This is a genomic window from Streptosporangium sp. DT93 (assembly GCF_049844535.1).
GTDB lineage: Bacteria > Actinomycetota > Actinomycetes > Streptosporangiales > Streptosporangiaceae > Streptosporangium.
Genome location: NZ_JBNCLF010000007.1, coordinates 276674 through 377939 on the forward strand (window position 1 = coordinate 276674; position 101266 = coordinate 377939).

Sequence of the window (101266 nt, forward strand, 5' to 3'; positions counted from 1 at the left end):
ACCCCCCCGGTGCTTTTTTCCCCCCCCCCCCCCCCCCCCGCCCCCCGGGGGCGCGGGGGGGGCCCGCCGCGAGGGCCGCCGGATCGTACGGAACAAGGCCCCGGGATCACGCGGGACGAGTCCCCCGGACGACTGCCCGATCATGTGGGACGGACCGCCGGAGACCCGCTCAGGGGCCGTCGCGAGGCTCCCCCGGCCCGGGGGCCGCTAGTTCATCGACGGGTCGTCCGGGCAGGTGGCCACGTAGGCGAGTTCGCCCCGCTGGCGGCGGAGCACCGCCCGCCACAGCGACTCCGGATCATGGTGGAAGGTGTCGCCGGGCTCGGAGTCCACGACGTACCAGGCGCCCTCGCCGATCTCGCTCTCCAGCTGTCCCGCCGACCAGCCGGCGTAGCCCGCGAAGATGCGCATCTGGGCGATCTCCCCGGCGAGGATCTCCGGGGGTGCGTCGAGGTCGACGGTGCCCAGCCGGGACACCGCCGCGATGCCCGCGTGCAGGCGCCGCCAGCCGAGCGGCTCCTGACCGCTGGGCACCGCCGCCAGCGCCAGGGCGCTGTCGGTCTGGACGGGCCCTCCCTGGAACAGCACCGACGGTCCGGTGACCATCGTGTCCCACGTGGGGAGCACCTGCGTCACCGAGATGTCACTGGGTCTGTTGAGCACCACGCCCAGGGTGCCGCCGTCGAGGTCGTGCTCCAGTACCAGGACCACGCTGCGCCGGAAGTTGGGATCCTCCAGCTGCGGGGTAGCCACCAGGAGCCCACCGACGTAGATCGCCTCCGCCATACCTCCATCATGGGGGGTGAACCCCCCCGCGCGCTGCTCCCCCCTGCCTTTCCGGTGCGGGAGCCCCGCATGCGTCACCGGCCGCGCACACCGCGCCACGGCGCGGGGTGCGGGGACCGCGACGACGGTCACGAAGACCCGGGACCCGCCCCGGAACGCGAGGCCCCGACGCCCGGCCCTCGTGCCGGGCGTCGGCCCCAGGGGCCTCAGGCCTCGGTCATGCCGGTACGCGCCCGGCCGCCGGCCGACTCACGCACCGCCGCGGCGACGGCGGCCGACACGTCCGGGTGGAACACGCTGGGGACGATGTAGTTGGGGCCGAGTTCCTCGGCGGTCACCACGGCGGCCAGCGCCCTGGCCGCGGCCAGCAGCATCTCCTGGCTGACGACGGTGGCCTGCGCGTCGAGCAGGCCGCGGAACACACCGGGGAAGGCCAGCACGTTGTTGATCTGGTTCGGGTAGTCCGAGCGGCCGGTGGCGACCACGGCGGCGTGCTCGCGGGCCGCGTCCGGGGAGACCTCCGGGTCGGGGTTGGCGAGCGCGAAGACCACCGCGTCCTTGGCCATCGTGGCGATGTCGTCGCCGTTGAGGATGCCCGGCGCGGACACGCCGACGAACACGTCGGCGCCCTTGACCGCGCCGCGCAGGTCGCCGGAGTAGCCCTCGGCGTTGGTGTGGTCGGCGATCCACCGCAGCGACTCGTCCAGGTCGTCGCGTCCGCGGTGGACCGCGCCCAGGTAGTCGCAGACGATCACGTTGCGCGCGCCCGCGGCGAGCAGCAGGCGCAGCACCGCCGTACCGGCCGCGCCCGCGCCGGCCAGGGCGATGCGGACCTCGGCGAGGTCCTTGCCCACCACCCGCAGCGCGTTGGTGAGCGCGGCCAGCACGCAGATCGCGGTGCCGTGCTGGTCGTCGTGGAAGACCGGGATGTCCAGCAGCTCGCGCAGCCGCCGCTCCACCTCGAAGCAGCGCGGCGCCGAGATGTCCTCCAGGTTGATGCCGCCGAACCCGGGGGCGACGATCTGCACGGTCCGCACGATCTCGTCGACGTCCTGGGTGTCCAGGCAGATCGGCCAGGCGTCGATGTCGGCGAAGCGCTTGAACAGCGCGGCCTTGCCCTCCATGACCGGGAGCGCGGCGGCCGGGCCGATGTTGCCCAGGCCGAGCACGGCCGAGCCGTCGGTGACGACCGCGACGGTGTTGCGCTTGATCGTGAGGCGGCGGGCGTCCTCGGGGTTGCGGGCGATGGCCATGGAGACCCGCGCCACACCGGGGGTGTACGCCATGGAGAGCTCGTCACGGTTGCGCAGCGGCACCTTCGACTTCATCTCGATCTTGCCGCCGAGATGCATCAGGAAGGTGCGGTCGGAGACCTTGTGGATGACGACGCCCTCGACGCCCTCCAGCTTGTCGACGATCGCCTGCGCGTGATCGGTGTCACGCGCGGCGCAGGTGACGTCGATGCGCAGCTTCTCGTGCCCGGCCGTGGTCACGTCGAGCGCGGTGACCACACCCCCGGCGGACTCTACGGCGTGGGTGAGCTGGCTGACGGCCTTGCCGCCGGCCGGCACCTCCAGGCGTACGGTGATGGAGTACGACACACTCGGCACGGTGGCCACAGCCAATACGCTCCTTTGCGACTGACTTTGGTTGGGATGCCTCCCATCGTGCCACCACCTGCCGGGTCCGCGCGCCTCGCCTGACGTCGCGAACCCGGCGAGAGGGTCAGAACAGCGCGCTGGCCAGGTTCCTGCGGGCCCTGCCGATGGACGGGTCGTCGCCGGGGAGGGTGTCGAACAGGCCGAGCAGGTGCACCCTGGCCCTGTCGCGCTCGGCGCCGGAGGTGCGGCGCACCACGTCCACGAGGCGGTCGAAGGCCCGGTCCACCTCCCCGGCGAGCATGTCGAAGTCGGAGGCCAGGAGCTGTGCCTCGACGTCGGCCGGGTCGCCCAGGCGGCTCTGCAGGTCGGCGGGGTCGACGTCCTGCGTCCGGCGGATCAGGCCGAGCCCGGCCAGGCCGAGCTTGGCGTCCTGGTCGTTGGGCGAACGGGCCAGCAGCCGCTCGTACGCGGCCACGGCGCCGTCGAGGTCACCGGCGTCGACGGCCCGCTCGGCGGCGAGCACGTCCGGGTCGACGGGGGGCTCCTGCGGCTGCTCGGGCTCCTCCCCCTGCTCGGGCTCCTCGCCGGGGGGCGGGAGGTACTGGGCGAGGGCCTCCATGAGCTGCGAGAGCCAGTCGCGCAGCTGCGGCTCGGTGGCGATGCCGGGCACGACCGCCACCGGCTGCCCCTGGAAGATCGCGTACAGGGCGGGCACGTTCTGCACCCGCAGGGCCTGGGCGATCTGCGGGCTGATCTCGACGTCGACCCTGGCGAGGGTCCACCGGCCGGTGTTCTCCGCGCTCAGCTTCTCCAGCAGCAGGCTGTACTGCTTGGCCTGCTCGGCGCGGGTGACGGTGAGCTCCAGCAGCACGAGGCCGTTCATGGAGCGTTCGACGACCTCGGCCGCGAAGTTGGCGTCGTCGACGTCGAGGACCGGCGCCGGAGCACCGCCGGTTTCCTGCGTGGCGGTCTCCCGCCGCGCCTGTGCCTCCAGTGCCTGCTTTCGTGCGCCGAGATCCACGGCGCCGTAGAGCGATCCGGGTCGAGTGAAGTCCGCTGGGCTCATGCTCCAATCCTGCCGCATCCCGGCCGATGCCCCGGTCCGTCGTCACCAGAAGGTGTCCCTCGCCACCGGAAGGGCCGTCGTTATGGAAGGCCCCTCACCACCGGAAGGCCCATTGCACTCGCAGGGGCCGTCGCCACCGGAAGGCCCCTCGCCACCGGAGGGGCCGTCGCGGCTAGAAGCGGGCCGGCTCGGTGTAGACACCCCACTCGGCGCGCAGCACGTCGCAGATCTCGCCCAGCGTGGCCTCGGCCCTGGCGGCGTCGAGCATGGCGGGGATCATGTTGCCGTCGCCCCGCGAGACGCGCACCATCTCCGACAGGGCGGCGTCCACCGCTCCCTGGTCGCGCCCGGCGCGGCGCTCGGCCAGGACGCGGTTCTGCTCGCGCTCGACCTCGTGGCTGACGCGGAGGATCTCCAGCGGCTCGTCGATGGAGGCCGTGTGGCAGTTGACCCCGACGATCCGCTTCTCGCCCTTCTCCAGCTTGCGCTGGTAGTCGAAGGCGGCCTCGGCGATCTCGGACATGAACCAGCCGTCCTCGATGCCGCGCAGGATGCCGGAGGTCATCGTGCCGTCCGAGCCCATGTCCCGGATCCTGGTGAAGATCGCCTCGGCCTCGGCCTCCAGGCGGTCGGTCAGCGCCTCCACGTACCAGGAACCGCCGAGCGGGTCGGCGACGTTGACCACCTCGGTCTCCTCCATGAGGACCTGCTGGGTGCGCAGCGCGATCTCCGCGGCCTTCTCGGACGGCAGCGCCAGCACCTCGTCCAGCGCGTTGGTGTGCAGCGAGTTGGTGCCGCCCAGCACGGCCGCGAGCGCCTCGACCGCGGTGCGCACCACGTTGTTGTACGGCTGCTGCGCGGTGAGCGAGACGCCCGCCGTCTGGGTGTGGAAGCGCAGCCACTGGGCCTTGTCGGTCTTGGCCCCGTACACGTCGCGCAGCCACCGGGCCCAGATCCGCCGGGCGGCCCGGAACTTGGCGATCTCCTCGAAGAAGTCGATGTGCGCGTCGAAGAAGAACGACAGACCCGGGGCGAAGACGTCCACGTCCAGCCCGCGCGACAGGCCCAGCTCGACGTAGCCGAACCCGTCGGCCAGGGTGAACGCCAGCTCCTGCGCGGCCGTGGAGCCGGCCTCGCGGATGTGGTAGCCGGAGACGCTGAGCGGCTTGTACGCCGGGACGTCGGAGGCGCAGAACTCCATCAGGTCGCCGATCAGCCGCAGGTGCGGCTCGGGGGCGAACAGCCACTCCTTCTGCGCGATGTACTCCTTGAAGATGTCGGTCTGCAGGGTCCCGTTGAGCTTCCCGACCGGCACCCCCTGCCGCTCGGCGGCCACGACGTACATGCAGAAGATCGGGACGGCCGGGCCGCTGATCGTCATCGAGGTGGTGATGTCGCCGAGCGGGATGCCGTCGAAGAGCAGGTCCATGTCCAGCGCGGAGTCGATCGCCACGCCGCAGTGACCCACCTCGCCGAGCGAGCGCGGGTCGTCGGAGTCGCGTCCCATCAGCGTCGGCATGTCGAAGGCGACGCTCAGCCCGCCGCCGCCCGCGCCGAGGATCATCTTGTAGCGCTCGTTGGTCTGCCTGGCGTTGCCGAACCCGGCGAACTGCCGGATGGTCCACGCCTTGCCCCGGTAGCCGGTGGGGTGCAGTCCCCGGGTGAAGGGGAACTCCCCGGGCCAGCCGACGCGCTCCATCCGGGGGTCGGCGCCGCCGGGGCCGTAGACCGGTTCGACGTCGAGCCCCGACAGCGTGCGGAACTCGGCATCGCGCTTGCGCGCCCCGTCGAACCGCGCCTGCCAGCGCGCGCGCCCCGCCTCGACCTGCTCGGCGTCCATGGCCAACCCCCTTGTACGGCATGTGGCTTCTATCCGGCTTGTGGCCTCCCCCAGATACTAGGACGTCCTACTAATTCTTGGCCAGCATTCCAGCCCCCCACTCCGCCCCCAAAGGGAAACGCCCCCTCCCCCCATCCCAGGGACTCCCCGTGAGTCCGCGCCGGCGACTGGACTGAGGAGCGAAGGAGCGAAGCGGATGAGCGACGAGGGAAGGAGCCGGATCAGAGCGGACTCACCGCGACGCGTCAGCGTCGCCATGACCAGAGTCGCCATGACCAGAATCAACACCAAAATCCCCCGCTGCCACGCGCAGGGTCCTGAACAGGTCGAACATCTCCCCCAGTTCCCTCTCCCCGTACGCCGACATGGCGAAGTCGGCGTCCATCAGGTCGGCGGTCGCCAGCCGGACGACCTCGCGGCCCCTGTCGGTGATCTCGGCCAGCACGCCCCGACCGTCGCGCGGGTTGGGCAGGCGCCGTACCAGACCGGCGCGCTCCAGGCGGCTCACGGTGTTCGTCACGCTCGTGGGGTGCACCATCAGGCGCTCGCCGATGCGCGACAGCGGCAGCGCCCCCGTCCTGCTGAAGGTCAGCAGGACCAGGGCCTCGTACCGGGCGAAGGTCAAGTCGTGGGGCTTGAGCAGCGTGTCCAGTTGCGACAGCAGGATCTGGTGCGCTCTCATGATCGATGTGACGGCGGCCATGGCCGAGGAGGGCCCGAAGTGAACGCGCCACGTCTGGGCGGCGCGTTCGATGGGGTCAAACGGGAGATTCAGCCGACCTGTGCCCACAGGGCTACGGTAGCGCGGCTCCGCCCCGGTCCGTCCGTACGCGCAGCGTCACCGCACTGACGGCTTCACCGAGAACCCGGGCGCCAAACATCACGCTCCGTTATGGTTCCCACATCGAATGGTGAGGCCGTGGCCAAGTGGCCGCGATGATCTCTCCGTCCGGCCTGCGGGGGACGCGAGCCGGACCGATGCCGAGGGGACCGGCATCCACACATTCACGGCACGGGGGGTGTCTTGATGAACGACAACTTGACGGCGTTCGCACGCCGGACCGATACCGGTCGCATCGACGCGGCGTGGGTTCCCACCACGCCCGCCGGTGCGTGAGCGCAGGGGCGTTTCGCGCGAGGAACTCCGGCAGAGCGGGTTGATGGCGGTCGCCATCCTGCTCGTGCTCGGGGTGGCCGCCGCGTGGAGCGTCCTTGTTCCCGGTGTCAGCGCGTGGGAGAACGTCATCGTCGCGGTGATCGGCTCGCTCCGGCTGACCGGCCCGGTGGCGGCGGCCTTCGCCGCCTGGGTGGCGGTGCGCAGGCGGCGCGGCGCGGGCGGGCGCGCGCTCACCCCGTGGCAGGCGGTACGGGCGCCGCTGGCGATCCTGGTGGTCGCCGGGGGCGCGTTCACCGCCACCGTGATGATCCTGGCGGTCAGGACCATGATGACCGAGCAGGCCGGGCGGTTGCTGCCCAGCGGCCTGGTGATGGGCGCGGCCGGGCTGGCGCTGTACGTCGTGATCGGCTGGGTGACCGGCTGGCTGCTGCCCTGGACGATCACGCCGGTGCTGTCCGGGCTGGGCTGCTACAGCCTGTTCACCTGGCTGTCGCAGGGACCGGCCTGGGGCGACCGGCTCGCCCCGGCCACCCGGGAGCCGTACGACCCCTTCCGGGGACTGAACGCGGCGGCGTTCACCGACCAGACGCTGTGGCTGGTGGGGATCAGCGCGGCGCTGCTGCTCGGCTGGGCGGCGGTCGTGACCCGTCAGGCGCTGGTGCTGGCCGCCGCGCTGATCGCGGTGCTGGCGGCCGGGACGGGGATGGCCAGGCTCTTCACCGAGCAGCAGCCGGTCTCGGCGCAACGCGTCGTCTACAGCTGCCAGGAGTGGCCGATCATGGTCTGCGTCCACCCCGGGATGCGCGCGGGCCTGCCGGAGCTGAGCGCGGAGTTCGTCAAGATCGCGGCTCGGCTGGCGGGGACCCCGGGGGAGTTCTCCCGGGTCGAGCAGCATTCCCGCGACGACGACGCCCCCCTGTCGGCGGGTGTGATCGCGATCCACGTGGACGACCTGGCCACCGGGTTCGCCGAGAAGGCGGCCGACGAGTTCGTCGACGGCCTGGCCTCGCGGTGCGACGCGACCCCGGCCGCGGGCTACCGCGACATCGTGGCCGCCTGGCTGAGGGGGGAGCCGCTTCCCGGCGGTCCGCTCGCGGAGCACCGCTACGCCGCGGCGTGGTTCTCCGGCCTCACCGACGTCCAGCGGCGCGACTGGCTCCGGCTGTACTACACCGACTTCACCGGGTGCAGGCTACAGAGCACTCACTTCGGGGGGCAGGCGGATCATGCCTCCAGGACAGGGCAGAGCGGAGGGTACGGCCAGGCCGGGCAGGGCGCGGGGGGCGCCTCGATCGGGCCCGACCCGAGGCCCGGACCCGCCCACCAGGCACCCGGCACGCCGCCGTGGCCCGGGACCGGCACGCCGTCCGGCCCGCGCAGCCTTCCCCACGCGGAGGGTGGCGCGGTACCGTCGCCGCGAGGCTGACAAGATCGGCATAGGCTGCGGGTGAGAAGACCTCCGTGCGGGGAAGGAGAGCGCCGTGAAAGCCTCCCAAGAAGCTCCGCCAGGGCCGCCGGGACCGCCGCCGGCGCCGCCGCGCAGGCGCCGCTGGCGTCTCCTCGCCGGGTTGCTCGTCGTCGCGGTCCTCCTCGCGGTGGGGGCCCGCCTGACCTGGTCGTGGCTGAACCCGTTCGGCGAGACCACGGTCGACCGCAGCCAGCCCGTGCTGCTGGAGTCCATTCACAACCTCAGCCGCTTCGAGGCCGCCACCGGCAACTTCCAGGTGGTGGTCGACCTGGAGAAGGACGCGGCCTTCCTGCCCGACGCCGTCAAGGGCAGCCGCACGCTCTTCGTCGGCGCGGGCAGCGTCGACGCCTACGTCGACTTCGGCGGCATCGCCGGGGGCGCGCTGGCGGTCTCCCCCGACCGTACCGAGGTCACGGTGAGGCTGCCCCGCGCCCAGCTGGAGAAGGCGAACCTGGACAACAAGCGTTCCTACGTCTACGCCCAGCAGCGCGGCCTGTTCGACCGCGTCGAGGACCTGCTGTCCTCCTCCCCCGGCGACCAGCGGGAGCTGTACATGCTGGCCGAGAAGAAGATCACCGAGGCGGCCGTCGCCAGCGACCTGCGCAACCGCGCCGACCAGAACACCAAGATCATGCTTGAGGGCATGATGAAGGGTCTCGGCTTCAAGAAGGTCGTCGTCAAGTTCTCCGACGAGACCTGAGCCTGGAGCCCGTCACCCTCGCCGGCGGGGCCCGGACCACGCCGGCCCGGGCCCCGGCACCCGGATCGGCACTCGGATCGGCACTCGGATCGGCACTCGGATCGGCACTCGGATCGGCACTCGGATCGGCACTCGGATCGGCACGGCCCGGGGCCACGCGGCCCGGGCCGTGCCGCGTGGGGGCGGTGAGGCCGGCGGGTCAGCCGACCGCCTCCATCAGCTCGTCCGCCGCGGTGTAGGGGTCGAGCCCCGCGTCCAGGACGCGGGTGGCCAGGGTGTCGAGGCGGCTGTCCCCGTGCAGGTGCGCGAAGCGCGAGCGCAGCGCGGCCAGGGCGATCGCCTCGATCTCGTCGCGGGCCCTGGCGTGACGCCGCCGGACGAGCTCGCCCGAGGACTCCAGGTGGGCCAGGTGGGCGTCGAGGGCGTCGACCACGTCCTCGGCCCCCTCCCCCCGGAAGGCCACGGTCGGCACGATCGGCGGCCTCCACGGCCGCTCGACCAGGGCGATCATGTTGCGCAGCTCGCGGACGGTGGCCTGGGTGCCGTCGCGGTCGGCCTTGTTCACCACGAACACGTCGGCGATCTCCAGGATGCCCGCCTTGGCCGCCTGGACGCCGTCGCCCATCCCGGGCGCGAGCAGCACGACGGTGGTGTCGGCCAGCGAGGCGATGTCGACCTCGGCCTGGCCGACCCCGACGGTCTCCACCAGGATGACCTCGCAGCCGGCCGCCTCCAGCACGCGCAGGGCCTGCGGCGCCGCCCAGGACAGCCCGCCCAGGTGTCCCCGGCTGGCCATCGACCTGATGAACACGTCCGGGTCGGTGGCGTGGTCCTGCATCCGGACCCGGTCGCCCAGCAGCGCCCCGCCGGTGAACGGGGAGGACGGGTCGACGGCGAGCACGCCGACCCGCAGGTCCCGCTTGCGGAACGCCTGGACGAGCATCCCCGTCGAGGTCGACTTGCCGACGCCGGGCGAGCCGGTCAGGCCGATGATCCTGGCCCGGCGCGGCCGGTCCGCGCAGAGCAGCGCGGTGATCTCCCGCAGTCGCGGCGAGCCGTTCTCGACCATGGAGATCAGCCGGGCCACCGCCCGGGGCCGGCCGGCCCTGGCCATCTCGACCAGGTCGGGGACCTCCACGGTCAGGCCGAGGGGACGCGGAGGATCAGGGCGTCGCCCTGGCCGCCGCCGCCGCAGAGCCCGGCCGCGCCGAGGCCGCCGCCCCGGCGCCTGAGCTCGTGGGCGAGGGCGAGGACGATGCGCGCTCCCGAGGCACCGATCGGGTGACCGACGGCGATGCCGCCGCCGTTGACGTTGACCTTGTCGAGCCCGACGCCGAGTTCCTTGACCGACTGCAGGACGACCTGCGCGAACGCCTCGTTGATCTCCAGCAGGTCCAGCTCGCCGGCCGAGAGTCCCTGCTTGGCGAGGGCGTGCTTGATCGCGTTGGCGGGCTGGGACTGCAGTGAGTTGTCCGGGCCCGCGACGTTGCCGTGCGCGCCGATCTCGGCCAGCCAGGCGAGCCCGAGCTCCTCGGCCTTGGTCCTGGACATCACGACCACCGCGCAGGCCCCGTCGGAGATCTGCGAGGCGGAACCGGCCGTGATCGTGCCGTCCTTGGTGAACGCCGGCCGCAGCCGCGCCAAGACCTCGACGGTGGTGTCGCCGCGGACGCCCTCGTCGGCGGAGACGATCACCGGGTCGCCCTTGCGCTGCGGGATCGACACCGGGACGACCTCGTCGTCGAACGTGCCGTTCTTGATCGCGGCGGCGGCGAGGGCGTGCGAGCGCGCCGAGAACTCGTCCTGCTCCTCGCGGGTCAGGCCGAGGCGGGCGTTGTGCCGCTCGGTGGACTCGCCCATCGCCACCTGGTCGTAGGCGTCGGTGAGGCCGTCGAGGGCCATCGAGTCGACGATCCCGGCGGCCCCGTACTTCACGCCCCTGCGCAGGCCGGGCAGCAGGTGCGGGGCGTTCGACATGGACTCCATGCCGCCCGCGACCACGATGTCGAACTCGCCGGCGCGGATGAGCTGGTCGGCCAGGGCGATGGCGTCCAGGCCGGACAGGCAGACCTTGTTGATCGTCAGCGAGGGGACGGTCATGGGGATGCCGGCGTTCACGGCGGCCTGGCGCGAGGGGATCTGACCGGCGCCGGCCTGGAGCACCTGCCCCATGATCACATATTGGACGGCGTCGGGGGCCACGCCGGAGCGCTCCAGCGCGGCCTTGATGGCGATGCCGCCGAGCTCGGCGGCGGTCAGACCGGACAGCGAGCCGAGCAGGCGTCCGATGGGGGTACGAGCTCCGGCGACGATGACGGAACCAGACATAACAGGGGCCTCCCTGGCGGGATGTGGGGCGACTTTGCCACCATACCCATGAGTGTCCCAGCGACCGCCATGGAGGAACGCCCCATGTTCATGCGCATCGACCATGTGGGAATCGCCTGTCACGACCTTGAGGAGAGGATTGCGTCCTTCGAACGCATTTTCGAACTCAAGGTGGTGTCCCGAGAGGTCAACGAGCAGCAGGGGGTCAAGGAGGCCATGCTGCACATCGCCGACGGACAGGGGGGCGGATCGTACATCCAGCTTCTCGAACCGCTCGGTCCCGACACCCCCGTCGGTAAATTCCTGGCGAAGCGGGGGGAGGGAGTGCACCATGTCGCCTTCGGCGTCCCGGACGTCGTGCAGGCGATGGAGAAGATCGGTGACAGGGGGGTGCGACTGCTCGACGCGACACCCCGTCACGGCTCGCTGAACTCCTCGATCGCCTTTCTCCACCCCAAGGACGTAGGAGGAATGCTCACGGAACTCGTCCAGGCCGCGGAAAGGCACCCGGAGAGCACGTCGAATACAACAAACGCCGATACGTAACAAGTCACTCATAAAGCCGGACGAGACCGCCAACTCGGCACCGGCGGAGTACGCTGGCGTACCACCGGACGTGGATCCCGCCCCGGCTCCCGCTTCGGATGCCTGAAACCCCCGTCCGGCCCGTGTAGCCGTCTCGACAACCCAGGATCGAGCCTCCATGCAGTCCGACATCGACGCCCAGCTCAACAACTTCTTCGAGGACGCTCCCGCTCGGGAATTCGACGTGGTGCTCCGCGGCTTTGACCGGCACCAGGTCCACGACCATCTGAAGCAGGTCGACGGCGAGCTGCGACAGGCCCGGGAGCAGGTTCAGGCCCTGCAGCGGGACCTGTCCGACTCGCAGAGGCAGCTCCAGGAGCAGGAGCGCCCGACCTACTCCGGCCTCGGCGCCCGGATCGAGCAGTTGCTCCGCCTGGCGGAGGAGCAGGCGACCGAGCTCGTGCAGGCCGCCAGGTCCGAGGCGAACGAGATCAAGGCGGCGTCCAAGGTGGAGGCGGCGGACCTGCGGGCCGCCGCCGAGAACGAGGCGGCCGAGAAGCGGGCCCTCGCCACCCGCGAGGTCGACGAGATGCGCACCAGCGCCGAGCGCGACGCCGAGGAGATCCGCTCGACCGCCCGCCGCGAGTCCGACGAGCTGACCTCCACCACCGAGCGCGAGGTCTCCAAGCTGCGGGCCACCGCCGACCACGAGGTGGCCGAGAAGCGCGCCGACGCCGAGCGCGAGATCGCCAAGCTGCGCACCACCACCGAGCGCGAGGTCGCGCAGCTTCGCGCCTCGACCAAGCGCGAGCGCGACGAGGTCCTCACCACCGCCAAGCGCCAGGCCGACGAGATGCGCGCCCAGGCCCAGCGGGTGCTGGAGGAGTCCGAGGCCAAGCGGGCCCAGGACGAGGCGGAGTTCGAGATCCAGCTCGCCGCCCGGCGCGAGGACGCCGAGCGCCAGGAGGCCGAGCGGCACGCCACCGCGCAGGCCGCCACCCAGAAGCTGGTCGCCGAGGCCGAGCAGCGGGCGGCCACCGCCGAGCAGCGGGCCACCCAGGCCACGCAGCAGGCCGAGCAGACCCGCCGCGAGGCCGACACGCACGCCAAGCAGTTGCTGGCCAACGCGCGCAAGAACGCCGACCAGGTCGTCTCGGAGGCCAAGGCGAGCGCGGAGTCCATCGTCTCCGAGGCCAAGGCCGAGTCCGAGCGGAGCCGCTCGGTCGCCCAGCGCCAGGTCGACGAGCTGACCCGCCAGCGCGACAGCATCACCAGCCACCTCGCCCAGCTGCGGCAGCTCCTGGGAGGCGCGCCGCTGCCGCCCGCCGAGCCGGAGCCCGCGATCGCCGCGGCCCCGCCGAAGCCGGCCATCCCGGCCGCGAGCGCCAACGGTGTCGAGAAGCCGGTCCCGGCCCCCGCCAGGGCCGAGACGAAGGACGACGACGCGGAGTGGTGGCAGGAGTAGGGGCCGGCGACTCGGGGCGTTGACGACGGCTGCGAATGTCGATGGAGAGCCTGGTGACCTTCACGGTCGCCGGGCTCTCTTTCTGTGCTCCCCCGTTCGCGCCGAGCCGGGACCGCGACGGTCGTCACGCTCACCGGCGAGGTGCGGGCCCCCCGCCGAACCCGGCCACGAAACCGCGCACCGCCCGGTTGAACGCCTCGGGCTGCTCGACCGCGCTGAGGTGGCCGGCCTTCTCGATCACTTCCAGCCGCCCGTCGGGCGCCGCCTCGGCCATGGCGCCGGCGGCCGAGGGCGGAGCGATCTCGTCCTCCTCCCCCACGATCACCAGGACGGGCACCCGCAACGCCCGTAGCGTGTCGAAGGAGTCCGGGCGGGCCGCCATGGCCCGCTGCGCCCAGGCGACGGCCTGCGGCGGGGCGGCCTGGACCAGCCCCCGCACCCGGCCGGAGACCATCGCCCTCCGCTGGAGGGTGGTCCGCCCGAGCAGTCCGGGAAGCACCCTCTCCACCAGGACGGACGTGCCCTCCCGCAGCACGTCGGAGGCGATCGACTCGCGGCCGGACCTGGCCTCCTCGGGATCGGCGCTCGCCTTGGTGTCGGCGAGGACGACCCCCAGCAGGCGGTGCGGGTGGCGGCGGCACAGGGCCATCGTCACGTAGCCGCCCATGGACAGGCCACCGACGACGGCCCGGTCGATGCCCTCGTCGTCCAGCAGCCGGGCGACGTCGTCGGCCATCACGTCCAGGGAGGGCTCGTCCTCGCCCAGCGCCGAGCCGCCGAAGCCGCGCAGGTCGGGTGTGATGACCTTGCAGGTCTCGGCCAGGCCCTCCCGCTGGGCCAGCCACATGGCCGAGGACAGGGGGAAGGCATGGAGGAGGACGACCGGGAGTCCCTCGCCCGCCGAACGCGTGTGGAGTCTCACGCCCTCCACCGTATTCTCGCGGCCCGCCCGGGGCACCCCCCGTTCCACCACCGTTACCGGTGCCGGGCGAACATCCCGGCTCCCGGACGGGACACACCGGCCGGCACGGTCACGAGAATCCCCGCATCGACCTGAACCGGACGGGGCTCACGGTCCGGGCCGGACCGGGCCGGGCGGGATCACGGACCGGGCCGGACCGGGCCGGACGGGATCACGGACCGGCGACCTCCGTGGGCAGGCCGGCGGTCCCGGCGGTCCCGGCGTGCGAACCGGCGGGCGCGTCGGCCACCTCGGTGGGCAGGGGGTACGCGGCCGGGTTCACCCGGCGGACGATCTCGTCGAGCACGATCCGCACGTACGGCTCGCCCACCCACAGGTGCTTGGCGTCGTCCACCCCGACGACCTCGGCCTGCGGCACCCGGGCGAAGCGCTCGCGGGCCTCCTGCGGGCGGAGGTAGTCGTCGAACTCCGGCACCAGCGCGACCAGCGGCCGGCCGAACCGCGCCCACGCGTCGAGGTCGGCGTCGCCCGCCCTGCGCAGCGGCGGGGAGAGCAGGATCGCGCCCCGCACCAGCGGATCGTGCCCCCACCGGAGCGCCAGCTCGGTACCGAAGGACCAGCCCACCAGCCAGACCTGGGGCAGGTCGTGGAAGTCGGCGTACTCCAGGGCTGCGGCGACGTCCAGCCGCTCGTCCTCGCCCTCGGCGAAGGCGCCCTGGGAGGTGCCCCGCTCGGAGGTGGTGCCACGGGTGTTGAACCGCAGCACGGCCAGGCCGGCGAGGGCCGGCAGCCGGTTGGCCGCCTTCTTGTACACGTGGCTGTCCATCATGCCGCCGTGGGTGGGCAGCGGGTGCAGGCAGACCAGCGTGGCGACCGGTGGCCGGTCGGCCGGGAGGGCCAGCTCCCCGACGAGGGTCAGCCCGTCGCCGGTGTGCAGCTCGATCGGTTCCCTGCGCGCGGGCAGCACCGTGGAGGCCCTGATCTCCATCTCTCTCCTCAGATCCGCGTGGTCGGCGTGGTCGGCGTGGTGGGTCGTTCAGTACCTGCTGCGGCCGGGGCCGTGCCTGAGCCGGTTGCGCCAGCACGCGGTGTGCCAGTGCCTGCGCTCGTCCTCGCCGCCGGGCCAGGCCGGCCAGCTCACCACGTGCGGCAGGCGCGCGCCGATCTCCTGGTCGCAGCCGGGGCAGCGGTAGACCTTCTCCGCCGCCCCGCCGGTGAGCCGGCGCACCCGCCACTCGCCGTCGGGCCAGTCCTCGGTACGGTCCAGGCCGGGCACGAAGGCCCCCACGGGACGGGCCGCCCCCTTGTCGCCACGGTCGAAGGGGCCGGCGCGGCGGGCCCTGCGCGGGCTCACGGCAGGTCTCGGAAGCTCCGTGCCCCGGCCGCGACGAGCTGCTCCAGCAGCGGCGCGGGCGCGAGGAACGGTTCGCGGTACTCGGCGTAGAGGGCGCGCAGCCCGTCGCGGACGGTCTCCAGGCCGAGCGCGTCGATGGTCTCGAACGGGCCCTGGCGGTAGCCGCAGCCGAGCCGCATCGCGACGTCGATGTCCTCGCGGGTGGCGTAGCCGGAGTCGTACATCCGGACGGCGTCGTTGAGGTACGGGTACAGCAGCGCGTCGACCACGAACTCGGCCCGGTCCCGGCACGGCACCGGCACGCGCCCGACGGCCCGGACCAGCCCGTGCACCGCACGCGCGACCTCGGGGTCGGTCAGGACCGTGGAGGCGACCTCGGCGACCTCCTCGCCCACCAGGTGCAGGCCGACCAGGCGCTCGGGGTACGGCAGCCGCGGGGCGAGCTCGACCACCGGGACGCTGGACAGCGCGACGACCGCCTCGGCCTCCTCCACGGGCGCGATCGTGAGGCCCTCGGCGGCCAGCCGGGCGGCGAAGGCGTCGCCGCCCTCCCCCAGCACCGCGACCCGCTTCACCGAGGGCTCGTCCACGGACGGCGCGGCGTCCCGAACGGCCCCGGAGGCTCCCGCGGACCCCGCGGACCCCGCGGACCCCGGGACCCCGGCCGGTCCGTGGAAGCCTTCGCCGGCCTTGCGGCCGAGCAGGCCCGCCGTGATGAGCTCGCGCAGGATCGGCGCGGGCGCGTGGCGGCGGTCGCGGCTCTCCTGGAACAGCACTCCCAGCACCTCGTAGGAGGTGTCCAGGCCGATCAGGTCGAGCAGGGCGAAGGGACCCATCGGCAGCCCGGCGCCGAGCCGCATCGCGGTGTCGATGTCGTCGCGGGCGGCCACGCCGTTCTCCAGCAGGACGGCGGCGTGGTTGAGGTACGGCAGCAGGAGCCGGTTGACCACGAACCCGGCCCGGTCGCCGACGGTGACCGGGGTCTTGCCGAGCCGCCGCGCGAGGTCGGCCACCTCCTCGGCCAGCCCCTGGTCGGTGACCATCGTGCGGATCACCTCGACGAGCCTCATGACCGGCGCGGGGTTGAAGAAGTGCATGCCGATCACCCGGCCCGGCCGGGTGGTGGTGGCCGCGATCGCGGTGACCGAGAGCGAGGAGGTGTTGGTGGCGAGCACCGCGGAGGGCTTGCAGATCCGGTCCAGGTCGGTGAAGATCGCCCGCTTGAAGTCCATGACCTCGGGGACGGCCTCGATCACCAGGTCGGCGTCGGCCAGGTCCTCCAGCGAGGTGGTGAGGGTCACCCTGCCGAGGATCTCCTCGCGGACGGCCTCGGTCAGCCTGCCCTTGGCGAGCGCGCGGCCGGTGGAGTCCTCAAGGTGGCCCCGGCCCCGGGCCAGCGCCTCCGGGCCGGCCTCCACGCCGATCACGGAGATCCCGGCGCGGGCGAAACACTCGGCGATCCCGGCGCCCATCGTGCCGAGGCCGACCACACCCACCGTTGCGAAAGTGCTCGTCATCGCTCTCCCCACCCTGCCCGCGGAACCCGCTCCGCGTGGCGGACAACCCGTTCCGGCATCGCCACAGTCTCCCAGACGGGGACCGGCTATCCCAAAACCCGGTTCCGGGCTCGGAAGAGGAGACGAGTACTTGAACGAAAGTTGAGTATCAATTATCGTTCGAGATATGAGCGGAGGAGGAGTCGTGAAGGATGAACTGACACCCCGGGAGGCCCTGCGCCGCATCGGCGAGATCGACCGGCGCGCCCGCCGCCCGGCGCGCGTCGCGGGGCTGATCTACCTGGTCGTCGGCCTTGCCACGATCGTGTACTGGCCCGTCATGAACTTCGGCCCCGCCTGGTCCCGGCCGGCGGCCGGCCTGATGTGGCTCGTCCTGACCGTCGCCTCCACCTGGTATCTCGGCACCATGGGCGTCGAGGACCGCGAGGTCACCTGGGCCGGCAGGGGGACCGGGCCGATCACGCTCACCTACGTCGGCGCCGTCGCGGTCGTCTTCCTGGTCGGCCTGTTCCTCGTCCCCGACGACCCGGGGAACGGCTGGAAGGCGGCGCTGGTCGTGCTGGCGGTCTGCGCGAGCCTGCCGCCCTTCTACGCCGCCTGGCGGGTGCTGCGGGCGGCACGGTGAGCCACGCGGGCGACCCGGGCGGCACGACGGGCGACCCGGGCGGCACGAACGGCACGGGCGGCACGGGCGGCACGGGCGGCGCAGCCGGGACGGGCCACACCAACGGGACGGGCAGCGCGGGCGGGGCGGGGTCGCATCCTCGCCACGAGCTCGACGACGTCATCCACGCTCCCGTCCGTCTCTCGGTCATGGCCGCGCTCGCGGTCACCGACAGGGCCGAGTTCCGTTTCCTGCGCGACACGATCGAGGTGAGCGACTCCCTGCTCTCCAAGCATGTGATCACCCTGGAAGAGGCCGGCTACGTACGCGTGGAGAAGGCCTTCGTGGGTAAGCGCCCACGCACCTGGCTGGCCCTCACCGACGAGGGCCGCCGGGCGTTCCATGACTACGTCTCCGTACTGAGACGTCTCACCGATGGGTCCCCCTGATGATCGAGATTGACGACCTGAACAAACGGTACGGCGACAAGACCGCCCTGGCCGGAGTGACGTTCTCCGTGAAGCCGGGCGAGATGTTCGGTTTCGTCGGCGCGAACGGCGCGGGCAAGACCACCACGATGCGCATCCTGATGGGCCTGCTGGCCGCCGACTCGGGCACCGTACGCCGCGACGGCCGCGAGCTGACCTTCGAGGACCGCCGCCGGTTCGGCTACATGCCCGAGGAGCGCGGCCTCTACCAGAAGATGAAGGTGGCCGAGCAGGTCGAGTACTTCGGACGGCTCAGCGGCCTGGGCGCGGGCGAGGCGAAGAAGGCCACCGGCGAGCTGCTGGAGCGGCTCTCGCTCACCGAGCGCGCGAACGACGCGGTCGACACGCTCTCGCTGGGCAACCAGCAGCGCGCGCAGCTCGCGGTGGCGCTGGTGCACCGGCCCGAGGCGCTCATCCTGGACGAGCCGTTCTCCGGGCTGGACCCGCTGGCCGTCGACGCGCTGGCCGATGTGCTCGCCGAGCGCTGCCGCCAGGGCGTGCCGGTGCTCTTCTCCAGCCACCAGCTCGACCTCGTCGAGCGGTTGTGCGACTCGGTCGGCATCATCGCCGCCGGGCGCATGGTGGCCAGCGGCACGGTCGAGAGCCTGCACGAGCGCGGCGGGCGCGGCCTGCTCAGGGTGGTCGTCAGGGACGCCGTCCCCGGCTGGACCGCGACCCTGCCGGGAGAGGTCACCGAGAAGGGGGACGAGGTCCTCGTCGCGGGCGTGGAGGGCGACGGCCAGGAGATCCTGCACCTCGCGGTCAAGGCCGGGAAGGTCGAGCACTTCGGCTGGCAGCGGCCCACGCTCACCGAGATCTTCCGTGAGGCCGTGGCATGACCCGCCGGACCAAGGCCACGGCAACGGCCGCGCAGACCGCGAGGACCATGACAGCCGCCGGAGCCGCGAGCGTGACGATCACGGGCTCCGCGACGAGGACCGCGGGCATGGCCCGCGGGACGAGCACCCGCGAAGACACACGCGGGAACACGACCGCAGGCGCGACGCCCGCGGATGAGGGGACGGTGCGGCGATGAACGGACTCTGGCTGGTCGCGCGACGTGAGATCGTCACGCGCGGCCGTACGAAGGCGTTCGTCATCAGCCTGGTGGTGAGCGCCGTGCTGGTGGCGGCGGTCGCGTTCCTGCCCACACTCTTCTCCGGGCCCGACTCCTACACCGTCGGGCTCGTGGGAGCGCAGTCGCAGCCGCTGCGGCCGGCCCTGACCGCCGCCGCCGAGGACGCGAAGGTCACCCTCAGGGACCTCGCGGACGAGACCGCGGCGCGCGGCGCGATCACCGCGGGCGACGTGGACGCCGCCGTGGTGGACGGGCGCAGGGTCCTGGCCGACGGCGAGGTCGGCCGCGAGCTCGGCCTGCTCCTGGAGAACGCCAACCAGACCGTCCAGGCCCAGAAGCAGCTGACCGACGCCGGCCTCGACCCGGCCAAGGTCACCCAGGCGATGACGGTCGCCCCGCTGGAGCAGGTCTCGGTCGGTGCCGACGCCCGCTACGACGACATCCGGACGGGCATCGCGTCGCTGCTGGTCATGGTGCTGTTCTTCCTGCTCATCTACTCCTCCATGTACGTCGCGATGGGGGTGGTCGAGGAGAAGGGCAGCCGGATCGTGGAGATCCTGCTCAGCTCGGTCCGCCCCTGGCAGCTTCTCGGCGGCAAGATCGTGGGGCTGGGCGCGCTCGCGCTGGTCAACCTCCTCGTGGTCATCGTGGCCGGCCTCGGCGCGGCCTCGGCCACCGGACTCACGGCCGACCTGCCCCCGGGCATGGCGGGCATCGTGCTCAGCGCGCTGCTGTGGTTCGTCCTCGGCTACGCGTTCTTCGCGGCGATGGCCGCCGCGCTCGGATCGCTGGTCTCCCGGCAGGAGGACGCGAACAGCGTCCTGACGCCGATGACGATGCTCATGATGATCACCTACCTGGTGGCCTACTACGCGGCGGTCCAGCCGAACGGCTCGGTCGCCCGGATCCTGTCGCTGGTGCCGCCGTTCTCCTCGATGGTCATGCCCGTACGGATGGCCGGGGGCGGGGTGGCGGCCTGGGAGATCGCCGTCGCGGCGGTCCTGATGCTCCTGGCGACGGCGGGCATGCTCATGCTCGGCGCGCGCATCTACCGCCGCGCGGTCCTGCGCACCGGCGGGCGCGTCAAGCTCTCCGAGGCCATGCGCTGAGGCAGGCGCCGACGACGCGCCCGGGAACGCCTCGGACGAGACACCGGACGAGGCGCCGGGCGACGCGCCGGGGTCGCGTACCGGGGAACCGGTGCGCGGCCCTGCCTGCCGGACGGATCACGGGGATCCCGGGGCCGTCCGGCCGGTAGGGTTCGCTCATGCGTCTGGTCATCGCGCGCTGCAGCGTGGATTACGTCGGAAAGCTCACCGCCCATCTTCCGATGGCACCCCGGCTCATTCTCATCAAGGCCGACAGCAGCGTCTCCATCCACGCGGACGACCGCGCCTTCAAGCCGCTGAACTGGATGAACCCGCCGTGCAGGCTCCGCGAGGAGGAGGGCACCTGGACGGTGACCCACGGCAAGACCGGCGAGCAGCTCGTCCTGACCATGGAGGAGATCATCCACGACACCAGCCACGAGCTGGGCGTGGACCCGGGCCTGATCAAGGACGGGGTCGAGGCCCACCTGCAGGAGCTGCTGGCCCAGCACATCACCACCCTGGGGACGGGCTGGACGCTGGTCCGCCGCGAGTACATGACGGCCATCGGACCGGTCGACATCCTCTGCCGCGACCACACGGGCGCGTCCGTCGCCGTGGAGCTCAAGCGCCGCGCGGGCATCGACGCCGTGGAGCAGCTCACCCGCTACCTGGAGCTGATGAACCGCGACCCCCTGCTCGCCCCGGTCAGCGGCATCCTGGCCGCGCAGAGCATCGCCCCGCAGGCCAAGACGCTGGCCACCGACCGCGGTATCCGCTGCGTGACCCTCGACTACGACGAGCTGCGCGGCATCGAGCGCAACGACACCCTGTTCTGAGCCGTACGCCGCGTTCCCACGCCGCACCCTCCCCTGGCGTCCCCTGGCGTCCCCTGGCGTCCCCTGGCGTCCCCTGGCGTCCCCTCGTGTCCCCTCGCGTTCACCGCCGGTGTCCTCCGTTCGGTGGACACCCGGTTCCGTCGAACGTCGGTCCCGCCGGAGCCCCGTTCGCGCGAGGCTTGAGGCATGGACACAGCGGTGAGAGTGAGAGGCCTGACCAAGCGCTACGGCGACGTCCGGGCCGTCGCGGGTATCGACCTCGACATCCACGCGGGCGAGGTCTTCGCGATCCTCGGCCCGAACGGGGCCGGCAAGTCGACCACGGTCGAGATCCTGGAGGGACACCGCACCAGGGACGCCGGGGAGGTCAGCGTCCTGGGCATCGACCCCGGCAGGCCGACCCGCGCGTGGCGGTCGCGGATCGGCATCGTGCCGCAGACGGCCGAGGACGTCGCCGAGACGACCGTACGGGAGATCGTCCGGCACTTCGCGGCCTACTACCCGCGGGCCAAGGACCCTGACGAGGTGATCGAGCTGGTCGGGCTGACCGAGAAGGCCGGGAGCCGCATCCGGCAGCTCTCCGGTGGCCAGCGGCGCCGCGTGGACGTCGCGCTCGGCGTGATCGGCGCCCCCGAGCTGCTCTTCCTGGACGAGCCGACCACCGGCTTCGACCCCGAGGCCCGCAGGCGGTTCTGGGAGCTGATCCAGGGCCTGGCCCACGGCGGCACCACGATCGTGCTGACGACCCACTACCTGGACGAGGCCGAGGCGCTGGCCGACCGGGTGGCGGTGGTCGCCGGGGGGCGCATCGTGGCCGAGGGCGAACCCTCGTCCCTGGGCGGCCGGGCCACCGCCAAGGCCGTGGTCGGCTGGTCCGAGGAAGGTGAGCGCCGCTCCCTGGAGACGGACACGCCGACCACGACCGTCCTGGAGCTGACCCGTCGCTTCGACGGCGAGATCCCCGGGCTGACCGTGACCCGGCCGTCCCTGGAGGACGTCTACCTCGGGCTCATCGGCTCCCCGGCCTGACCCCGGCACACCCGCCGGACCCGCACGTCAGACACGCACGTCACCGACCCCCAGAGGTGCTCCCGGACATGAACCAGACCATCGCCCACACCGCCGCCCCGCCCGTCGAGACGCACCAGCCCTCCGCCACCCGCCTGGGACTGGCCCGGGCGGGCCTGGAGACCAGGATGTTCTTCCGCGAGCGGGACGCGGTCATCTTCACCTTCGCCTTCCCGATCATCATGCTGGTGCTCTTCGGTTCGATCTTCTCCAGCCAGGTCGAGGGAACCGGCCTGACCGTCTCCCAGCTCTACGTGGCCGGGCTGATCGGCACCGCCGCGATGACGGGGTTCCAGAACCTCGGGATCACCATCGCGATGGACCGCGACAACGGCACGCTCAAGCGGCTGGCGGGAACGCCGCTGCCCCGCGTCTCCTACTTCATGGGCAAGGCCCTCACCACCCTGTTCGTCTCCTTCCTCCAGGTCGTCATCCTCCTGATCATCGGGGTCACGCTGTTCGACCTGCAGCTTCCTTCGGAGGCGTCCAGGTGGCTCACCTTCGCCTGGGTGTTCGTGCTCGGCGTGCTCGGATCGTCGCTGCTCGGTGTCGCGATCAGCGGCCTGCCCCGCTCGGCCAAGAGCGCCGGCGCGGTGATCACGCTGCCGTTCACGGTGCTGCAGTTCATCTCCGGGGTGTTCATCCCGGTCTTCACGCTCCCCTCCTGGCTGGTGAACATCGCCTCGCTCTTCCCACTCAAGTGGATGTGCCAGGGCTTCCGTTCGGTCTTCCTGGGTGACGCCGGTGCCACGCTGGAGATCGCGCACTCCTACGAACTGGACCGGGTCGCCCTGGTTCTGGGAGCCTGGACCGTTGGAGGCCTGCTGCTGTGCCTGATGACGTTCCGCTGGAAGAGCCGTCGCGACGGATGAGAGACGACGACCGTCCCGAGCCCCTTCCCCGGGGTGCGGGAGTGCACGCGTGGCGCTCGCTCCGCGCCTGGGAGGCGCTCCTGGCCATCGGCACGCTGGTGCCCAGCGGGTTCGCCGTGGTCTCCGACGCCCCGTCGTACGAGAAGCTGGTCGTGGCGGGCTGCCTGCTGGCGGTCCTCCCGCTCTACCTGCTGCTCGGCCGCCCGGCGATCGTCTCCCGGGACCGCCCGCGCGAGATCGCCTACATCGTCGTCATGATCGCGCTGTTCACTCCGGCCGGGCTGCTGAGCCCGTACGCGACGTTCGCCCTGTTCGGGCTCTGCCCGCAGTGCTTCATCGTCTTCCGCGCCAGACCGGCGATCGTCGCCCTGGTCGCGCTGAACTTCTCCCCGGCGTTCCGCTACGTCATGGTGACGCCTGAGCCGTCCGGCTTCCTGATGGTGATGACCATCGTCATCTTCTTCTCCAGCATCTTCGGCATCTGGATCGAGAAGATCACCACGCAGAGCGAGGAGCGTGCCACGTTGATCGAACAGCTGGAGAGCAGCCGGGCCCAGGTGGCCGTCCTCTCGGCGGAGCGCGGGGCCCAGACCGAGCGCGAGCGGCTGGCCGGGGAGATCCACGACACCCTGGCACAGGGCTTCACCAGCATCATCATGCTGATCCAGGCGGCCGAGGCGCAGGCGGACCCGTCGCGGCACCTGGCGCTGGCCATCCAGACCGCGCGGGAGAACCTCGCCGAGGCCCGCCTGCTGGTCACCACGCTGAGCCCGGCCCCGCTGGACGGCTCCACCCTGGACGAGGCGCTGGAGCGGCTGACGGGCCGGCTCGGCGAGGAGACGGGGCTGTCCGCCCGTTTCGCGGTGTCGGGGAGGTCCCGGCCGCTGAGCGCACCGGTCGAGGTGGTGCTCGTCCGCGCCGTCCAGGAAGGACTCGCCAACGTGCGCAGGCACGCGGCGGCGGAGTCGGTCACCGTCTCGATCTCCTACGGCGAGGAGGCGGTCCGTCTGGAGGTGCGCGACGACGGCCGCGGTCTCGACCCGAACGGCTCCCAGGGGTACGGGCTGCGCGGCATGCGCGCCCGTGTCGAGCAGGTCGGCGGGACGTTCGCGATGACGGGCCCCGAGGGCGGGGGGACGTCGCTGGAGGTGGTCGTCCCCACCGGCGACACCGGCGACACCGCCGACACCGGTGAGCGGACCGGAGCGACCGGCGCGACCGGCGCGACCGGCGCGACCGGCGCGACCGGCCGTGACGGCACCACCACGCACACCCGTACCGCCGGACAGACCGGCGCCACCGCGCAGACCCGCACGATCGAACAGGCCGGTCCCACCGGTCCCGCAGGAGAGGCCGGCCGATGCTCCACGTGATGATCGTCGACGATCACCCGGTGGTCCGCGAGGGGCTCCGGGGAATGCTGGAGGCCGATCCCGGGATCACCGTGGTGGGTGAGGCCTCGTCCGGGGACGAGGCGGTCGTGCGGGCCGGGACGATCCGCCCCGACGTGATCCTGATGGATCTGCGGATGCCCGACGGGGACGGGGTGAGCGCCACCTCCCGCATCCTCGCCGACCGGCCGGAGAGCCGGGTGATCGTGCTGACCACCTACGAGACGGACACCGACATCGTCCGGGCGGTCGAGGCGGGCGCCGCGGGCTACCTGCTCAAGGACACCTCCCGGGCGGACCTGCTGGCCGCGATCCGTTCCGCGTCGCGCGGGGAGACCGTGCTGTCGCCGTCGGTGGCGACCAAACTGGTCACCCGGATGCGGGCGCCGGTGACCGAGTCGCTCTCGCCGCGCGAGACCGAGGTGCTCTCCCTGGTGGCCAGGGGAATGACCAACGCCGAGATCGGCAGGGCCCTGTTCATCAGCGAGACCACCGTCAAGACCCACCTGTTGCGCGCGTTCGGCAAGCTCGGCGTCTCCGACCGCACCGCCGCCGTCACCACGGCCCTCGACCGGGGCCTGCTCGTGCGCTGACCCCCGCCCCCCGGTGAGCCGAACGGGCTGAACGGACTGGACGAGCCGGACGGGCCGGACAAGCCGAACGGGCCGGACGGGCCGGACGGGCCGGACGGGCCGGACGGGCCGGACGGGCCGGTGCCGGTGTACCGCACGGCGACATCGGGTCTATCGTGAGCGCACCGTACCCGTACGGCCCGGCGCGTCCCGTGGACGGCGCGGACGTCCCTCTCTGGGCGGCGCGTCCCCCTCCCCGGAGGCGCCGCCCGCGCGGACATCCGCCACGGCGCAGAGGAGACGACCTTGACCACGGCGACCGGACAGCGCACCTTCGACTCCCTCGACCCCGCCACCGGCGCCGTCGTCGGCACCCACCCGATCCACGACGCCGCCCAGGTACGCGCCGCCGTGGCCGAGGCCGGGGTCGCCGCGGCCTGGTGGGCGGGGCTGGACCCGGCCGAGCGCAGGCGGCGGCTGCTCGACTACAAGGCGATCATCACGCGGGACCTGTCCAGGATCGTCGACGTCGTTCACGCCGAGACCGGCAAGCCGAAGGCGGACGCCGTCCTGGAGGTCGTCCTGACCATCACGCACCTGGACTGGGCCGCCAGGAACGCGCACCGGGTGCTCGGGCGGCGGCGGATCTCCCCCGGCCTGGTCGGGGCGAACATCGCGGCCACCCTGGAGTACCTGCCGCTCGGGGTGGTCGGGGTGATCGGGCCGTGGAACTACCCGGTCTTCACCCCGATGGGGTCGATCGCCTACGCCCTGGCGGCCGGGAACGCGGTGGTGTTCAAGCCGAGCGAGCTGACCCCGGGCGCGGGGGAGCTGCTGGCTGCGCTGTGCGCCGAGGCCGTACCGGAGCACCGGATCCTGCGGACCGTCACCGGGCTGGGTGAGACCGGTGCGGCGCTGGCCGGCGACCCCGGGGTGAACAAGATCGCCTTCACCGGCTCGACGGCCACCGCCAAGCGGGTCATGGCCGCCTGCGCGGCGAACCTGACGCCGATGGTCGCCGAGTGCGGAGGCAAGGACGCGCTGATCGTGGACGCCGACGCCGACCTGCCCGCCGCGGCGGACGCGGCGCTGTGGGGCGCGCTCTCCAACGCAGGGCAGACCTGCGTCGGGGTGGAACGGATCTACGTGGTGGACGCGGTCTACGACGCCTTCATGCAGGAGCTCACCGACCGGGCCGGGCGGGTGCGGGCCGGGCGCGACTACGGGCCGATCACCATGCCCGCCCAGCTCGACATCATCCGGCGGCACATCGACGACGCGGTCGCCGGCGGCCGGGCCGTGATGGGCGGGACCGGCTCGGTCCGGGCGCCCTTCGTCGACCCGGTGATCGTGGAGGACGTGCCGGAGGACTCCGCCGCGGTCCGCGAGGAGACGTTCGGCCCCACCGTGACGGTCAAGCGGGTCGCCGACGTGGAGGAGGCGCTGGAGAGGACCAACGCCACCGCGTACGGGCTGGCCGGTACCGTCTTCTCGGGGAACGCCCGGCGGGCCGTGGACCTCGCCCGCCGGATGCGCGGCGGAATGACCGCGATCAACTCGATCATCTCCTTCGCGTCGATCCCGGCACTGCCGTTCGGCGGGGTCGGCGACTCGGGATTCGGCCGGATCCACGGCGCGGACGGGTTGCGGGAATTCGCCCGGCCCAAGGCCGTCTCCCGGCAGCGATTCGCCATGCCCGGAATGAACCTCACCTCGTTCACCCGCGGCGAGAAAGAACTTGAGCGGTTGGTCAGGCTCATCACCTTCTTGCACGGACGACGCAGGCGATAGAAAACAACCCTTCCACTAAAAGGATCTTGCACCCATACTAGTAAATTCTGGGGGCCAGGATCATGAGGTGGAAGTGATAAAACACGTGAACGTCAGTCTCGCATCGACCTGTGGGAGCCTGACATGAATGGACGATCATACCGAGGAATGTCTCCGGAGGAGCGCCTGGCGGAACGCCGGGAACGCCTGATCTGCGCCGCGTACGCCCTCTATTCCGATCACGGATTCCCCGAGACCACGATCGAGAGATTATGCTCACGGGCGCGTATCTCCAATCGCGCCTTCTATGAGTGCTTCTCGGGGCGCGAGGAACTGATGCAGGCCCTGCACGCCAGATGCATTCAGGAGACCCTGGAGTCGATGCACAAGGTGATCGACCAGGTTCCCGACACACTGGCAGACCGGGTCGAGGCAGGGGTGAGCGAGTACATCCGTTTCGTCACGGAGGACAGGCGCCGGGCGCGGATCCTGCACCTGGAGGTGCGCCGGGCGGGCGACTGCCTGATCACCTCCCGGCAGATGGGCGTGGCCGCCTTCGTCGACGCGATCAAGACGAACCTCGGCGACCTGCCGGAGACCACCAGGACCAACCGGCATCTCCTCGCGCTGGGCATGATCGGAGCGGTCCAGGAACTGCTGATCGAGTGGGTGCTGGCCGACGACCCACCGCCGGTCGACAGCCTGATCGACGCCGCCACGCACATCTACCGGCGGTCCTTCGTGACCTGAGCGGGACACGCCGCCCGGCCCCGGGAACACGGGGCCGGGGACCCCCGGCCCCTCCCCTCGCCCGCTGCCGGACCGTGAAAGGCCGGACCACGAAAGCCGGACCACGAGGGGCGGTGGGCCGGTCAGGCCACCGCCGCCGCCGAGAGCTCGACGGTGAGGACCCGGTTGAGCCGGGTCACCGCCAGCACCCGCATGATCCTCGGAGGCACCCCTCTCAGGATGAGGCGGCGTTCCGCGCCCACGGCGCGGCGGTGCGTGCCCACCAGCACTCCCAGCCCGGTGGCGTCGATCATCTCCAGCTCGGAGAGGTCCACGATCAGGTCGCCGTTCCCGGAGTCGACGGCCTCGTGCAACCGTGGCCGGACTCCGGCGACGGTCCCGGCGTCGAGACGGTTCCCGACGCCGACCACCTGGGCCCGGGGATTACCAGGGACGCGCATGCCTCCTCCTCCCGCCGGGCCGCGCTGCGACGCGGCCGGGCACAGCGGCGGTGCGCCACCTCCGTCAGCCCTCACGCACCGCGTTCACGTAGTGTCACCGCGTACGGAAAAGGGGGAATTTTCCCTGTTCACGAACGCGTCCTTCCGGCGAACATGACAGTCCCTTGCCCGGATCAACAGAGAACACGCGGTTCACAGCCAACCTTTTTGCTGGGCGGCCCGGATCGCGGTGATCCGGTTGGTCGCGCCCAGTTTGGTGATGGCGCTGGACAGGTAGTTGCGGACGGTGCCCTGGGTGAGCCCGAGCGCGGCGGCGATCTCGGCGACCGAGGCGCCCCGCGCGGCCAGTTCCAAGGAGCCCCGCTCGCGCTCGGTGAGCGGGCTCTCCCCCGCCATCATCGCCGAGGCGGCCATCTCCGGGTCGAGGTAGCGCCCGCCCGCGTGGACCTTGCGGATCGCCGCCGACAGCTCGTCGGCGGAGGCGTCCTTGGGGACGAAGCCCCGCACCCCGGCCGCGAGCGCCCGCCGCAGGTATCCGGGCCGCCCGAAACTGGTCAGCATCAGCACCGCGTGACCCGGCAGGGTCTCGGCGACGCTCAGCCCGTCCATCCCCGGCATCTCGATGTCCAGCACGATCACGTCGGGCCGGTGCTCCCGTACGGCCGCCGCCACCAGGTCCCCCCTGCCCACCTCGGCCACCACCTCGATGTCGGGCTCCAGGCCGAGCAGGGTGGCGATCGCCCTCCTGACCAGGTGCTCGTCGTCGGCCAGCAGCACCCGGATCACCGTGCCGCCCCGGCCGGGCGGCCCGGCGCGGCGCCCATCGCCTCGATCATGGCTCTCCCTCCAGCGGGACCGTCGCCCGCAATCTGAACTCCCCGGGGCCGCCGGGACCCGCCGTGACGGTCCCGCCGACGGCGGCGACCCGCTCCGACAGGCCGACGAGGCCGGTGCCGCCCCGGCCGTCCACCCCGCCCACCCCGTCGTTGGTCATCTCCAGCACGACGCTCCCCTCGCGGACGCCGATCGTGATCCGGCACCGGGTGGCGGAGCTGTGCCGCAGCACGTTGGTGGTGCCCTCCCTGACCACCCAGGCCAGCAGGGTGGCCGTCCCCTCGGGGACCGCCCCGGGCGGCGTCTGCAGCGTGCAGCGGACGCCGCCCGCCTCCAGGACCGTGGTCATCGCGCGCAGCTCGGCGGCCAGGTCGACCGTCCGGTAGCCGCGTACCGCCGCGCGGATCTCCCTGAGCGCCTGCCGCGCCAGCGTCCGTACCTCGTCCATCTCCGCCGCCGCCCGCGCGGCGTCCACCGCCGACAGCCTGGCGGCCACCTCGCTCTTGACGGCGATCGCGGAGAGGCTGTGCCCGACCAGGTCGTGCAGGTCGCGGGAGAAGCGGAGCCGCTCCTCGGTGACGGCCAGCCTGGCCCGCGCCTCCTTGCCCTCCTCCGCCGCCCTGACCACCCGCCAGAACCAGAGCTGGAACCGGTTGGCCCACGGCGCCGCCGCGGCCACCCCGAGGTAGGCGCCGAGGGCGGGGAAGACGTCATCGGGGTTCGGCACCAGGAACACGTCCACGAGCCCGGGACCGGGATCGACGCGCGGAGGCGCGAGAAGCAGGCTGAGGGCGGTCGCCGCGACGGTGACGGCGACCGTGGCGGATCTGTTCAGCAGCAGCGCGACAGCCGACGCCCAGACCGGGCCGAGCAGCCCCCACGACCAGGGGTGGCCGTCCTGGGTCAGCAGCAGGACCGTCGCGACCACGGCCGAGGCGGCGACCTCGCCTCTCGCGAAGGTGCCGTCCACGGCCGCCCGGACGATCCTCAGATAGAGGACGGTGAAGACCGCCAGGCCCAGCACCCCGGCGACCAGCGCCAGGGACGGCCGGGGCCGCCCGGCCGGGTCACCCAGCGTGCCGAGGGGGCCGACCCAGGCCAGGACGAGGCCCATGCTCAGGGAGAGCACGGTCATCCGGCGGAGCCGCTGGAGCGGCGGCCGCCTCTTCGGGGTGAACACGGAGGGGATGAGGCGCGCGAGGCGCCTCATCCCCTTCTCGTCGACATCGGACGGCATCTCGTGACGAACGTTAGCCGTGCCGGGGTTCCCAGCGGAACAGCCACCGGGCCAGCAGCCCGGCCACCGCGATCCACAGGAGCAGGATCGCGAAGGAGGGCAGCGCGGCCGCCCACTGCCCGCCCGTGCTCAACGCCTCCCCGCCGCCGGAGACGTGGTCCCCGCCCAGCAGGGCGGTGCGCGCGATCTCCACGACCGGGGTCGCGGGAAGCACGGCCGAGACGGTGCCCAGCGCGCCGGGCAGCGCGTCGGAGGGGAACGCGATCGGCGCGCCGACCATGACGAGCAGGATCACCGGCAGCACCGTGACCTGGGCGAGCTCGGCGTTGGGCGTCAGGCCCGAGAAGGCCGCGGCGAACAGGCAGAACAGCGCGACCCCCAGGATCGCGACGACCACGAGCATCGGCACGTTGGCCACCGTGACCCCCTCCGACCGCCACATCCAGACGGCCAGGAGCGCCACCTGGGCGAGATAGAGCACGAGCGCCCCGAGGGCACCGCCGCCGAGGATCGCCGGGCCCGACGGCTGGCCCGCGCGCAGCCGCTTGAGCACCAGCTCCTCGCGCCGGGCGGTGAAGGAGTTCACCAGGTTGACGAAGACCGCGAACACCAGCAGCAGCCCCGGCACCCCGGCCAGGACGAAGAGCCTCCCGGCCACGCCGTCGATCCTCTCGGTGCCGACGGCCTGGGTGTACAGCCAGGCCATCAGGATCGGCAGCAGGATCACGTTGAACAGGACCATGGTGTTCCTGCCCACCAGGGCCAGGTCCAGCCTCGCGAGCCTGATCGCGTGCAGCACGTCGGTTCTCATGTCATTCGCCCCTTCTCGCCGGTCCCGCCGCCACCGGCCCGGCCGCTCCGTCCGAGCCGGTCGCTCCGGCCCCTCCGGTCGCTCCCGCCGTTCCGGTCCCCTCACCGCCCGGCGGCGCCTCCCCGGCCACGCGCATGAAGGCGTCCTCCAGGGTCCCCCGGCGTACGGTCAGCCACCGCAGGGTCTCGTCCCGCGTGTCGGCCCAGGCCAGGAGCCGCCGCACCACCGCGTGCACGCGGGCCTCGGCCCGCTCACCGGTCAGGGTGTAGGTGACCTCCGTGTCGCCGCCGTAGGTCAGCACCGGGGACACGCCGTCCGGCGAGGGAAGGTCACCGAAGGTCCAGGAGATGCCGGGCAGGCGGAAGGAGACGCGGTCGCCCGACCCGGCCACCACCTCCTCGACGGTGCCCTGGAGGTGGATCCGGCCCTCGTGCATGATCGCCAGCCGGTCGGCGAGGCGCTCGGCCTCCTCCAGGTAGTGGGTGGTGAGCAGCACCGTGGTGCCGCCCGCCCGCAGGTCCTCGATCACCTTCCAGGTGGCGCGGCGCGCCTCGGGGTCCATGCCGGTGGTCGGCTCGTCCAGGAAGAGCACCTCCGGCCGGGAGATCACCGCCAGTGCGAGGTCGAGCCTGCGCCGCTGGCCGCCGGAGAGCTGCCGCACCCTGGTCCTGGCCTTCCTGGCCAGCCCCGCCGTCTCCAGGGCGTCGATCGCCCGCGGATCCGTGCCCCCGCGGCGGCCGGAGGGGGACACGGATCCGCGGCCCGCGTCCCGGCTCAGCCCCTCCCACAGCCGGACGGTCTCGGCGACCGTGAGGTCACCGAGGAAGCCCCCCTCCTGCAGCATGATCCCCACGCGGGGCCGCAGTGCCCGGCGCTGCCCGACCGGGTCGAGCCCGAGCACGCGGACGCTTCCGGCGGTGGGGGTCCTGAAACCCTCCAGGACCTCCACCGTGGTGGTCTTGCCGGCGCCGTTCGTGCCGAGCAGGGCGAACAGCTCGCCCCTCGGGACGCCGAAGGAGACACCGCGCACCGCCTCGAAGCCGCCGTACGCCTGCCGGAGGCCGCCGACCTCGATCACGTCGCCGAGGCCGGCGACCGGTTCCCTCACCCCTGGTGTCGTCATGGGACGATCGTCGCCGTCCCGCGTCCCAGCAGGTAGTCGCCGATATCACCGGAAGGCGATGAGCTTCACCGCGTTCCGGATGACACATGTCACCTACGGCCGGGGCGGCAGCGCGGGACGCCTGCGGGAGGGCCGGGCGGAGGCGTCGGGCGGGGTCGCGGCCGGGCGCTCGTCCAGCGCGGCCAGCGCCAGCCGTACCGCCTCCTCGATCTGCGGGTCCCGGCCGGCCGCCCAGTCGTCCGGGGCGATGTCGACCTCGACGTCGGGGTCGACGCCGTGGTTCTCCACCCCCCAGCCGAGCCCCTCGAACCAGAAGGAGTAGCGGGGGACGGTGATGTGCGTGCCGTCGGCCAGGCGGTGGTAGTCGTCGATGCCGATGACGCCGCCCCAGGTCCTGGTGCCCACCACGGGACCCAGCTTGTGGATCTTGAAGGCGGCGGTGACGATGTCGCCGTCGGACCCGGCGTTCTGGTCGGCGATCGCGACCAGCGGGCCGCGCGGCGCGTCCTCCGGATAGGTGATCGGCGCCATGCCCCGGGGCAGGTCCCAGGCGATGACCCGGCGCAGCAGCTTCTCGACGACCAGCTCGGAGGTGTGGCCGCCCCGGTTGGCCCGCACGTCCACCACCAGGCCCTCGAAGCTCATCTCCCGGCGCAGGTCGCGGTGGAACTGCGCCCAGCCCTCGGCGACCATGTCCGGGATGTGCAGGTAGCCCAGACGGCCCCCGCCCAGTTCCCTGACCCGCGCCCGGCATCCGGCCACCCAGTGCTGGTAGCGCAGCCGCCGGTCGTCGCGCAGCGGCGTGACCACCACCCGCCGCCCGCCGCCCAGGGTCAGCTCGACGGGCTTGTCCGCCGCGCCCACCAGCAGGCGCGCCGGCCCCTGCGGCGGCACCGGGCGGCCGTCGACCGCGAGCAGCGCCTCCCCGGGGCGTACGCCCGCGCCGGGCACGGCCAGCGGCGAGCGGGCGTGCACGTCGGAGGACTCGGGCGGCAGCACCCGGTCCACCTGCCAGCGGCCGTCCTCGCCCCTGGACAGGTCGGCGCCGAGCAGGCCGACCGGCTCGGACGCCGCGTGCCCCCAGGGGGCGGCGTCGACGTAGGCGTGCGAGCTGCCCAGCTCCCCCAGGACCTCCCAGAGCAGGTCGGCGAAGTCGTCGGCGGTGGCGACGCGGTCCACCAGCGGCCGGTACTCCTCCAGCACGGCCTCCCAGTCCACGCCGGCCATGTCCTCGACCCAGAAGTCGGCCCGCGTCCGGCGGCCCGCCTGGGCGTAGGCGTGGCGCCGCAGCGCCCGGGGGTCGGCGGTGATCCGGATCCTGGTCAGGTCGACGGTCGTGTCGTCGCCGTTCTTGGCGCCCGGCTTGCCGTCGGCGGGACGGACCGTGAGCGTGCCCTTGTCGCTGACGACGAGCTGCGTGCCGTCACCGCTCACCCGGTACCAGTCGAGCTTGTCGACGACCTCCTCCCACGTGCGCCTGGCCAGGTCGTAGCGGTCGAGCGCGGGGCGGGGCGCCTCGCCGCCCACCTCGTCGCGGTCCTCGCCGAGCTCCCCGGCCAGCGGCTCGCGCAGCCAGGCGAACCCGCCCTTGACCGCCCGCAGGTCCGAGTAGCGGCCCTCGGGCACCGGCACCTGGACGACCCTGCCCGCGATGCCCTCCAGGTCCACCACGGTCGCGCTCTCCTGCCGCTCCTCGTCGTCCTGGCCGGCGGTGGCGGCGGCGGTGGCACGGCCGTCGGGTCCTGGCGCGAACGGGGAGGGCGTGGAGGCCGACAGCGGCACCAGGTAGGGCCGGTAGCCGAAGGGGAAGGACATGTCGAAGGAGTGCGCGTCGTAGACCGGGTCGAACCCGCGACGGGACAGGAACGCCAGGTGCTCCCCCGCGAACGCGGGCGAGACGTCCGTGAAGCGCCCGTCGGTGACGTCGGCCACCGTCCGGTCGGCGACCCTGGCCAGCCTGATCCGGCGCAGCTGGGGGCCGTCCGGGTGCGACCAGGCCAGCCAGGCGGAGTCGGCCGACCAGGCGAGGTCGCGGATCTCACCGTCGGCCCGCGCCAGCTCCACGACCTCCCCGGAGGCCACGTCGACCAGGAACAGCCGCCCGTCCCTGGCGGTCGCCGCGATCGCGTTCCCGTCGGGCGCGACGGCCAGGTCCCCGACCTCCCCCAGCCTGCCCGCGGCGATCCTGCGGCCCTCGCCGCCGCCCACCGGGACGATCTCCAGCCCCTGCTCCCGGCCGTCGTCGGCGACCCAGACCACCCGGTCGTCGCCCACCAGGCGCGGCAGCGCGGCCGACAGGCCCTCGCTGAGCTGCCGGGCCGGCCCGTCGCGGTGGGTGAGCCAGTGCACGGTCCCCTGCACCTCGACCGCGCTGGCCCGCCCGGTCTTGTCCACGGCCAGGTCGTGCAGCCGCCGGGAGACGTTCACCCGGTAGGGACGCGGCCCCGACAGCGGGGAGCCCGGCGTGACGTCGAGCCTGCGGGCCTCGGCGTCCAGGTCGTCCAGCAGGTAGAGGTCGCCGGCGCTCTGGTAGACGATCCTGGTCCCGTCGGTGGTCGCGTGCCGGGCGTAGAAGGTCGCGTGGTCGGTGTGGCGGCGCAGGCCGGTGCCGTCCGGCTCGCAGGAGTACAGGTTGCCGACGCCCTCGTGGTCGGAGAGGAACGCGAGCCGCCCGCCGACGAGCATCGGGGAGGCGAGGTGGCCGTTCAGCCCGGCCAGGATCCGGGTGAAGCCGCCGTCCCCGCGCCGCACCCACATCCGGCCCGCCGTGCCGCCCCGGTAGCGCTTCCAGACCGCCGGGTCGCGGGACAGCCCCCCGGTGAGCAGCACCACGGTCTCCCCTGCGGCGTCCCCGCCGTCCCCGGCGATCGCCAGGTCGTTGACCGGGCCGTACGGCAGCCGCTCGGGGGGAACACCGGGAGAGCCTTCGGCGCCGAGGTCCCCGTCGAGGCGGTAGGCCCAGGTCTGCGACGCGAAGGGGCGGCCGGTCGCGCTGATCGCGAGGACCCCGCCGTCCGCGCTCCAGCCCCGGGTCCGCGTGCGGGCGTCCCCCCAGTAGGTCAGGCGTTCCGACGCCCCCGACCCCAGGTCGGCCAGATAGATCTCGGGGGCCCCGTCCCGGACGCCGGTCCAGGCGATCCGGTCGCCGCCGGGCGAGAGGCGGGGGTGGCTCACCGGGGCCCGGTCCGAGGACAGGCGCCAGGCCCGGCCCCCCTCCGCGGGGGCCGTCCAGACGTCGTCGTCGGCGACGAACGTCAGCGTCTCGTGGGAGATGTGGGGGAATCGCAGGTAAAAACCAGAAACCATCGGCAAATCATATTGTCCGCGTCCGGATCGATCAGGAGCAATTCAGGTCGATACATTGAGGGAATGACGCGAGCTGACAGAGACAACCCGGTGGTGCTCTCCAAGATTTACACCCGTACCGGGGACGACGGCACGACCGCGCTCGGCGACATGAGCCGCACCCGCAAGACCGACCCCCGCCTGGCCGCGTACGCGGACGTGGAGGAGGCCAACGCCGCGATCGGCGTGGCCCTGGCCGCGGGCACCCTGGCGGAGGACGTCACCGCCGTGCTGTCGCGCATCCAGAACGAGCTGTTCGACGTCGGGGCCGACCTGTGCGCCCCGGTCGCCGAGAACCCCGAGTTCCCTCCGCTGCGGGTCGAGCCCTCCTACGTCGAGTGGCTGGAGGCGCGCTGCGACGAGTTCAACGAGCGCCTCACGCCGCTGCGCAGCTTCATCCTGCCCGGCGGCACCCCGGCCGTGGCCGCGCTGCACGTGGCCAGGACCGTGGTCCGGCGGGCCGAGCGGACCACCTGGTCGGCGCTGGAGACCCACGACGACGTCAACCCGCTGACCGCCACGTACCTCAACCGGCTGAGCGACCTGATGTTCATCCTCTGCCGGGTCGCCGCCGGCGGCGACGAGATCCTGTGGAAGCCCGGCGGGACCCGCTGAGAGCGCCCCTGTGTCCCGGCCGGCCTCGGTGACGGCCCGAAGGTCCCGCGTGGACGGCCGGGACACAGGGGGCACGTGAGGCCCGGAGAGCGACCGGTCAGGCCACGTCGAGGTAGGCGCTCGGCGGGGCGGACTCCAGCCAGGCCACGAACCCCGTCAGGGCCCGGTACCCCATGGCGAGCTCGTAGGCGCTGTCCCCGCTGCGGCACTCGATCGCCGTCACGCCCTCGATGAACCCGTAGAACTCCCCGGGCCCGACCTTGCGACGCCCGGAAACGACAAGGCCGCGCCTCACGATGACGTGGCGCGGCCTTGGCAGCAGACCTATGAGCGGGATCCAGTTGAGATGCCCGTCGGCGTAGCGGGCCACACCGACCCGCCAACCTCGCTCCCTGGACAGGGAGCGGAGACAACACAGCACCGATCCTCGCGCGCGGGTCAGGACGAGCACCCGGAGCGCCAGGAGGGCGACAAGGGCGGCGAGCGACCCCACCACGATGAGTACGTCCGGTATCACCATGTCTGCTCGCCCCCAAGAAGCCGTACCGCTAAGAAGCCGAATTTATCCGACTTCTTCCCCGGCCGCGCGCAACCTGGCCCTGGCGCGCTTGGCACCGGCGGTCGCGTCCTCGGCGTTCTCGCCGTCCTGGCCGCCCTCGACCGAGGCCTGAGCCCGCTCCAGCGCGCTCTTGGCCCGGGAGACGTCGACCTCGGAACCGAGCTCGGCCAGCTCCGCCAGGATCGACACCTCGTCGTCGGCCACCGAGAGGAATCCTCCGTGGACGGCGGCGACGAGATCCGACTCGCCGTCACTCCGCTTGATCCTCAGCAGGCCACCCTCGACGAGAACGCCGATCACGGGGGCGTGCTTGGGCATGATACCGATCTCGCCGTCGACGGTCTTGGCGATGACCATGTCGGCCTCGCCGGACCAGATCTCCCGTTCCGGCGAGACGACGCCTACTCGCAGCTTCGCCACGTTCTCTCCAGTTCCTTATCGAACCAGGCGCCGGTGCGGCCGCGAGGGCCGCACCGGCGCCGAAGGCGACTAGCGGGCGAGTTCCTTGGCCTTGGCCACGGCCTGGTCGATGCCACCGACCATGAAGAACGCCTGCTCGGGCAGGTGGTCGTACTCGCCGGCGCACAGGCCCTTGAACGAGGCGATGGTCTCGTCCAGCGGCACGTTCTCTCCCGGCTGACCGGTGAACGCCTCGGCGGCGTACATCGGGTGGGAGAGGAAACGCTCGATGCGGCGGGCACGGTTGACCGTGACCTTGTCCTCCTCGGAGAGCTCGTCGATACCGAGGATCGCGATGATGTCCTGCAGTTCCTTGTACTTCTGCAGGATCCGCTTGGTCTCCTGCGCCACGCGGTAGTGCTCCTCGCCGACGATCAGCGGGTCGAGGATCCGCGAGGTGGAGTCGAGCGGGTCCACCGCGGGGTAGATGCCCTTCTCCGAGATCGGCCGCGAGAGCACGGTCTGCGCGTCGAGGTGCGCGAACGCGTTGTGCGGGGCCGGGTCGGTGATGTCGTCCGCGGGGACGTAGATCGCCTGCATGGAGGTGATCGAGTGACCGCGGGTGGAGGTGATGCGCTCCTGCAGGACGCCCATCTCGTCGGCCAGGGTCGGCTGGTAGCCCACTGCGGACGGCATGCGGCCGAGCAGCGTGGAGACCTCGGAACCGGCCTGGGTGAAGCGGAAGATGTTGTCGATGAACAGAAGCACGTCCTGCTTCTGCACGTCGCGGAAGTACTCCGCCATCGTCAGCGCGGAGAGCGCGACCCGCAGGCGGGTGCCCGGGGGCTCGTCCATCTGGCCGAAGACGAGGGCGGTGTCCTTGAGGACGTCCGCCTCCTCCATCTCCAGCCACAGGTCGTTGCCCTCACGGGTGCGCTCGCCGACGCCGGCGAACACCGAGGTGCCGCCGAAGTTACGGGCGACCCGGCGGATCATCTCCTGGATGAGGACGGTCTTGCCCACGCCCGCGCCGCCGAACAGGCCGATCTTGCCGCCCTGCACGTACGGGGTGAGCAGGTCGATCACCTTGATGCCGGTGGTCAGCATCTCGGTGCGCGACTCGAGGGTGTCGAAGGCGGGCGAGGGGCGGTGGATGCCCCAGCGCTCGGTGATCTGGAGCGAGGAGGTCTCCACGTCCAGGGACTCGCCCAGGGTGCTCCACACGTGGCCCTTGACGACGTCGCCGACGGGGACCGAGATGGCCGCGCCGCTGTCGGTCACCGGGGCGCCACGGGTGAGGCCGTCGGTGGGCTGCATGGAGATGGCCCGGACGAGGTTGTCGCCCAGGTGCTGGGCGACCTCCAGCGTCAGGACCCTGTTCTGTCCCTGGAGGGTGACGTCCACGGTGAGGGCGTTGTAGATCTCGGGCATCGCCTCGACGGGGAACTCCACGTCGACGACGGGACCGGTGACCCGCGCGACGCGTCCCACGCCGGTCTCAACAGTCTGTGCGGTCATTTCACTCTTTCCCCGCTGCGGCGTCAGCCAGCGCGTTCGCGCCACCGACGATCTCGCTGATTTCCTGGGTGATCTCGGCCTGGCGGGCCTGGTTCATCTGCTGGGTGAACACGCGGATGAGCTCGTTGGCGTTGTCCGTCGCCGACTTCATGGCCCGGCGGCGGGCGGCGTGCTCGGAGGCCGCCGACTGGAGCAGCGCGCTGAAGATGCGCGACTCCACGTACCTCGGCAGCAGCGAGTCCAGTACCTCTCCGGCGGTGGGCTCGAACTCGAAGTACGGCAGCGGCGTGTCGGGCTTCTCCGGGGTCTCCTCGACCGCCAGGGGAAGGATCCGCTTGACCACGACCTCCTGCGTCAGCATCGAGACGAACTCGGTGGAGACGATGTGGATCTCGTCCACGCCGTCCTCCGCCGAGAACGCCTGGATCAGCGTCTCGGCGATCCTTTTCGCGTCGGTGTAGGAGGGGTTGTCGGAGAACCCGTCCCAGTGCCCGCCCATCTCGCGGCCGCGGAAGGTGTGCCACGTGATGCCCTTGCGGCCCACCACGAACGGCACGGCCGTGACGCCCCTGCCCTTGAGCAGGTTGCCCAGAGCCTCGGCCTCACGCAGGATGTTGGCGTTGAAACCGCCGGCGAACCCGCGGTCACTGGTCACGATGAGCACCGCGGCCCTGGTGGACTGCTCTTTCACCAGGGTCAGCGGGTGGTCGACGCTGGAGGTGTTGCTGACGACGCCCGTGACGGCGCGGGTGATCTCCCGCTCGTACGGCACGGCCGCCTGCATCCGCTGCTGCGCCTTGATGATGCGCGACGAGGCGATGAGCTCCTGGGCACGCGTGATCTTCGCCGTGGACCTGACCGACTTGATCCGCCTGCGGAGCAGCCTTAGCTGGGCACCCATCGGCTACTTCGTCTCGCCCGTGCGGACCTGCTTGGTGATCTTCTCCTGGCCGACCTCGCCCTCGCCGAGCGCGGCGACCGGCTCGTCGTTGACCAGGTGCTCGCCCGAGGAGGTCTCGAAGCCCTTCTTGAACTCGGTGATGGCGTCCTTGAGGGCGGTCACCGTGTCGTCGGCCAGCTCCCGGGTCTCCCGGATGCTGTCGAAGATGCCCTTGTTCTCGCGGCCGAGGTGGTCCAGGAACTCCGCCTCGAAGCGGCGGATGTCCTCGACCGGGACGTCGTCGAGCTCACCGGTGGTGCCGGCCCAGACCGAGACGACCTGCTTCTCCACCGGGAACGGGCTGTACTGCGCCTGCTTGAGCAGCTCGACCAGGCGCTGGCCGCGCTCCAGCTGGGCGCGGGAGGCCGCGTCCAGGTCGGAGGCGAAGGAGGCGAAGGCCTCCAGGTCGCGGAACTGCGACAGCGACAGGCGGAGCGTACCGGCGACCTTGCGCATCGCCTTGACCTGCGCCGATCCGCCGACCCGGGAGACGGAGACACCGACGTTGATGGCCGGGCGCACACCCGCGTTGAACAGGTCGGTCTCCAGGAAGCACTGACCGTCGGTGATGGAGATGACGTTGGTCGGGATGAACGCCGAGACGTCGTTGCCCTTGGTCTCGATGATCGGCAGACCGGTCATCGAGCCGGAGCCCATGTCCTTCGACAGCTTCGCGCAGCGCTCCAGCAGGCGGGAGTGCAAGTAGAAGACGTCGCCGGGGAAGGCCTCACGGCCCGGCGGGCGGCGCAGCAGCAGCGAGACGGCGCGGTAGGCGTCGGCCTGCTTGGTCAGGTCGTCGAAGACGATGAGGACGTGCTTGCCCTGGTACATCCAGTGCTGGCCGATGGCCGAGCCGGTGTAGGGCGCCAGGTACTTGTAGCCGGCCGGGTCGGAGGCCGGGGCCGCGATGATGGTGGTGTACTCCATCGCGCCCGCCGCCTCCAGGCGGCCCTTGACCTGGGCGATCGTGGAGCCCTTCTGGCCGACGGCGACGTAGACGCACAGGACCTGCTTGTCCGGGTCGCCGGAGAGCCAGTTCTCCCGCTGGTTGAGGATGGTGTCCACGGCCACGGCGGTCTTGCCCGTGCCACGGTCACCGATGATGAGCTGGCGCTGGCCGCGGCCGATCGGCGTCATGGCGTCGATCGCCTTGAGGCCGGTCTGCAGCGGCTCCTTCACCGGCTGGCGCTGGACCACCGAGGGGGCCTGGAGTTCGAGGGCTCGCATGCCCTCGGACTCGATCGGGCCCTTGCCGTCCATGGGCACGCCCAGCGGGTCGACGACGCGGCCGAGGAAGCCGTCGCCGACCGGCACGGACAGGACCTCGCCGGTCCGGCGGACCGACTGGCCTTCCTCGATCTTGCTGAAGTCGCCCAGGACGACGACGCCGATCTCCCGGACGTCCAGGTTCAGCGCCAGGCCACGCGTGCCGTCCTCGAACTCGAGCAGCTCGTTCGCCATCGCCGAGGGAAGGCCGGAGACATGGGCGATGCCGTCGCCGCAGTCGACGACGGTCCCGATCTCCTCGCGCGCGGCACCTTCCGGCTCGTACGCCTGGACGAAGCGCTCAAGTGCGTCCCGGATCTCATCCGGTCGGATCGTAAGCTCCGCCATCTCTCTTCAGTCTCCCTATTCGCCTAGCCGGCCAACCGGCGGCGGACTTCTTCGATTCGTCCCGCGATGGTGGTGTCGATGAGGTCGTCCCCGATGTGCACCGAGAACCCTCCGAGCACTCGCGGATCCACCTCGACGTTCAGATGAACGTCGCGGCCGTACGAGGCGCGCAGCCACGTGGCAAGACGCCTCTTCTGCTCCTCGGAGAGCGCGACGGCGCTGCGCACCACCGCGACGAGGCGCTGCCGCTGGGCGGCGACCAGCCTGCCGAACTCCTCCAGCCCGTTGTCCAGGCTACGTCCTCGCGGATGCAGCACGATCTGGTTCACCAGGCGGAGGGTGGTGGGGGCCACCTTGCCGGCCAGCAGGGAGCCGATCAGCTCCCGCTTGGCCCCCTCGGGCGCGGCCGGCGCGGTCAGGGAGCGGTGCAGCTCCAGGTCCGAGGCGGCGATGCGCCCGAACCGGAACAGCTCGTCCTCGACCTCGTCGAGCCTGCCCTGCGCCTCGGCCTCGGCCGAGGCCGCCACGACCCCGAGACGCTCCAGGGAGTCGGCCAGGTCGGCCGAGCGGGCCCACCGCGCGGACACGGCCGCGACGACCGTCTCCAGCGCGGCTTCGCTGATCTTGCCTTCCAGCAGCACCCGCACGATCTGCGTCTTCTGCGCCGCGGGGCGCGCCGGGTCGGACATGCTCCGGCGGAGTCCGTGCTCACGGTCGAACAGGTCGGCGACCGAGAACAGCTCCTCGGCCAGCGTGCCGAGGTCGGCGCTTCCCGCGACGGCGTTGAAGCGCTCCTCGACCTCGGCCAGCGAGGCCCTGCTCAGACCCCTCATCAGCGAACCGCCGCGCTGCTGCTGCTCGCCTCGAGCTCCTCGAGGAAGCGGTCGACGGTACGGCGCTGGCGCGCCTCGTCCTCCAGCGACTCCCCGACGATGCGGCCGGCCAGGTCGATCGAGAGACGGCCGAGCTCGGCGCGGAGCTGGGCGAACGCCTGCTGACGGTCGGCCTCGATCTGCAGGTGCGCGGCCTCGACCAGGCGGCGGGCCTCGGCCTGGGCCTCCTCGCGGAGCTCGGCCTTGATCTGCGCACCCTGCTCGCGGGCCTCCTCACGAAGCCGCGAGGCCTCGTGACGGGCTTCGGCGAGCTGGTCCTTGTACTGCTTGAGCAGCGCCTGGGCCTCGGCCTGAGCGTCCTCGGCTCGCTTGATGCCGCCCTCGATGGCGTCGGTCCGCTCGGCCAGGGTCTTCTGGATGCGCGGGGTGAGGATCCGACCGACGACGAAGAGGACGACGAAGAAGGCGAAGCCGCCGACGACCAGCTCGTAGGTGTGCGGGAAAAGGGGGTTGTGCCCCTCCTCCGCCGCCAGGAGCGAAGCTGCCTGAATCATTTGTGCAGCCTTCCGTCAGAGGTTTTCCTGCGTCTTACTGACCGAACATGAACGGCGCGACGAGGCCGATGAGGGCCAGCGCCTCGGTGAGGACGAAGCCGAGCAGCATGTTCTGGCGGATCAGGCCGTAGGCCTCGGGCTGGCGGGCGATGGCCTGCACACCCTGACCGAAGATGATGCCGACGCCGATGCCGGGGCCGATCGCGGCGAGGCCGTAACCGATGGAACCGAGGGAGCCGGTGACCTCAGCGAGGATTCCCATGAGTGTGTTTCCTTTACAGGTCGGCCGGTGAAGGGTCACCGGTCTGGATTTTCGAGGGAGGTCTTAGTGGTCGGGGTGGAGCGAGTTGCCGATGTACATCGCGGCGAGCATCGCGAAGAGGAACGCCTGCAGGAACTGGATGAACATCTCGAAGCCCGTCATCGCGATCGTCATGATCACGCCGACCACGCCGAGCGGGGCGCCCAGCGGGGTGAGCTTCTCGAAGAGGAACCAGAAGCCGACGAGGCTGAAGAAGGCCAGGATGATGTGACCGGCGAACATGTTGGCGAACAGTCGCACCGCGTGCGTGAAGGGCGCGATGATCATGTTGGAGAGCAGCTCGATCGGGGCCAGCAGCACGTAGATCGGCTTGGGCAGCCCCGGCGGGAACATCATGTTCTTGAAGTAGCCGATCGCGCCCTGGTGCTTGATGCCCAGGTAGATCTTGAGGAAGTAGACGCTCAGGGCCAGCACGACCGGGAAGGCGATGTGCGAGGCGACCGGGAACTGCAGGCCCGGGATGACGCCCATCAGGTTCCACACCCAGACCAGGAAGAACATGCTGAGCAGCAGGCCCATCCACCGGTCGGCGTCCTTGCCGAGGAACGGCCGGGCGACCTGGTCGCGGACGAACATGTAGCCCATCTCGCCGACGTTCTGCACGCCCCGCGGCACCAGCTTCGGGTTGCCGAAGGCCGACCAGCAGAAGCCGATGACGAGGATCGTGCTCAGCAGGGCCAGCAGCACCGGCTTCGTGAACCAGGCGACGCCCGCGATGAGCGGTGTGGCGTCGAAGAGTTCGAGTCCCGGAGGCGTGAACTCGTCCCCGGGAGCGAGGAGCGTCAGCGTGCGCACGCGGCGTTCCCTTCAGCGTGGTAGTTGATCGGAATGGCTTCGTCAGCGAAGCGACCGCCGCCGAAGGCTAGCGACCGTACTTCCGGTAGACCAGGTAGACGGCTAGAGCGACCCCGAGGATCAGACCGATCGGGGTGAAGGCGACCACGCCTGTCCACTTGGACAGCAACCAGCCGGCACCGCCGTAGAGGATCATCCCGGAGAGGAGATAACTGGGGATCGACCAAGCGGCGCTGGCGAAGTCGCGGCCGTCGTCTTCGGGCCGGATTTTCTTTTCGCTCATCGCGGGCATGACGATAGCAGCCGTGGTGAGGACTAGTCATATCGGGTTGGGCACGATGCGCCAGCGAGATCATACGCCTCATCGCGGCCCGCCCTGCCCCGGAACCGGGGCATCGGGGTCGACGTAGAGCATCTTGAGTTTCATGAAGCCGCGCATCTCGCCGACCGTCCAGGCGATCGTGCACACGATGACGGCCCAGCCGAACGCCTTGGGCTCGAACGCGGTGGCGTCCTCGAACGCCTTGAGCAGGGCCATCACGATGATGATCTTCACCGCGTAGGTCAGCACCGCGGCGGTCATCATCATCATCGGCGAGACGCGTCCCGCGACGGAGACCGCGACGACGCCGAGGGCGAAGAAGACGCAGACGACCAGGGTGCCGATCGCGGCGCCCAGCGCCCCCTTGCCTCCGGCCAGCAGGGCCGCGACGCCGATCACGACCAGGCCCACGAGGAGCGTGGGCACCGCGGCTCCCTTGAGGAGACGCACGTCGTTGGCCTGCATCGACACTCCCGGTGACTGTTATCAAGCGAGCGATTGCTACCCTGCGGGGCCGGGGCTGCCCGGCGCCTGCTAGTGAAAGCTATCACAAGCTCCGGGAAGACCGCCTTTACCTGCCGTTTCAAGTAAACGATCAAGCACCGCGCGCGGCGGTCTCACAGGGGCGTCTCAGGATTCGAGAAGGCCTGGCGGGGAGCGGTGAGTGACAGGTCCGGCAGCACCGCCAGCGGCGTGGTGTCGTCACCCGCCACCGCGCGGGGACCGGGCGTCTGCGACGGGTACGGGTGGGGACGCCCCTGAACCTGGGGACGCTCCTGGACCGGGGGCGGCACAGGGGGCGGCATCGGCGACGGGGACGTCGCGGGAGCGGTCCGGGTCGCCGGACCTCCCGGGGCCGTCGGACTCCCCGGGAGCATCGGGCCTCCCGGGGCCATCGGATCCCTCGGGGTCATCGGATCCGCCGGGGCCGAAGGGGTCGCGGGGCGGGCGTGCCGTCCGGGGCCGTCGGCGGGCATGACCGGACCCGCGGGCCCGGCCGGCCGGAGCGGCCCCTGGCCGCCGGTCCCCCCGGCCCCGCCGGTGTCGCGGCGGGCGCGCAGGCGGGGCAGGGCCATCAGCACCAGGACGCCCACCGCGAGCAGCACGATCAGCGGGAACACGATCAGCGGAACACCCTCGATGGACAGGCCCACGACCGAGAAGGCGAACAGGAGCGTCCACGCGTACATGATCAGGACGCTGCGGCGGTGCGAGTGGCCGAAGTCCAGCAGGCGGTGGTGCAGGTGACCCCGGTCGGGCGAGAACGGCGACAGGCCGTTGGACGTGCGCCTGACCACCGCCATGATCAGGTCCATCAGCGGGAGCACCAGGATCGCGACCGGCACCAGCAGCGGCAGGATCACCGGGAAGTTGTTGATGTCGGTGGAGTCGAGCTGGGTGACGGTGATCATGGTGGAGGCCAGGACCAGGCCGATCAGCATCGCCCCGGTGTCCCCCATGAAGATCTTCGCCGGGTGGAAGTTGTGCGGCAGGAAGCCCAGGCAGACGCCGATGAGCACCGAGGCGATCAGCGCCGTGACGTTGATGCTGGTGGCGCCGAACTCCTTCGACAGCTGCACCGAGTAGGTCCAGGTGGCCATGGCGGCGATCCCGATGATCCCCGCGGCCAGCCCGTCCAGCCCGTCGACGAAGTTCACCGCGTTGATGATGACGACCACGATCAGGATCGTGATGATCGGGCTCAGCGTGGAGTCCAGGACGATGATCCCGCCCATCGACGAGGGGAACGGCAGCCACGGCAGGGTGACCCCGAAGGCGACCAGCACCCCGGCCGCGCCGATCTGCCCGGCGAGCTTGACCAGGGCGTCCATGCCCAGCCAGTCGTCCAGGAAGCCGGTCAGCGTGATCAGGCCGCCCGCGGCGATCAGCGCGATCGCCGTGTTGCCCTGGCCCACGGCGCCCAGGTTGCCCCCGGAGTAGGGCAGCTCGGTGGCGATCAGCAGGCCCGCGACGAGGCCGCCGTACATCGCCAGGCCGCCGAGCCGGGGCGTCGGCGTGGTGTGCACGTCACGATCGCGGACCTCGGGCATCGCGCCGATGCGGATGGCGAGGACGCGGACCAGCGGGACCAGCAGGTACGTCACCGCCGCGGCGACCAATGCCATGAGTAGGTATTCGCGCACGGAACCAGTTTCGCGGATAGTCCGGCCGCCTGTGACCGGAAAACGACACAGAACAGCTCATAGTTCGCTGGGATATATCCGATGGGCCCGTGTCAGCGCGGCGACGCGCTCCCGCGTCTCACCCACCGCGTCGGGGCTGCGGACGACCTGCGCCACCATCGAGGCCACCTCCTTCATCTCCTCGGCACCCATCCCCTGGGTGGTCACGCAGGGGGTGCCGACCCGGATGCCGGAGGTCACGGTGGGCGGTTCCGGATCGTAGGGGATCGCGTTGCGGTTAAGGGTGATCCCGGCCTCCTGGCAGCGCCGCTCGGCGACCGCGCCCGAGATCCCGGTGTCGCGCAGGTCGATCAGCGCCAGGTGGCTGTCGGTGCCCCCCGACACCGGCCGCATGCCCTCGGCGGCCAGCGCGTCGGCCAGCACCCGGGCGTTGGCCACCACCTGCCGCGCGTACCGGCCGAACTCCGGGCGCAATGCCTCGCCGAACGCCACCGCCTTGGCCGCCACCGCGTTCATCAGCGGGCCGCCCTGCACGAACGGGAAGACCGCGCGGTCGATCCTGGGACCCAGCTCCCCGGTGCACATGATCCCGCCGCCCCTGGGCCCGCGCAGCGCCTTGTGGGTGGTGAAGGTCACCACGTCCGCGTACGGCACCGCCGAGGGCAGGACGCCACCGGCCATCAGGCCCACGGTGTGCGCGACGTCGGCCAGCAACCAGGCGCCCACCTCGTCGGCGATCCCCCGGAACGCGGCGAAGTCGATCTCCCGGGGGTAGGCCGTGGCGCCGCATATGATCATCTTGGGCCGGTGGCGCAGTGCCAGCTCCCTGACCTCGTCGTAGTCGATCAGCTCGGTGTCGCGGCGCACGCCGTAGGCCACCACGTCGAACCACCGCCCGGAGAAGTTGACCTTGGAACCGTGCGTGAGGTGGCCCCCGTGGGAGAGCTCCATCGCCAGCGCGGTGTCGCCAGGACGCAGCAGCGCGGCGTAGGCGGCCAGGTTCGCCGAGGCGCCGGAGTGGGGCTGGACGTTGACGTGCTCGGCGCCGAACAGCCGCATGGCCCGGTCGATCGCGAGCCGCTCGGCCCGGTCGACGACCTCGCACCCGGCGTAGTAGCGCCTGCCGGGGTATCCCTCGGCGTACTTGTTGGTGAGCGTCGAGCCGAGCGCCGCGAGCACGGCGGGCGAGGTGAAGTTCTCGCTGGCGATGAGCTGGACGCCCTCGCGGAGCCGGTCGAGCTCGTCGAGGAGCACGCACGCGATCTCCGGGTCCTCCCGTTGCAGGAGACCGAAATCCGGCCCGTAGTACGGCTCTGCGCCCATGGCTCACATCCCGCGTCCCGGAGACGACGACTCCCCCACTGTAAGCCCGGCATGCCCGGATATCCCAGGTCAGGGGCGCTTTCCCGGGGGGAGGCGTGTCGCCGCCCGACCGGGCCCCGCGACACGGCGGACCCGACGCCACCTGACCGGGTCCCTCACGGCACGGCACCACGCGGCCGGATCTCCTGCGGCGCGGCGGACCCGGCACCTCATGGCCGGGTCCCCTACGGCGTGGCGACTAGGAGAAGGCGTGCGGGGCTTTGGAGCCGGAGGGGATCCACCTCGGCGTGTCGGCCGCCTGGTCGCTGATCGAGGTCAGGATCGCCTGCCGGTAGAGGCCCAGGCGCTTACGCCACTCCGTGATGTCCTCGATGTAGCGGTCGGAGACCTGGGCGTCCCAGACCTCCTTGCTGCGGGCACGCCGGTGGGCGTCGTCCAGGCTGGTGGTCAGCTTCTCCAGCTCGGGCAGCACCTGCCTCCACATCATCACCAGGCGCTGGTAGTCGGGGTTGAACTGCCAGGACGTGGCGTCCGAGGACGACACCCCGCCGCTGGAGGTGAGCGGCGGGGTCTCCCCCGGCTGCATCGGCTGCGGTGCGGGTGGATCCACGAACATCACAGGCTCCTCACCCTCTCCGGCACGCTCCCTGCGCCCCGCTCACCGCACGCGCCGCTCATCGTCCGCCCCCGGGCGGCGGCACGGGCCGCACCGGATCCGCGGGGTCCACGTCGCCCGCGGGGCCGTCGGGCCCCACGTCCATGGGGACCCAGGCGCCCTCGCCCCACGTCTCCCCGTCCGGCACCCGGACGCCGGGCATCTCCAGCGGCTCGACCTCCCGGGCGTTCTCGGTGAGCGTCCTGAGCGCGTCCGGGTCCAGCAGGCCCGCCCGCGCCGTGACCACCTCGTCGCCGTCGTCGGCCCAAGCGGCCGAGACACCGGCCGGACTCTCGGCCGGCCGCGCGTCCCCGCTCCCGCCGGGTGCGCCCGCGCCGTCCGCGGTCCGTCCCTGTCCGTCGGAGGCGCCGTCCGCCGGACGCGTCTCGGCGGCCTCGGCGGAGAGCGCGTCACCGAGAGAGGGCGCCTGGCCCGCCGCCTGGGGCGCCGGCGCGGGCTGTGGGGGGCCTTCCCCGGTCTTCTGGACGGCGGGTTCGGCGGAGGCCGAGTCCGCCGGACGGGGCGCCTCACCGGAGGTGGTACCGGTGGAGCCGGAGGCGGAGTCGCCGCCCGTGCCCGGAGGCTGGACGGTCTGGTCGGTGGTCGGGCCCGCCGTGTCGAGGAGGGGGTAGTCGGGTCTGGCGGATTCGAGCGGGCCGTGCGGCTCGACCCATCCGGGCTGCGCCGCCGTGGCGGAGACGCTCTCGGCGGAGGGCATCTGCAGCGGCGGTATGTCCTCGATGTTCTTGAGCAGCTCGTCGACCTCGGCCGCCGTGGGCGAGTCCAGCGGGATCTGGAGCACCTTCACCCCGTCGACCTCCACGACCTTGGCCCGGGAGTCGCGCTGGTCGATGTCGTCGGGGTGGTCCTTGGCGGGGCCGTCGAGGATCGGGCCTCCGGAGGTGCCGCCCTCCTGCCGGGGAGAACGCTCGTCGCCCTTGGTCCCCGGGTCTCCCTTGGCGTCGGGGTCGTTCCCGGGCGCGGTCCCGGTGGAATCCCCGGCCCCCGGCCCCCGGTCGTTCACGTCGACGATCTCCGGCCGTGCGGCGTCGGCCCCCGGAGCCTCCGGAACGGGCGCCTGCGGGGCGGGAGCCGAGTCCTGCCGGGGCGGCTCGGGCATGGAGTCCTGCCGGGGCGCTTCGGGCGCCTGGGGGGCGGTGTCGGTGCGGGGAGCCTCACGAGGTGCCGTGTCGACGGGATGCCCCCCGTTCTGCCCACCCTCGCCCGGCCCCGGAACGGCGGGCTTCAGGTCCTCGACCCTGGGCACCTGGGGCCGCGCGTCGTCGGCCCGGGGCGTCTCGGGAGCGGGGGCCGAGTCCTGCCGGGGCGCCTCGGATGCGGAATCCTGCCTGGGTGGCTCGGGCATGGAGTCCTGCCGGGGCACCTCGGGTGCGGAGTCGCGCTCGGGCACCTGGGGTGCGGGCGTCGCGTCACGCTCGGGAGCCCTGGGCTCGGGCGTCGCGTCACGCTCGGGAGCCCTGGGCTCGGGCGTCGCGTCGCGCTCGGGGGCCTGCTGCCGGGGCTCCTCACCTCGCGGAGCCTCGGGTCCGGGATCGGTCCGGATGACCTCCCTGGACGAGGTGTCCTTGTCGCGCGGGGAGGTCTCGTCGCCCTTCGACCCGGTCTCCGGCTTACGGTCGTCCGCCCCCTGGGAATCCGGCTTCCGATCACCCGTTCCCTGCGGGTCCTGCCTGCGCTCGTCCGCTCCCTGAGAGTCGGGCTTGCGGTCTTCCGCCCCTTGGGAATCCGGCCTGCGCTCATCCGTTCCCGGGGAGTCGGGCTTGCGGTCGTCCGTCCCCTGTTCCGGTGTCCTCGGGGAGCCGTCGCGCGGGGAGGTCTCGTCGCCCTTCGACCCGGTCTGAGGCTTGGCCTCCTCGGCCCCTCCGCCGGACCCGGAGTCGCCCTTGTGGTCGCGCGGGGAGTCGGAGCCGGCACCGGTCTCGGGCCGGCCCTTCGGATCGTCGCGCTGAGCGCTCTCGGCCGACTGGTCACCGACGCGCGGCCTGTCGGCCGGCTCCTTGACCGCCGCGTCAGGCCCCCCGCCCGTGGGCTTCTCGGCCCTGGAGGCCTCCTCCCCGGGCTTCTTCGCCTCCCCCTGGGAGCCCGCCTCGGGCTTCGTGCCGTCGCCCTGGGCACCGGTGTCGGGCTTGGCGTCCCCGGCCGTCGGGCCGGCGGGCGGTGCCGTCGCGTTCTGGCTGATCCTCTTCTCCAGAAGCGCCACGCGGGCGGTGACGTCCCGGACCATTCCGTCGCATGCGTCGGCGATCTGCACGGGCCTGTGGGCCGTCTGCGAGGACAGGCCCGCCCCGCTCATCAGGCGGGTCACCCTGCCCTCGGCGTCACGCATCCGGTCGGCCGCCTGCTTCACCTCGGACAGCAGATCGCGGACCAGCTTGGGGTCCATTCCTTCGAACTTGCCCATGCACGTCTCCCGGAGTGTCGGCCCATTTCAAGGTACCGGGGAGATCGCCTCGCGTCACGATGATAATCAGACGGCATGGATCACGGCATATGCCCGTGCGCGCCTGCCGGCAGGTCAGCCGGTGGCCCCCGGGCCCGTGTCCGTCGCCACGTAGCCGATCACGCCACGCAGCCGCTCCACCGGGATCGCCCCGCGGCGCAGCAGCCGGGGCACCGCCGTGGTCAGATCGAGGATCGTCGAGGGGACGTCGCTCTCGCACGGCCCGGCGTCGAGGTACACCGAGACCGACTCACCGAGCTGCTTCTCGGCGTCGGCGGCGTCGACGGCGGGAGGCGCGCCGGAGCGGTTGGCGCTGGAGACGGCCAGCGGCCCCGTCTCCTTGAGCAGGTCGAGGGCGACCGGGTGCTGCGGCATCCGGACCGCGACGGTGCCCTTGGCGTCGCCGAGGTCCCACGACAGGGACCGGTTCACGCGGCAGATCAACGTGAGCGGGCCCGGCCAGAAGGAGTCGACGAGATCCTGGCCGTACGGGCCGAGGTTCTCCACCAGGGCGTTGGCGGCGCGGACCGTGCCGACCAGCACGGGCACCGGCATGTCCCGGCCGCGGCCCTTGGCCTCCAGCAGCGCGGAGACCGCGGCGGGCGTGAAGGCGTCGGCGCCGATGCCGTAGACGGTGTCGGTGGGGAGCACCACGAGCTCGCCTCGGCGCAGCGCGGCCGCGGCCTCGGCCAGGCCCTCGGCGCGTTGCGCGGTATCGGTGCAGTCATAACGTCGGCTCACGGCGTGCATCCTATTCCTGGCCGAATCGCGCGGTGACGAAGCGGTCCCTGCGGGTCAGGTCCTGGCGGCTGCGGACGTCGCGCCAGCCGTTCTCCTCTGAGAAGATCAGGTAGACCGGGGTGCCCTGCTGGTCGGCGTGTTCCACGGCGACGAAGCCTCCGGGGCGCAGCAGCCTCCTCGCGGTCCTCTCGACCGCCCTGACCTCGTCGAGACCGTCGCTGCCCGACCCGTACAGGGCGCGGCGCGGGTCGTAGTCGCGGACCTCGGGGTCGCGGGGAACCGCGCCCGGGGGGATGTAGGGCGGGTTGGAGACCACCAGGTCGACCTGGCCGTCCAGCTCGGCCAGGGCGTCGGCGAGGTCCTCGGGGTGCAGGTGGACGCGGCCCTGACCGTGCTCGATGATGTTGCGCTTGGCCCAGCTGTAGGCGTCCGGGTCGACCTCGACCGCGTGCACGGTGGCCAGCGCCACCTCCTGGGCGATGGACAGCGCGATGGCGCCCGATCCGGTGCCGAGGTCCACGACCACGGGCGAGGCGACGTCCATCTCGCGCAGCCGGTCGATGGCCCAGCCCGCCACGACCTCGGTCTCCGGGCGCGGCACGAACACCCCGGGCCCGACCTCCAGGGACAGGTAGCGGAAGTAGGCCCGTCCGGTGATGTGCTGCAACGGCTCGCGCGACTCCCTGCGGGCGACCCCCTCCCAGAACAGGGCGTCGAAGTCGGAGTCCTTGACGGTGTGCAGCTCGCTGCGCCGTACGGCGTGCACACACGCGGCGATCTCCTCGGCGTCGGTGCGCGGCGACGGCACACCTGCCTCGGCGAGCCGGGCGGTGGCGAGGGCGATCTCGTCCAGCAGAAAGGTCATGGGCGCGTTCTATGAATGGGCGGCGAGCTTCTCCGCCATCTCGGCGTCGAGCAGGGACTGGATGACGGCCGAAAGGTCTCCGTCGAGCACCTGGTCGAGGTTGTAGGCCTTGAAGCCGACACGGTGGTCGGAGATCCGGTTCTCGGGGAAGTTGTAGGTGCGGATGCGCTCGGAGCGGTCGACCGTGCGGATCTGGGACTTGCGCTCGGCCATGGCGGCGGCGTTGGCCTCCTCCTCGGCGATGGCCTGCAGGCGGGCCCGCAGGATGCGCATGGCCGACTCCTTGTTCTGGAGCTGGCTCTTCTCGTTCTGGCAGGAGGCGACGACACCGGTCGGGACGTGCGTGATCCGCACGGCCGAGTCGGTGGTGTTGACGCTCTGCCCTCCCGGGCCGCTGGAGCGGTAGACGTCGATGCGCAGGTCGTTCGGGTCGATCTGGACGTCGACGTCCTCGGCCTCGGGGTAGACGAGCACGCCCGCGGCGCTGGTGTGGATGCGTCCCTGCGACTCGGTGACCGGCACCCGCTGGACGCGGTGCACCCCGCCCTCGAACTTCAGGCGCGACCAGACGCCCTCGTCGCCCCTGGCCTTCAGGGCGACCGTGACGTCCTTGTAGCCGCCCAGGTCGGAGTGGGTGGCGTCGATCAGCTCGGTCTTCCAGCCGATCCGCTCGGCGTAGCGCAGGTACATCCGCAGGAGGTCCCCGGCGAACAGGGCCGACTCCTCGCCGCCCTCGCCCGCCTTGATCTCCATGATGATGTCCTTGTCATCGTTGGGATCGCGGGGCACGAGCAGGTGGCGGAGCTTCTCCTCAAGGACGGGAACGCGGGCCTCGAGCTCCTTGGCCTCCTGGGCGAACGCCTCGTCCTCGGCCCCCAGCTCCTTCGCCGTCCCGAGGTCGGACAGCACGCCCTCAAGCTCCCGGTAGGCGCCGATGATCGGGGTCAGCTCGGCGTAGCGCCGGCCGAAGGTACGCGCCTGCTTCTGGTCGGCGTGCACGGAGGGATCGGCGAGCTTGAGTTCCAGCTCGGCGTACTCACTGAGCAGCTCGTCGAGATTCACCGTGCGTCCTTCCTTGAAACCCTCGTGTGCCGTGCCTCATCACCACGAACGCCGACCCGGGCCCCCGTGGGGGGCCGTTCCGGGCCGGCGTCGGGATGAGGGCTACTCGCCCGAGGTCTCGCCCGAGGGCTGGCTCGAGGGCTTCTTGCCGAAGCGCTTCTCGAAGCGCGCCACCCGGCCGCCGGTGTCCAGGATCTTCTGCTTGCCCGTGTAGAACGGGTGGCAGGCGGAGCACACGTCGGCGTGAATCGAGCCGTTCTTGGCGGTGCTACGGGTGGTGAAGGAGTTACCGCAGGTACACGTCACCTGGGTGGCGTTGTACTCCGGGTGGATGTCGGGCTTCATGTCGTCTTTCCTCTCCAAAGCGCGGTCGCCGGGTCGCCACTGTCTCTCGCCTGTGAGGCTTGCGCGCTTGGCACACGGGGGTGCGCGCGGGCGGGAACCGGAACCACTACGGTTCGGATACCAGTGTGCCAGATCCTGCAACCATCCCAGGCCACAAGACATTCCCCGGGCACGGTCACCTGGGGCTCCCGGCCGGATACCGGTGCCGCTCCCGCCCCGCCCCCGTCCGGGACGTCATCGCCTGAGGTAGGCCAGGACGGCCAGGACCCGGCGGTGATCGTCGGTGGCGGGTCCCAGCCCCAGTTTGCCGAAGATGCTGGAGATGTGCTTCTCCACGGCGCCCTCGGTGACCATCAGCCGCCCGGCCACCGCGGTGTTGGAGCGCCCCTCGGCCATGAGCGCCAGGACCTCGCCCTCCCTGGCGGTCAGCGACTCCAGCGGGTCGCCCCTGCGACGGCCGCTCAGCAACTGCCCGATGACCTCGGGGTCGATGACCGTCCCCCCCGCCGCCACCCGGCGCACCGCGTCGAGGAACTCGGTCACGTCGGCTATCCGCTCCTTGAGCAGGTACCCGACCGCGGCGCCGCCCCCGCCGATCAGCTCGGTGGCGTACTGCTCCTCGACGTACTGCGACAGGACGAGGATCGGCAGGCCGGGCCGTACCGACCGTGCCTCCAGCGCGGCGCGCAGCCCCTCGTCGGTGTGGGTCGGCGGCATCCGCACGTCCACGACGACCAGGTCCGGATCATGCTCGCGGACCGCCGTGACCAGGCCGGGGCCGTCGCCCGCCACCCCGACGGTCTCGATGCCCCCGTCCGCCAGCAACCGGGCCAGCCCTTCGCGCAACAGCACCGAGTCCTCGGCGATCACCACTCGCACGTGTCCCGATCCTCACCACTCGCAGGGCAGCTCGGCCCTGATTCTCGCTCGACGGCCCCGTCCGCCGGCAACCCGGCCGGCCCCTCGCGCAACAGCACCGAGTCCTCGGCGATCACCACTCGCACGTGTCCCGGCCCTCACCACTCGCAGGGCAGCTCGGCCCTGATTCTCGTAGGGCCGCCGAGCGGGCTGTCCACGCTCAGGGTGCCGTCGATGGTCGCCGCCCGGTCGGCCAGACCGCACAGGCCGCCCCCCGGCCGGGGCACCGCGGCGCCGACCCCGTCGTCGCAGACCTCGACGATCACCCGCTGCCCCCGGCGGCTGACCCGGATGAACGCCTCGGTCGCCTCGGAGTGCCTGGCCAGGTTCGTCAGGCACTCGGCGACCACGAAGTAGGCGATGCTCTCCACCGCGGGCGGCGGGCGGTGGGAGATCTGCACCGACAGATCCACCCGTACCGGGGCGCGGGAGGCCAGCGACGACAGGGCGGCGTTCAGGCCGCGGTCGGTGAGGATCGCCGGGTGGATGCCCCGCGCGAGGTCGCGCAGCTCGGCGATCGCGGCCTTGGTGCCCCGGTGCGCCTGGGCCAGGAGCTCCCGGGCCTCCTCGGGGGCCGAGTCCAGCTTGGCCTGGGCCCGCCCCAGGTCCATGGCCACCGACAGCAGCCGCTGCTGGGCGCCGTCGTGCAGGTCGCGCTCGATCCGGCGCCGTTCGGCCTCGGCGGCCTCGACCCCGCGTGCCCGGCTGGCCCGCAGGTGCGCGGCTCGGGCGGCCAGGCGGCTCTTCTCGCTCGCGCCCAGCAGGGCGACCCCCAGCAGGCCGTGCAGCCAGGCCATCCCCCGGGTCGCGTACAGGGCGGCCAGCAGGAAACTCGCGCCGGTGATCATGCACAGCAGCGCCTCCGGCACGGTGTCGAGCACCAGCCCGTCGAAGGGGTTCATCGGCTCCCCGGCCAGCATCAACGGCAGCGGGGCGGCCGTCAGGGCCAGTCCGAGGGTCCACAGGATCACCGAGACGGTGAACTCCCCGACCCCGATCGGCAGCAGCAACAGCAGGTAGAGCAGGTCCTTCCAGGTCGCGGGGTCGACGAACATGTCCTTCCAGCGCAGGAACAGGTTGTCGCCCTCGGAGGGCCGGTAGGGGTCGGGGATGTCGACGCCGAAGGCCATCCGGAGGAACCGCCGCTCCAGCATCGCCGCCCACCGCCAGGCCAGCATGGTCAGGGCGAGCAGCGGCAGGCCGATCCAGACGATCACCAGGAGCAGCGAGAACGGGACGGCCGACGCCAGGAAGGCAGAGCAGGCCAGGCCGTGGAGCATGCTCACCAGCAGGTACGGAACGGCCCGCCAGGTCATCGGGTCGAGCAGCGTGCCGAGGGGACCGTCCGGCCCGAGTGGCACGCGCCGCCGGAGCGGCACCCCGACCACGGGGGTACCCGTCACCGTCTCGGCCGTCATGAGCCTCTCCCGTCCCCGCTCCCCGTCCCCGCTCCCCGTCCGCGCGGGCCGCCCCGGCGGGCCGGGACACGGCCGCCCGCGGGCCGCCCGTCCCGGCGGGCCCCGATCACCGTCCGCGCCCACCTGCCGCTCCGTACGGGGCGGTCCGTCCCCGACCGGGGCGTGCGATGTGAAAAGCCGTCCTGAAGTAGGGATATCCCGAAGTGCGTGGCCGGACAAGGGCTTTGGGAACGCCGGACACCCCGGTCTCACGTGGGCGAGGGCGTTCATACCCCCTCGGGCGATACGTCCCCCCGGAGACACCCAGCGGCACGCGGAGAGGCCGAACGGCTCGGTCGTGCGTGACCCAGGGGCGTTCGCACCACTTCGAGCGGCAAGTCCCACCCCGAGACGCTCGCGACGGTCGAAGCGGCCCAGAGGTCTTCGGAGACGCCGAACGCCCCGGCCTGGTGAGGCCGGGGCGTCCGGGTCGATCTCGGGCGATCAGTCCCGCTCGGAGCTGACCGTCGTCTTCTGCACCTGCAGGAGGAACTCCGCGTTGGACTTGGTCTCCCTCATCTTCTCCAGGAGAAGTTCGAGGGCCTGCTGCATGTCCAGGGCGTGAAGCACCCGGCGGAGCTTCCAGATGATCTGGAGCTCGTCCTTGCCCATCAGGATCTCCTCCTTACGGGTGCTGGACGCGTCGACGTCCACCGCGGGGAAGATCCGCTTGTCGGCGAGGGAGCGGTTGAGCTTGAGCTCCAGGTTTCCCGTGCCCTTGAACTCCTCGAAGATGACCTCGTCCATCTTCGAGCCGGTCTCGACCAGCGCGGTGGCCATGATCGTCAGCGAGCCGCCGTTCTCGATGTTGCGGGCGGCGCCGAAGAAGCGCTTCGGCGGGTAGAGCGCGGTGGAGTCGACACCACCGGACAGGATGCGGCCCGAGGCGGGGGCCGCCAGGTTGTAGGCACGGCCCAGACGGGTGATCGAGTCCAGCAGCACGACCACGTCGTGGCCCAGCTCCACCAGGCGCTTGGCCCGCTCGATCGCCAGCTCGGCGACCGTGGTGTGGTCCTCGGCCGGACGGTCGAAGGTCGAGTGGATGACCTCGCCCTTCACCGACCGCTGCATGTCGGTGACCTCTTCCGGACGCTCGTCCACCAGGACGACCATCAGGTGGCACTCGGGGTTGTTGCGGGTGATCGCGTTGGCGATCGACTGGAGCACCATCGTCTTGCCCGCCTTGGGCGGGGAGACGATGAGACCGCGCTGGCCCTTGCCGATCGGCGCCACCATGTCGATGATGCGGGTCGTCAGGATGTTCGGCTCGGTCTCCATGCGCAGGCGCTCCTGCGGGTAGAGCGGGACGAGCTTGTTGAAGTCGGGCCGCTGACGGGCCTGCTCCGGGTCCATGCCGTTGACCGTGTCGAGGCGGACCAGCGCGTTGAACTTCTCGCGGCGCTCACCGTCGCGGGGCTGGCGGACGGCGCCGGTGACCACGTCACCCTTGCGCAGGCCGTTGCGGCGGATCTGGGCCAGCGAGACGTAGACGTCGTTGGAGCCGGGCAGGTATCCGCTGGTCCTGACGAACGCGTAGTTGTCGAGGATGTCGAGGATCCCGGCGATCGGGATCAGGACGTCGTCGTCGCCGACCACGGGCTCGTTGCTGTCGAAGCGGTCACGGCCACGGCGGTTGCGCTCGCGGAACCGGCCGCGACGGCCACGGCGGTCGTCGTCGTCGCCCACTCCGTGCTGGTCGCTGCGGTCCTGGGGACCGCGGTTCTGCGGGCCGCGGTCGCCACGCTCGGAGCGGTCGGCACGGTCGCCGCGGTCGTTCAGGCGCTCGGCACGGTCGCCACGGTCGTTCAGGCGCTCGGAGCGCTCGCCGCGCTCGGGACGGTCGTTCAGGCGCTCGGCACGGTCGCCGCGCTCGGGACGGTCGTTCAGGCGCTCGGCACGGTCGCCGCGCTCGGGACGGTCGTTCAGGCGCTCGGCACGGTCGTTCGGGCGCTCGGAGCGCTCGGAGCGGTTCTGGCCGGCGTCGGCGGCGCGCTGGTCGCCCCGGTCGCCGCGCTCCCGGCGGTCGTTCGCCCGCTCGCCACGCTCACCGTTGCGGCCACGACGCTCGCCGCGCTCGCGACGGCTCTCGCCGCGCTCGCCACGGCCCTCGGCGGGGGTGGTGTCGATGGTCTGCTGCTCCACGACGGGCTCGGGCGCGACGACGGCGGCGGCCACGGGCTCGGGGGTGGGGGGCGCCTGCTCCACGACGGGCTCGGCGGCCACGGCGGGACGGGAACGTTCCCTGCGGGTGCGCGCCGGCCGCTCGGTGACCGGTGCGGCCACGACGGCGGGGACGGCCGCGGCCGGGGTCTCCGTGACGGTGACGGGAGCCTGGGCGCTCTCGGTGGAGACGCCCTGCTTCTCCTGGATGGCCGCGATCAGCTGGCTCTTGCGCATCCGGCCCGTCCCGCTGATGCCGAGGCCGGAGGCCATGGCCTGCAGCTCGGGCAGCACCATGGCGGACAGGCCGGTGCCGGAGCGACGGCGCGGCTTGGCCGCGGGGCGGGTGGGGGTGTCACCGGCCGCCGGCGGCGTGCCGGTGACGTCGGAGAGGAGTTCGGTGGTGTCGCTCACTAATGGGTCCTTCCCAGGGGTCGGGCGTGGCCATGATCAGCCAATCGTCCCGGTGGTGCCATCGACCCGGTGGGACAGACCGGGTCGGGTTGCACGTCGCGATCCTCGGCGGCCCATGGAGGACCGCCGCCACTGTCGGAGAAGGGCGTACCCAGGCCGTCACCATCGAGAATCGCCGACGGTGGGACTTGGAGGACACCCCCCGGATTGCTACCGGCAACCAGATGTCGAGGTAGATCGAACGCGCATGTCCCCGAAAACGCCGCTTCTCGGTGCCCCCACCGAATGTGGAGCGTTCGGAGGCGGCGGATTTCGGGGAGGCCACTGCGGCGCTCACGCCTCACAGGTGAGACATGGTGCAGCGATGTGTGGCTGACAAGCACGCACCCAACGCGGGGCACCTGGTGCGGCTATCAGCCTAACATCACCAGCGCACAGAGCTATTCCCTGAAGGTCGAAGAGACGTCAGCGTGTCTCGGGAGAAACAACGCGGGCACCCCGGGTTTCGACATCCAGTGGCTGGATGTGCCAGTCATTACCCACTTCCGCCACTATCGAATCCTGCGTATGGGGCGTCGAAAACGCAAGAACCGTGGGACCTGCTCCCGAGACGACCGCGGCGACGCCGGCCTCGCGCAGCCGGCGTACCAGATCGGCCGTGTGCGGCATCGCGGGCGCGCGGTATCCCTGGTGGAGCCGGTCCTCGGTGGCGGCCAGCAGCAGTTCCGGCTCCGGCCTGGCGGTCAGCGCGGCGATCAGCAGGGCGGCCCTCCCGGCGTTCGCGGCGGCGTCGGCGTGCGGGACGTCCTTGGGCAGCAGCCCCCGGGCGACCTCGGTGGAGAGCCGGAACGCGGGGATCAGGACGACCGGGTGGACGTCGGGGTGCGGGAGCAGCCGCACCAGGTGCGGCACGCCCGCGCCGTCCGTCCACGCCACGGTGAGCCCTCCGGCCAGGCAGGGCGCCACGTTGTCGGGGTGGCCCTCGATCTCGGTGGCCAGCGCGAAGACCGCGTCGTCGGTGAGCCCGGTCTCCCCGGTGGGGCCGGGGGTCGCCAGCGCGCGGGCCGCGAGGATCCCGGCGCAGATCGCCGCCGAGGAGGATCCGAGACCGCGGGCGTGCGGGATGCGGTTGAGGCAGCGCAGCCGGATGCCGCGCGGCTGCGGGAACCCCATCCTGTCGAAGGCGGCACGCATCGTCGTGACGATGAGATGCCCCTCCCCGCCGTCGAGCTCACCCGCCCCCTCCCCCTCGACCTCGATGACGACGCCACGGGAGCCGGGCTCCCCGGAGGGCTCGAACAGCTCGGCCTCGACCTCGTCGTACAGGCCGAGGGCGAGCCCCAGCGTGTCGAAGCCCGGACCGAGGTTGGCCGACGTCGCGGGGACCTGGACGACCACCCTGCCGCCGGTCATCGGGGTCCCGGGGCACGGTGGCCCCTCGGTGTGGCCATGGCGGACACGTCGTCTCTCCTCTCGCCCCGCTGGGCGGGGTGTCTGCTGCCGCGTCCGGTGCCCGGACCGGTCCCGTCGCGCGGTGTCGCGCGACGGAGCGACGGCCTCCGCGCGGCGGATCCGGACGTGCCGGAAAGGCGATCCGGGCGCGCCGGAATCGCCGGACCGTCGCCGGGCCCTCGTCAGACCCGTCGCCGGGCCGTCGTCAGGTGATCACTAGGCCAGTTCGAGGGCGGTGGCCGCGGCGTGCGCGTCGATCGGGATCGTCACCGGGGTCGGAGCGCCGGAGATGGCCCAGTCGGGGTCCTTGAGACCGTTTCCGGTCACCGTGCACACGATGCGCTGCCCGGGCTCGACCAGCCCCTGCCCGTGCGCCTGGAGCAGGCCCGCCACGCTGGCGGCGGAGGCCAGCTCGACGAACACGCCCTCCTCCTGCGCGAGGAGCTTGTACGCGGCGGCGATCTGGCGGTCGGTGACGGCCTGGATGACGCCGCCGGACTCGTCCCTGGCGGCCTCGGCGAGACCCCAGGAGGCGGGGTTGCCGATGCGGATCGCGGTGGCGATCGTGTGCGGGTGGGTCACCGGCGCGCCGCCGACGATCGGCGCCGCGCCGCTGGCCTGGAAGCCGAACATGCGGGGCGTCCGGGCCGCGACACCGTCCCTGGCGTACTCGGTGTAGCCCATCCAGTACGCCGAGATGTTGCCGGCGTTGCCGACCGGGATGCAGTGGATGTCGGGGGCGTCCCCGAGCGTGTCGACGATCTCGAAGGCGGCGGTCTTCTGCCCCTGGAGCCGGAACGGGTTCACCGAGTTGACCAGCGCGATCGGGTAGCTGTCCGAGAGCTTCCTGGTCATCTCCAGGCAGTCGTCGAAGGAGCCCTCGACCTGGAGCAGCTTCGCCCCGTGCACCAGCGCCTGGGCCAGCTTGCCCATCGCGATCTTGCCCCGGGGCACCAGCACGGCACAGGTCAGGCCCGCGCGGACCGCGTAGGCCGCGGCGGAGGCGCTGGTGTTGCCGGTGGAGGCGCAGATAACGGCCTTCGCGCCCTCCTCCACGGCCTTGCTGATGGCCATGGTCATGCCGCGGTCCTTGAAACTGCCGGTCGGGTTGAGACCCTCGACCTTCAGGTAGACCTCGCAGCCGGTCAGCGCCGACACCCGGTTGGCCGGGACGAGCGGTGTTCCGCCCTCCAGGAGCGTGACGACGGGCGTCGTCGCGGTGACCGGCAGCCGGTCACGGTACTCCTCGATGAGGCCACGCCACGCCCTGGTCATGATCACTCCTCCTGCGCCCGGCCGGTCCGGGCGCGCCACCTGCGGTGTTGAGAACGGAGTCTACGGGCAACCCGCCCGGTTCCGGGATCCGTCGTCCACCAGATGGACACCTCGCGCGTCCTGTCCTACAGGAACTCCTCAGAATGGGCCGGTAGGGTCTGCGGGGTTCGACGGGCCTTGACGGGGGCTTGACCGATCGTGGAACACGGCATTCCGAGCGGACGAGGGGTTGTCACATCATGAGGGGCGGGGCGGCCGATCTGCCGCCGATCCGGCACAACGACTACTCGCCACTGGTCCCGCCCGCACTGGGCGACTGGGACCCCGAGCTGCCGGTGAGCGTGATCATCCCGGCTCGGGGCGGGCAGCACAGGCTCGATCTGGTCCTCGCCGCACTGGCCGCGCAGACGTATCCGGATCACCTGATGGAGGTGATCGTGGTCGACGACGGCAGCGAGCCGCCGCTGCGGCTGCCGGAGATCGCCCCCTCGGACACCAGGATCGTGCGCGCCGGCCCGTCGGGGTGGGGCATCGCCCACGCGGTCAACACCGGCGCCGCCCTCGCGCGGGGGCGGATCCTCCAGCGCCTGGACGCCGACATGGTCGTCTGCCGCGAGCACATCGAGGCACTGGCCCGCTGGCACCACCTGGCCGGATACCTCGTCGCCATCGGCGCGAAGAGGTTCGTCGAGGAGCCGGTCCTGACGGCCGCCGGGGTCCACGAGGGCGTGCGCGCGGGTTCGCTGGGCTCGGTCCTCGACCTGACGGGGGCGCTGCCCAGCTCCACCGAGCAGACGATCTCCCGTACCGACGGCCTGAGGGCCAGCCGGAACCCCTACCACGTGTGCACCGGGCCGACGGTGTCGATGCGACGGGAGACCTTCGAGGCCGTGGGCGGGCTGGATCCCGCGGTGCTGAGGGGCGAGGACACCGAGTTCGCCTACCGGCTGGCGGCGCACGGGGTGGTGTTCATCCCCGACATGGCCGCCCAGGCCGTCCACCTGGGACTTCCCGCCCAGCGCAAGGATCGCGACCGGGCGGTGCGGCTGGTGGCGCCCTACCTGGCCCACCGGGTGCCGCTCCGCCGGGACCTGCGCAAGGACCGGGGGCGTCACTGGCTGGTCCCGTACGTGGAGGTGGTGATCGCCGCCGACGGGCCCGCCGCGCAGGTCCGCGAGGCGGTGGGCGCTGCGCTCGACGGGTCGCTCGGCGACGTGGTCGTCACCCTGACGGCGCCCTGGTCGCGGCTGGCGGGGGACCGGCGGCCGGTGCTGGACGACCCCCTGCTCGACCTGCGGCTGCTGCGCGAGCACTTCGCGCACGACGAGCGGGTGCGGTTCGCCGACGAGGTCTCCCCCACCCCCGCCCCGATCCCGTTCCGCTACACCGGTCCGGCCTCGGTCCCGCTGGGACGGGACTCGCTGGAGCGGATGATCGCCCGCATGCAGAAGGACCGGTCGGGCAGGCTCGTCGTCGATCTCGGCGGCGCGGGCGTGGCGGCACTGGACCGGACCGAGGCGCTGGGCCGGGCGAGGCTGCTCGGCGCCGACGGCGCCGACGCCGTCGCCGCGTCGATCGAGGCCACCCACGGTGTACGCCGGGGCGACCGGACGGAGTTCTGGCCGGTCAAGGCCCCTCGCGCACCCGCCTCCGGTGGATCACCCGGTCGCGCCGGGGTGCCGGTTCCCTCCGGGAGGGGATCGTCCGGGCCGCAGGCGTCCGGGGTCGAGAAGTCCGGGGTCGGGGTGTCCGGGGTCGGGGTGCCCGGGGCGGGAACGTCCAGGACCGGAGCATCCGGGACAGAAGCGTCCTTCGCCGGGCGGGACACGGCCCCTGGTCCCGCCGGCGTCCCGCCTTCGGCCCAGACTCCGTCGCATGCCCAGCCCTCGTCGCAGGCTTCGTCGCAGGCGTCGGGCTCGCCCAAGAACCCGGCCCGGCCCCGGCAGGGGCGCCTCTCCCTTCTGGGCAAGCTGCGCACCGCCCTGAGAAACTGACCCACGTCCCCGCGAAACCGACCCAGGTCCCCGCCGGAGGCCGGCCACGGCCCTGCGCGCGACCCCGGCCGGACCTCACCCCTCCGCCCGGCCCTTCCACGCACCCCGGGGAGACGGGCCTCAGCGTCCCGCCGCCAGGTCAACGGCGGCGGGTGATGGCCCGTCTCACCGTGGACAGCAACCCGTACTGGACGACCTTCCTGGCGGCGGCCAGGTCCTTGCGCAGGGTGCCGACCTCGCGTCTCAGCTCGACCGTGTTCCTGCGCCAGCGGCCCGCCTCGTCGCGCCACTTGGTCACCTGGCCCCTGAGCCGCTCGGCCTCCCTGGTGAGGCGGGCCACCTCGGCCTCGGCCTCGGTCCTGGCCCGGTAGGCGCCGCGACGGCCCGCGACGGGACGGGGTCCGTACGCGAACCCGTGGCTCTCGCCGTCCACCCAGATCACGCCGAAGGTGTCCTCCACGGCGTCGTCGAGATCCTCGCCCTCCTCCCGCACGATCGCGGCGCGGGCGAAGGCGGCGACCCGTTCCAGACGCGCCGTGACGATCGCCGGCGGCGCCTCGCGGACGGTCCCGAGATCCGTGGCGCCTCCGGTCCCGGCAGGGCTCCCGTCCTCCCCGTCCCCCTCGGCCAGCAGCACCGAGACCAGGCCGTATCCCTCGTCCTGAGCCAGGTCGAGCAGGCGCGCCAGGGTGTCCTCCCCCGGCACCCACCCGGCGGGCAGCCTGAGCCGGAACGGGACCGGCCCCGCGGCGGAGCCGGGGACAAGGCCCGAGTCCGGGACGGCGAAATCCGAGCCGGAGGCAGGGCTGGGGTCGGAGGCGGCGAAATCCGGGCCGGGACCGGAGCCGACGCCGGAGGGGTCGTGGGCGAAGCCGGAGGAGTCGCGGGTGGCACCGGAGGAACAGGAGCCGGTGGAGTCGTCGGTGGAACCGGAGGAACCCGGGCCGGTGGAGTCGTCGACGAAGCGGACCCGGGGCTCGTGGGCGTAGTGGCCGCGGATCAGCACCAGATCCAGGTCGGGGTCCCTCAGGGGTGCCCGCCCCTCGGCGCCGACGCGCCCCCACGGCCCGGTCAGGGTGACCGTCACGTCGGGCACGGTGCCCGCGAGCACGGCGTCGACGGTCGCGCGCACCTCGTCGTAGCCGTAGCCATGACCGCCCGGCCTCATGTCCTGCCCGTGGCCGCCCGGCCCCGTCTCGTGCGCATGACCCCCCGGTTCTGCCCCCCGCACGTGGTCGCCCGGTTCCGACCGGGCTCGCACTCCCGGCTCCGTCCCCGATGCCGTCGCCGGTCCCGGCCGGGTCGCGGGCTCGACGACCACCTCGACGTACGGCACCTTCCACTGCCTGGACGGATGCGAGCGGAGCCAGCGGTAGGACGGGATGCGGTCGGCCACGAAGGCGTGGCTGACCCGGTCGATCGGGGCCTTGTCGCGCATGCGCATGGTCGGGCCCAGGTGGAAGGCGCGCGAGCGCGGTTCGGGGACGAAGACCGCCCCGGCCTGGGCCAGCCGGTAACCCATCTCGGTGTCCTGGCCGAGGATCAGGTCGGTGTCCATCGGCCCGGTGGAGGCCAGCAGCGCGGCGTTGACCGAGGTCGCGCCGCCGACGTGCAGGCTGAAGGCGCGGTGCGGGTTGGCGGTGAGACCGTCGGTCCGCTCGACGAGATCGACCAGCCAGGCGTGCGGCTCGGCCGGTTCGAAGATCGTCGCCAGGTCGGCGGTGGCGGCCACCGTCTCGGGCGTGGGCAACGCGGCCGGGGTGAAGCGCAGGTATCCGGTGACCACCAGGTACGGGGCGGCGTGGTGCCAGCGCATGTGCGCCTCGACCGACCCCCGGTCGAGGACCACGTCGGAGTCCAGCCAGTGGATCACGTCTCCGGTGGCGGCCGACAGCCCGGCGTTGCGGGCGTGGGCCCGGCCCGGCACGGGACAGACGATCAGTCGCGTCCCGGGCGGGCGGAGGTCCGGCAGGCGCAGCGGCGGTTCGCTGCCGTTGTCGACCACGACGACCTCGGTCAGGTCGGCCGGGTAGCTCTGCACGGCCAGGCCCGCCAGCGCCAGGTCGAGTTTCTCCTGGTCGCCGTGGGCGGGAACGACCACGCTGACCCGGAGCGACGGCGTCCAGTCCCCCGGGCCGGGGAGCGTGAGGGAGCGGTAGTCGTTGCCGGCGATCCGTGCTGTCATGGCGTTTCCAGGATCAGGCTCGGGCGGAAGCCGCGCCACTGGTTCGACGCGACGCGCAGGAAATGGGCGAGGGGGAGCCGCCAGGTGTGCTCGGCCTCGATCGTGCGGCGCAGGACGTAGCCCAGGCCGTGGGTGCGGTAGGCGCGCGCCCCCGCGGCGTGCGCGGCCTTGAGCAGCCCGGCGTCGACCGCCCTGGGCAGCGGGGGGAAGCCTCCCAGGTCGGCGAGGTCGTCCCTGCGGATCAGGATCGTGCCTCCGGCGACGTGCTCGGACCAGACCTCGCTGCTGTAGTCGGTACGGCGGATCGTGGCGTTCAGCGGCTCCAGGTGGAAGAACTCGGCGGCGGTGCCCACGATCTCCGCCCCGCTGTAGGAGCGGGCCAGGAGCAGGTCGGCCAGGTGCTCGGGGCCGTACCAGTCGTCGTCGTCCCACTTGGCCAGGTGGTCGCCGCCGGCCCGGGAGGCGGCCAGGTTGAGCACCTGCCCGAAGGGGATCTCCCGCGACGCCTCGACCACCGTGACGGGCAGGCCGCACTCGCCCACCGCCCGCCGTACGCGCTCGTCGTCGGCGGGTACGCCGTGCAGGCCGAGCAGCACCTCGACCCGGACCCGGCGCTGCCGGGCGATCTGGCCGAGCGCGAATCCCAGCAGGTGCGGTCTCCTGCTGGCCATGACGACGCTGACCTCGGGTTCCGCCGCCGAGGGCCCACCGGCTCCGGCGTGGTCGCGCAGTCCGTGACGGCGCAGCCGCACGCTCTGCTCCTCCCTGCGCAGCGCGGTCACCGACCGGGGGCCGCCGGTGTCCTGCTCGGGCGTCCAGGCGGCGAGCAGGCGGGCCAGGACGGGGTCCGCCCAGCCGGGCGAGGTCTCGGCGTACAGCGGCACCCCGGCCGCGGCCAGCGCGGTCACCACCCCGGACGGCACCCGGGAGGTGGGCCAGCGCACGGCCAGCCCGCGCAGCGGGCGCAGACGCGCGACATCGGCGGCGTCGACGGTGACGGCGGTGACGGTGCGATCAGGGCGATCGGGATGGCCGGGGCCGTCGAGGACGTCGAGGACGTCGGGGCCGTCGGGGTGGTCACCGATCGGCTCTCCGGCCGCCAGCCAGCGCCGGCCGTCCCAGGACAACTCGGCGGTCTCCCCGTCGGCGGGACGCAGGAAGCCCGCCGGTGTCGCGGGCACCGAGGGGGCGGCGGAGGGAGCGAGGGAGGGCGGCGGCGCAGGCACGAGCGAAGGATAGCGAGCCCGGAAGATCCCTTCTCGCCCCACTCCGCACGGGGCATGGGCGAGCGTTCCCGGTCTCCCCGATGCCTCCGGTGTCCGGGGTGTCCGGGGTGTCCGGGGTGTCCGGGGCGTCCCCGGCCGTCCTCCCCCTACGCCGCACGGGTCACTTCACAGCTGTCACGCAGGTCACAGCAACCTCTGAATTTTTTACTTATCGTCATATCGGCTATTGAAAGCCAGATAGCCTCGCTTATCCCCCCTTAACGATAGGTAGCACCAGAAAATACAAAGCGGCACGGAAGGTAAGCGCGGATGCCCACGCCCCGAAAACTGGCGCTTCTGGCGGTGATCATCGGCCTGCCGGTCGTGATCGCGCTGACACGGCTCGCGAGCACCGGGATCGTCTCGGCCACCGGGGCCGTCGTACTCGGCGGCCTGGCGACGGTCCTCGCCGTCCAGTTCCTGATGATCGCGGCCGTCCGCAGGGTCGACGGCAAGGCCCTGCGCATCGACGCCCGGGTCAAGCGCCACGAAGCGGAGATGGCCACGGTCATGACGGTCGCGGAGCGGCTGGACCGGCGGCTGGACGAGATCACGGCACTGCTCGGAGAGCACGAGAGCAAACGGGACGAGGATCTGCGGGCGATCCTGGTCTCCCTCGGCGAGGACCGGCTGACCTTCGCGCCGGGACGCCGCCAGATCGAGGAGACCGTCCGCGACCTGCTCGCGCACCCGGCCGCCGTGGAGGCCTCGCGCGGGCCCTCGGAGGGGGGAGCGTGACCGGCCCCGACGACCGCCCGGCCGTCGGAGCCGGCCCGGAGGGTCACCCCGCCGCCGTGACCGGCCACGAGGGTCCCCCGACCCCCGTGACCGGCCCGGAGGGTCACCCGACCCCCGTGACCGGCCAGGAAGGCAGCCCTGCCTCCGTGACGGGTCAGGAGGGTCACCCGACCCCCGTGACCGGCCAGGAAGGCAGCCCTGCCTCCGTGACCGGCCAGGGGAACGGCTCTGCTCCCGTGGCCGCCCCGGACGGCCGTCCCGCCGTCCCCCGTGCCAGGGTCGGGCAGAACGACTACGGATCGCTGCTCCCGCCCGAGATCGGCGCCTGGGAGCCCTGGCTCAGGGTGAGCGTGGTGATCCCGGCGCACGACTGCCAGGAGGCCCTGGAGCGCACGCTCGCCGCCCTGGCCGCGCAGACCTACCCCGCGCACCTGATGGAGGTGGTCGTCGCCGACGACGGCAGCGACCCGCCGCTCCAGGTTCCCGCCCTCGCCCCGGCCGCCACCCGCTCCGTCCGGGTCCCCGAGGGCCGCTGGGGACGGGGCTGGGCCCGCCAGACCGGTGCCGCCGCCGCGGCGGGCGACGTCCTGCACTGGGTCGACTCCGACATGGTCCTGGACCGGGAGCACGTGGAGGCGCACATGCGCTGGCACCACGTCGCCCCCTACGCCGTCGTGATGGGCGACGTCCGCTTCACCCCCGAGGGGGACTGGCCGTCCGCCGGGGAGGTCTTCGAGGCCGTGGCGGCGGGGGACGCGGAGAAGCTGTTCGACGACTCGTCGCCGCACGCGTGGCGGGCGGGTGTGCTGGAGGAGACCCGGTGGCTGCGGGACGCCGGCACCGGCGCGTACCGGCTCCACTCGGGGGCCAGCACGTCGGTCCCGGCGGCGTTGCTGCGCTCGGTGGGGGGCGTGAACACCGCGCTGAACATGGGTGAGGACACCGACCTCGGGTTCCGCCTCGCGCAGGCGGGCGCGGTCTTCGTCCCCGACGCGCGGGCGCGGGCCTGGCACCTGGGCCCGTCCACGGTCATGGTCAGGGAGAAGGAGGTGCACCGGCACAACTGGTCGGTGCTGCCCGACCTCATCCCGGACCTGCGCTGGCTGCGGACCCATCCGCGCAGGACCTGGCTGGTGCCGTACGTGCACGTGATCGTCGACGCTCGGGGCGCCCGCTACGAGGACGTGCGGGGGTGCGTGGACGCGGCGCTCGCGGGCACCCTGGCCGACGTCGCCGTCACCGTGGTCGGTCCCTGGCCGGAGCTCCCGGCCGGGCGTCATCCCTCCCTGGACGAGCCGCTGCTCGACCTGCGCCTGGTGCGCAACCTGTACGCCCACGAGCCGCGCGTCTCCTTCACCGAGGAGACACCCGCCCGCTCGGCGCCCGCGCCGTTCCGCCTCACCGTCCCCGCCGGCTGGGCGCTCGGCCCCGCCACCCTGACCGAGCTGGTCGCCCTCGCCGAGAGCGAGGGGTACGGCCTGCTGAGCGTGGCGCTCGACGAGGGTCCCGCCGGGGTCGGCGCGGCCAGGTTCGAACGCACCGCCGCCTTCGCCAGGGCGGCCCTGGTGGCCGGCGTGCCCGGCGACCCCGGCGACCTCGGCGACCTCGGCGACCTCGGCGACCTCGGCGACACCGACACGATCGACGACATCGTTCACGAGCTGTTCGGGTCGCTCTGGGTGGGCGCCGCCGAGTTCGGTGTGACGACCGTCGCGGAGGCCGAGCCCGTCGCCGGGGACACCGCGAAGTGGCGGGCCGACGCGACCCGCTGGAAGAGCGAGGCACGACGCCTGGAGGGCGAGCTGAAGAAGGCGCGCGCCGAGACCGACCGGCTCCGCGCGGAGGCCGGCCGCCGGCAGGACGAGCGGCGCCGCGGCCCGCTGGGCAGGATCATCTCGACGGCCGGGCGCGGGACGGCCGGCGGGCGGGGGAAGACCGGCTGATGTCACCGCTGATCGATCTCGTCCGTGCCGCCCGGGAACGGAACGGCGGGCGGCGCGTCCTGGTCTACCGGGTGGGCTTCGAGACACCGGGTGAGCTGGAGGAGTACGGGACGATGGACCTCGACGGCGACGTCGAGAGCCTGCCCCGCGCCGAGGAGGGCGCCGCGGAGATCCTGGTCCTCGCCCGGACGCCGACCGACGTCCGCAGGGCCGCGAGCCTGCAGTCGCTGCTGGCCACGGCGCCCCGGGTCGTCGTGGCCGTACGGGAGACGCCGCACTGGTACACCGCGCCGGTGCTCTCCCCGACCCCCGCCCACCGCTGGCGCGCGCTCGTCGAGCTGCGCGTCCACCAGCCGCGGAAACCGGCCTGGGTGGTCGAGGCCGTGTTCTCCAAGCCCGTCCCCGCCGGGCGCGTGCTCGCCGCGACCGCCAGGGCGTTCGCCGGGCACCGGATGGACGCGGTGGCCGCGCCCGTCGCCGCCCTGGCCGGTCCCGGGGCGGCCCACTGGCGCCCCGGCGACCCGAACGCGGCCCCCTCCCCCCTGGCCGGGCCGGTCCCCGGCAGGTTCGGCGCGCGCGGGGCCGACCTGGTGGTGCGCGCGGTCGGGCAGGAGCCGCCGGACTGGGACGGCGACCCGGTACCCGGCGACCGCCCCGAGGCCGGCCTGATGAGCTGGGAGCGGCTCGGCCGGCCCGGCGGGGGCGCGATCGCGCGGAGCGGGCTCGGCGACCTGTCGGAGCCCCGGACCATCCCGCCGGTCGACGACCGCTCGGTCAACCCGATGGGTTTCGTCACCGTGCCCTCCCTCGGCATGGCCGACCTGTCCGTCCGCTCCGGCCGCTGGGCGATCGTCTGCGAGGATCGGACCCTCACCGCCTTCGACGCCTCCGGCCGCGTCACCGACGTGGACGTCGACCGGATCCGGCAGGTCAGGGGGGTGCGGGTGGACTGGCGGCGCGCCCACACCGGGCCGGTGGCCGCGCTGCGGGTCGTGACCGGGCTGGCCGCGGCCGGGGTGCCGCTGGTCTGCGAGACCGTGCCGCACTGGGCGGGCGCCCTGGGCGCCGGGCTGACCGGGCTGATCACCTCGGCCGGCGAGCCGGGCCTCAAGGACGACCTGGAACGCGAGGAGCACAGCGTCCGGCTGCGCCGGGAGGCGTTGCGCGTGCACGGCGTCCGGGCCCGCTGGGAACAGCTCGGCGCCCCGGTACGGCCACCGGCCCCGGTCTCGGTGCTGCTCGCCACCCGCCGCCCGGAGATGGTGGGCTTCGCCCTGGAGCAGCTCGCCAGGCAGCGCGGCGTCACCTTCGAGGTGATCCTGGCCCTGCACGGCTTCTCCCCGGGACACCCGGGCGTGGCCGGGGCGCTGGCCTCCTTCGGGCATCCGGTGACCGTGTTCGAGCCGGACGCCGGCACCGTCTTCGGGACCGTGCTGAACCAGGCCGCGGCCAGGGCGTCGGGGTCGTTCCTGCTGAAGATGGACGACGACGACTGGTACGGCCCCGACTTCGTCTCCGACCTGCTGCTGGCCCACTCCTACTCGGGCGCCCAGGTCGTGGGCATGGTGCCGGAGTTCGTCCACCTCGCCTCGATCGGGGTGACCGTCCACCGCGAGCAGGTCACCGAGCAGATCACCAACTTCATCGCCGGAGGGACCATCTTCTCCGAACGTTCCGCCTTCGAGGCCGTGGGCGGTTTCCGCCCCCTGCCCGGGACGATCGACGCCCAGTTCCAGCACGCCGTCCAGGCCGCGGGCGGGCAGATCTACCGCACCCAGGGGCTGGGGTACATCCTGCGGCGCGGCAATGTCGCGAACCACACCTGGCGCGAGCCGATCGGCACGTTCCTGCGGCGCAACAAGCGCCAGTGGCGGGGTTTCCGGCCCAGCGCGCTGATGGAACTCCCGGCGGAGGCACCGTGAACGCGCCCCAGGACCCCGGCGTCCCGGGCACGCCACCCGATCCCGACGTCTCGGGCACGCCACTGGATCCGGGCACCCCGGGCGCACCGCCCGCTCCGGGCACCTCGGACGCACCGCCCGCTACGGGCAGCCCGGGCGCATCGCCGGGTGCGGGCGTGCCGCGCGTGCCGGGCAACGACTACGGGGTGCTCTCCCCTCCCGACGCCGGCGCGTGGGAGCCGCACCTGACCGTGAGCGTGGTCATCCCCGCCCGGGGACGGCAGGACAGGCTCGATCTCACGCTGGCCGCGCTCGCCGCCCAGACCTACCCGTCGCACCTCCTCGAGGTGATCGTCGTGGACGACGGCAGCGCGCCCCCGCTGCGGCTGCCCGAGATCGCCCCCGAGCGGACCCGGATCGTCGGCACCGCGCCCGGCCGCCGGGGCATCGCCTGGGCGCTGGAGACCGGCACGGCCGCCGCCCGCGGCGAGGTGATCCACCGGATGGACGCCGACATCGTCGCCTACCGCGAGCACGTCGAGACGCACCTGCGCTGGCACCACCTGGCGGACTACCTGGTGGTGACGGGCACGCTGCGCTTCACCGCCGCCGGCGGCACCCCGCCCACCCCCGCCGAGGTGCGGGCCGCCGTCTCCGAGGAGCGGGCCGGCGCCCTCTTCGAGGAGGACCCCGACCACGGGCACGGCTGGATCGACGAGCTCGTCGCCGGCCACCGGGGCTTCCGCGACGCGCCCTCCGCCCTGCTGCACCGCGTGCACGTGGGAGCGACGGTCTCGCTGCCCGCCGCCCTGCTGCGCGAGGCGGGCGGGATGGACACCTCGCTGGTGCTCGGCGAGGACACCGAGCTGGGGTACCGGCTGACCCAGGCGGGCGCGGTGTTCGTCCCGGAGACGCGGGCGCTGAGCTGGCACCTGGGAACGACGACGGCCATGCGCAGGCCCGTCGAGGTCCGGCGGCACAACGAGCCGTTCATCGCCGACCGGATCCCCTACCGGCGCACCCTGCGCACCGACTCCGGGCGGCAGTGGCTGGTCCCCTACATCGACGTCGTGGTGGACGCCGGGGGCGGGGCGCGGTTCGAGGACGTCAGGGCGAGCGTGGACGGGACGCTGGCCGGCACCCTGCCCGACGTGCGCGTCACGGTGACCGGCCCGTGGGAGGCGCTGGGGGGCGAGCGCCCCCCGCCGCTGGACGACCCCCTGCTCGACCTGCGGCTGCTGCACGGCCAGTACGCCCACGACGGCCGCGTCTCCTTCGCCGGGCGCGTCCCCGCGACCTCGGCGCCCGCGCCGTTCCGCTTCGTCTGCCCGGCCGGGTGGGTTCCGGGGGCGGAGTCGCTGGACATGCTGACCCGGCGGGCCGAGAAGGGCGGCGAGGGCCTGCTGCTGGTGGCGCTGGACGAGGACGAGACGGGTGTTCTGGCCGCCCGGCTGGAGCGGACCGCCGCCGTCGCCAGGGCGCTGCGGGTGGCCCGCGAGGGCGAGCAGCTCGACGACGTGATCGCCGAGCTGTACGGGGTGACCTGGCTGGACGCCGAGTCCTGGCGGCTGCTCCCGGCGGCGCGCGCGTACCCCTCCTGGAGCACCGACCGCAACCGGGAGGCGGCGCGCTGGCGGGCGACGGCCGAGGCGAGAGCGCGGGAGACCGAGCGCGCCCGGAGCCAGATCGCCGCCCTCAGGGCGGAGGTCAGGGAGCTGCGGGCCGCCGCCGCCAAGGGCCGCCGTGACACCGACCGGTGGAAGGAGAAGGCCGAGCAGCGCCGCCTGGAGGCGGCCGCCCTGCACCGGGCCCGGCAGCGTTCCCTGCTCGGCCGCGCCGCCCGCCGGCTGCGGGGGCTCACGGGCGGCTCGCGGTGAGGACCGGCCCGCGCGGGTGTGTCACGGTGAGAACCGGCCTGTGAGCCCCCGCGGGTGTGTCCCGGTGGGGACTGGCCTGTGAGCCTCCGCGGGTGTGTCGCGGTGGGGACCGGCCCGTGAGCCCTCGCGGATGGGTCGCGCCGAGGACCGGCGCGAGCGGGGACGGCGGCGGGATCGCGCGGCGCTCAGCCCTGGGCGGTCGCGGGATCGTCCGCCGGGGGCAGGGGGCGGTGGCGGGCGCCGATCGCGTCCTTGAGGGGTTTCACCACGGTCCCGCGCGACCTGCGGTCCTTCAGCCAGCCGAGGAAGTCGTTCAGGCGCCGGGGAGTGACCGAGTAGAGGCCGCAGTCGTCGCAGACCCGATGGAACACCAGCGGCAGCAGGCCGCCGGTCCTCTCGGCGTTGAGGACCTGCTGCCTCATGTGCCGCAGCAGGGTGTCCTCGCGGACCGAGCCCGGCGTGCGGATATCGTAGCGGTTCTTCGGGCGGAAGGACTCGGCCCCCGGGCAGGTGGGGCAGGACCACTCCCTGAGCCCGCCGACCCCGCGGGCCGCGTCGTAGCCGCACCGCCGCGCCACCGCCATGGCGTCGGAGTCGACCGCGCCGAACGGGTAGGCGAGGGTGACGGGCCGATACCCCCAGGAGACGAGTTTCCTGCGGTCGTCGCAGATCTGCGGCTCCTGCTCGCCGCGGGCCAGCTCGGTGAGGCGGACGTGGGTCAGGGTGTGCCCGCCGATCTCGTGACCCGCCTTGGCGATCGCCGCCAGACCGCGCCGGGTCAGCTTCTCCTCGCCGCCGACGGTGTCGGTGTTGACGTAGAACGTTCCACGCATGCCATATTTCTCCAGCATGCGGGCCACGGCCGGGTGGGTGGAGTCGCCGTCGTCGAAGGTGAGCGAGACGATCGTCCTGACCTTCTTCGGGGCGCCCGCGCCCGCCGCGTGGGCGGCCGGGCCGAGTGCCGCCGCGACGGCCAGCGCCGCGGAGAGTGCCGTCACCCGGCGGAAGAGCCTCACGATGGACCCCTTTTCACGGAACGGCAAACCGGGCATGAAAGCACCCTATAAGCCAGCAAGGGCTACCAAATACGTCGTTATGAAATGCCCAGGAACCCGATGCCGAGCCGGTATGTCACCGGCCGCGAGAGCCGTGAGGGCGGCGAGGACCCGTGAGGGCCACGAGGGCTCAGACCCGTGACGGCACCGAGGGAGCGGAACGGGCCGCCGGGCCGGTCACGGCGGACCGGCCCGGCGGGACACCGCTAGCGGGTGTCCTCGCCCTCGACGCGCATGACGCTCACCACGTTACGGACGATCTCCAGCTCGCGCAGGGCCTCGATGGTGGCCGAGAGCGCGGCGTCGCTGGCCCGGTGGGTGACCAGGACGAGCTGGGCGTCGGCGCCGTGCCCCTCCTGGCGGACGGTCTGGATGGAGACGTCCTGCTTGGCGAACATGTCCGCGACCCGGGCGAGCACGCCGGGCTTGTCGGCCACGTCCAGCGAGACGTGGTAGCGGGTGACGGTCTCGCCCATCGGGTGCACGACCAGGTCGGCGTAGGTGGACTCCTGCGGGCCCCGGGCGCGCGCCAGCACGTTGCGGCCCACCGCCACGAGGTCGCCCAGCACCGCGCTCGCCGTCGGGGCGCCGCCCGCGCCGGCGCCGTAGAACATGAGCTGCCCGGCCGAACGCGCCTCGACGAACACCGCGTTGTATGCCTCGCGCACCCCGGCCAGCGGGTGCGTCCGGGGGATCATGGCCGGATGCACCCGTACGCCGATGGAACGGCCGTCGTCGGAGCGCGCGCAGATCGCCAGCAGCTTGATCACGTACCCCATCGCCTTGGCGCTGGCCACGTCCGCCGCGGTGATCTCGGTGATGCCCTCGCGGTGCACGTCGGCGGCGGTCACCCGGCTGTGGAACGCGATCCCGGCGAGGATCGCGGCCTTGGCCGCGGCGTCGAAGCCCTCCACGTCCGCCGTGGGGTCGGCCTCGGCGTAGCCCAGCGCCTGCGCCTCGCCCAGCGCGTCGGAGAACGAGGCCCCGCTGGAGTCCATCTGGTCGAGGATGTAGTTGGTGGTGCCGTTGACGATGCCGAGCACCCGGTGCACGTGGTCCCCGGCGAGGGACTCGCGCAGCGGCCTGATCAGCGGGATCGCGCCCGCGACGGCCGCCTCGAAGTACAGGTCGGCGCCCCCGGCCCTGGCCGCGGCGTGCACGGTCGCGCCGTCCTCGGCGAGCAGCGCCTTGTTGGCCGTGACGACCGACTTGCCGGCGTTCAGCGCGGTCAGGATGAGCCCACGGGCGGGCTCGATGCCGCCGATCACCTCGACGACGATGTCGATGTCGTCGCGGGCGACCAGCGCCTCGGCGTCCGTGGTCAGCAGGGCGGGGTCCACCTCGGCGTCCCGCCTGCGGCCCAGGCGCCGCACCGCGACCCCGGCCAGCTCCAGCGGGGCGCCGACACGGGCGGCGAGGTCGTCGGCCTGCTCGTCCAGGAGCCTGATCACCTGGGAGCCGACGACGCCGCATCCCAGAAGCGCGACTTTCAGTGCCATGCGGTCACACGCCCCTCTCGTTCGCACGGCGGACGGGGCCGCCGGCCGCGAGGGCCGCCCCCGCCGCTCCGGGTCGTTTCACAGCTGTCCTCTCAGCAGGTCGTCCTCGGTCTCCCGGCGGACGATCACGCGGGACACCCCGTCCCTGACCGCGACCACGGCGGGCTTGGGCAGGTAGTTGTAGTTGCTGGCGAGCGAGCGGCAGTACGCGCCGGTGCCGGCCACGGCGACCAGGTCGCCGACCGCCAGGTCCGACGGGAACCACAGGTCGCGCACGACCATGTCGCCGCTCTCGCAGTGCTTGCCGACCATGCGGGAGAGCATCGGGGTGGCGTCGCTCGTCCGGGAGGCCAGGCGTGAGGTGTAGTCGGCCCCGTACAGGGCGGTGCGGATGTTGTCGCTCATGCCGCCGTCGACGCTGACGTAGGTGCGCAGGCCCTCGACGTCCTTGATCGTGCCGACCTCGTAGAGCGTCACCCCGGCGAGCCCGGCGATGGCCCGGCCCGGCTCGACGGTGAGCCTGGGCACCGGCAGGCCGGCCGAGGTGGTCACCTTGACGACGATCTCCCTGAGGCTGTCGGCGATCTCCTTGACGTCCAGGGCGGCGTCGCCCTGGACGTAGGGGATGCCGTAGCCGCCTCCGAGGTCGAGCTCGGGCAGCACGACGTGGTGCTCGTCCTTGATCTGCACCAGCAGGGTGGCCAGGCGGCGCGCGGCCACCTCGAACCCGGCGGTGTCGGTGATCTGCGAGCCGATGTGGGAGTGCAGGCCGACCAGTTCGAGCTGGGGCAGGGCGAGGATGCGCCTGGCCGCCTCGGCCGCCGCGCCGCTGCTCAGCGAGAAGCCGAACTTCTGGTCGTCGTGGGCGGTCGCGATGAACTCGTGGGTGTGGGCCTCGACGCCCACGGTGACCCGGATCATGACCTTGGGGCGCGTGCCGTGCTTCTCGGCCAGGAAGCCCAGGCGGGCGATCTCCTCGAAGGAGTCGGCCACGATGTGGCCGATCCCCGCCTCGACGGCCCGCTCCAGCTCGGCGAGCGACTTGTTGTTGCCGTGCAGGGTGATCCGTTCGGCCGGGAACCCGACGCTGAGCGCGACGGCGAGCTCGCCCGCGCTGCACACGTCGAGGCCCAGGCCCTCCTGCATGAGCCAGCGGGCGACCTCGCGGCACAGGAACGCCTTGCCCGCGTAGTGGACGTCGCCGCCGGCGAACGCGCTCGCGTAGTCGCGGCAGCGGGACCGGAAGTCCTCCTCGTCCACCACGTACAGCGGGCTGCCGTGCTCGGCGACCAGATCCCTCACGTCCACGCCGCCGATCGTGATCGCGCCGCCGGCGCGGCCCGACGTTCGCGGCCAGATGGAGGGATCGAGCGTGTTCAGATCGGCGGGTGCGTGCGGAGGGCGCTCCTCGGGCAGCACTTCGGCATGCCGGTCACCGGCGGGATGGGCGAATCGACTCACCCGAACGAGGCTATCGGACCCGGTGATCCCCCTGAGACGGTTGCTCACCTATCGAGACGGGATGGCCCATCGGGACGCGAACTTTTTACGTTATTTACCCATTTGACAACATATTTTCGCGCTACAGGGCCGTGATCTCCGCCTCGCCCCCGTCGGCGACGTCGGTGGCGACGCCGGCGGGAGCGCCGCTGGGGCGTCGGGCCGGGTGAAAGGCGGGGTGACGGGCGAGGCGCCGGACGGGGTTCCGGTGACGGCGAGGGCTCAGGAGACCTGTCCGGCCGGGACGCCCCAGGTGTTGCAGGCCGCCACGCTGCCGCTCTCCTGCCCGCGCCGCATCCACTCGGCGCCGCTGGCGCCCGATCCGTGCGAGCGCCGGTGATCGGCCCGTACGTCGTCGTCGGCGTCGTCGTCCCTGCTCCCGGCCAGGACACGCAGGCGCTCCAGCCGTCGCGGGGTCACCGTCCGCAGCGTCGCCGCGGCCAGGCAGTCCGCCTGGAGCTCCAGGCGCCGCGACCATGCCTCGTCGAACGCCTCGGAACCGCGCCTGCCGGACAGGCCGGTGACCTCCTGGACGTGGTGGGCGTACTCGTGCGCGAGCGTGAACATCATCGGGAAGACGGCGTCGCCCTCCACCAGCACGTTGACGACCCGGGAGTCCGAGCAGTAGATCCCGGACCAGTCGTGCTCGTCGGTCCCGCACGCGGACTCCGAGGGAGAGGTGACCAGCCGCACCTCGTCGGGCGGCGTGTACTCCGTCCCGGCCCGCTCCAGGGTGGCCGTCCACATCCGGTCCAGGCAGCGGCCGAGGGCCGTGAGCGACGCCTCGGGGTCGGCGTCCAGGTCCTTCGGGAGCGTGGCGCAGCGGGCGTCGATCGGCTCGGTCCGCTCGTGCAGGCCGTGCGTGGCCGCCTGCGAGCGGGGCGAGCCGGGCGCGGTGCCGATGAGCTCCCGCAGGTCGTCGCCGAAGTACGCGAGCCCGCCGACGACGATCGCGAAGGCGAGCAGGATCGGGACCGTCCTCCGGGCCGTGCTCCCGGAGCCGTCCATCACGCCCCTTCCACCCGTCTCCCTCGTCGCGCGCCGATCAGGAGAATTCATTAGATCCTGTCGGGGGGCGTCTCGCCAACGGCGGCGAGGGCCTCGGCCAGCACGTCCCGGACGGCGCGGGCCAGCCGCACGCGGGCGGTGTGCAGCGGCGAGGGCTCCTCGTCGCCCGCCGGGAGCGGCCCGGCGCCCTCGAACGCGTCGTGGTAGGCCAGGGCCAGCCGGCCGGCGTAGGCGGCCCAGCCGGGGTCGCGGCTCGCCCGCCTGCCGTGCGCCTCGGCCAGCACCCTGAGCACGGCCCGGTCCAGGGGGCCGTCGAGCAGTTCCGGCTCGAAGCGCCCGCCCACGCCCAGCTCGGCCGCCCAGCGCTGCACCGCGACCGCCCGGACGTGCGCGTACCTGACCGCGAACCCGGGGTTGGCCCACGTCCGGGGAAGGTCACCCCACGGGGACACGCCCGCGACGGGGGCGGGGTCCCCCGGGACGGCGGAGGTGGCCGGGGCGGCGGGGGCGATCTCGGTGACGAGCTCGCCCGGCACGGCCACCACGATCTCCAGGAAGCCCCCCGGGCGCACCCGGACGTCCGCGATCCCCGGCAGGCCCCGGAGCCGCCCGGCCGTCGCCTCGGGGTCCCGGCCCTCGCGCGCGGCGGCCGGGAAGAGGTAGACGGCCTCGCGGGCCCACGTGCCCCGCGGGATCGGCGGCATGCCGAGAAGCTCGTCGAGCCGGGCGGGCGTCACCCCGGCAGCCTAACCGCGCTCCCGGCACCTTCCGGACCCCGCGCCCTGGACCCCGGGCCGACGCCACCCGGACCCCGCACCGCTCCGGACCCCGCACCCGGACCCCGCACCCGGACCCGGTGCCCCCGGGCCCGGCACCACCCGGACTCGGCGCCCCGAACCCGGTACCCCGGACGGCCCGCCCGGATCACCCCGGACGGGCCGGAGCCCCCTCAGACCAGGGCGTGCGGCTCGGCCGGGCCGTAGTCGACGAGCTGGGCCGAGCCCAGCAGCCAGCGGTCACGGTCGCGCAGGCAGACGTAGCCGAAGCGGTCGGCGGAGAAGACCTTGACCCCGTCCGCGCGGCACTGGCGCATCAGCACCTCGGCCCAGCCGTCGGAGACGTCGGGGAACCCGAGACCGCGCAGCACCGTGCGGCGGGCCAGGAGGGTCGCCCCGGCCACGTCGGGCAGGTAGGAGTACTCCGCCGAGGGCTGGCGCAGCACGGTCGCCGCGACGTCGCGCAGGTGGGCGTAGTAGGCCGCCTTGCCGACGATGTCGGCGCCGGTGAACAGGAAGGCCCTGCTCAGATCGGCCAGGTAGTGCTCGCCGTACCGGTCGCGGGCGTCCATGACCGCCACCAGGTCGCCCTGGCACAGGTCCAGCGCACGGTCCAGCATGCCGCCCACGGTCTGGCCCGCGTCGGTACGGCGGACCGTGACCTCCACCCCGTCCGGCATGGCCTCGCGCGCCCGCCTGGGAGCCTCGGGCGCGTCCGAGAGCAGGACGAGCTGGACGACGCCCCTCTGCGGCGCGACCTGGGCCAGGGTGTGGTCGAGGTCCCCCCGGTCGATCATGATCACCGAGATGTTCAGGGTGGCGCGGCCGCTGGGCAGCCCGATCGCGTCGAGCAGGTCGTCGACCTTGTCGGTCATCGTGCCCGAGGCGTAGGCCTGGCGCAGCGCCACGTGCGCCCGGGCCGGATCGGGCTCGGTGCCGATCGGGGTCCCGCAGGCGGCCAGCTCGGCCATCCGCCACTGCTCCGTTCCCGGCGGGCAGTCCACCGCGACCGGCCAGCGGTAGGAGGTGAGCACGTCGGGGTAGGACAGGTGCCCGGGGAGCAGCTCCTCCAGCGACAGCACCCGCCCGAACCGGTCCCCGGCCAGCGGCAGCGGGTTGTGCACCCGCGGCTGGACCGCGAACGGCAGGATCCCCAGCGAGGGCGCCCGGCGGCCGGGCTCGGGCTCCCGGGCCGCCAGCGCGGCGCCCCACGCCCTCACCGACGCCGGCAGCGCGGTCACCACGTGCTCGAACGATCCGGCCGCGGCGGCGAAGTCGTCCACCGTGCCGCCGGTGTGCCAGAAGACCGTGCGGATGCCCCGCTGCGCGCACCACGACAGCAGGCCGCGCAGTCCCTGTCCCGGCCGGCGCAGCTCCTCGGCCCACGGCCCCTCGGTGACCGACTCCACCAGCAGCAGGTGCGGCACCTCGACGGCCAGGACCCGGGCGAAGTCGCGCGGCGTGAAGCCGGTCGTCTGGCGCCACTCGTAGCGCAGCAGCGCCTCGCCGTGCGGTTCGGCGATCACGGCCGCGGTCAGGTGCGGGCGGGTGTTCGGGCCGGTCGGGACGCGGAACGGCTTGAGCTTCACCGACCTGCCGCCGACGGTCCTGACGGAGCTGGTGGCCTGGAAGGACGCGCCGGGGACGGCGGGCCTGTCGCCGGTCTTGCGGGGGACGGGCTGGCGCTTGGGGGCGGTCGGGCGCTTGGCCGGCTTGGCCGCGCCGCGCAGGCCCCTGGCCAGCCGGACCGGGTTGCTCTTGCCGGTCTTGATCGCGTCACCGAGCCTGGACCAGCGCGCCACCTGCACCGACGACAGCTTCCACTTGGCCACCTCGGCCTGGTAGCGCTGCTCGGCCAGATCCCTGCGAAGTTTCTCCTCGGCGGCGTTCGCGGCCTCCAGGCGCTCCTCGGTCTCGCTCAGCCGCTCCCGCAGCGCGCGCAGCTCCTCGGCCGCACGCTCCGCCTCGGCGACCCTGGCCTGCGCCGCGTCCAGCAGCCGGGCCAGCTCGGAGGCCCGTTCCGCGTGGGCCACCGCCTCGCGTAACGCCTGTCGTGTGCTTTCGAGTTGGTCGCCCGCCACGCCGTCCTCCGTTTTCTCAGCCGGCCGAAAGGATACCCTTTGGTCAATCGCGACATAGAGGAGTCAGCACGGTGCAGTGGCCGACGTTCAATGTGAGGCCGTACGTCTGCGGCGGCATCGGACACCTCGACGAGGCCGTCCTGGAGGCGCTGCGCGGAGCCGGGCCGCGGGTCAGGCCCGCCGTCCAGGACCCCGGGGCTGCCCTGTTCAGCTCCTCGCCGCTGCCGCCCTACCGGCGTGACGAGCGCACCTGGGCCTTCGCCTGGGGCGAGCGCGCCCCCGACGGTGCCGCGCCGTGGATCACCGTGGCGGAGACCTACGAGACGCCCGGCCTGATCGACGACGGCGAACGGGTCGTCCTGCACGCCGGCGGCCTGGGCCTGGTGGACGTCTACCACCTGGAACGCGACGGGGCGGTCTACTTCTCCTCGCTGCTGGAGCCGCTGCTGGCCGTCGCGCGCGGCCCGCACGAGGTCAACTGGGAGGCCTGGGCCTCGATCATCCAGCTGACCTTCCCGCTGCGCGACGACACCCCCTACGCCGGGGTGAGGCGGCTGGCCGGGTCCAGCGCGCTGGTCTGGGACCGGGCGAGCGGCCGGATCTCGGCCGAGCGGATGCTGCCCCGCTGGCTGCGCGAGGAGCCCTACGAGGCCGGGCGGACGGCCGGGGAGATCCTGGACATCCTGCACGAGGCCTACAAGGAGTTCGACGGTCGCCCGCTGCTCGTGCCGGTCAGCGGCGGCTACGACTCGCGGCTGCTCTGCTCGGTCGCGGTGGCGCGCGGGGCCGACGTGGAGTCGTGGACGACCAGCCCCGACGACGGCACCGACACCGACATCGTCTTCGCCAGGGCGATCACCCGCGAGCTGGGCGTACGCCACCGGGTGATCACCCAGGACGCCGGCGACTACCCCGACGACGCGCTGGCCGCGGCGCGGCGGCTGGAGTTCCTCACCCCCCACCACGCCTGGTACACCCCGTTCGCCCGCGAGGTGCACCGGTCGGGCCGGACGCTGGTCGACGGGCTGGCCGGCGGGCCGCTGCTGAAGAACTTCATGGTCAGCGGGGCCGCGCTGGATGCCTCCACGCAGGCCGAGCGCAAGGCCGCGCTGCTCGGCTCGCTGACGCTGGGAGCGGCGTCGGTGCCGTTCCTGTCGGAGCGGGCCGAGTCCTGGATCACCGACACGGTCGGGCGGGCCTTCACCGCCTCGACCTCCATGCTCAACGGGCACCGGGCCGAGCTGCCGCTGTCGGTCCTGCACACCCGGACCGCGCGGGGCATCGCCCGCTCGCCGGTCAACCTGGTCGGCCCGGAGGCGTCGTTCGCGGCGCCGTTCCTGCACCCGGAGTTCTTCGACGCCGCGCTCTCGGTCGGCGTGCACCGCAAGGCCGCCGGGCGCTTCTACCGCGAGGTCCTGCACGCGGCCGACCCGCGGGTGGCCGCGCTGCCGTCCACCAACGTGGTCAAGCAGCCGCTCCAGCGGGTCCCGCTCCGCTCGGCCGCCGCGCCCGCCAGGGACTACGGCCACCGGATGCTCGGCCTGGTCGCCGAGACGGTGCCCTCGCTGCTGTCGGAGCACCTGCTGTCCGTGGTCGCCGACGGGCCGGACGCGCTGGCCCGCTTCCACGGCTGGAACGACCGCTTCTGGGTGCGGAGCCTGGTGCTGTTCGGCGCCTGGATCGGCGACCACCGCGACCACGTGGGCGACCTCACCCCTCCCTGGGCCTGAGCCTCCCGCCCTCGCGGGCGACCTCCCCCTTTCCTGCGCCTCTCGCCCTTTCCCGGGCCTCTCGCCCTTTCCCGGGCCTCTCGCCCTTTCCCGGGCCTCTCGTCCGCGCGGGCGACCTGACCGCTTCCCGGCCGGGTCCGGGCCTCGTGGAGGAACCCCGCCCCGGACACGGGACCGGAGCAGTGTCCCCGGTGTCCCCGGTGCCCCCGGCGTCCCCGGTGTCCCGGACGTTCCCGGTGTTCCCGAAGTCTCCGGCATTCCCGAAATCCCGCGTGTTCCCGGTGTTCTTGAAGTCCCGGTTGTTCCCTGCGTTCCCTGCGTTTCCCCGTGTTCCCGAAGTCCCAGGTGTTCCCGGTGTTCCCGGTGCTCCCCGAGTCCCTTGAGCGCGCCGTGTTTCCCGTGGGAAAACAACGGATGACACGGCGATTACGCGGCCCCACCGCGACCCCCGGAAGGATTCCGCGGGAAGGGCCCGATCCACCTCGCCAAGAGGGCTTCCAGAGGTTCGCTCGGCTGGTAGTGTTCGGCCCAGAAAGCGCCAGAACGGATGGACCAGAATCACACATTCGGTCCGTCCGAGGGCACGGAGCACGTGGGGATGACGGCTCCCGCCGGCGCGGTCACCAAACATCATCAGCCGGAGCATCCGGTGACTTCGTCCTGCCTCCATCACCGTGAGCGAGAACACGATGAACGCATCCCCCCTTCCCCATGCCTCGGAGTCCGTGGCCGAGGACTTCGTCTCGGCGGATCCCCAGTGGTACAAGCGCGCCGTCTTCTACGAGGTGCTGGTCCGCGGGTTCAAGGACTCCAACGGCGACGGCACGGGTGACCTGCGCGGTCTCATCGAGAAGCTGGACTACGTCCAGTGGCTCGGCGTCGACTGCCTGTGGCTGCTGCCGCTGTACGAATCCCCCCTGCGCGACGGCGGCTACGACATCTCCGACTACATGAAGATCCTGCCGGACTTCGGCGACCTCGGGGACTTCGTGCAGCTGATCGAGTCGGCGCACCAGCGGGGCCTGCGCATCATCACCGACCTGGTGATGAACCACACCAGCGACAGGCACCCCTGGTTCCAGGCCTCGCGGCACGACCCCGAGGGCCCGTACGGGGACTTCTACGTCTGGTCCGACGACCCTGCCGGGTACCCGGACGCGCCGATCATCTTCGTCGGCGCCGAGGAGTCGAACTGGACCTACGACCCGGTCCGCAAGCAGTACTACTGGCACCGCTTCTTCCACCACCAGCCCGACCTGAACTACGAGAACCCGGCGGTCCAGGAGGCCATGCTGGAGGTCCTGCGCTTCTGGCTGGACCTCGGCATCGACGGCTTCCGCCTGGACGCGGTCCCCTACCTGTTCGAGCGCGAGGGGACGAGCTGCTCGGGGCTGCCGGAGACCCACGCGTACCTGAAGAAGGTCCGCGCCGAGGTCGACCGGCTCTACCCCGACCGGGTGCTGCTGGCCGAGGCCAACGGCTGGCCCGAGGACGTCGTGGAGTACTTCGGCGACCCCGCCGCCGGGGGCGACGAGTGCCACATGGCGTTCCACTTCCCGCTGATGCCGCGCATCTTCATGGGGGTGCGCCGGGGCAGCCGCGAGCCGATCTCCGAGATCATGTCGCGGACCCCCAAGCTCCCCGACAGCGCCCAGTGGGGCATCTTCCTGCGTAACCACGACGAGCTGACGCTCGAGACGGTCACCGAGGAGGAGCGCGACTACATGCACGCCGAGTACGCCAAGGACCCGCGGATGCGGGCCTACCTGGGCATCCGGCGCCGCCTCGCCCCGCTGCTGGAGAACGACCGCGACCAGATCGAGCTGTTCACCGCGCTGCTGCTGTCGCTGCCCGGCTCCCCGGTCATGTACTACGGCGACGAGATCGGCATGGGCGACAACATCTGGCTGGAGGACCGCGACGCGGTCCGCACCCCGATGCAGTGGAGCCCCGACCGCAACGCCGGATTCTCCAGGGCCGACCCCGGGCGCCTGTACCTGCCGGCCGTGATGGACCCGATCTACGGCTACCAGGCGGTCAACGTCGAGGCCCAACAGAAGAACCCGGCCTCGCTGCTGCACTTCACCAGGAACATGCTGGCGATCCGCCGCGACCACCCGGTCTTCGGCACCGGCGTCTACAACGAGCTGTGGTCCAGCAACCCGGCGGTGCTCAGCTTCGTCCGCGAGGACGGGGACGACCTGATGCTGTGCGTCAACAACCTGTCGAAGTTCCCGCAGCCGGTCGAGCTGGACCTGCGCCGCTTCCTGGGCATGACCCCGGTCGAGGCCAGGGGCGGGGTGCGCTTCCCCGAGGTGGGCACCCTGCCGTACCTGCTGACCCTGCCCGGTCACGGCTTCTACTGGTTCTCGCTCACGCTCTGAGCGGCTCGCGACGGTCCTCGTTCACCCTCTGAGCGGCTCGCACCGGTTCTCGCTCACGCTCCGACCGTGAGCGAGGGCCCGGGACGACCTCCCGGGTCCTCCCGTGGGTCCGGGACGCCCCCGGAACTCCCGTGTCCGGGGCGCCCCACCCCCGGAGCCACGCGGAGTCCCGGCGTCCCCGAGGCCGCGCCGGAACCGGTGAGGACTACCGGGCGGTGACCGGGACCCGCGCGCGGGCCGCGCGGCCGGCCGGGATCAGCGTCACCAGCAGGGACGCCCCGACCGCGACGAGCGCCGCGACGGCGAGCGTCAGGAGCGAGGGCGTACGGCCGATGCCCGCGCCGACCCCGCTGGTGTGGCCCTGAAGGTCGATCAGCCCGCCGACCACCGAGGCCCCGGCCGCGGTGCCCGCGACCACGCCCAGCACGATCAGCAGGCCGGTCCCGGTGACGAGGGTCGCGGCCACCTGGCGGGGGGTGAGGCCCATGGCCTTGAGCACCGCCAGGTCGAAGGCGTGGTCGCGCAGTCCCAGGGCGCCGGCGGTGAGCAGGTTGGCCAGGCCCAGCAGGGCGAGCACCCCGATCAGCGCCACGATCACCACCCGGATGACGGCGAGCCGCTCGGCCGGGTTGACCACCCGCTGCACCTCCAGCGCCTCGCCCGAGGCGGCCAGCAGCCGGGAGCGGACCGTGGCCGGGTCGGCGCCCTGCCTGAGCACCACGCTGTAGAACTGCGGCGGCACCGCGTCCTTGGCCGGGAGGCTGTCGATCCCCAGCGAGAGCACCTCGCCGTCGTGGTCGGGCTCCACCACCCGGCCCACCAGGTGCACGATCAGCGGGGTGCCGCCGACGGTCAGCCGGACGCGGTCGCCGATCCTCACGTCCAGCAGGTCCAGCAGCCCCTGCCCGGCGACGGCCTCCCCCCGGGCCGCGAACATCCGCCCCTCCACGACCGAGAAGGGGTACGGCTCGGCGGAGGTGCCCACGGCGCGCGCCAGCACGCTCCTGGTCTGCTCCGGCTCCAGCGCGGGCACCTCGGCGCCCGGGTGGGCGGCCAGCACGCCGGGGTCGGCCCTGACGATCCGCGCGGTCTCGTCCGCCGGGAGCTTGGCGGGCCGCACCACGAGCGCGGCCGCCTGGCCGACCCGCTCGGGGTGGCGCAGGAAGTCGTCCAGGGTGCTCCAGCAGCCGAGCGCGATGGTGATCATCATCATCGGGATCGCCACGCCGAAGATGCTCAGGAAGGCCGGCAGGCGGCGGGTGAAGGCGTCGCGGCTGCCCAGCACGAGGGCGGGCGGGAGCCGTGCGAGGAGCGCCAGCCGGGCCAGCCGCGACAGGTGGCCCCGGGGCGGCGCCGCCGGGGCGGCGGGGACCGGAGGGGTCCGGCCGCCGCGCCAGGCCGGCAGCGCGACGGCCACCAGGACCACCGCGGCCGTGCCGGCGGCGATGGCCAGCAGCGGGACCGGGGAGAGCGGCGCGAGCGGCACGCCGTCCAGCACGAACGAGGCGGCGACCTGGCCGCAGACCAGCCCGACGGCGATGCCGGCCAGTCCGAGCGCGCCGTGCTCGGCCATCAGGACGCCGAAGACCTGGCCCCGGGTGTAGCCGAGGGACTTGAGGGTGGCGATGTCGCGGGTCTGGGTGAGCACCCGGCCGCCCACCGCGTTGGCGATGGCCAGGGCCGCGGCGACCAGCCCGGTGACGCCGAACAGCGCCAGCAGCGTGCCGAGCAGCCGGTTGTCCAGCTCCATCGAGGCGCGGACCTCGCGCCAGGTGGACATCCGCTGGATCTGCCCGTTCAGCAGGGTGACGGCGCCGTGCACCGCGGGCAGGGTGGCCTCGCCGTCGGCCAGGCGCAGGCCCGTGACGGACTCGCTGCGTCCCAGGGCGGGCTCGACCCTGGCCAGGACCGGCGGGAGCGTCCAGGCCAGGCCGGGCGTCCACTCGGGGTAGAAGCCCTGGTCGGCGCTGTCGGCCAGGCCGACCACGATGAGCGGGTGGGTGGCGCCGTTGAGCGCGGTCACCGGGAAGGGACCGCCCACGCGCAGGCCGAGTGCCCTGGCGAACGAGCGCTCGACGACCACGCCGTCGGTGTCGCCGGGACGGAGCGTGCGCCCCTCGCGGATCAGCGGGACGGCGACCTGCGACGGCGTCCCCGGACTCTCCCGCAGGGCCACCGGGGACTTCTTGCCGTTCAGGGTGAGCGTGACCGGCGCCGACCGGTAGGGCCCGGCGACCTGCACCACGCCCGGGAGCCGCGACATCACGACCGGGTCGGGGGCCTCACGGGTGTGGATCCACACGTGCGCGCCCCTGGACTCGGCGAACAGCGCCCGCCAGGGGTTGGTGCCGTCCTCCAGGAGGGTCGCGGAGGTGATCAGCGCCGTGACGATCCCGGCCACGGCCAGCACCGTCAGCAGCGTCTGTCCCCGGCGCGCCCGCAGGTCGGCGCGGACCCACCTGAGCGAGGCGCGCACGGTGCTCACCGCGGGTCAGCCCCTCAGCTCGACGACGCCGCCCGCGCCGCTCCGGGGGCGGCGGCGGACCAGGCCGGCGCCGCCGTCGTCGACGATCTGGCCGTCCAGCAGGGAGACCACCCGGTCGGCCAGGCTGGCCACCCTGGCGTCGTGGGTGACCATGATGACGGTCTGCCCGTCGCGGTGCACCTCGCCCAGGAGCCGCAGCACGTCGCGGGTGTTGCGGCTGTCGAGGTTGCCGGTGGGCTCGTCGGCCAGCAGCAGGCTCGGCTCGTTGGCCAGCGCGCGGGCCAGCGCGACCCGCTGCTGCTCGCCGCCGGCGAGCTGGGAGGGAGCGGCGTCGGCGCGGTCGGTCAGGCCGAGCTCGCCCAGCAGGTGCTCGCGGCGCCTGCGGGCCTCGCGCGCGGAGACGCCCGCCAGCAGCGCGGGCAGCTCGACGTTGTCGGCCACGGTCATGTTGGCGACGAGGTTGAAGAACTGGAAGACGAAGCCGATCCTGCGCCTGCGCAGCAGCGCCCAGGCGCTCTCGCCCAGCGTGTCGACGCGCTGGCCGTCGAGCCAGATCTCCCCGCTGGTGCGGGCCTCCAGGCCGCCGAGCATGTGCACCAGGGTGGACTTGCCCGACCCCGAGGGACCCATGATCGCCACGAACTCCCCCGGGGCGACCCGCAGGTCGACCCCGCGCACGGCGGGCACCGGCACCCCGCCGTCCTGGTAGATCTTCACGAGGTTGACGGTGTCGACCACCGGGGGCGTCTCGACCGCGGAAGGGGTCACCTCAGGTCCTCCTGGCAGCGTTCGAGCCAGTCGAGGTCCGCCTGGAGGTGGAGCATGGCCCCCTCGACGAGCAGCAGGGCGACCCGGTTGGCCGGGTCGGTGCGTTCGGCGAGTTCGTTGAGGTCACGCATGAGTCCGAGGTAGTGGCGGCGCTGGCGGTTGATCATCGCTGTTCTGTCGGCGGTCCCGCTCGCCGGCGCCAGCACGAGCTTCAGGAAGAACTCGTCCCGCACCCGCGGGCCCTCCGAGGGCTCGTCCACCCACGTGCCGAGGACCTCACGGCCCGCGGCCGTCAGGTGGTAGACCTTCTTGTTCGGCCGGTTGGACTGCTCGACGTCCACGGAACGCACCAGGCCGTCCTTCTCCAGCCGGCCGAGCGTGACGTAGATCTGCCCGATGTTCGGTGAAGGGTACGCGCCGCCGAATATCTGTTCAAGTGCCTGTTTGAGCTCGTAGCCGTGGGCAGATTCCTTCGCGAGGAGCGCCAGCAGCGTCAGCCGCACGCCCCACCTCCTCGGAGAGCTCGTTACGTGAGTGTTACGCGTCCATCCGTTGACGCTGATGTTACCGCTATGCATAACATGAATGCATCTACCTAACACGTATGTAACCAACTGGAAATCAGGAGGTCACAGTGCGCCGGTTCATCCCCATCGCGCTCACCGTGATCCTTCTGGGCGGGTGCTCGGCGGTCGGCGCGCAGCCCGCGGAACGCTTCGGCGGGAGCGGCCCGTTCACCCTGGTGATCGGGCGTGACACCACCGCGTACCTGCAACCGCTGCTCGACAGGTGGAACCAGGTCCATCCCGAGGAGCGGGCGACCCTGCTCGAACTCCCCGAGGCCTCCGACGAGCAGCGCGCGCAGATGGTCGCCAACCTCCAGGCGAGGAGCGACCGCTACGACGTGCTCGGGCTGGACGTGGTCTGGACGGCGGAGTTCGCCGACGCGGGCTGGATCCTGCCGCTGGAGCGGGGCATGTTCCCGCTCGGCCGGTTCCTGCCCCCGGTCGTCGACACCGCCGTCTACCGGGGCAAGCTCTGGGCGGTGCCGTACACCAGCAACGCCGGCCTGCTCTACTACCGCAAGGACCTGCTGGCCCAGCACGGGTTCACCCCGCCGAAGACCTGGAAGGAGCTGCGCGAGCAGGCGCGTTCCCTGCACGCCAAGCACCGGATCGGCGGCTACGCCGGGCAGTTCCTCGCCTACGAGGGCCTGACCGTCAACTTCACCGAGGCCGTGCAGTCGGCCGGGGGGCAGATCCTCAGCCCCGACGGCACGAAGGTGACCATGGACGTGACCAAGGCCAAGGCCGGCCTGGACTTCCTGGTGAACGGGTTCCGGGAGGGGTGGATCCCGCTCGAGTCGCTCTCCTTCAAGGAGGAGGAGGCGCGGCTGGCGTTCCAGGAGGGCCGGCTGGCCTTCGCCCGCAACTGGCCGCACGCGTACGGGCCGGCCACCGGCTCGCTCGTCGCGGACCGGTTCGCGGTCACCCGGCTGCCCGGCCCGAACGGGCCGGGCACCGGTGCCCTCGGCGGGTACAACCTCGCGGTCAGCGCCTTCTCCAAGCGGCAGAAGTCGGCCGTGGAGTTCATCCGCTACTTCACCAGCCTGGAGAACCAGCGCCGGGTGCTCACCGAGGGCTCGTTCCCGCCCGTGTGGGCCGAGCTGTACGACGACCCCGAACTGATCAGACGATTCCCCTACCTGCCGGTCCTGAAGCAGAGCATCCTCTCTGCCCGCCCCAGGCCCGCCAGCGCCAACTACGACCAGGTGAGCCTGGTGATCGCCAGTGCGGTCTCCAACGCTCTCACCCCACCCTTCGAGGAGGCCGGCGACGACATCGTCGCCTCCATGAAAGGCCAGCTCGACGAGATCATCCGGGGCCCGTGACGCCCCGGCGATCCCGGCAGGACCCGCGGCCCGGTCACGATCACGCCGCACCTCTCCATCGCGATTCTCACGACCCGTTCCCGTCCCGGCAGCTCTCCCGCCGGAGGGAACGCATATCAGGAGGTCTGTTCAGCATGCGCAAAACCCTTCCCACGGTGACGACGGCGGGACTGGCGCTGGCTCTGGCCGCGTGCGGCGGCGGGGCGGCGACCCCCGCCTCCCCGGCCCCGGCCGCGAGCGGCGCCTCGTCGGCCCCCGCGGCCGCCGCCAAGACCCTCGAAGGCGTGACCGTCGAGGTCGCCGCCAAGTGGACCGGCGCCGAGCAGGAGAACTTCGAGCAGGTGCTCAAGGCCTTCGAGGCGAAGACCGGCGCAAAGGTCACCTACGCCTCCACCGGTGAGGACACCGGCGCCTACCTCGGCCCGCGCATCCAGGGCGGTAACCCGCCGGACATCGCGATCCTCCCCCAGCCCGGCCTGGTGGGGCAGTACGCCGACCAGAAGTCCCTCAAGCCGCTGACCCCCGAGGTCCAGGCGCAGATCGACCAGAACTACACCCCGTACTGGAAGGAGCTCGGCTCCGCGGGCGGCCAGTCCTACGGCGTGCTGGTGAAGGCGGCCCACAAGTCGCTCATCTGGTACCGCGACCAGGCCTTCCAGGACGCCGGCGCGCAGCCCCCGGCCACCTGGGACGACCTGATCAAGACCGCCCAGACCGTCGCCGACTCCGGCACCCCGCCGTTCTCGCTCTGCGGCGCCTCCGGCTGGACCCTGACCGACCTGTTCGAGAACGTCTACCTGTCCACCGCGGGCCCGGAGAACTACACCAAGCTCTCCAAGCACGAGATCCCGTGGACCGACCCCAGCGTCACCACCGCGCTGGAGAAGATCGCCCAGCTCGTCGGCAAGAAGGAGTTCCTGCTCGGCGGCTCCGCGGGCGCACTGCAGACCGACTTCCCGACCTGCGTGACCCAGGTCTACGGCCAGGACAAGTCGGCGATGGTCATCGAGGCGGACTTCGTGGGCGTCACGGCCGAGCAGTCGGGCGCCAAGCTCGGCGAGGAGGCCAAGTACTTCCCGTTCCCCAAGGCCGGCGACACCGCTCCGGTGGTGCTGGGCGGCGACATCGCGGTGGCGCTGAAGGACTCCAAGGGCGCGATGGCGCTGCTGGAGTTCCTCGCCTCCAAGGAGGGCGGCGAGGTCTGGGCGAAGCTGCCCGGCTACCTGTCCCCCAACCGCAACGTCTCGCCGGACAACTACCCGGACGAGCTGACCAAGAAGCTCGCCGAGACGATCATCGCGGCCGGTGACGCCGTCCGCTACGACATGTCCGACCTCGCGCCCAGCGCGTTCGGCGGCACCGACGGCAAGGCCGAGTGGAAGCACCTGCAGGACTTCGTCCGCGACCCCTCGGACGTCAAGGGCATCCAGGCCAAGCTCGAGGCCGACGCCAAGAAGGCCTGGAAGTAGGGGAGAGCGGCCGTGACCGACAGGTTGGACGGCCCGCAGGGCCCGCGCGGCGGCGACGACGCCGCCCGCGGTCCCTCCTCCGGACCGAAAGAAACCCGCCCGGACGACGCCTCACCACCGGCGTCCGCCCCCGGCCCCGAGACTCCGGCCTCCGAGACTCCGGCCTCCGAGGCCCCGGTCTCCGAGGCCCCCGCCCGGGACGAGCCGTCCGGCCATCCGGCCGTACCGGAGGCGACGGCAGGGCCCGCGCTCACGACGGCCGGGCCCGCCGCCCCCGCGGTGGTGCCCGCCGGGGCCACCCGGCTGGGCCCGCCGCCCCGGCTGGCACTGTGGTTCCTGCTGCCGGGCGCGCTCGTGCTCGGCGTGATGGTGATCTACCCGATCGTCTACTCCGTCTTCCGCAGCCTCTACGACGCCACCGGCGACACCTTCGTCGGGATGGGCAACTACGCGGCGATCTTCAGCGACTCCGGCACCCTGACCACGATCAGGAACAACCTGATCTGGGTCGTGGTGGCCCCGGCCCTGGTCACCGTGATCGGCCTGATCTTCGCGGTGCTGACCGAGCGGATCCGCTGGGCGACCGCGTTCAAGCTGATCGTGTTCATGCCGATGGCCGTCTCCCTGATGGCCTCGGGCGTCATCTTCCGCCTGGTCTACGAGCAGGACCCCGACCGGGGCGTGGCCAACGCCGTGATCACCACGGTGACCGGCTTCTTCGGCTCCGGGCAGACCTACCCCGACGCCCGCGCCAGGGAGAACGACCAGGCGCCCGTCGTCACCGAGGGCGGCGCGGTGACGACCAGGCAGCCTGCGAGCCCCGGGCAGCCGGTGCTGATCCCGCTGGTGGGCGTGAAGCCCGCCGACGTGGCCTCGGCCGCGACGGCCAAGGCGGCGCAGCCGGGGCCGGGCGAGCTGGCCGGGACCGTCTGGGTGGACTTCACCCAGGGCGGCGGCGGCGAGCTCAACCAGGTGGACGCCACCGAGAAGGCCCTGGCGGGGGTGACGGTCGAGGCGGTGCAGAACGGCGCCGTCAAGGCCACCGCCACCAGCGAGGCCGACGGGACCTTCCGCTTCACCGGGCTCGCTCCGGGCGACTATCGGGTACGGCTTCCGCAGTCGAACTTCCAGGCGGCCTTCAACGGCATCCCCTGGCTGGGCCCGGCGCTGATCACTCCGGCGATCATCGGGGCGTTCATCTGGGTGTGGGCCGGGTTCGCCATGGTGCTGATCGCGGCCGGCCTCGCGGCCATCCCGCGCGACGCGCTGGAGGCGGCCCGCATCGACGGCGCCACCGAGTGGCAGGTGTTCCGGAAGATCACCGTTCCGCTGCTCTCGCCGGTGCTCCTGGTGGTCTTCGTCACGATGATCATCAACACCCTGAAGGTGTTCGACCTGGTCTTCGTCATCGCCCCGGGATCGGTGCAGCCACAGGCCAACGTGATCGCGCTGGAGATGTGGCGGGTCTCGTTCGGCGGAGGCAGCAACCAGGGGCTGGGCAGCGCGCTGGCCATCTTCCTGCTGATCCTCGTCCTGCCGTTCATGATTCTCAACATCCGCCGGTTCAGGAGGGACAACCAGTGACGACCTCCCCCCTCGGCGCCCCGAGGCGCGGCACCCTCGGCAGGATCGCGGACCGGCTCGGCGGCGGCGTCGTCCAGGCGGTGCTGGTGGTGATCGGCCTGTTCTGGCTGGTCCCCACGCTGGGCCTGTTCATCGTCTCGATCAGGAACGAGACGGCCAACAACTCCACCGGCTGGTGGACGGTGCTCACCAAGCCGGCCGAGCTCACCCTGAAGAACTACTCCGACCTGCTGGCCACCGGGTTCACCGCGTCGTTCTGGAACACCGTGTTCATCACGGTGCCCTCGACCGTCCTGGTGATCGGCATCGCGGCGATGGCGGCGTACGCGTTCGCCTGGATGGAGTTCCCCGGCAGGGACGCGCTGTTCCTCGTCGTGGTCGGCCTGCTGGTGGTGCCGACCCAGATCGCGCTGATCCCGATCGCCAAGCTCTACGGGTCGGCCGGGATCTTCGGCTCCATCGTCAGCGTGGTGCTCTTCCACGTCGCGTTCGGTCTCCCCTTCGCCATCTTCCTGCTCCGCAACTTCTTCGCGGGCATCTCGCGCTCGCTGCTGGAGGCGGCGCGGATGGACGGCGCCGGGGAGTGGAAGATCTTCTCGACCGTGGTGTTCCCGCTGGCCAAGCCCGCGGTCGCCTCGCTCGGCATCTTCCAGTTCCTGTGGGTGTGGAACGACCTGCTCGTCTCGCTGGTCTTCGCCAACCCGGAGAACCAGCCGATGACCAAGGCCCTTCAGTCCCAGATGCGGCAATTCGGGACCAACGTGGACATTCTTGCGCCAGGCGCGTTCCTGTCGCTGATCATCCCGTTGATCCTTTTCTTCGCCTTCCAGCGTTACTTCGTCCAGGGGATGATGGCCGGTTCGGTGAAGTAGATAACAGGGGCAGGCCCGGTGCGGCGCGCGTCGATTCGACGGGGCGCGCCGTACCGGGCCTCAAACCTCGATAGGGTCCCCCCATGGCCGCACGTCCCTTGAACGAAGTCGTGGAAGCCGGGTGGGCGAAGGCCCTCGAACCCGTCTCCGAGAAGGTCGCCGACATGGGCGAGTTCCTGCGGAAGGAGGTGGCCGAGGGCAGGCAGTACCTCCCCTCGGGGGCCAATGTGCTCCGCGCCTTCCAGCAGCCCTTCGACCAGGTGAAGGTGCTGATCGTGGGGCAGGACCCCTACCCCACCCCGGGCCACCCGATCGGCCTGAGCTTCTCCGTCGCCGCGGACGTGAAGCCGATCCCGGGCAGCCTGCGCAACATCTACAAGGAGCTCACCGAGGACCTCGGGCTCCCGATGCCGGGCAACGGCGACCTGACCCCCTGGACCGAGCAGGGCGTGCTCCTGCTCAACAGGGTGCTCACCGTCATGCCGGGCAAGCCCGCCTCGCACCGCGGCAAGGGCTGGGAGGAGATCACCGCCCGGGCCATCGAGGCCCTCGTCGCGCGCGGCACGCCCCTGGTGTCGATCCTGTGGGGCCGCGACGCCCGCACCCTGCGCCCGATGCTCGGCGACCTGCCCGCCATCGAGTCGGCCCACCCCAGCCCCCTGTCCGCCCGCAGCGGCTTCTTCGGCTCCCGCCCGTTCAGCAGGACGAACGACCTTCTGCTGCAGCAGGGCGCGACCCCGGTGGAGTGGAAGCTCCCCTAGTCAGGTCCGACTCCCTCCAGGCACTAGGATTCCACCATGAGTGATGAATCGGGCACCGAACGCTATCTGCGTCTTACCGTTGAACTGACCGTCGAAGTGCAGGACATCGCCGCCCTGCAGGCGGCCGCGTTGAAAGAGGTCAACCACCCCGACGCGGACCTGGACGACGACGAGCGCAAGGAGCAGGCCGAGCTCGTCTCGACCGACGAGACCGGTGCCACCGCGTTGCAGTGGCTGATCGAGCCGGACCACGTGCTGGGGCTGATCGAGCACGTCGACCAGATCGAGCCCCGCGAGGCCGTGCTGGGCGTCGAGCCCTCGGACGGCCCCTCTGACGAGGACGACGACGAGGACGACGACCACCACCGGCACTAGCCGACCGCCCCCACGGGCTCCCGGCACCCTCACGGCCGGCAGCGGCCCCGTACCCTTTCCCGTCCCTCGGAAGGCCCCTCACCGGCCTTCCCCCGTCCCACCGGGCCTCGCCGGCCCTCCCCCCGCCGCCCTGCCGGTGGGTGGCCCTCCCCGCAGGCGCCCCGCGGGGAGGGCCGCCCGCCGGCAGGGTCTTTTCACGGCCGTCGCGCTCAGCCCATCGACACCAGCGGCGGCGGGTAGCCGGGGACGGGCGAGGAGAGCCGCCACGGCTCGTGGATCATCCGCTTGGGCACCGCGCGGAGCTCGGGGACGTGGCGCAGGACGTACTCCCCGTCCGGGTCGTAGCGCCTGGCCTGGCGGATGTGGTTGACGGGCCGGTTGGGCCGGGTGTCGTTGCCGGTCCCGGCCACCCACTGCCAGTTGCCGTAGTTGTTGGCCACGTCGCCGTCGAGCAGGTGCTCGAAGAAGTGGTCCCCGCCGACGCGCCAGTCGAGGCCGAGCCGCCTGACCAGGAACGAGCCCGTGATCAGGCGGGCCCGGTTGTGCATCCACCCCTCGGTGAGCAGCTGCCGCATCCCGGCGTCCACGATGGGGACGCCGGTCATGCCCTCCGCCCACGCCCGCGCCGCCTGGTCGTCGTCGCGCCACTCGTTCCCGCGCGGGCGGTAGTCGTCGCGGTCCATGCGCGGGAAGGCCCGCGTCACCTGGTAGAAGAAGTCGCGCCAGCACAGCTGCCTGACGAAGGCCGCGACCTCGCCTGCGGCGCGGGCGTACGCGGCCCTCCTGGGGTCCTCGTCGTCCTCGGGACGCGCGTTCCCCGACGGGTCGGCCTCCCCCGCGGGATCGGCGTCCCCGGCGAGGCCGACGACCCCGCCGGACTCGCCGGATCCGCCGGGGTCGGCAGGCCCGGCGGCCCACAGGTTCGCGGCCTCCCCGGCGAGCGACTCCAGCTCCAGCGGCGAGACGCAGCCGAAGCGCAGGTAGGGGCTGAGCCTGGACGTGCGGTTCCCGGCCATGTCGTCGTGGCCGTCGGTGTACTCCCGCACGCAGTGCCTCAGCCACTGCTCCATCCTCCGGCGGCCGACCGTCTCGCCGCCGGGGAACAGCTCGTAGGAGCGGCCGCCGTGCTCGGGCAGGGGCCCCGCGAAGAGGTCCCGGGGAACGGGCACCGTTCCCGGGGCCTTGAGCAGCTCCCGCCGGGGGCGTCCGCTCCAGGCCCGCCAGTAGGGCGTGAAGACCCGGTAGTGGTCCCCGCCTCCCGAGGGGCGCAGGGCGTCCGGCGGCACGACGGTCAGCCCCGGGAACAGGCGGTACTCCATCCGGGCCCGCTCGCACTCCTCGGCCAGCCCGCGCTGGCGCAGGCGCGCGAACGTGCTGACGTCCAGGCTGGCGTGAACGGCCTCCGCCCCCACCTCCCCGGCCAGGCGCATCGTCTCGGTGATCGTGTCGCCCCGGCGGACGATCAGGTCGCCGCCCCGTTCCCTGAGTGACTCGCGCAGGTCGGCCAGGCACTCGGACAGGAAGCCCCAGCGGTTCCCTGAGGGCACGGCGGGGTCGGCCACGAAGAGCGGTATGACATGACGCGCGCGCTCGCACGCAGCGGCGAGGGCCGGGTGATCGTGCACCCGGAGATCGCGGCTGAACAGAACGATCACTGTATCGGTCACGTTTTCCTTTCGGGCGGTCACGCTGGGTCGGTTGCATCCGGCGGGGACCGCATCTCGAAGGAACGTTCAGGGAGCGACCGCTCCCGTCGCCTGTCACGCTGGTAACCGCGGTGACGGGCCGGAAATGAGATGAGATGGACGAGCAGCGTCAGGTGGTAGCCGATGAGGAACCGGGCTACGGCATCGGAGCCGTCGCGCGGCGTCTCGGCGTCCCCGCCCCCACGCTGCGGACCTGGAACCTACGCTACGGCCTGGGACCGAGCCGCCGGAGCCCGGGGGGGCACCGCCGCTACGACGCCCGCGACCTGTGGCGCCTGGAGGAGATGAACCGGCTCATCAGGAGCGGCGTGCCCGCGGCCGACGCGGCCCGCGAGGTGCTGAGGATCGAGACCGTCCCCGAGCCCCCGGCCGACCCCGGAACGGGGCGGGAGGCCGGGCAGGGCCCCGGCACCGGGCCGGCACCCGGGGCACGGCCGGGAACACGGTCCGGACCGGCGCCAGGCCCCGGAACGACGTCCAGGCCGGGTCCCGCGTCCGGGCGGCCGCCCCTGGAGCGCCTCCCCGCCGCCGGGCGGCCCGACGCGCCCGCGTTGCCGACCGCCGCGATGCTGACGCGGGCCGCGGTGGCGCTGGACAGCCGGACGGTGCAGGAGTGGCTGGGTGCCTCCCTGTCCAGGCACGGGGTGCTGTGGACCTGGGAGCGGCTGGTGATCCCGGTCTTCGAGACGATCTGCAGGCTCCAGGAGGAGAACTCCGCGGGCGTGGAGGTCGAGCACCTGTTCTCCGACCGGCTGCTGGCCTCGCTGATCGGGCTCACCGAACGGCCGGCCAGGCCGGTCAACGTCCGGCCGGTCCTGCTCGCCTGCGCTCCCGACGACCAGCACAACCTGCCGAACTACGCGCTGGCCGCGGCCCTGACCACCGACCACCGCGTGGAGACGCGGGTGCTGGGTTCCCGCACCCCGTACCCGGCGCTGGCGGACGCGATGCGCCGCCTGGGGCCCTCGGTGGTCTTCGTCTGGTCCCAGCTGCCGATCACCGGTGATCCCGCCCCGCTCTCGTCGCTGCCCGCGACCCGGCCTCCGTGCCTGGTCATCGCCGGGGGCGTGGGCTGGCAGGAGGGGCTGCCCGCCTCGATCCCGCACGCCACCTCGTTCGAGGACGCCATCACCCGCGTCCTCGCCGCCGTGGACTGACCTCCGCTCCCGACCGGCCCGCGCTCCCGTGATCACCGTCCGGGACCGGTTTCTCACGCCCCGCCGTGCCCCGGCTTGCGATCAGAGCCGCCGAGCGAGTATGAATAAGTTTTGAGTAGGTTTTCTCGGCAAGGGGAGTCCACCATGACAGACACCTTGAACGCTCGTTTCGCCGCCGGCGACGACATGGCACTCGCCGAGTGCTTCCGTGTTCACGGCTCCCTTGTCCGGTCCTACCTGCGGCGTTTCGTTCCCCCGCAGGAGATCGACGATCTCCAGCAGATCGTCTTCGCCGAGGTGTGGCGATCACGGCACCGCTTCGACCCCTCACGCAGCCTGCCCGCCTGGATGCTCGGCATCGCGCACAAGCGGGCGGTCGACCACCTGCGGATGCGCACCCTGCGCACGGTGCCGCTGGACGTGCTGGCGGACCCGGCCGGCGACGACGGCCGCGTGGACGGGGACGGCATGGCCGAGCGCGACCAGGTGCAGCGGGCGCTGGCCGAGCTTCCCGAGCCGCAGCGCCAGGCCATCGAGCTGGCCTACTACGGGGACCTGACGCAGCGGGAGATCGCCGAGAGGCTCAGCGTCCCGCTCGGCACGATCAAGGCCCGTACGGCCCGTGGCCTGCGCCGCCTGTCCGGCATCCTCACCCCGGCCGCGGCATGAGCGGCCACCCCGCCCCCGCGCGCACGCCCGGGACGACCGGTGGAGCGGCAGGGGCGGCCGTCAGGCCGAAGCTCGCGGTCTCCAGCTGCCTGATGGGGGAGCCCGTCCGGTTCAACGGCGGCCACAGCCGCGACCGGTTCCTGGGCGACGAGCTCGACGCCCACGTGGACTGGGTGCACGTCTGCCCGGAGATGGAGATCGGCCTCGGCGCGCCACGCGAGACCCTCCACCTGGAGGACTCGCCGGCCGGGCCGCGCCTGGTCACCCGCAGGACCCGGATCGACCTCACCGACCGGATGACCGCCCTGGCCGCCGACCGGGCGCGCACCCTGAACGAGGTGGACGGCTACGTCCTCAAGTCCAAGAGCCCGAGCTGCGGCGTGCACGGCATCCCGCTGTACGCGCCCGACCCGGAAGGCGTCACCGCGACCTGGGGCGACGGCAGCGGCCGCAAGGGCAAGGGCCAGAACCCGGTCGTGCACCGCCGGGGCCGGGGCGTGTTCGCGGCCGTCGTGCTGGAGACCCACCCGCTGCTCCCGGTGGAGGAGGAGGGACGGCTCAACGACGCCCTGCTCCGCGAGACCTTCGTGGAACGGATCTTCGCCCACGCCCGGCTCCGCGCCCTGCTGGAGAGCGACTGGCGGCCCCGCGACCTGGTGGCCTTCCACGCGCGGCACAAGATGCAGCTCCTCGCCCACCACCCCTCCGCCTACCGGGAGGCCGGACGGGTGGTCGCCGAGGCGGGCCTGCTCCCCCGCGAGGAGCTGGCCTCCTCGTACACGCGCTTCTTCGGGACGGCGTTCGCCGCCACGGCCGGCATCGGCCGCCACGTCAACGTCCTGCAGCACTGCGTGGGCATGCTGGGCGACTCGCTCGACCCGGCCCGCCGGGCCGACCTGGCCGAGGTCATCGCCTCCTACCAGGCCGGCCGGGTGTCACTGAGCGTCCCCGTCACCCTGATCCGCCACCACGCCCGCGGCGAGGCCGCCGAGTACGTACGCGACCAGACCTACTTCGCCCCGTACCCGGAGGAGCTCCGGCTCCGCAACCACGTGCCCGCGTGAACTTCCGGCCATCGCGACGCCTGCCCGCGAACCCGGGCTCGGGGGCCTTCGCGGCGGCCGGGAAGACCGTCGACGTCCGAGATCCCGCCCCCCCCCGATCGGGGTGCCGGGAACGCGACACGCCTAGGAACCGCCCCGGCTCACCATCTCGGTGATCCAGACGGGTGCGAACGGGGACGTGCAGCCCGGGGAGGTGGGGTAGTCCCTGAGCACACCCAGGCGCTCACCGATGTCGACGGCACGGGCGCGGTGCTCGGCGTGCTCGATCCCGATCTGGGCCAGGCAGTGGTTCATCGCCCACTGCAGGCGGTCCGGGGCGTCCTTCATGTCGGCCTCGACGACGTCGAGCAGTCCCGCGAGGTCGAGGCCCTCGGGCCTCTTCGCCACGCGTTCGACGGTCAGCGCCCAGCCGGCGCTCGCGACCACCGGATCCGGATCGGCCGACCAGGCCATGCGCAGCTCCTCGGCGTGCGGGTTCTTCTTCACCACGTAGTTCACGAGCCAGTCGTGCACCTTGGGCACGCGCGCCTCGCGCAGCATGGCGTCCAGCTCGTCACGCCCGAACGCCTTGGGACGGCAGATCAGGATCGCCAGCAGTCGCGCCGCGGTGTCACCCGTCTCCCAGAGCCGGTACGCGAGCTCCTGCTGCGTCTTCAGCCGCTTCGCGAGCGCGCGCAGCCTGCCGAGGTTCACGCCGTGATCGTCACCGTGTTTCTCGTTCACCTCGCGTACCCTCGGGTCCTCGAGCCCGGCCAGCTCGGCCATCACCTCGGTCACCGTCGTCCCGGCCATCCCGGCCCTCCGTTCGTCAGGTGCGAGCAGCCTACGACCGGCGCCGCCCCCCGTCGTACGCGCCGGTTCCGCGATGGCCACCGGCACGGAATCCCGTGTCCTCACGAATGTCCGGCGGTTCTCGGTCCGGCGGGGTCAGGTTGGTGAAGACGCCGCAGTTCCCCGGCCAGGACGGGTTCGTCGGCGTTCCCGGGGTGGGCCGTACGAGACAGGTCGTGCGGGCGATCGTGCCGGTCGCGCCGAGCACCGTGATGTAGAGGTGGGTGGCGTCGCCGTCCAGTTCCACCTGGGTCGCGGCGCCGGGATACCCCGGCACCGACGTGATGTCGTGCCAGGGCGGGGTCGTGCGAGGGTCCCGGATCGACGTGGTCCCGTTGTCCGAGACGAACGCGGTGAACGGGGCCAGGGGGGTGAGGGTGGTGGCGATGCTCTCGTTCGTCCGAACCGCCAGGACGGCGTTACCGGCAGGACCGGGAGGACCGGGAGGACCGGGGGGACCCTCGGGACCGGTCGCACCGGTGGCGCCGGTGGGACCCGCAGGGCCGGTCGGCCCCGCAGGACCGGCCGGACCCGTGGGGCCTGCCGGACCCGTCTGCCCCGTCTGACCGGTCTGGCCTGTCTGACCGGGTTGACCGGGCTGACCCTCCGGACCGGCCGGACCCTGCTGGCCCGCCGGACCCTGCTGCCCGATCGGACCCGTGGGACCGGTCTGGCCGGTCTGACCGGGTTGACCATCCGCACCGGCCGGACCCTGCTGACCCGTCTGACCGGCCGGACCCCGCTGACCCGCCGGACCCTGCTGCCCGACTGGACCCGCAGGACCGGTCTGCCCCGTCTGACCCGTCTGCCCAGGCTGCCCGGGCTGACCCTCCGCACCGGCCGGACCCTGCTGACCCGCCGGACCCTGCTGCCCGACCGGACCCGTGGGACCGGTCTGGCCGGTCTGACCGGGTTGACCATCCGCACCGGCCGGACCCTGCTGACCCGTCTGACCG

Annotated in this window: 88 protein-coding genes; 33 read left to right on the top strand and 55 right to left on the bottom strand. The window is 72.5% G+C overall.

Annotation, left to right across the window (positions count from 1 at the left end; translation table 11 throughout):
* Positions 1-207: 207 nt before the first annotated feature.
* From ACLQ2R_RS18245 to ACLQ2R_RS18265, 5 genes are all read right to left on the bottom strand, one after another.
* Positions 208-786 carry a YqgE/AlgH family protein gene (locus ACLQ2R_RS18245; protein ID WP_386235442.1) on the bottom strand — a complete coding sequence of 193 codons (579 nt, stop codon included), beginning with the start codon at positions 784-786 and terminating at the stop codon, positions 208-210.
* Between the two features lie 206 nt (positions 787-992).
* The gene (locus ACLQ2R_RS18250) at positions 993-2405 is read right to left on the bottom strand and encodes an NAD-dependent malic enzyme (protein WP_425961158.1); all 1413 of its coding nucleotides are present in this window, start codon (positions 2403-2405) and stop codon (positions 993-995) included.
* 106 nt (positions 2406-2511) lie between these two features.
* Positions 2512-3453, bottom strand: a complete 942-nt coding sequence (locus ACLQ2R_RS18255) for a tetratricopeptide repeat protein (protein WP_425961019.1) — start codon at positions 3451-3453, stop codon at positions 2512-2514.
* Between the two features lie 172 nt (positions 3454-3625).
* Positions 3626-5293: an acyl-CoA mutase large subunit family protein gene (locus ACLQ2R_RS18260; protein WP_425961021.1), complete on the bottom strand. Its 1668-nt coding sequence runs from the start codon at positions 5291-5293 to the stop codon at positions 3626-3628.
* A gap of 232 nt (positions 5294-5525) precedes the next feature.
* Entirely contained in the window at positions 5526-6068 is a 543-nt protein-coding gene (locus tag ACLQ2R_RS18265; RefSeq protein ID WP_425961159.1) for a MarR family winged helix-turn-helix transcriptional regulator, read from the bottom strand.
* Between the two features lie 334 nt (positions 6069-6402).
* Here ACLQ2R_RS18265 and ACLQ2R_RS18270 point away from each other — a divergent pair, with 334 nt between their 5' ends.
* Both ACLQ2R_RS18270 and ACLQ2R_RS18275 read left to right on the top strand, forming a co-directional pair.
* A complete protein-coding gene (locus ACLQ2R_RS18270; RefSeq protein ID WP_425961022.1) occupies positions 6403-7836 on the top strand; it encodes a hypothetical protein in 1434 nt (477 codons plus the stop codon).
* Positions 7837-7891: 55 nt separating this feature from the next.
* On the top strand, positions 7892-8578 hold the full coding sequence (locus ACLQ2R_RS18275; protein ID WP_425961024.1) for a DUF4230 domain-containing protein: 687 nt from the start codon (positions 7892-7894) through the stop codon (positions 8576-8578).
* A gap of 199 nt (positions 8579-8777) precedes the next feature.
* Here ACLQ2R_RS18275 and meaB read toward each other — a convergent pair whose 3' ends face one another.
* Both meaB and ACLQ2R_RS18285 read right to left on the bottom strand, forming a co-directional pair.
* Positions 8778-9716, bottom strand: a complete 939-nt coding sequence (gene meaB / locus ACLQ2R_RS18280) for a methylmalonyl Co-A mutase-associated GTPase MeaB (RefSeq protein WP_425961026.1) — start codon at positions 9714-9716, stop codon at positions 8778-8780.
* Between the two features lie 2 nt (positions 9717-9718).
* On the bottom strand, positions 9719-10906 hold the full coding sequence (locus tag ACLQ2R_RS18285) for an acetyl-CoA C-acetyltransferase (RefSeq protein ID WP_425961028.1): 1188 nt from the start codon (positions 10904-10906) through the stop codon (positions 9719-9721).
* A gap of 84 nt (positions 10907-10990) precedes the next feature.
* Between ACLQ2R_RS18285 and mce the strand changes: the two genes are divergently transcribed.
* Together mce and ACLQ2R_RS18295 are read left to right on the top strand one after the other, a co-directional pair.
* Complete coding sequence (gene mce, locus ACLQ2R_RS18290) at positions 10991-11452, top strand: methylmalonyl-CoA epimerase (RefSeq protein WP_425961029.1); 462 nt, start codon at positions 10991-10993, stop codon at positions 11450-11452.
* A 157-nt stretch (positions 11453-11609) separates the two neighbouring features.
* On the top strand, positions 11610-12896 hold the full coding sequence (locus tag ACLQ2R_RS18295) for a DivIVA domain-containing protein (RefSeq protein WP_425961031.1): 1287 nt from the start codon (positions 11610-11612) through the stop codon (positions 12894-12896).
* 130 nt (positions 12897-13026) lie between these two features.
* Here ACLQ2R_RS18295 and ACLQ2R_RS18300 read toward each other — a convergent pair whose 3' ends face one another.
* The 4 genes from ACLQ2R_RS18300 to ACLQ2R_RS18315 all read right to left on the bottom strand — a co-directional run bounded on the left by ACLQ2R_RS18300 (position 13027) and on the right by ACLQ2R_RS18315 (position 16689).
* Positions 13027-13818: an alpha/beta fold hydrolase gene (locus ACLQ2R_RS18300; protein ID WP_425961033.1), complete on the bottom strand. Its 792-nt coding sequence runs from the start codon at positions 13816-13818 to the stop codon at positions 13027-13029.
* A 211-nt stretch (positions 13819-14029) separates the two neighbouring features.
* Positions 14030-14806 carry an alpha/beta hydrolase gene (locus tag ACLQ2R_RS18305; RefSeq protein WP_425961035.1) on the bottom strand — a complete coding sequence of 259 codons (777 nt, stop codon included), beginning with the start codon at positions 14804-14806 and terminating at the stop codon, positions 14030-14032.
* A 48-nt stretch (positions 14807-14854) separates the two neighbouring features.
* Positions 14855-15172: an ATP/GTP-binding protein gene (locus ACLQ2R_RS18310; protein WP_425961037.1), complete on the bottom strand. Its 318-nt coding sequence runs from the start codon at positions 15170-15172 to the stop codon at positions 14855-14857.
* Positions 15169-16689 carry a 3-hydroxyacyl-CoA dehydrogenase family protein gene (locus tag ACLQ2R_RS18315; RefSeq protein ID WP_425961039.1) on the bottom strand — a complete coding sequence of 507 codons (1521 nt, stop codon included), beginning with the start codon at positions 16687-16689 and terminating at the stop codon, positions 15169-15171. The genes ACLQ2R_RS18310 and ACLQ2R_RS18315 overlap by 4 nt, the downstream gene beginning before the upstream one ends.
* Positions 16690-16873: 184 nt before the next feature.
* Between ACLQ2R_RS18315 and ACLQ2R_RS18320 the strand changes: the two genes are divergently transcribed.
* From ACLQ2R_RS18320 to ACLQ2R_RS18370, 11 genes are all read left to right on the top strand, one after another.
* Positions 16874-17314 carry a hypothetical protein gene (locus tag ACLQ2R_RS18320; RefSeq protein WP_425961040.1) on the top strand — a complete coding sequence of 147 codons (441 nt, stop codon included), beginning with the start codon at positions 16874-16876 and terminating at the stop codon, positions 17312-17314.
* Positions 17311-17742, top strand: coding sequence for a winged helix-turn-helix domain-containing protein (locus tag ACLQ2R_RS18325; protein ID WP_425961042.1), 432 nt, complete (start codon positions 17311-17313; stop codon positions 17740-17742). The genes ACLQ2R_RS18320 and ACLQ2R_RS18325 overlap by 4 nt, the downstream gene beginning before the upstream one ends.
* Positions 17742-18620, top strand: coding sequence for an ABC transporter ATP-binding protein (locus ACLQ2R_RS18330; protein ID WP_425961044.1), 879 nt, complete (start codon positions 17742-17744; stop codon positions 18618-18620). The genes ACLQ2R_RS18325 and ACLQ2R_RS18330 overlap by 1 nt, the downstream gene beginning before the upstream one ends.
* A 193-nt stretch (positions 18621-18813) precedes the next feature.
* Positions 18814-19968, top strand: a complete 1155-nt coding sequence (locus ACLQ2R_RS18335) for an ABC transporter permease (protein ID WP_425961046.1) — start codon at positions 18814-18816, stop codon at positions 19966-19968.
* A 158-nt stretch (positions 19969-20126) separates the two neighbouring features.
* Positions 20127-20786, top strand: coding sequence for an endonuclease NucS (gene nucS / locus ACLQ2R_RS18340; protein WP_425961048.1), 660 nt, complete (start codon positions 20127-20129; stop codon positions 20784-20786).
* 186 nt (positions 20787-20972) lie between these two features.
* On the top strand, positions 20973-21815 hold the full coding sequence (locus ACLQ2R_RS18345; RefSeq protein ID WP_425961050.1) for an ABC transporter ATP-binding protein: 843 nt from the start codon (positions 20973-20975) through the stop codon (positions 21813-21815).
* A 68-nt stretch (positions 21816-21883) separates the two neighbouring features.
* Entirely contained in the window at positions 21884-22726 is an 843-nt protein-coding gene (locus tag ACLQ2R_RS18350; protein ID WP_425961052.1) for an ABC transporter permease, read from the top strand.
* Entirely contained in the window at positions 22723-24099 is a 1377-nt protein-coding gene (locus ACLQ2R_RS18355) for a sensor histidine kinase (RefSeq protein WP_425961054.1), read from the top strand. Before ACLQ2R_RS18350 ends, ACLQ2R_RS18355 begins: the two co-directional genes overlap by 4 nt.
* A complete protein-coding gene (locus ACLQ2R_RS18360; protein ID WP_425961056.1) occupies positions 24087-24710 on the top strand; it encodes a response regulator in 624 nt (207 codons plus the stop codon). Before ACLQ2R_RS18355 ends, ACLQ2R_RS18360 begins: the two co-directional genes overlap by 13 nt.
* 285 nt (positions 24711-24995) lie before the next feature.
* On the top strand, positions 24996-26480 hold the full coding sequence (locus tag ACLQ2R_RS18365) for an aldehyde dehydrogenase family protein (protein WP_425961058.1): 1485 nt from the start codon (positions 24996-24998) through the stop codon (positions 26478-26480).
* Between the two features lie 147 nt (positions 26481-26627).
* Entirely contained in the window at positions 26628-27209 is a 582-nt protein-coding gene (locus ACLQ2R_RS18370; protein WP_425961059.1) for a TetR/AcrR family transcriptional regulator, read from the top strand.
* Between the two features lie 122 nt (positions 27210-27331).
* On the opposite strand, the gene ACLQ2R_RS18375 is transcribed toward ACLQ2R_RS18370, so the two are convergent.
* From ACLQ2R_RS18375 to ACLQ2R_RS18400, 6 genes are all read right to left on the bottom strand, one after another.
* Complete coding sequence (locus ACLQ2R_RS18375) at positions 27332-27649, bottom strand: STAS domain-containing protein (protein WP_425961061.1); 318 nt, start codon at positions 27647-27649, stop codon at positions 27332-27334.
* 192 nt (positions 27650-27841) lie between these two features.
* Positions 27842-28435: a response regulator gene (locus ACLQ2R_RS18380; protein ID WP_425961063.1), complete on the bottom strand. Its 594-nt coding sequence runs from the start codon at positions 28433-28435 to the stop codon at positions 27842-27844.
* A 46-nt stretch (positions 28436-28481) separates the two neighbouring features.
* Positions 28482-29663: a sensor histidine kinase gene (locus ACLQ2R_RS18385; RefSeq protein ID WP_425961064.1), complete on the bottom strand. Its 1182-nt coding sequence runs from the start codon at positions 29661-29663 to the stop codon at positions 28482-28484.
* Positions 29664-29733: 70 nt separating this feature from the next.
* Positions 29734-30531 (bottom strand): ABC transporter permease, encoded by a 798-nt coding sequence (locus ACLQ2R_RS18390; protein ID WP_425961066.1) that lies wholly within the window; start codon positions 30529-30531, stop codon positions 29734-29736.
* A 1-nt stretch (position 30532) separates the two neighbouring features.
* Positions 30533-31654: an ABC transporter ATP-binding protein gene (locus tag ACLQ2R_RS18395; RefSeq protein ID WP_425961067.1), complete on the bottom strand. Its 1122-nt coding sequence runs from the start codon at positions 31652-31654 to the stop codon at positions 30533-30535.
* A gap of 93 nt (positions 31655-31747) precedes the next feature.
* Entirely contained in the window at positions 31748-34960 is a 3213-nt protein-coding gene (locus ACLQ2R_RS18400; protein ID WP_425961069.1) for a S41 family peptidase, read from the bottom strand.
* A gap of 63 nt (positions 34961-35023) precedes the next feature.
* Here ACLQ2R_RS18400 and ACLQ2R_RS18405 point away from each other — a divergent pair, with 63 nt between their 5' ends.
* Positions 35024-35614 carry a cob(I)yrinic acid a,c-diamide adenosyltransferase gene (locus tag ACLQ2R_RS18405; RefSeq protein WP_425961071.1) on the top strand — a complete coding sequence of 197 codons (591 nt, stop codon included), beginning with the start codon at positions 35024-35026 and terminating at the stop codon, positions 35612-35614.
* A 97-nt stretch (positions 35615-35711) separates the two neighbouring features.
* On the opposite strand, the gene ACLQ2R_RS18410 is transcribed toward ACLQ2R_RS18405, so the two are convergent.
* The 24 genes from ACLQ2R_RS18410 to thrC all read right to left on the bottom strand — a co-directional run bounded on the left by ACLQ2R_RS18410 (position 35712) and on the right by thrC (position 60742).
* Positions 35712-36134, bottom strand: a complete 423-nt coding sequence (locus tag ACLQ2R_RS18410; protein WP_425961073.1) for a DUF2550 domain-containing protein — start codon at positions 36132-36134, stop codon at positions 35712-35714.
* Between the two features lie 42 nt (positions 36135-36176).
* Positions 36177-36593 (bottom strand): F0F1 ATP synthase subunit epsilon, encoded by a 417-nt coding sequence (locus tag ACLQ2R_RS18415; protein ID WP_425961075.1) that lies wholly within the window; start codon positions 36591-36593, stop codon positions 36177-36179.
* A 69-nt stretch (positions 36594-36662) separates the two neighbouring features.
* Positions 36663-38090: a F0F1 ATP synthase subunit beta gene (atpD, locus tag ACLQ2R_RS18420; protein ID WP_425961077.1), complete on the bottom strand. Its 1428-nt coding sequence runs from the start codon at positions 38088-38090 to the stop codon at positions 36663-36665.
* Position 38091: 1 nt separating this feature from the next.
* Positions 38092-38991 (bottom strand): F0F1 ATP synthase subunit gamma, encoded by a 900-nt coding sequence (locus ACLQ2R_RS18425; RefSeq protein ID WP_425961079.1) that lies wholly within the window; start codon positions 38989-38991, stop codon positions 38092-38094.
* Positions 38992-38994: 3 nt separating this feature from the next.
* A complete protein-coding gene (atpA, locus tag ACLQ2R_RS18430; protein ID WP_425961081.1) occupies positions 38995-40644 on the bottom strand; it encodes a F0F1 ATP synthase subunit alpha in 1650 nt (549 codons plus the stop codon).
* A gap of 23 nt (positions 40645-40667) precedes the next feature.
* Positions 40668-41477, bottom strand: coding sequence for a F0F1 ATP synthase subunit delta (locus ACLQ2R_RS18435; RefSeq protein WP_425961083.1), 810 nt, complete (start codon positions 41475-41477; stop codon positions 40668-40670).
* Entirely contained in the window at positions 41477-42031 is a 555-nt protein-coding gene (locus tag ACLQ2R_RS18440; protein ID WP_425961085.1) for a F0F1 ATP synthase subunit B, read from the bottom strand. The genes ACLQ2R_RS18435 and ACLQ2R_RS18440 overlap by 1 nt, the downstream gene beginning before the upstream one ends.
* Before the next feature lie 34 nt (positions 42032-42065).
* Positions 42066-42293, bottom strand: coding sequence for an ATP synthase F0 subunit C (gene atpE, locus ACLQ2R_RS18445; protein WP_030906562.1), 228 nt, complete (start codon positions 42291-42293; stop codon positions 42066-42068).
* A gap of 63 nt (positions 42294-42356) precedes the next feature.
* On the bottom strand, positions 42357-43148 hold the full coding sequence (atpB, locus tag ACLQ2R_RS18450) for a F0F1 ATP synthase subunit A (RefSeq protein WP_425961087.1): 792 nt from the start codon (positions 43146-43148) through the stop codon (positions 42357-42359).
* Between the two features lie 67 nt (positions 43149-43215).
* On the bottom strand, positions 43216-43431 hold the full coding sequence (locus ACLQ2R_RS18455; RefSeq protein WP_307562447.1) for an AtpZ/AtpI family protein: 216 nt from the start codon (positions 43429-43431) through the stop codon (positions 43216-43218).
* A 78-nt stretch (positions 43432-43509) separates the two neighbouring features.
* The gene (locus ACLQ2R_RS18460) at positions 43510-43935 is read right to left on the bottom strand and encodes a hypothetical protein (protein WP_425961089.1); all 426 of its coding nucleotides are present in this window, start codon (positions 43933-43935) and stop codon (positions 43510-43512) included.
* A 152-nt stretch (positions 43936-44087) separates the two neighbouring features.
* On the bottom strand, positions 44088-45596 hold the full coding sequence (locus ACLQ2R_RS18465; RefSeq protein ID WP_425961091.1) for an undecaprenyl/decaprenyl-phosphate alpha-N-acetylglucosaminyl 1-phosphate transferase: 1509 nt from the start codon (positions 45594-45596) through the stop codon (positions 44088-44090).
* Positions 45597-45671: 75 nt separating this feature from the next.
* The gene (glyA, locus tag ACLQ2R_RS18470; protein ID WP_425961092.1) at positions 45672-46937 is read right to left on the bottom strand and encodes a serine hydroxymethyltransferase; all 1266 of its coding nucleotides are present in this window, start codon (positions 46935-46937) and stop codon (positions 45672-45674) included.
* Positions 46938-47175: 238 nt separating this feature from the next.
* Positions 47176-47553 carry a hypothetical protein gene (locus tag ACLQ2R_RS18475; RefSeq protein ID WP_425961094.1) on the bottom strand — a complete coding sequence of 126 codons (378 nt, stop codon included), beginning with the start codon at positions 47551-47553 and terminating at the stop codon, positions 47176-47178.
* A 58-nt stretch (positions 47554-47611) separates the two neighbouring features.
* A complete protein-coding gene (locus ACLQ2R_RS18480) occupies positions 47612-50014 on the bottom strand; it encodes a hypothetical protein (protein ID WP_425961095.1) in 2403 nt (800 codons plus the stop codon).
* 114 nt (positions 50015-50128) lie between these two features.
* On the bottom strand, positions 50129-50794 hold the full coding sequence (locus ACLQ2R_RS18485; protein WP_425961096.1) for an L-threonylcarbamoyladenylate synthase: 666 nt from the start codon (positions 50792-50794) through the stop codon (positions 50129-50131).
* Between the two features lie 10 nt (positions 50795-50804).
* The gene (prmC, locus tag ACLQ2R_RS18490) at positions 50805-51659 is read right to left on the bottom strand and encodes a peptide chain release factor N(5)-glutamine methyltransferase (RefSeq protein WP_386235536.1); all 855 of its coding nucleotides are present in this window, start codon (positions 51657-51659) and stop codon (positions 50805-50807) included.
* Between the two features lie 9 nt (positions 51660-51668).
* Entirely contained in the window at positions 51669-52721 is a 1053-nt protein-coding gene (gene prfA / locus ACLQ2R_RS18495; RefSeq protein ID WP_425961098.1) for a peptide chain release factor 1, read from the bottom strand.
* A gap of 102 nt (positions 52722-52823) precedes the next feature.
* Entirely contained in the window at positions 52824-53066 is a 243-nt protein-coding gene (rpmE, locus tag ACLQ2R_RS18500; RefSeq protein ID WP_386235540.1) for a 50S ribosomal protein L31, read from the bottom strand.
* Positions 53067-53300: 234 nt separating this feature from the next.
* Positions 53301-53945, bottom strand: coding sequence for a response regulator (locus ACLQ2R_RS18505; protein ID WP_425961099.1), 645 nt, complete (start codon positions 53943-53945; stop codon positions 53301-53303).
* Positions 53946-54082: 137 nt separating this feature from the next.
* Positions 54083-55402, bottom strand: coding sequence for a sensor histidine kinase (locus ACLQ2R_RS18510; protein ID WP_425961100.1), 1320 nt, complete (start codon positions 55400-55402; stop codon positions 54083-54085).
* A gap of 483 nt (positions 55403-55885) precedes the next feature.
* A complete protein-coding gene (gene rho, locus ACLQ2R_RS18515; RefSeq protein ID WP_425961102.1) occupies positions 55886-58015 on the bottom strand; it encodes a transcription termination factor Rho in 2130 nt (709 codons plus the stop codon).
* 465 nt (positions 58016-58480) lie between these two features.
* A complete protein-coding gene (thrB, locus tag ACLQ2R_RS18520; protein WP_425961104.1) occupies positions 58481-59428 on the bottom strand; it encodes a homoserine kinase in 948 nt (315 codons plus the stop codon).
* A gap of 255 nt (positions 59429-59683) precedes the next feature.
* The gene (thrC, locus tag ACLQ2R_RS18525) at positions 59684-60742 is read right to left on the bottom strand and encodes a threonine synthase (protein ID WP_425961106.1); all 1059 of its coding nucleotides are present in this window, start codon (positions 60740-60742) and stop codon (positions 59684-59686) included.
* 239 nt (positions 60743-60981) lie between these two features.
* Between thrC and ACLQ2R_RS18530 the strand changes: the two genes are divergently transcribed.
* The gene (locus ACLQ2R_RS18530) at positions 60982-62736 is read left to right on the top strand and encodes a glycosyltransferase (protein WP_425961107.1); all 1755 of its coding nucleotides are present in this window, start codon (positions 60982-60984) and stop codon (positions 62734-62736) included.
* A gap of 139 nt (positions 62737-62875) precedes the next feature.
* Here the strand turns inward: ACLQ2R_RS18530 and ACLQ2R_RS18535 are convergent, their stop codons facing one another.
* Positions 62876-64921 (bottom strand): glycosyltransferase, encoded by a 2046-nt coding sequence (locus ACLQ2R_RS18535; protein WP_425961108.1) that lies wholly within the window; start codon positions 64919-64921, stop codon positions 62876-62878.
* Positions 64918-66147, bottom strand: coding sequence for a glycosyltransferase family 2 protein (locus ACLQ2R_RS18540; RefSeq protein WP_425961109.1), 1230 nt, complete (start codon positions 66145-66147; stop codon positions 64918-64920). The genes ACLQ2R_RS18535 and ACLQ2R_RS18540 overlap by 4 nt, the downstream gene beginning before the upstream one ends.
* Before the next feature lie 309 nt (positions 66148-66456).
* Between ACLQ2R_RS18540 and ACLQ2R_RS18545 the strand changes: the two genes are divergently transcribed.
* The 4 genes from ACLQ2R_RS18545 to ACLQ2R_RS18560 all read left to right on the top strand — a co-directional run bounded on the left by ACLQ2R_RS18545 (position 66457) and on the right by ACLQ2R_RS18560 (position 72645).
* Positions 66457-66924, top strand: coding sequence for a hypothetical protein (locus ACLQ2R_RS18545; RefSeq protein ID WP_425961110.1), 468 nt, complete (start codon positions 66457-66459; stop codon positions 66922-66924).
* A 176-nt stretch (positions 66925-67100) separates the two neighbouring features.
* Positions 67101-68867: a glycosyltransferase gene (locus tag ACLQ2R_RS18550; RefSeq protein WP_425961111.1), complete on the top strand. Its 1767-nt coding sequence runs from the start codon at positions 67101-67103 to the stop codon at positions 68865-68867.
* On the top strand, positions 68867-70789 hold the full coding sequence (locus ACLQ2R_RS18555; RefSeq protein WP_425961113.1) for a glycosyltransferase: 1923 nt from the start codon (positions 68867-68869) through the stop codon (positions 70787-70789). The genes ACLQ2R_RS18550 and ACLQ2R_RS18555 overlap by 1 nt, the downstream gene beginning before the upstream one ends.
* On the top strand, positions 70786-72645 hold the full coding sequence (locus ACLQ2R_RS18560; RefSeq protein ID WP_425961114.1) for a glycosyltransferase: 1860 nt from the start codon (positions 70786-70788) through the stop codon (positions 72643-72645). Before ACLQ2R_RS18555 ends, ACLQ2R_RS18560 begins: the two co-directional genes overlap by 4 nt.
* 185 nt (positions 72646-72830) lie before the next feature.
* On the opposite strand, the gene ACLQ2R_RS18565 is transcribed toward ACLQ2R_RS18560, so the two are convergent.
* The 6 genes from ACLQ2R_RS18565 to ACLQ2R_RS18590 all read right to left on the bottom strand — a co-directional run bounded on the left by ACLQ2R_RS18565 (position 72831) and on the right by ACLQ2R_RS18590 (position 80564).
* Positions 72831-73661, bottom strand: a complete 831-nt coding sequence (locus ACLQ2R_RS18565) for a polysaccharide deacetylase family protein (protein ID WP_425961115.1) — start codon at positions 73659-73661, stop codon at positions 72831-72833.
* 245 nt (positions 73662-73906) lie between these two features.
* Complete coding sequence (locus tag ACLQ2R_RS18570) at positions 73907-75199, bottom strand: homoserine dehydrogenase (protein WP_425961116.1); 1293 nt, start codon at positions 75197-75199, stop codon at positions 73907-73909.
* A 78-nt stretch (positions 75200-75277) separates the two neighbouring features.
* Entirely contained in the window at positions 75278-76660 is a 1383-nt protein-coding gene (gene lysA, locus ACLQ2R_RS18575) for a diaminopimelate decarboxylase (protein ID WP_425961117.1), read from the bottom strand.
* Positions 76661-76921: 261 nt separating this feature from the next.
* Positions 76922-77758, bottom strand: coding sequence for a neutral zinc metallopeptidase (locus ACLQ2R_RS18580; protein ID WP_425961118.1), 837 nt, complete (start codon positions 77756-77758; stop codon positions 76922-76924).
* Complete coding sequence (locus ACLQ2R_RS18585) at positions 77758-78444, bottom strand: anticodon-binding protein (RefSeq protein WP_425961119.1); 687 nt, start codon at positions 78442-78444, stop codon at positions 77758-77760. Before ACLQ2R_RS18585 ends, ACLQ2R_RS18580 begins: the two co-directional genes overlap by 1 nt.
* Positions 78445-78656: 212 nt before the next feature.
* Positions 78657-80564: a hypothetical protein gene (locus ACLQ2R_RS18590; RefSeq protein ID WP_425961121.1), complete on the bottom strand. Its 1908-nt coding sequence runs from the start codon at positions 80562-80564 to the stop codon at positions 78657-78659.
* A 71-nt stretch (positions 80565-80635) separates the two neighbouring features.
* Here ACLQ2R_RS18590 and ACLQ2R_RS18595 point away from each other — a divergent pair, with 71 nt between their 5' ends.
* Both ACLQ2R_RS18595 and treS read left to right on the top strand, forming a co-directional pair.
* A complete protein-coding gene (locus tag ACLQ2R_RS18595) occupies positions 80636-82294 on the top strand; it encodes an asparagine synthetase B family protein (RefSeq protein ID WP_425961122.1) in 1659 nt (552 codons plus the stop codon).
* 689 nt (positions 82295-82983) lie between these two features.
* Positions 82984-84678 carry a maltose alpha-D-glucosyltransferase gene (treS, locus tag ACLQ2R_RS18600; protein WP_425961123.1) on the top strand — a complete coding sequence of 565 codons (1695 nt, stop codon included), beginning with the start codon at positions 82984-82986 and terminating at the stop codon, positions 84676-84678.
* A 205-nt stretch (positions 84679-84883) separates the two neighbouring features.
* Here treS and ACLQ2R_RS18605 read toward each other — a convergent pair whose 3' ends face one another.
* Genes ACLQ2R_RS18605 through ACLQ2R_RS18615 form a run of 3 tightly spaced genes read right to left on the bottom strand, consistent with a single transcriptional unit; the run spans position 84884 to position 88434 of the window.
* Complete coding sequence (locus tag ACLQ2R_RS18605; RefSeq protein WP_425961124.1) at positions 84884-87163, bottom strand: FtsX-like permease family protein; 2280 nt, start codon at positions 87161-87163, stop codon at positions 84884-84886.
* Positions 87164-87169: 6 nt separating this feature from the next.
* On the bottom strand, positions 87170-87931 hold the full coding sequence (locus ACLQ2R_RS18610) for an ABC transporter ATP-binding protein (protein ID WP_425961125.1): 762 nt from the start codon (positions 87929-87931) through the stop codon (positions 87170-87172).
* Positions 87928-88434 (bottom strand): PadR family transcriptional regulator, encoded by a 507-nt coding sequence (locus ACLQ2R_RS18615; RefSeq protein ID WP_425961126.1) that lies wholly within the window; start codon positions 88432-88434, stop codon positions 87928-87930. The genes ACLQ2R_RS18610 and ACLQ2R_RS18615 overlap by 4 nt, the downstream gene beginning before the upstream one ends.
* A gap of 131 nt (positions 88435-88565) precedes the next feature.
* On the opposite strand from ACLQ2R_RS18615, the gene ACLQ2R_RS18620 reads away from it, so the two are divergent.
* The 6 genes from ACLQ2R_RS18620 (at position 88566) to ACLQ2R_RS18645 (ending at position 94883) form a co-directional block, all read left to right on the top strand.
* A complete protein-coding gene (locus tag ACLQ2R_RS18620) occupies positions 88566-89822 on the top strand; it encodes an ABC transporter substrate-binding protein (RefSeq protein ID WP_425961127.1) in 1257 nt (418 codons plus the stop codon).
* Between the two features lie 134 nt (positions 89823-89956).
* Entirely contained in the window at positions 89957-91291 is a 1335-nt protein-coding gene (locus tag ACLQ2R_RS18625) for an ABC transporter substrate-binding protein (RefSeq protein ID WP_425961128.1), read from the top strand.
* 12 nt (positions 91292-91303) lie between these two features.
* Positions 91304-92875, top strand: a complete 1572-nt coding sequence (locus ACLQ2R_RS18630) for an ABC transporter permease subunit (RefSeq protein WP_425961129.1) — start codon at positions 91304-91306, stop codon at positions 92873-92875.
* On the top strand, positions 92872-93747 hold the full coding sequence (locus tag ACLQ2R_RS18635) for a carbohydrate ABC transporter permease (RefSeq protein ID WP_386235597.1): 876 nt from the start codon (positions 92872-92874) through the stop codon (positions 93745-93747). Before ACLQ2R_RS18630 ends, ACLQ2R_RS18635 begins: the two co-directional genes overlap by 4 nt.
* A gap of 83 nt (positions 93748-93830) precedes the next feature.
* Positions 93831-94508 (top strand): uracil-DNA glycosylase, encoded by a 678-nt coding sequence (locus ACLQ2R_RS18640; protein WP_425961131.1) that lies wholly within the window; start codon positions 93831-93833, stop codon positions 94506-94508.
* A gap of 36 nt (positions 94509-94544) precedes the next feature.
* A complete protein-coding gene (locus tag ACLQ2R_RS18645) occupies positions 94545-94883 on the top strand; it encodes a hypothetical protein (protein WP_425961132.1) in 339 nt (112 codons plus the stop codon).
* A gap of 209 nt (positions 94884-95092) precedes the next feature.
* Here the strand turns inward: ACLQ2R_RS18645 and ACLQ2R_RS18650 are convergent, their stop codons facing one another.
* A complete protein-coding gene (locus ACLQ2R_RS18650) occupies positions 95093-96550 on the bottom strand; it encodes a cryptochrome/photolyase family protein (RefSeq protein WP_425961133.1) in 1458 nt (485 codons plus the stop codon).
* 134 nt (positions 96551-96684) lie between these two features.
* On the opposite strand from ACLQ2R_RS18650, the gene ACLQ2R_RS18655 reads away from it, so the two are divergent.
* From ACLQ2R_RS18655 to ACLQ2R_RS18665, 3 genes are all read left to right on the top strand, one after another.
* On the top strand, positions 96685-97746 hold the full coding sequence (locus ACLQ2R_RS18655; RefSeq protein WP_425961135.1) for a MerR family transcriptional regulator: 1062 nt from the start codon (positions 96685-96687) through the stop codon (positions 97744-97746).
* Positions 97747-97890: 144 nt separating this feature from the next.
* The gene (locus ACLQ2R_RS18660; RefSeq protein ID WP_425961136.1) at positions 97891-98415 is read left to right on the top strand and encodes an RNA polymerase sigma factor; all 525 of its coding nucleotides are present in this window, start codon (positions 97891-97893) and stop codon (positions 98413-98415) included.
* A gap of 92 nt (positions 98416-98507) precedes the next feature.
* On the top strand, positions 98508-99479 hold the full coding sequence (locus tag ACLQ2R_RS18665; RefSeq protein ID WP_425961161.1) for a YbgA family protein: 972 nt from the start codon (positions 98508-98510) through the stop codon (positions 99477-99479).
* 123 nt (positions 99480-99602) lie between these two features.
* On the opposite strand, the gene ACLQ2R_RS18670 is transcribed toward ACLQ2R_RS18665, so the two are convergent.
* On the bottom strand, positions 99603-100271 hold the full coding sequence (locus ACLQ2R_RS18670; protein ID WP_425961137.1) for a DNA alkylation repair protein: 669 nt from the start codon (positions 100269-100271) through the stop codon (positions 99603-99605).
* 31 nt (positions 100272-100302) lie between these two features.
* A complete protein-coding gene (locus tag ACLQ2R_RS18675; protein ID WP_425961138.1) occupies positions 100303-100587 on the bottom strand; it encodes a hypothetical protein in 285 nt (94 codons plus the stop codon).
* A gap of 312 nt (positions 100588-100899) precedes the next feature.
* Here ACLQ2R_RS18675 and ACLQ2R_RS18680 point away from each other — a divergent pair.
* A partial coding sequence (locus ACLQ2R_RS18680) for a hypothetical protein (protein WP_425961139.1) occupies positions 100900-101266 on the top strand: 367 nt, incomplete at its 3' end.

Bases quoted from the DNA above. Each gene is read 5' to 3' on its own strand.
- ACLQ2R_RS18245 (WP_386235442.1), bottom strand. From the start codon at position 786: ATGGCGGAGGCGATCTACGTCGGTGGGCTCCTGGTGGCTACCCCGCAG.
- ACLQ2R_RS18255 (WP_425961019.1), bottom strand. From the start codon at position 3,453: ATGAGCCCAGCGGACTTCACTCGACCCGGATCGCTCTACGGCGCCGTG.
- ACLQ2R_RS18260 (WP_425961021.1), bottom strand. From the start codon at position 5,293: ATGGACGCCGAGCAGGTCGAGGCGGGGCGCGCGCGCTGGCAGGCGCGG.
- ACLQ2R_RS18285 (WP_425961028.1), bottom strand. From the start codon at position 10,906: ATGTCTGGTTCCGTCATCGTCGCCGGAGCTCGTACCCCCATCGGACGC.
- mce (WP_425961029.1), top strand. From the start codon at position 10,991: ATGTTCATGCGCATCGACCATGTGGGAATCGCCTGTCACGACCTTGAG.
- ACLQ2R_RS18295 (WP_425961031.1), top strand. From the start codon at position 11,610: ATGCAGTCCGACATCGACGCCCAGCTCAACAACTTCTTCGAGGACGCT.
- ACLQ2R_RS18305 (WP_425961035.1), bottom strand. From the start codon at position 14,806: ATGGAGATCAGGGCCTCCACGGTGCTGCCCGCGCGCAGGGAACCGATC.
- ACLQ2R_RS18315 (WP_425961039.1), bottom strand. From the start codon at position 16,689: ATGACGAGCACTTTCGCAACGGTGGGTGTGGTCGGCCTCGGCACGATG.
- ACLQ2R_RS18330 (WP_425961044.1), top strand. From the start codon at position 17,742: ATGATCGAGATTGACGACCTGAACAAACGGTACGGCGACAAGACCGCC.
- ACLQ2R_RS18335 (WP_425961046.1), top strand. From the start codon at position 18,814: ATGAACGGACTCTGGCTGGTCGCGCGACGTGAGATCGTCACGCGCGGC.
- nucS (WP_425961048.1), top strand. From the start codon at position 20,127: ATGCGTCTGGTCATCGCGCGCTGCAGCGTGGATTACGTCGGAAAGCTC.
- ACLQ2R_RS18345 (WP_425961050.1), top strand. From the start codon at position 20,973: ATGGACACAGCGGTGAGAGTGAGAGGCCTGACCAAGCGCTACGGCGAC.
- ACLQ2R_RS18350 (WP_425961052.1), top strand. From the start codon at position 21,884: ATGAACCAGACCATCGCCCACACCGCCGCCCCGCCCGTCGAGACGCAC.
- ACLQ2R_RS18355 (WP_425961054.1), top strand. From the start codon at position 22,723: ATGAGAGACGACGACCGTCCCGAGCCCCTTCCCCGGGGTGCGGGAGTG.
- ACLQ2R_RS18360 (WP_425961056.1), top strand. From the start codon at position 24,087: ATGCTCCACGTGATGATCGTCGACGATCACCCGGTGGTCCGCGAGGGG.
- ACLQ2R_RS18370 (WP_425961059.1), top strand. From the start codon at position 26,628: ATGTCTCCGGAGGAGCGCCTGGCGGAACGCCGGGAACGCCTGATCTGC.
- ACLQ2R_RS18375 (WP_425961061.1), bottom strand. From the start codon at position 27,649: ATGCGCGTCCCTGGTAATCCCCGGGCCCAGGTGGTCGGCGTCGGGAAC.
- ACLQ2R_RS18390 (WP_425961066.1), bottom strand. From the start codon at position 30,531: ATGAGAACCGACGTGCTGCACGCGATCAGGCTCGCGAGGCTGGACCTG.
- ACLQ2R_RS18395 (WP_425961067.1), bottom strand. From the start codon at position 31,654: ATGACGACACCAGGGGTGAGGGAACCGGTCGCCGGCCTCGGCGACGTG.
- ACLQ2R_RS18400 (WP_425961069.1), bottom strand. From the start codon at position 34,960: ATGGTTTCTGGTTTTTACCTGCGATTCCCCCACATCTCCCACGAGACG.
- ACLQ2R_RS18405 (WP_425961071.1), top strand. From the start codon at position 35,024: ATGACGCGAGCTGACAGAGACAACCCGGTGGTGCTCTCCAAGATTTAC.
- ACLQ2R_RS18410 (WP_425961073.1), bottom strand. From the start codon at position 36,134: ATGGTGATACCGGACGTACTCATCGTGGTGGGGTCGCTCGCCGCCCTT.
- atpD (WP_425961077.1), bottom strand. From the start codon at position 38,090: ATGACCGCACAGACTGTTGAGACCGGCGTGGGACGCGTCGCGCGGGTC.
- ACLQ2R_RS18425 (WP_425961079.1), bottom strand. From the start codon at position 38,991: ATGGGTGCCCAGCTAAGGCTGCTCCGCAGGCGGATCAAGTCGGTCAGG.
- atpA (WP_425961081.1), bottom strand. From the start codon at position 40,644: ATGGCGGAGCTTACGATCCGACCGGATGAGATCCGGGACGCACTTGAG.
- ACLQ2R_RS18435 (WP_425961083.1), bottom strand. From the start codon at position 41,477: ATGAGGGGTCTGAGCAGGGCCTCGCTGGCCGAGGTCGAGGAGCGCTTC.
- ACLQ2R_RS18440 (WP_425961085.1), bottom strand. From the start codon at position 42,031: ATGATTCAGGCAGCTTCGCTCCTGGCGGCGGAGGAGGGGCACAACCCC.
- atpE (WP_030906562.1), bottom strand. From the start codon at position 42,293: ATGGGAATCCTCGCTGAGGTCACCGGCTCCCTCGGTTCCATCGGTTAC.
- ACLQ2R_RS18455 (WP_307562447.1), bottom strand. From the start codon at position 43,431: ATGAGCGAAAAGAAAATCCGGCCCGAAGACGACGGCCGCGACTTCGCC.
- ACLQ2R_RS18460 (WP_425961089.1), bottom strand. From the start codon at position 43,935: ATGCAGGCCAACGACGTGCGTCTCCTCAAGGGAGCCGCGGTGCCCACG.
- ACLQ2R_RS18465 (WP_425961091.1), bottom strand. From the start codon at position 45,596: ATGGCATTGGTCGCCGCGGCGGTGACGTACCTGCTGGTCCCGCTGGTC.
- glyA (WP_425961092.1), bottom strand. From the start codon at position 46,937: ATGGGCGCAGAGCCGTACTACGGGCCGGATTTCGGTCTCCTGCAACGG.
- ACLQ2R_RS18475 (WP_425961094.1), bottom strand. From the start codon at position 47,553: ATGTTCGTGGATCCACCCGCACCGCAGCCGATGCAGCCGGGGGAGACC.
- ACLQ2R_RS18480 (WP_425961095.1), bottom strand. From the start codon at position 50,014: ATGGGCAAGTTCGAAGGAATGGACCCCAAGCTGGTCCGCGATCTGCTG.
- prmC (WP_386235536.1), bottom strand. From the start codon at position 51,659: ATGACCTTTCTGCTGGACGAGATCGCCCTCGCCACCGCCCGGCTCGCC.
- rpmE (WP_386235540.1), bottom strand. From the start codon at position 53,066: ATGAAGCCCGACATCCACCCGGAGTACAACGCCACCCAGGTGACGTGT.
- ACLQ2R_RS18510 (WP_425961100.1), bottom strand. From the start codon at position 55,402: ATGACGGCCGAGACGGTGACGGGTACCCCCGTGGTCGGGGTGCCGCTC.
- thrB (WP_425961104.1), bottom strand. From the start codon at position 59,428: ATGACCGGCGGCAGGGTGGTCGTCCAGGTCCCCGCGACGTCGGCCAAC.
- thrC (WP_425961106.1), bottom strand. From the start codon at position 60,742: ATGACCAGGGCGTGGCGTGGCCTCATCGAGGAGTACCGTGACCGGCTG.
- ACLQ2R_RS18530 (WP_425961107.1), top strand. From the start codon at position 60,982: ATGAGGGGCGGGGCGGCCGATCTGCCGCCGATCCGGCACAACGACTAC.
- ACLQ2R_RS18535 (WP_425961108.1), bottom strand. From the start codon at position 64,921: ATGACAGCACGGATCGCCGGCAACGACTACCGCTCCCTCACGCTCCCC.
- ACLQ2R_RS18545 (WP_425961110.1), top strand. From the start codon at position 66,457: ATGCCCACGCCCCGAAAACTGGCGCTTCTGGCGGTGATCATCGGCCTG.
- ACLQ2R_RS18555 (WP_425961113.1), top strand. From the start codon at position 68,867: ATGTCACCGCTGATCGATCTCGTCCGTGCCGCCCGGGAACGGAACGGC.
- ACLQ2R_RS18570 (WP_425961116.1), bottom strand. From the start codon at position 75,199: ATGGCACTGAAAGTCGCGCTTCTGGGATGCGGCGTCGTCGGCTCCCAG.
- ACLQ2R_RS18580 (WP_425961118.1), bottom strand. From the start codon at position 77,758: ATGAATTCTCCTGATCGGCGCGCGACGAGGGAGACGGGTGGAAGGGGC.
- treS (WP_425961123.1), top strand. From the start codon at position 82,984: ATGAACGCATCCCCCCTTCCCCATGCCTCGGAGTCCGTGGCCGAGGAC.
- ACLQ2R_RS18625 (WP_425961128.1), top strand. From the start codon at position 89,957: ATGCGCAAAACCCTTCCCACGGTGACGACGGCGGGACTGGCGCTGGCT.
- ACLQ2R_RS18640 (WP_425961131.1), top strand. From the start codon at position 93,831: ATGGCCGCACGTCCCTTGAACGAAGTCGTGGAAGCCGGGTGGGCGAAG.
- ACLQ2R_RS18645 (WP_425961132.1), top strand. From the start codon at position 94,545: ATGAGTGATGAATCGGGCACCGAACGCTATCTGCGTCTTACCGTTGAA.
- ACLQ2R_RS18655 (WP_425961135.1), top strand. From the start codon at position 96,685: ATGGACGAGCAGCGTCAGGTGGTAGCCGATGAGGAACCGGGCTACGGC.
- ACLQ2R_RS18660 (WP_425961136.1), top strand. From the start codon at position 97,891: ATGACAGACACCTTGAACGCTCGTTTCGCCGCCGGCGACGACATGGCA.
- ACLQ2R_RS18665 (WP_425961161.1), top strand. From the start codon at position 98,508: ATGGGGGAGCCCGTCCGGTTCAACGGCGGCCACAGCCGCGACCGGTTC.
- ACLQ2R_RS18670 (WP_425961137.1), bottom strand. From the start codon at position 100,271: ATGGCCGGGACGACGGTGACCGAGGTGATGGCCGAGCTGGCCGGGCTC.